This is a genomic window from Muricoccus pecuniae (assembly GCF_014199205.1).
Classification (GTDB): Bacteria; Pseudomonadota; Alphaproteobacteria; order Acetobacterales; family Acetobacteraceae; genus Roseomonas; species Roseomonas pecuniae.
Map to the genome: position 1 here is coordinate 1 of NZ_JACIJD010000016.1, position 94,889 is coordinate 94,889.

Consider the following 94,889-nt stretch of genomic DNA (forward strand, 5'->3'; position numbering starts at 1 on the left):
GCCCAGCTTCCCCGCCCTCACCGACGACGAACTCGACCGCGTCCAGCACGCACTCCGGGCCGCCCTCCAGGCACAGGGGAAGGGGTGAGGTCAGGGCTCACCACCGGGGCTCGTCCGGCCCGGCGGGCGCTTCCACGAACCGCATCGCGTCCCGCCGAGGGATGGCATTGACGGAAGGATCAGACATGGCTCCGTCCCAGGATCCGAGGCCAGTTCACCGAAAGGCCGGCCGGCTCATGCTGAGCGGCCTGCGCCCCTTCGCGGCCCCGTTCCTCAACCGCGTCCAGCTCCGCATGCGGCAGGCGGTGGAGGACGCGGCGCTCGGCCCTGCGATGCGCGACGTCGCGGAGCGGCTCGAGCGCGTCGAGGAGCATCTGCGTAGGACCGTCGCGACACTCGGCGCCCTGATCGACAGGAGCGCGGAGATCAGCCGGCGGCTTGATGGGATCGAGGGCCAGCTGCGCGAGGAAGTTGGCGGGCGGCTGGACAAGGTCGAAGAGCGCCTGCGCGAGGAGATCACGATCCTGCACCCCACTCCAGAGGCGGCGGGCTCCTCTCCCGACAGGCAGGCGGGCGGGGGATTGCCGGGCGCCGTCAACGCCGTCCGCACCCAGTTGCGCAGCCTGCAGGTCGCGCTCGACTCTCTGAGGCTGGAGCAGGCGGCCTTGGGGGCTTTGGGTCGGGACTCGCGCGCGCTCTTGGAAGGTATTCCCGTCCTCATCGGACAGCGCACCGACGCCGTCATGCAGCGTTCCGACACTCTCCTGCAGCGCTCTGATGTTCTTGTTCAAAGCTCCGACGCGCTCGTGCAGCGCTCCGACACTCTCCTGCAGCGCTCCGACACCCTTGTGCAGCGCGTGGCGATCCCACTCGGCCAGGAGGTGCTCGCGCGGACGCCCGAGGGATATCTACTGATCCCCACCGAGGACGTGCCGTTGCTCATCGCCATGTTCGAGAGCGGCGGCAGGCTGGAGCCGGGAACGGTGGCGGTGATCCAGGCCATCCTGCGGGAGGGCGACGTCGTGCTGGACGTCGGCGCCAATATCGGCCTGACGGTGCTGCCGGCGGCCCGCCGTGTCGGCACCTCCGGCCGGGTGATCGCGGTGGAGGCGGGCTCGCGCGTGGCGGGGCTGCTCGGGCGGAGCCTCGCGCTGAACGGGGTGGCGGAGCGGGTGTCGCTCCATCATGCCGCGGCCGGGGAGGCGCCGGGCCGCGCGGTGCTGAACATCGGCATGACCTCCGGCCATTCCTCCCTGCTCGGCCTCCCCGGATCGGAAGGGGTGGAGGAGGTGGAGGTGAAGCCCCTCGACGAGCTGGTGGAGCCGGGCACGCGGATCCGCCTCGCGAAGATCGATGTCGAGGGCTACGAGCCACAGGCATGGCGCGGCATGCGCCGCATCCTCGCCGAGAACCCTGAGATGGCGGTGCTGGTGGAGTTCGGGCCCGAGCATCTGAAGCGCGCGGGGATCACGCCGGCGGACTGGATGGCGCTGTTCACCGGCGTGGGCTTCACCCCCTACGAGGTGGACGAGACGCTTGGCGTCGTTCGTCCCGCCCGGCCGGTCCAGGACCTTTCCGCCCTGCACTCGGTCAATCTGCTGATGCTGCAGCGGCCCGTTTCCGCCTATCCGGAACTGCGTCTCGCATGATCGCGCTCCTCCCCGCCACGCCATGAGGATCGGCCTGATCTCTTCGGCGGTGCCGCTCGTCGGCGGCGGCTACCGCTTCATCGTGGACTGGTTGAAGGAGAGGCTCGTCGAGCGCGGGCACGAGGTGGAGGTGCTCTATCTTCCCTTCGTCGATGAGCCCGAGGACGTGCTGCCCCAGATGGCGGCGTTCCGGATGGTCCGGCTGGACGACTACTTCGACCGGGTCATCACCTTCCGCCCGCCCGCGCATGCCGTGCGGCACCGCTGCAAGGTGGTCTGGTTCATCCACCACATCCGCGTCTTCTACGACCTCTGGGACACGGAGCACCGCCCCGTGGCGGACGACGCGGCCGGGCGGGCGCTGCGGGCGGCGATCATGCGGGCGGACAATGCGGCGCTGGCCGAGGCGCACCGGGTCTTCACCAATTCCCGCGTGGTGGGGGACAGGCTGCGGCGCTTCAACGGAGTGGAGAGCGAGGTGCTCTATCCCCCGGTGCAGCAACCCGAGCGGTTCCGCTCGGGGCCTTACGGCGACGAGATCGTCTCGATCTGCCGCATGGAGCCGCACAAGCGCCAGCACCTGATGGTGGAGGCGATGGGGCACACGCGGAGTCCCGTGCGGCTGCGGCTCTGCGGCAGCTCGATGAACCCCGCCTATGTCGAGGAGCTGCGGGAGACGGCGCGGCGCCTGGGCGTGGCCGACCGCGTGGCGATCGAGGACCGCTGGATCACCGAGGAGGAGAAGGCGGATCTGCTGGAGACGGCGCTCGCCTCCGCCTACCTGCCCTTCGACGAGGACAGCTACGGCTATCCCACCATCGAAGCCGCCCATGCCGGGCGCGCGACGGTGACGACGACGGATTCGGGTGGGGTAACGGAGTTCGTGCGGGACGGGGTGGAGGGGCTGATGACCCCGCCCGACCCCGCCGCCCTCGGCGCCGCCTTCGACCGCCTCTACGACGACCGCGCCCTGGCCTCGCAACTGGGCCAGGCCGCCACGGCCCGCGTGGCGGAATTGGGGATCGACTGGGACGCGGTACTGGAGCAGCTACTCGCATGAAGGTTCTCGTCCTGAGCACCATCGTGCCCTTCGTACATGGCGGGGCGGAGGAGCTGTACGACCATCTCGTCCTCAACCTTCGTCGCCAGGGCATCGAGGCGGAGGGGATGCGCATCCCCTTCTCCTGGAATCCGGCCGAGGGCCTCCTGGACGAGATGCTCATCGCCCGCCGTCTCCGGCTAAGCCATGTGGACCGGGTGATCGGGCTGAAGTTCCCGGCCTACATGATCCCGTGGCACGACAAGGTGCTCTGGCTCCTGCACCAGTACCGTCAGGCCTACGACCTGCTGGATGCCGGGCAGAGCAACATCCCTCCGGGCCCGGAGGGGGAGCGGATCCTCGCCGCGATCCGCGCGGGAGACGCGCTGGCCTTCTCCGAGGCGAAGCGCATCCACACCAACGCCCCCATCACCGGCCGGCGCCTCAAGCACTACAACGGCTTCGACAGCGAGGTGCTCCGGCCGCCGCTGAACGATCCCGAGTTGTTTCCCGGCGGCGAGGCCGAGGGCTACGTGCTCGCCACCGGCCGGGTCAACGACGCGAAGCGGCAGGGCCTTCTCGTGCGCGCGCTGCGCCATGCTCCGGGCGTGAGACTGGTGATCGCGGGGCCGCCCGACAGCCAGGCCGATGCCGAGGCCCTGCGCCGCCTCGCCGCGGCCGAAGGCGTGGAGGATCGAGTGACGCTCGACCTCCGCTTCGTGCCGCGCGCGGATCTCGCGCGCATGGTCAACGGGGCGCTGGCCGTGGCCTATCTACCCTTCGACGAGGACAGCTTGGGCTATTGCACCATGGAGGCCTTCCAGGCCGCCAAGCCGGTGATCACCGCGACCGATGCGGGCGGGGTGCTCGACATCGTGCGGGACGCGGAGAACGGCCGCGTCGTCCCTCCAACGGCCGAGGCGCTGGGCGAGGCCATGGTGGCCCTTGCATCCAACGCTGCCCGCGCGCGCAGCATGGGCCTTGCCGGGCGCGCTGCCATGGAGGCGGAAGGGCTGGACTGGCCGACCACGGTCGAGAGGCTGGTGTCGTGAGTGGGCTTCGGATCGGCTGGGCGACGCCGTGGAACGGGCGGTCGGCCATCGCCGATGCGGCCGCCGAGGTGGGCCGCTCGCTCGCGGCGCAAGGGCATCGGCTGACGGTGCTGCGCACCGAAGTGGGAGAGGCGGCTGCCATGCCGCCCCACACCGGCATCTTTCCCGTGGAGCATATCGACGCGCTGGACGACGACGCGCTGCGGCGCCGGTTCGACGTCGTGGTGGCGCATATCGGCAATCACCATCCCTATCACGGCGCCCTGGTCCCGCGGCTGCGCGGGGTGTCCATGATCGGCATCTTCCACGACTTCTTCCTCGGGCATCTTGCCGCAGGGCACTTCGAGCATGTGGGCGATCCGCACGGTGCCTGGCGTACCGCGCGGGACCTGTACGGGCCGGAGGGGATGCGCGACGGCGAGGCCTTCTGGGCCGATCTGGCGGACATGGTCCGCCGCCGGCCGATGCTGGACTGGCTGGCTTCCCACTGCGCCGGCGCCGTGGCGCATTCCGGCCATTACGCCGGGCATCTGCGCCGCGTCTGCCCCGGGCCGGTGGAGGTCATTCCCCTCGCATTCACGGCGTCCGGCATGCCCCCGTTCCCCTCGCCCTGGGACCGGATCACGGTTGCGGCCATCGGCCATGCGAACCCGAACAAGCGCCTCGACCAGATCGTGCTGGCGATTGGCTCGTCGGGGCTGCTGCGGCGGCGCTGCCGGCTCAGGGTGATCGGCGAGGCCGCCCCCGCCGAGCGCGCGCGGCTGACGGGGCTGGCGGAGCTGCTCGGCGCGGAGCCGCCCGAGTTCACGGGCTGGGTTGACGACGAGGACCTCCGCTGGCGGCTGCGCGACGTGGACGTCATCGCCTGCCTCCGCAATCCCGTGCTGGAGGGCGCCTCGGCCTCGGTCATCACCGCCATGGCCTCGGGCCGCCCGACCCTGGTGACGGATCACGGCTGCTACGCCGAGATCCCCGCCGGCACCGTCCTCTCCTGCCGGCCGGAGGAGGAGGCGCTGGACGCGATGCGGCACCTCGAATGGGTGCTGGCGAATCCCGCGGAGGCCGCCGCCCTCGGCGCGCGGGCGCGGGAGGTTGCACTGGAGCGCCACGCGCCCACCGCCTATGCCGCGGCCCTGGTGCCGCTCATGGAGCGCGTGGTGGCGGACCGTCCGCGGCGCGAGGCGCGGCGGCACCTCTTTTCCACCCTCGGCAGCCTCGGCCTCGGGCCCGAGGACCCTGCCGCGCGGCGGGCTGAGGGGGTGCTGGCGGGGATGGGGCTGGAGGGCTGAGGTACGCAACGCCCGACTTCCCCGGGCGTTGAGTTCACTAATATGTTATTTCTTGGTCGAAAGAAGAAATTGGTGCGTATTGCTCCCGCAACGATTGCAGAGAACGATCGGTGAAGAGGCCCCAGCGCAACCGCCGATAGTTACGATATTATGCAGCGTTAATATGATCGCGAAGCTTATCGCATTATTTGCTCAATTTTTAATTTTTGAAAAAGGCCCCGCCCAGGAATCGCCAAAACTGCCTATAGCCGCCTTCCGCCGAAACGATACGGTGTGCGCCAGAGCGAAAATGAAACGGCGCGTACTGCGGGAGGAAATAATGTACAGATCGGCACTGGCCGCTGTCGCCCTTGTCATGGGCCAGTTATCCATGACCTCAGTCTCGGTGGCGAGGGATCTGGTCTACCAGCCCGTCAACCCGTCATTTGGCGGAAGCCCGCTTAACGGCCCTTATATACTTGGCCAGGCCTCCGCGAATAACTTCCGTTACCTCGAAAGCCCCCAGTCGAAGCGGGACCGGCAGCAGCAGAACGCGCTCGGCCTCTCGAACGATCCGGCGGCGCAGTTCCAGCGCCAGATCACCTCCAGCCTGCTCAGCCAGATCGCCAGCACGATCGGCCAGCAGATCCTGGGCGAGAACGCGCGGGACAGCGGCACCTTCAGCGTGGGCGGAACCTCCGTCGCCTTCCAGCGGATGGGCGGGCAGATCGTGATCGACATCAACGAAGGGGCAACCGGCGGGCAGACCCGCGTCACCCTCCCCGTGCCGAACTTCTAAGAGAGCCATGCAGACATTCCGGAACCTTGCGGCGGCAGCCTCGCTGCTCGCCCTGGCCGCGTGCGGCACCACGCCTGCCACGATCCTCGCCGAGAGCGCGACGCTCGGCGCGCGCACCGAGACGGTGGACGAGCTGCGGGAGCTTCCCGCGCCGCGCCAGCGGCTGGACGTGGCGGTGTTCAGCTTCCTCGACCAGACGGGCCAGCACCGGCCGAACAACAACTTTGCCGAGTACAGCTTCGCCGTGACCCAGGGCGGCGCCTCCATCCTCATCAACGCGCTGATGGAAGCGGGGCGGAGCAACACGCCCTGGTTCCGGGTGGTGGAGCGCAACCGGGTGGCCGACCTGTTCCAGGAGCGGCAGATCATCCGCGCCAACCGCTCCGAGCATGTCGGGCCGGACGGGCGCCCGCTGCCGCCCATCGGGCCGCTGCGCAACGCGGGGCTGCTGATCACGGGCGGCATCATCGCCTATGACAGCAACGTGCTGACGGGCGGGCTGGGGGCGAACTTCCTTGGCATCGGCGGCAACACGGAGTACCGGCGGGACAACGTCTCGGTCTTCCTCCGCGCGGTCAGCGTGCTGACCGGCGAGGTGCTGGCCAGCGTGACCACGGACAAGACGATCTACAGCATCGGCCTCCAGGGCGGGGCGAACCGCTATGTCGGCTTCAACAAGCTGCTGCAGATCGAGGCCGGTTACACGACGAACGAGCCGCGGCAGCTCGCCGTCCGCCAGGCGATCGAGAAGGCGGTCCACGCCCTCGTCGTCGAGGGAGCGAGCAAGGACTACTGGGGCTTTGCGGATGCCGAGCGCGGGCGCGCGCTGATCCGCGAGTACCTGACCACCCGCGACGGCAGGATTCCACCACAGGCCACCGCCGGAAACCCTCCCGACGGACAGAGCGGCCGTGGTGGTGCATAGGAGGGAAAAACAATGTCCAAAATGAAAGACGACACCATGAAGAAGCTTCTTCTTGCGGGCGTGGCCGTGCTCGGCCTCTCCTTCGGCGCCATGGCGGCCGACAACTTTGCGCAGATTGATCAGGTCGGTGACAACAACAACAACCATCAGGAGCAGCGAGGCTCCAGCGGCCGGTTCGAGGCCACACAGGACCGGAACGGCAACGCCAGCAGCCAGACCCAGACTAGCAGTGCCAGCAACAACCGTGGCCGCGTCGAGCAGGTCGGCAACAACAACCGGGCGACGCAGCTTCAGTCCGGCCGCGACAACACGGGCGCCGGGACCGGCTTCGGCTGGGGCGTGTTCATCCGCCAGAACGGCGACAACAACACGGGCACCCAGAGCCAGCTCGGTAACGCCAATCAGGCCCGCGCCTACCAGACCGGCAACAACCAGACGGTCACGCAGTTTCAATCTGGCAACGAGAACAACGCGCGCTCCGACCAAACGGGGTCTGACCGCAGCAGCGTGACCCAGTCCCAGTATGGCACGGCTAGCCGCGCCATTGCGGAGCAGGGATCCGCCACCGACAGCAGCATCACTCAGAGCCAGTTTGCAGGCCGTGGGAACTACGCGGAAAGCAAGCAGATCGGCGGCTCGTTCATGTTCGCCACCGTGCACCAGTCGGGTGACACCAACGACGCCCGCACTGACCAGTCGGGGCGGAACCTGACGGCCAACGCGTATCAGACCGGCACGAACAACGTCTCACGCCAGATCCAGCGCTGATCGCTGGCAACCCGGCGGGGGGGAGGCCTCCCCGCCACCTTTTGAGGAAGGGTCATGAAGAAGCTCCTCTTCATGCTGGCAGCGGGCGCGGCAGGATCGGCCATGGCGGCGGACACGCTCACCATGACCGATCAGGCAACCCAACGTATCCTCTCCCGCAGCGGCAGCGGGCAGGTCTCCGACGTAGTCCAATCCGGTAGCGGAAACTTGGCCGAGACGAACCAGACCGGCTCTAACAACACCGCCCGCGTCCTCCAGCAAGGCTCGGGCAACTCGTCTATCATCACGCAGAGCGGTAGTAATTTCTCGGCCGAGAGCCTGCAGACCGGCGGCGCGGGCGTGCGGATTGACCAGAGCGGGGCCGCGGGCAACATCCGCGTGCAGCAGACAGGACCGGGAGCGGGCGGTGCAACGATCTTCCAGCAGGGCCAGGGCACTGCGACCGTCCGCTAGGGCGCTCCTCGCGCTCGCCCTCCTCCTGGCCCCCGCGGCGGGGATGGCGCAGCCGCCGGAGCCGAGCGGCCCCTGGAACGAGCGGCGCGTGGTGCCCGCCCTGCGGCGCGCGCGCCCGGCGCCCCCGCCGCTGCTGAACGGCGCCGCCACCCCGCGCGGCCCGGACGGGGACGTGCCCGCGCAGCGCTTCATCCCGCCGAGCATCCGGCGCTTCCTCAACGATCCCCGGATCGAGCCAGCGACGCGCGCCTTCCTCCTCGGCATCGCCGGGAAGCGGCAGGAGGACTGGACGGTGCGGGACCTGCAGGAGGTGAGCGCCGTGGTGCCCGCGCTGACCGAGATGCATATCGGCACGGCGGTGCTGAGCGAGTTCTACGAGTTCATGAACCTCGATCCCGCGAGCCTGTTCGATCCCCAGCTCGGCTCGAACTGGCAGGCGACCTCCACCGCCTTCGATCCCCGCAACGCGCGCAACCGGCGCTGCGCCCTCATCCGCGTGCAGGCGCGGCAGAACCCGGACGCGGTGCTGGTGAACGACCTGCTGAACTGCGGGGAGGGGTAAGGGGCCGAGATGGGGCGCGGCGCCTCAGCCCGCGCGCCCCGCCGCCCGCCCGCGCAGGTCCCGCGAGAGGCCCTGCGCCTCGATCGCGGCGAGGTACTCCGCCCAGCGCGCCTCGTACTCGCGCCCGAGCTGGTGGAGCGTCTCCCAGGTGTAAAGGCCGGTGTCGTGGCGGTCGTCGAAGACGAGGCGGACGGCGTAGTTCCCCACCGGCTCCACTGCCACGATCGCCACGGCCCGCTTGCCCGAGACAAGGGTCTTCTGCCCGGGGCCGTGGCCCTGGACCTCGGCCGAGGGGCTCTCCACCCGCAGGTACTCGGCCGGCAGGCTGAAGGCGCTGCCGTCGTCGAAGGCCACCTCCAGCCGGCGCTCGGCGCGGTCGAGGCGGATCTCGGTGGGGGTGGGCACCTCAGTCCCCGATGCGGCGGGCCTCGTCGGGCAGCATGATGGGGATGCCGTCCCGGATGGGATAGGCGAGGCCCGCGCTCTCGCTCACCAGCTCGCCCGCCGCGCGGTCGTAGCGGAGCGGGCCCTTGGTGACGGGGCAGACGAGGATCTCCAGCAGGCGGGGATCGACCCCGGGGTTGGCGTCGCCCATGGGGCTGCCCGTTGGCGTGCCGGTCGGGGTCGTGGTCTGGCTCATCCGGTGGTCCTCAGCTCGGGCGGATGTCTTGGCCCGGTCTGGCCAGGCTGTCCATCCGCAGCATCGCGGTCAGGGTCGCGGCGCGGGCCGCGGGGTCGGGCGCCTCCAGCAGGGCCTGCTTCTCCGCGGGCTCGAAGGGGCAGACCATGGCGAGGTTGGTCACGAGGGCTGCGTCCTCCAGCCGCTCGATCGATTCCCAGTTCGCCTCGATGCCGTGGGTCCGGAAATAGGCCCGCAGCGCGCCGAGCAGCGCCGGGCGGTCCAGCGCGGAGGGGAGGGGGCTGCGGTCGAGATCGCCGGCGAAGGCATCGTAGCGCGGGCGGACACGGCGGTAGCCGGCGCGGCCCGGCAGCTCCTCCTCCACGGTGAAGCGGATGAGGCCGGTGAGGCTGATGAGGAAGCGCCCGTCCTCCGTCTCGGCGAAGGAGGAGAGGCGGCCGAGGCAGCCCGTGCGGTAGAGGCCGGGGCCGGGAGCGCCCCGGGAGGCACCCTGGGCGGCGCCGGGCAAGGTGCCAGGGGAGGCCTCGGTGGAGACTCTGGCGGAGACTTCGGGCTGGGCACAGGGGTCGGGCTGGATCATGCCGAAGCAGCGCCCGGCGCCGAGGCTGTCCTCCACCAGGGCGAGGTAGCGGGGCTCGAAGATGTTCAGCGGCAGGCGGCCGCCGGGCAGGAGGAGCGCGCCGGGGAGGGGGAAGACGGCGATCTCGGTGGGCAGGTCGCCGAGGCCCTTGGGGTGGAATGCCATGACCGACGGTTCCCGCTCGCTGGAGGTGGGGAGGGGCGCGCCGCGGCCGGCGCGCCCCCCGGAGAACCGGAAGTGGTCCCTTTCCCCTAGCTGAACAGGAGGGAGGAGAGCTTGCGGCGCCCGGCCTTGGTCGCCGGGTCCTCGAATCCCCAGGCCTCGAAGAACTTCAGGAGCTGCTTGCGGGCGGCCTGGTCGTTCCACTCGCGGTCCCGGCGGAAGGCTTCCAGCAGGGCGTCCGCCGCGCCCGCGCGGTCATTCGCCGCGTTGAGGGCGACGGCGAGGTCGATGCGGGCGGCATGGTCGTCCGGGTCGGCCGCGAGCCGGGACTCGAACTCGGCCAGCTTGCCGCGCGCCTCCCGGCCCGCGCGGGCCAGCTCCAGCGCGCTGCGGACGGCCGTGACCTCGGCATGGTCCTGCATCTTCTGGGGCAGGCTCTCGATCACCCCGGCGGCCTGCTCCTCCTCGCCCAGCTCCATCAGCGAGCGGGCGACGCCGGCCATGGCGGCGGCGTTCTCCGGCTCCTGCTGGGCCAGCGCCCCGTAGAGCTCGAGGGCCGTCTGGTGGTCCCCCTCCTCGGCGGCGGCCTTCGCCTCGGCCAGCAGGTCGGCGGAGGGCATCTGGCCGCCGGCGAGCTTGAGGAGGTTCTCGATGAACTTCTTCAGCTCGCCCTCGGGGAGGGCGCCCTGGAAGAGGTCGGCGATCTGGCCCTGCCAGAAGGCGGCGACGGTGGGCACGGACTGCAGGGGCAGGCCGAGCTGGGCGAGCTGCTGGACGAGGGCCCGGTTCTTGTCGATGTCGATCTTCACCAGCCGCACGCGGCCGCCGGCGGCGCGCACCACCTTCTCCAGCGCGGGGGTGAGCTGCTTGCAGGGGCCACACCAGGTGGCCCAGAAGTCCACGAGCACCGGCACCTCGCGCGAGGCAGCGACGACGTCCTGCATGAAGCTCTTCTGGTCGCCGTCCTTGATGATGTCGGCGGCGGGCGGCGGGGTCTGGTCGAGTGTGGTGCTCATTCTCTCGTCTTCCGGGGATCTGGCGGGGGCGGGCGGCCCCTTTCCCCCATAGATGCGCCGCGCGGGCTCTCAGGCAAGCGGTTCCGCCAGGTCCAGCGGCTCCAGCGCGTGGCCGAGCCCCTCGATGAAGCGGCGGAGATCGGCCGGGGCGAGGGCGGTGGTGGCCTCGTTCGTCAGGGGATGGACATTGACCGGCCCGGCCCCCTCCAGCAACCGCCTGTCGATCACGGTCCGCACGCTGCCCGGCGCGGCGTTGACGAGGGCGAGCGGCGTGACCGAGCCCGGCCGCACCCCCAGCCGCTCCCACAGCTCCTCCGCGCTCGCCATGGAGAGGCGGCCCGTGCCGAGCCGGCGGGCGAGGGCGTTGATGGAGAGCGGCGCGTTCTCCTCCGCCACGACGAGGAGGAAGGGCTGGGGCGGCTTCGCCCGGAGGAAGAGGTTCTTCACGTGCAGCCCCGGCAGGTCCCCCCGCAGCGCCTGGCTCTCGGCGACCGTGTGGAGCGGCGGGTGGCGGTGGGTGACGGCGGGGATGCCCGCCGCTTTGAGACGGGATAGGAGGGATTCCGGGGTTTCTGGCATGGGCGATCCATCTTGCGGCGGAAGGGGGGTTGCAAGCCCCGCCGAGCCGTGACATACGGCCGCCACACGGAGCGCGGGCGTAGCTCAGGGGTAGAGCACGACCTTGCCAAGGTCGGGGTCGAGGGTTCGAATCCCTTCGCCCGCTCCAATCTCTCTCAGAACAACTCTTCTCTGGTGAGGTTGGGATCGCGCTTTTCCGTGCGTCTCCGCGACATTCCCGGCGTGCGCCTTGATACTTCGAGTGCGGAACGAGTGCCGGTTTCGCTCTCCGGAGAGGCCGTTGTCTCCGAAGCTTGGGACTTGGGCGGTTCAGTCTACAAGCTTTAGGGCATTGTAACCACACCATCCTCGCTGGACGTTTCAGCCCGAAGTTGGTGTTCCCATCCCTCGGGCGGTGGGCCTCTTTCACCAAACCCGCGCAGTGAGGCCCGAGCTTCGGGCGCTATCGATCGATCAGCCTTGCGCCGAACTGCGTCTTCTCCCGCTGCACCGTTCATCCTCTCCAGAACCACGAGGCAAACACCATGGCTAACCTTCCTCCTCTTCCTCCCGCAGGCCGCGCTCCCCAGGGCGGCAAGAATGCGACCGGGGGCAAGGCGAACCCCAAGGACGCCCGTGCCGGCGCCGGCAACAGCGGCGGCAAGGGGGGCGGCGTGAGCAGCGCCACCCAGAGCAACCGCAAGACGGGGGACCGCTGAACGAAACTGCGCCAGCGCTCTTTTGCATCCATCGGTAGAGGTCTGACGGATGGTCAAGCGTTGCAAGGAGGAAGAGTTCGCTGGGGTGCTCGAGTTCGCGGGATGCTCCCAGGAAGACCCGATGTTCAAGCGCTGGGTGGCCGAGCACCGAGCCCAGAACGGCGGGAATCCCCGGGTGAGCAAGGGCGCCATCGGCGTTCGGGTGATGTTCGGCAAGGAGGCGGACATGACCTTCTAGAAGGAGCGCTCGGAAGCAGAGGCGAAGGGCTACAAGCCCCACGCCGCTTGAAGTCAGGGAACGACTGCTCGTGCGGCGTCAGCAGGAGCACCACCGCCCAGCTCTCGACCAGCCAATCTTGGCGCAGGGCAACATCTCGCCGCCCAAGGAAGCCCGCACGGCAAAGGGACGAGAGGGGATGGTGGGCTGGCTCGAAACGCTCATAACCTTCGTCCCAGCGTACCGCCGGCGATCCCATCGGCGATCACGACTTCATCTGGATTTGGCCGGAGCTCGAGGTGGCAGCGTCGCGGAAGTAAAGGACCAGACGGACGCCTGATACCAACCGCCTTGGCCACTGACTCGGATGTGATCCCGCCCGTGCGGCGGTTGTGATTCGCTTCTCCCGACGGCTGGTTTGGGTGCTGGAGGGGGCCTCGCGTGAGGAGGCGGCCGAGGGCTGCGGCATGGACCGTCAGACGCTGCGAGACTGGGTGCATCGCTACAACGCCGAGGGGCTTGCCGGGCTGGTGAACCGCCGAGTGTTGATTTGCAGTGAGAGCTGCCCCGGAGAGGGCCGAAGTTTTCGCCGAGAAATGACCTGTGTCTGTTCACCTCCCTGGCCGGACGGCCGGGGTTATCGGAGTGATCGACATGGAGTTGTCGAGCGTGATCCGCCGGTGGCATCACCGGGATCGCATCCCGATCCGCGAGATCGAGCGACGGACGGGTCTGTCACGGAACACGATCCGCAAGTACCTGCGGTCGGGCGCCGTGGAGGTGAGGTTCAAGGTCCCTGAGCGCCCGAGCCGCCTGGACCCGTTTGCCGACAAGCTGTCGGAGTGGCTGAGGGTGGAGGCGGATAAGGGCCGCAAGGGGCGGCGGACGGTGCGGCGGATCCATGCGGATTTGGTGGCGTGAACCGCCCCGGGTTTGCCGGAGGCTGATTGGTTTGGGTTACGCGGCCAGGGCGGGCTTCTCAAGCCTGCCGTAGTAGCGCGCCTCCGCTTCGGCCGGTGGCATGTTACCGATCGGCTCGAGGAGGAGGCGGTGGTTGAACCAGTCCACCCATTCGAGGGTGGCGTACTCGACCGTCTCCAGGGATCGCCACGGGCCACGGCGGCGGATGACCTCGGTCTTGAACAGGCCGATGACGGTCTCGGCGAGGGCGTTGTCGTAGCTGTCGCCGACGCTCCCGACCGAGGGCTCGATCCCGGCCTCCAGGAGCCGTTCCGTGTACCGGATGCTGACGTATTGTCCGCCCCTGTCGCTATGGTGGGTCAGGCCGCCTTTCGCCGGGCGGCGGTCATGCAGGGCTTGCTCCAGGGCGTCGAGGACAAAGCCCGCATGAGCCGTCCGCGAGACCCGCCAGCCGACAATGCGGCGGGCGAAGACGTCAATAACGAAGGCGGCATACACAAAGCCCTGCTAAGTGGCCACGGGGGTGAAATCTGAGACCCACAGCATGTCCGGCCGCGCCGCCCGGAACTGGCGGTTCACCTTGTCCGCCGGGCAGGGCAAAGCCTTGTCGGCGATCGTGGTCTTGACCTCCTTGCCGCGGACGACGCCGCGCAGGCCCATGCTCCGCATCAGTCGTTCCACCGTGCAGCGGGCCACCGCGATGCCCTCCCGGCCGAGCTGCCGCCAGACCTTGCGGGCGCCGTAGACCCCAGAATTGGCGGCATGCACCCGTCGGATCTGCTCCACCATCACCAGGTCCCGCCGGGTACGCGGCGAGGCCTTGGCCGGGTCCGGGGCACTGCCACGGACCACGCCGGGCGGCATGAGCGTGATAGGCCAGTGGGGCAATCGGCAGCATCTTGCAGATCGGCTCGACACCGTAGACCTCGCGGTGATCGTTGATGAAGGCGATCATGGCCTGAACCGGCGGTCGAGCTCCGCCTGGGCAAAATACGCGGACGCCTTGCGCAGGATCTCGTTCGCTTGGCGAAGCTCGCGGACCTCGCGTTCCAAAGCCTTGATCCGCTCCCCCTCCGCGCCCGTCGGGCCCGGCCGCAGGCCCTGGTCGCGCTCGGCCTGCCTCACCCAGCCGCGGAGTGTCTCGCTCGTGCACCCGATCTTGGCCGCGATCGAGCCGATGGCGGCCCACTGCGAGGCGTGGTCACCCCCGTGGTCCACCACCATCCGTACCGCCCGTTCTCGAACTTCAGGCGAATATCGGTTCGAGGTCTTCTTCGTCATGGCTCCATCCTCTCAAGAGTTGGAGCCTCCGGGGAACCCGGGGCGGTTCAGGATGAGTGCCCCCTCGGTGCAGGAGCATTCGCCGGGACACGGCATCCGATCTGCCGCGAATGAACCGCCAAGCTACTGGGCTTCTCGCGGGCGCAACCGCACCCTCTGGACTCCGTCGCCAATCCTGACGCCGTGATCGAGTTGGCAAGTGTCGGGACACAGCTGTCCATGACGATCGGCCGGCTAGGCCAGGACTTCTATCTCTGGTCGACCTACGAGTTCGGCATGCTGGAATTCCCGGACCGGGTGGCCAGCACCTCATCCATCATGCCGCAGAAGAAAAACCTGACGGTTCTTGAGAATCTCAAGGCACGCCCGGCGGCGCTTCTCGGGGCCATGGTGACCGGCATCACCGCCCTGCGCGCAGTCCCCTTCGGTCACAGCCAGGAGGTAAGTCTCGAGGCGGGTCGCTGGCTCTGGGAAGCGCTTGAGGAACTCAGGGCCATGCTGCCGGCGGCCTCTATCGTGGTGGAGTGCGCCACCCCCAGGAGGGACAGGATGAGAGGACTGGTCAGCGAAAATTTCGCCACGGCCACTGCCGTTGCCGACCTTCTGAGCTCCACCTACGGCCTACCGTTCCGCGAAGCTCATCATGTCACTGGACGATATGTGCGGTTGGCGATGGAGGGAGCTGACCCTGAAGCGGCGCTTCGTACCGCCTACACCGAGGAAACCGGGCGGTTCCTCGACGATATAGCGCCTCTTCTCGCCGAAGCGCTTGACCCGGCGTGCATGCTGGAAGCAACCACGGGCTGCGGACCCAGCCGGGCTGAAACCATCCGCTTGCACGAAGATGCACGATCACGTCTGCGAGCCGATCAAGAGGCAGCCGCCGGCCGTCATGAGGGTCAGCGATTTGCGGCGCATGCTCTGGCAACGGCGTGCGAGAAGCTGACGAGTGCCGTATCGGTCACGAGATCGACCTGACCCCAGTTCCCAGACCATTGCAGGCCCGTTCGATGACAAGGTGGGAGAGGTCAGGCCTGCGCGGAACAGGAGGCGTGCCGTATTCCCACGCCTGTCCCGCATGGAACCTGCCCGAGGGTGCCGTGTCGTCCTTGCTGACGAGCCCGGCCCGGAGTTGGTGGTGCCGTTTGCCTTCGACCGGCGCTCCAGGCCTCTCTGCGCTCAGGCCCGCCCCTCTTCGGGCGGAAGCCGGAAGCGGTGTTGCCCCGGCTGCCAGGTCCCACCACGCAGGCAGAGGCATCCCATGGCCCATCTCCCTCCTCGTCCTCCCGCCGGCCGTGCTCCCCAGGGCGGCAGGAGCGCCACGGGCAAGGCGAAGCCGAAGGACGCCCTGGCAGGCGCCGTCCGCAGTGGCGGCAAGGGGGCGGCGTGAGCAGCGCGACCCAGAGCGACCGCGGGACGGGGGACTGCTGATCCGGATCGCGGCCAAGCTGGGGACGGTCCGGCAAGGTGCGCGGCCAAGGCGCACGGGACGTCTTCTGCGACGTGCCGATGCGGGCCACAACTGCACCCCGGTACTGTGACGAACAGGAGCGGCACATGGCTATTCTGAAGATCGCCCGCATGGGTCATCCGGTTCTTCTGGAGAGGTGCCGGCCCGTCGACGATCCGGCGGCGCCCGAGATCCGCCGCCTCGTGCAGGACATGTTCGAGACGATGGAGGACGCGCCGGGCGCCGGCCTCGCCGCACCGCAGGTCCATGTGCCGCTGCGCCTGTTCGTCTTCCGGGTCCTGCCCACCCGTTCCAGCGGAGCGCCCGACGACACGGTGGTCGGCAACACGGTCGTGATCAATCCGGTTGTCGAGCCGCTCGATGAGGAGAAGCACCTGCGCTGGGAGGGATGCCTGTCGATCCCCGGGCTGCGGGCCGCTGTCCCGCGCTTCAGGCGCGTGCGCTACACCGGCGTGGACTGCGACGGCCGGACCGTCACCGCCGAGGTGGGCGGCTTCCATGCCGGGGTTGTCCAGCACGAGAACGACCACCTGGACGGCATTCTCTATCCCATGCGGATGACGGACTTCCGGCTCATGGGCTTCAACGAGGAGCTCGCCCGCGCGGCGGAGTCGGAGGCGCGGACGGGTACCGCCGGAGGCGAGCGCGCCGCCTCTCCGTCGTAAGCCCCGCCAGGTTGCCGGCGGTTCCAGCGGCACCCACGCGCGAGCGCCCGCTCGCCTGGTTTCGGGAACCGGAACAACGCGCCGCGGGGGCCTTCGCGCCGGCGGTCCTCGCCGCGCACGACCATCCGAGCCCTGTCCGCGGCGGCCGCCCTGCCATCTTGACCTCGCCGGAAAGCATGGGCGGTATGTTGCCGCCGTGGCCAGTGAGGGCCGCGCGGATTGGGGGGCGGTCTCATGGTCAAGCTGCCGAGCTGGGCACGACATCCGATGCTGGCCCTGTGCCCGGTTGTGGCGATGTCCTTGCCCGGTTGTGGGCTGACCATCGAGCAGAGCAGCCGCATCGCCGCGACCGAGCAGAGCCTCGCGGAGTCCCGCGCGCAGACCGGCCTTCTCCAGCAGCGTGTGAACGAACTCGAAGCCACGCTGGAAGCAGAGCGCCGCGCCGCGGGTGACCTGGCGGCGATCGAGGGGCGCCTGGGCCGCGCCCGCAGCCTGCTCGCCGCCTCGCAGGCGTCACGCGTGGCTGCCGACCGGAATGCGAGCAGCCTGCGGGCCAGCATCGCCAATGAGGAGCGGCGTCTCGCGGGTCTGCAAGCGGAGATTGAACAGCTTCAGCAGGCCTCGGGCCAGCACCGGGATACGATCGCCGAGAGGGAGCGCAATCTCGGCACGCTCCGCGAGCAGGCGGCGGCAGCGGATCAGAGACTCGCGACGCTCCGCGACCAGTCGGCCACCCAGAGCACTCAGCTCTCGGCGCTGGGCGAGCGGGCCGCCGCCGAGGAGCGGCGCCTCGCCCAGGCGAGCCGCGCCGCCGACGAGGCGGCCGGGCGCGTCCGCGGGCAGGAAGCGCGCGCGGCCGAGTTGAACGGCCAGATCAACGCGACCCAGCAGCGCCTGGGCGAGCTGCGCGGCACCCTCGCCGGCGCCGAAGCGACGCTGCGGGACCGCCAGAGCGGGATCGCGCAGGCGCAGTCGGAGCTGTCGCGCCTGACGGCGGCGCGCGAGGAGGCCGCGGGCACCCTGCGCGGCCTGGAGACGAGGATCACGGAGCTGCGCGGCACGATCGGCGCGGCCGAGCGGCGCCTCGCCGAGCTGCGGGACGGCGCCACCACCGAGGAGCGGCGCCTCCAGGCCGCGCGGGCAGAGGTGCAGGCGACCGAGGCGACGCTGGCCGCGCGGCGCACCGCGCTCACCGAGGCGGAGGGCCGGCTGGCGGGCACGACGCGCAGCGCGGAGGAAGCGGGCGAGCGGGTGCGCGCTCTCCAGGCGCAGGCCCAGCAGGTCTCCGGGGCGAACGAGGCCGAGCGGCAGGAACAGGCGCGGCTGCGCGAGCAGGCGCAGAGCCTTCGGAACGAGGTGTCCTCCCTCGAGCAGCGCCGCGCCGGGCTCGGGACGCAGATCGCCGAGGCGCAGTCCCGGCTCAACCAGCAGCGCCAGGAACTCACCGAGCTCGGCGCGCAACTCGCGCGCGAGCGGCAGGCGGTGCAGCGGACGCGCGCGGAGGGCGCAGGCGACGGGGCGCAGCCCGCGCCGGGCGGGGCGGAGAACCCCGCGAGCCGCTGAGGCGCCCGCGCCCCGGATGCTCCAGTGGTGAGGCCGGGGCCGAGGGTGGAACGAGCGCTGCCCGGCGCCCGCCGCCAGCCGTTGCGGCGTGGTGAACAGCGGGAAGGCAGGGGGTAGTGCGGGCGGCCTCCCTCGGTCAGCATCGGCCTCCATGGCGTCCCCCCTCAAAGCGCGCGCGATCGTGGACCGGCTGATCTCCGCCATCGAGGCCGGGCTCATGCGGCCGGGCGAGCGCCTGCCCTCCGTGCGGGAGGGCGCCCGGACGCAGGGCGTCTCCAAGAACACGCTGTCGGGCGCCTATGACCAGCTCGTCGCCTCCGGGCATCTGGAAGCCAGGCGGGGCGCCGGCTACTTCGTCGCCGCGGGACCGCGGCCCAGCATCCGAAGCCCGGGGCCCGGGGTGGAGGAGGCGCTGGACCTCGTCTCGCTCCTGCGGGAGCAGACGGAGGCGCGCTACACCGTCAGGCCGGGAGAGGGGCGGCCGCCGCCCGCCTGGATGGAGGAATCGGAGCTCGGGGTGCATTTCGCGCGCGCCGCGCGGCTGGGCGGCAGCGGCCCGGCCCATGACTACGGCAGCACCTGGGGATACGCGCCGCTGCGCGAGCGCATCGCCCTCTCCCTCCAGGAGCGATCAATTCCCTGCGCGCCCGAGCAGGTTCTGCTCACCCAGGGCGCCAACCACGCCCTGGACCTGATCGTCCGGCACATGATCGAGCCTGATGACGCGGTGCTGGTGGACGATCCCGGCTACTACCCGCTCTTCGGCAAGCTGCGCCTCGCGCGGGCGCGGATCATCGGCGTGCGGCGGAGGGCGGACGGGCCGGATCTGGAGGACCTCGCGGCCAAGCTGGCGCTCGTCCGCCCGAAGCTCTTCTTCACGCAGTCCCTCGCGCATAATCCCACCGGCGGCACGCTCTCCCCGGTCGTCGCCCACGGCGTGCTGCAGGCGGCGGAGCGGCACGGCTTCGGGATCGTGGAGGACGACCCCTTCGCGGACCTCCTGCCCTCCAGCGCCACGCGCCTCGCCGCGCTCGATGGGCTGCGGCGCGTGATGTATGTCGGCACCTTCTCGAAGACGCTCTCCGCCTCCCTGCGCGTCGGCTTCGTCGCGGGGATGCCTGCCACCATCCAGGCGCTCGCCCACATGAAGCTGCTGACGGTGGTGGCGACGTCGCAGTACGCGGAGCGGATGGTGGCGGGGCTGATCGCGGGCGGCCAGTATCTCCGCCATCTCCGCCGCCTGCGCGCGCGGGTGGAGCGCGCGACGGACGCGGCCCTCGTCCATCTCGCGGCGGCCGGCCTGCGCGCCTCGCGCCCGCCCGGCGGCGGGTTCTATCTCTGGGCGCCGCTTCCCCCGGGGATCGAGGAGGCGGCGATCGTTCGGGAGGCCGCGGCGCGCGGCATCTTCCTCGCGCCCGGCGCGGTGTTCAGCCCGGAGCGCGGGCCGGGCCCCGCCATGCTGCGCCTCAACGTGGCGCATACGGCGGACCCGCGCTTCCTGGACTTCCTGCGGGAGCGCCTCCGCCGCGCGGCCTGACGCTCAGCCGCCGCGCATCCTCTCCAGCTCCGCCACGGCCACGTCCTGGCGGACCTCCCGCCGCTCCACGAGGATCGCGGCGAGCCGCGCCACCTCCTCGCCGGTTGCGCCGGCGGCGATGGCGACGTTGTTGGCGTGCAGGGCCATGTGCCCCTTCTGGATGCCCGTGGTGGCCAGGGCCTTCATGGCGCCGAAGTTCTGGGCGAGGCCGACGGCGGCGATGATCCGCGCCAGCTCCGCCGCCGTCGTCACGCCGAGGATCTTCAGGCAGGCACGGGCGGTGGGGTGGATCTTCGTGGCTCCGCCCACGAGGCCGACGGGCATGGGCAGCTCGATCGAGCCGGCGAGGCCGCCATCGGCCGTCACCTCCCAGCTCGTGAGGCTGGAGTAGCGGCCCCGGCGGGCGGCATAGGCGTGGGCGCCCGCCTCCACCGCGCGCGTGTCGTTGCCGGTGGCCAGCACCACGGCGGAGACGCCGTTCATGACCCCCTTGTTGTGGGTGGCGGCGCGGTACGGATCGGCCTCGGCGAAGTGGTAGGCGGAGATCATGCCGTCGCGCACCGCCTCCCCGCCGATCGCCTCGGCCGTCCAGGTGGCGCGGGCGCGGGCGAGGCGGCGGTCGGCGAGGTTGGAGAGGATGCGGAGGAAGACCTTGCCGCCCGTCCAGGACTCGATCTCCGGCGCGAGCTTCTCGGCCATGGTGTTCACGGTGTTGGCGCCCATGGCGTCGCGCGTGTCGACGATCAGGTGCGTCACCACCATCGGCCCGCCGCGGGAGTCGATGACGCGCACCTCCAGGTCGCGGAAGCCGCCGCCGAGCTTCACGAGCATCGGGTCGCAGCCGTTGCAGATGGCGGCGATCTCCTCGCGCCGCTCGAGGATGCGCAGCCGCGCGTTCTCCGGGTCCGTCACGCCGGTGAGCTGCACCTGCGCGATCATCAGGTTGCCCGAGAGGGAGGTGACGAAGCCGCCGGAATCGTAGCACTGGCGCGCGGAGTTGCAGACGGCGGCAACGACGGAGGACTCCTCCGTCGCCATCGGCACGAGCACGTCGCGCCCGTCCACGCGCATGTTGGTGGCGACGCCGATCGGGATGGAGAGGGTCGCGACCACGTTCTCGATCATGTGGTCGGCCAGGTGCGGGTCGATGTTCCCCGGCGCGGCGAGCTGGGCGGCGGTGGCCTCGTCCAGCCCGGAGAAGGCGGCCACGGCCTCCAGCCGCTCGGCCGTGCTCATGCGGTGGAAGCCGGGGATGCGGGAGGTGAGATTACTGATCGACATGGGGCGGTTCCGGTGCGGTGGTCGGCGTGATGTGAGGGAGGGGAGGGGCCGCCTATTCGAGCCTGATGTTCCCCTCGCGGATCACGTCGCCCCAGCGGCGCGTGTCGTCGGCCAGCGCCGCGCGCAGCATCGCAGCGTCGCCGCTGACGAGCTCGACGCCCTGCTCGGCCATGCGCGCGCGGAGCGCCGGGTCGGAGGTGGCGGCCCTCAGGGCGGCCGCGGCGCGGGCAACCACCGGGGCGGGCGTGCCGGCCGGGGCGAAGAGGCCCTGCCAGAAGAAGACCTCGAAGCCCGGCAGGATCTCTGCGATGGGCGGCAGCTCCGGGAAGCCGGGGATGGGCGCGCTCGCGGTCACGGCGAGCCCGCGCGTGCCACCGTCGGACAGCGTGGTCTTCGCCTCCTGGATCGCCTGGAACACCGCGTGCACCCGGCCCTGGCGCAGGTCCAGCGCCGCCGGCGCGCCGCCGCGATAGGGGACGTGGACGATGTCGACGCCCGCCCTGGCGCGGAACATCTCCAGCGCCAGGTGGCTGACCGAGCCGGTGCCGGGCGAGCCGAAGAGCACCTTCCCCGGATTGGCCTTGCAGTAGGCGATCAGCTCCGCCGTGTTCCGCACGGGAAGGGCGGGATTGACGTGCAGGATGAAGGGCGTGCGGAAGACCATGCCGACGGGATCGAGCTCCTTGCCGGGATCCTTCGGCGTGAGGTTGGGCTGGAGCGTCTGGTTGATGGCGAGGGTGGTCGTGCCCATGACGAGGGTGTAGCCGTCCGGCCGTGCCCGCGCGCCATAGGTGGCGGCGACGGAGGTGGCCGCACCCGGCCTGTTCTCGACCACCACGGGCTGGCCGAGCTGGCGCGACATCGGCTCGGCGACGGCGCGCGACGCCAGGTCGGTGACGCCGCCGGGCGGGTAGCCCTCGACGATGGTCACAGGGCGGTCCGGCCAGCCCGGCTGCTGGGCGCGCGCGGCGAGCGCCGGCAGGGCGAGGGCGGAGCCGAGGAGGAGGCGACGGTTCATGGCTGGACGTTTCCCGTTGGTCTCGTTCGTTGCCGGAAGGGTGTGCCGCGGCCGGGCCGAGGGAAAGGGACAGTTCGGGGCAATCCGGCGGGCACTGTCCCAGCGGGAGGCCTGGGACAGATGCCGCCTCCTCAACCTGGGCGAGCGGGGTTCGGCCCCGGCGCGAGCCCCTGCTCGCCGGCCGCTCCCGCGCCGTGGCCCCATATCAGGGGCACTCGCTCGACAGCCTCAATCCAGGGGTGGGGAAAGGGCGTTAGCCCCTCCAGGGACCGCCCGGGCGGTCCGCGTGGAGGAGCCGCATGCGTAGCCCGACCGTCCCCTTGCGAAAGCCCGCCAGCCCCGCGCGGCCGGGCCATGCCCGCCTGGAGAGGATCGCGCGGGCGTTCGACAGCCGGTGGCGCATCCCCGGCACCGGCATCCGGTTCGGCGCGGACGCCTTGCTGAGCCTGATCCCGGGCGTCGGGCCGATCGTCCCGACGGCGGTGTCGGCTTATCTCATCTGGGAGGCCCGCCGGCTCGGCGTGCCTGTCGGGACGCTTCTGCGCATGGCCGCCAATGTCGGCCTCGACGCGCTGATCAGCGCGGTGCCCGTCGCGGGCTCCGTCGGCGACGTCTTCTTCCGCGCCAACCTCCGCAACATGGAGCTCCTGCGCCGCCACCTCGACCGGCAGGAGCCTTCGCCGGGCTAGGCCGGGACTCGCGCGCGGCGGACCCGCGCAGCACCCCGGCGGGGGCGCGGGAGGGCCGGGCGCGTCAGGACACGAACTCGTCCCTGTACTGGCGGACCACCCCGTCGAAATCCGCGTCCCGGCGGAAGCCGAGGCCGAGGAGCCGGTCCACCTCGAAATCGCCGGGCCAGGAGAGGACGATCCCGGCGATTCGTTCGTCTCGCCGCTCGGTGACGAGGGCGCGCGCGGCGGGGCCGCCCACGCGCTCGAGGCTGGCGAGCATCTCCGCCGGCGTCACGCAGATGCCGGGCAGGTTCAGCACGCGCCAGGCGCCGATGCGCCCGCCATCCAGCGCCATCGCGTGCACGAGATTCGCGACCACCGTGTCCGGCGAGGAGAGCCACAGCCGCGTGCCCATCGGCACCGGCAGGTTCGAGGGCTGGCCCGCCAGCGGCTCGCGGATGATCCCGCTGGCGAAGGAGGAGGTGGCGGAGTTCGGCTTCCCCGGGCGGACCACGATGGTGGGCAGGCGGCAGGCGCGGCCGTCCACGAAGCCCTTGCGGGAGTAGTCGTTCACCAGCAGCTCGCCCATCGCCTTCTGCGCGCCGTAGGAGGAGGCAGGCATGACCGCCGTCGCCTCCGGCACCACCTCCGGCAGGGCCCCGCCGAAGACGGCGACGGAGCTGGCGAAGACGAAGCGCGGCGCCCTGCCCGTGGCCCGCGCGGCCTCCAGCAGCGCGCGGGTGCCGTCGAGGTTCACGCGCATGCCGAGGTCGAAGTCCTCCTCCGACCCGCCGCTCAGCACGGCGGCGAGGTGATAGACGCCGGCCGTCTCCGCTCCGATCACCTCCCGCGCGAAGGCGGGATCGGCGATGTCGCCCACCACGGAGGCGACGCGCGGGTCGTCCACCGGGCTCGGCGCGAGATCGACGGAGAGGATGCCGTCGAAGGCCGGCAGCCCGCCCTCCGCGCCGCGCAGGGCCAGCAGCGCGCGGGTGAGCCGGCTGCCCAGGAAGCCGGCCCCGCCGGTGATGACGATCCTCATGCTTCCCCTCTCATGCTGCCGCTTGCGCCTCGAAGAAGAAGCGCTCCCCGCCGAAATTGCCGGATTTCAGCGCAAGGGAGAGCGGCCTGCCCACCGCCCGCACCCAGGGCACGCCCGGCGCGATCTGCGGGCCGATATGGAACCCGCCGATGCCGAGCGACTGGGTGACGACGCCGGAGGTCTCGCCGCCGGCGACGATGAAGCGCTCGAAGCCCTCCTCCATCAGGCGCCGCGCCAGGGCGCCGAAGACGCGCTCCACCGCCGCGCTGGCCTCCGCCGCGCCGAAGCGGTCCTGCACCGCCTTCACGCCCTCGGGCGGCATCGTCGCGTAAATCAGGGGCGCGAGGCCGTCGCGCGGCTGCGCCGCGGCCCAGCCGGCCAGCTCCGCGGTATAGCCGGCATCCAGGAGGCAGCGCTCGACCGAGACGGGAAGGGCGGGCGCGGCGGCGCGGTAGGCGGCGACCTGCGCGTTGGTCATCCCCGAGCAGGAGCCGGAGAGGATCACCGCGCGCCCGCCGGAAGGGCGGCCCTCGGCCGCGGCATCGGCCACGCCGCGCTGACCGCCGCCCCAGCCACGGGCCATGCCGTCCGCCAGGCCGGAGCCGCCCGTGACGAGCCGCATGTCCGACACGGCCTGGCCGATCACCGCCAGGTGCGCGTCGTCCAGCGCGTCGAGCACGGCGTAGCGGAAGCCGCTCGCCCTCATCTCCGCGAGCGCGCTGTGCAGCGCGGCCGCGCCCCTGTCGATCACGCCGTGCGGCACGTTGCCGCTGCGGCCGCGGGACTGGGCGTCCATCAGGCGCAAGAGATTGCTGTCGGTCATCGGCGTGACGGGGTGGTGCCGCATGCCGGATTCGTGCAGCGGCACGCCGTTCACGAAGAGATAGCCGTTGTAGATCGTGCGCCCGTTCACCGGCAGGGCCGGGCAGACGACGGTGAAGTCCTCGCCCAGCGCGTCGAGCAGCGCGTCGGTCACCGGCCCGATATTGCCCCGCGGCGTGCTGTCGAAGGTGGAGCAGTACTTGAAGAAGAACTGTGGGCAGCCCCGCCCGCGCAGCCATTCCAGCGATGCCAGGCTCTCCGCGACCGCCCTCTCCACGGGGCAGGAACGGGACTTCAGGCTGATGACCACCGCATCCGCCTCCACCGGGAGATCGTCGGGCGGGACGCCGTTGAGCTGGACGGTGCGCAGCCCGTTCGCGACGAGGAAGCCCGCGATGTCGGTCGCGCCGGTGAAGTCGTCGGCGATGACGCCCAGGCGCATGCTCAGCCCCTCCGCACGCCCGGCAGGTCGATGCCGGCGAAGGTCTTGATCACGGCGGCGTCGTCCTCGCGCCCGAAGCCGGCATTGCTGGCATTGGCGAACATCGCATAGGCCGTGCTGGCGAGCGGCAGGGGGAAGTTCAGCGACAGCGCGGTCTCCGTGACCAGGCGGAGGTCCTTGACGAAGATGTCCACGGCGGAGTGCGGCGTGTAGTCGCCATCGACGACGTGCTTCATCCGGTTCTCGAACATCCAGCTGTTGCCGGCGGCATGGGTGACCACCTCGTACATCGTGTCGAGCGGGATGCCGGCGCGGGCGGCCAGCGCCATGGCCTCCGCCCCCGCCGCGATGTGCACGCCGGCCAGGAGCTGGTGGACGATCTTCACCGTCGCGCCCAGCCCGATCTCCTCGCCGACTTCGTAGACCTTGCCGGCCACCGCATCGAGCACCGGGCGGAGCCGGTCGAAGGCGGCGCGCGGGCCGGCGGCCATCACGGTCATCTCCCCCGCGCCCGCCTTGGCCGCCCCGCCCGAGACGGGTGCGTCCAGCATGAGCAGGCCCATTGCCTGCAGCTCGGCGGCGAGGGCGCGCGAATCGGCGGCCGAGATGGTGGAGGACACCATCACCCCGGCCCCCGGCCGCAGCTTCGGCGCGATTCCCCTGGGGCCGAAGAGCGCGTCCCGGCACTGGGCCGCGTTGACCACCAGCAGCAGCACCGCGTCGAGATCCCCGGCGAAGGCGAGGCCGTCGGCGCCGCCATCCTCGGCGCCCGCCTCCCGCAGCGCCTGGCAGGCGGCGGGGTTGAGGTCGATGCCATAGGTGGCGAGCCCGGCCGCGATGCAGGAGCGCGCGGCGCCCATGCCCATGGAGCCCAGGCCGACCACGCAGACGCGATACCGGTTGCTGTCCATCCCCGGCGCCTCCCGACATTGTCCCGCTTCTTGCCGACACGTCCGGTCGGCTTCTCGCCGCACGCCCCGTCGGCGCTGGCGGGGTGCGCCGGAGTGCAGCCCGTTTCGGGGAAACGGGCAAGGGCGCCCCGGCCGTGCCGCCCGGCCCGCAAAGCCTGTTGCAAGGATGCAGCGGTGGTGCGTAGGCTTGCGGCAACGAAGAGGGAGGCCGTCACATGCCGCGGATGCGGTTGCACGCTGCCGTGCGGAGCTAGCGGCGCCTCATGGCCTCTGTCGAGATTCGCGGCGTCCGCAAGAGCTTCGGCGGAACCCCCATCCTGCACGGCATCGACCTGGACATCGCCGATGGCGAGTTCTGCGTGCTCGTCGGCCCCTCCGGCTGCGGGAAGTCCACGCTGCTCCGCATGCTCGCGGGGCTGGAGAACATCACGGGCGGGGAGATCTCCATCGGCGGGCGGGTGGTGAACACCGTGCCGCCGAAGGACCGGGACATCGCCATGGTGTTCCAGAACTACGCGCTCTACCCGCACATGACGGTGCGGGAGAACATGGCCTTCTCGCTGCGCCTGGCGAAGGCGCCCGCGGCGGTGATCGAGGCCGAGACGGGCCGGGCGAGCCGCATCCTCGGGCTGGACGCGCTGATGGACCGCTACCCCCGGCAGCTCTCGGGCGGGCAGCGGCAGCGCGTGGCGATGGGGCGCGCCATCGTGCGGCACCCGCAGGTCTTCCTCTTCGACGAGCCGCTCTCGAATCTCGATGCAAAGCTGCGCGTGCAGATGCGCGGCGAGATCAAGGACCTGCACCAGCGGTTGCGGACCACCACCGTCTACGTCACCCACGACCAGATCGAGGCCATGACCATGGCCGACAAGATCGTGGTGATGCAGGGCGGGCGGGTGGAGCAGATCGGCACGCCGCTGGAGCTCTATGACCGTCCGGCCAACCTCTTCGTCGCGGGCTTCATCGGCAGCCCGGCGATGAACCTCCTGCGCGGCCAGGTCAGCGACGGTGCCTTCCGCCCGGAAGGGCTGGACGGCGCCGGGCCGATCGCGTTGCCGCTTCCCGGGTCGGCGCCAGTGGGGCGGGCGGCGGAGGGGCAGCCGGTGATCTACGGCATCCGGCCCGAGCATCTCCGGCTCTCCGACACGGGCATCCCCGTGACCGTCCAGCTCGTCGAGCCCACGGGCGCGGAGACGATGGTGACGGCGCGCATGGGCGACAGCACCCTGGTCGGCGCCTTCCGCGAGCGGGTCTCGGCGCGGGTGGGCGACACGCTGCACCTCCAGCCGGAGCCGTCGGTGGCTCATCTGTTCAACCGGGAAACCGGGATGCGCCTCATGACCTGAGGGCTGGGGCGGCGGAAACGGCGGTCGAGGAGGAAATGAGACAATGAACAGCTTCACCCGGCGCGGAACCCTGGCGCTCGGCGCCGGCGCTCTCGCTGCAGGCACGATCGGCCGGGATGCGCGCGCCGCCATCCCCATGGGGAACGCCACGCCGCCCCAGGCCCGCATCGAGAGCGGCGCCACGCTGCGCGTGCTGCGCCCGACCAAGTTCGTCGATGCCGACGAGACGGTGTTCCGCGAGAACAGCGCGAAGTTCGCGGCCCAGACCGGCGTGCAGGTGCGCGTGGACTTCGCGGGCTGGGAGGACCTCCGCCCGCAGACCGCGGTGGCCGCGAACACCGGCGCGGGGCCGGACGTGGTGGTGGGCTGGGCCGACGACCCGCACATCTACTCGGACAAGCTGCTCGACATGACCGAGCTGGCCAACTACCTCGGCCAGAAATACGGGGGCTGGATGGCCCTACCGCAGCGCTTCGGCAAGAAGTGGGGAACGGACCAGTGGGTCTCGATCCCGATGGGCGGCACGGGCTCGCCCTGCGTCTACCGCATCTCCTGGGCGAAGGAGGCCGGGTTCGACAAGCTGCCGACGGACCATGACGGGTTCCTGAAGCTCTGCCAGGGGCTGAAGCGCAACGGGCATCCCGCCGGCTTCGCGCTGGGCAACGCGGTGGGCGACGGCAACGCCTATTGCAACTGGCTGCTCTGGTCGCACGGCGGCATGGTGGTGGACGAGGCCGGCAAGGTCGCCATCAACAGCCCGCAGACGCTACAGGCGCTGCGCTACGCCCGCGAGCTGTACCAGACCTTCATCCCCGGCACCGTCTCCTGGGGCGACGTGAACAACAACCGCGCCTATGCGGCGGGCGAGATCGGGCTGACGCAGAACGGCGTCTCCATGTATTTCTCCCTCAAGAACGACCCGCGCACGGCCGCCATCGCCGCGGACACGGCCATGGAGCACCTGCCCACCGGCCCCGCGGGCAAGCTGGCGGAGAACGTGCTGCTGCTGAACGCCATGGTGTTCAAGCACAGTCGCTACCCCAACGCCGCGAAGGAGTATCTCCGCTTCATGATGGAGGCGGAGCAGTACGACCCCTGGCTGGTCGGCTGCGGCGGCTACTGGGCGCATCCGCTCAACGCCTATGGCGAGAGCGAGGTGTGGAGGAGCGATCCCAAACTCGCCGTGTACCGCGACACCAACACGGTCGAGTACTGGTCGGGCTACAAGGGGCCGATCAGCGCCGCGTCGGGCTCGGTCGCGGCGGACTACGTGGTCGTGCAGATGTTCGCCGCCGCCTCCTCGGGCCAGTCCACGCCCGAGGAGGCGGTTCGCGAGGCTGAGCGCCGCTGCCGCCGCTACTACCGCTAGGTCCCGCCGGGGCGCCGCCCGAGAGGCGCGGCGCCCCGCAGCCCGCAGGAGGGGAGCCGATGTCCGGCGTCACATCCGCCGAATTGCCCTGGAATCCCCGGCGGGCCGAGCGCGGCTGGCTGGCCAGGCTGCTCGACAGCAAGCCGTTCCTGATCGCGATCTGCCTCTTTCCCGCGGTCGGGCTGCTGCTGACCTTCCTGACCTACCCGCTGGGCCTGGGCATCTGGCTCGCCTTCACGGACACGCATATCGGCCGCGGCGGCGTCTTCGTGGGGTTCGAGAACTTCGAATCCCTCTGGTACGACCGCGTCTTCTGGAGTGCCGTCTTCTACACCGTGTTCTACACGGCCGTGGCGACGGTGCTGAAGTTCGGGCTCGGCCTCTGGCTGGCCCTGCTGCTGAACGAGAAGGTGCCGTTCAAGTCGCTCATCCGGGCCATCATCCTGATGCCCTGGATCGTGCCGACCGTGCTCTCCGCCATCACCTTCTGGTGGATCTACGACGCGCAGTTCTCGATCATCTCCTACGTGCTGGTCGACGTGCTGGGCTGGAAGGACAGCTACATCGACTTCCTCGGCACGCCCTGGCACGCGCGCTGGTCGCTGATCGCGGCGAATGTCTGGCGGGGCATTCCCTTCGTGGCGATCTCCCTGCTGGCGGGGCTGCAGACCATCTCGCCCTCTCTCTACGAGGCGGCGCTGCTCGACGGGGCCTCCCCATGGCAGCGCTTCACGAAGATCACCTTCCCGCTGCTGCTGCCGATCCTCGCGGTGGTGCTCACCTTCTCCGTGCTCTTCACCTTCACGGACTTCCAGCTCGTCTACGCCATCACCCGCGGCGGCCCCATCAACTCCACCCATCTGATGGCGACCCTCGCCTTCCAGCGCGGCATCCCCGGCGGGCAGCTGGGGGAGGGGGCGGCCATCGCCGTCTCCATGATCCCCTTCCTGCTCTTCGCCACGCTGTTCAGCTATTTCGCCCTTGCCCGCCGCAAGTGGCAGCAGGGAGGCAGCGATGAGTGAGGCGACCGCAAGCAAAGCGGGGGCGGATGACGACTATCTCTCCTGGCAGTCCCGGCCAAGGCGGATCCTGACGGTCTACCTGCCGCTGGCCTGCTTCATCTTCGTGCTGCTCTTCCCCTTCTACTGGATGACCATCACGACCTTCAAACCGAATGCGGAGCTCTACGACTACAAGAACTTCAACCCGTTCTGGGTCGTGGAGCCGACGCTGGCCAACATCAAGCGGCTGCTCTTCGAGACCTCCTATCCGCGCTGGCTGATGACGACGATGCTGGTCGCGGTCTGCTCGACGGTGCTGTCCATCTTCGCCTCCGTCCTGGCCGCCTATGCCATCCAGCGCCTGCGCTTCCGGGGGGCGAACGCGGTGGGTCTCGCGATCTACCTCGCCTATCTCGTGCCGCCCTCGATCCTCTTCATCCCGCTCGCCACCATGGTCTTCCAACTCGGCCTCTTCGACAGCCCGCTGGCGCTCATCCTCACCTACCCCACCTTCCTCATCCCGTTCTGCACCTGGCTCCTGATCGGGTACTTCAAGTCGATCCCCTATGAACTGGAGGAGTGCGCGCTGATGGACGGCGCGTCCCGGCTGCAGATCCTGCGCCGGATCACGCTGCCCCTCGCCGTGCCCGGCCTGATCAGCGCGGGCATCTTCTCCTTCACCCTCTCCTGGAACGAGTTCATCTACGCCCTCGCCTTCATCTCCTCCTCGGAGAAGAAGACGGTTCCCGTCGCGATCCTCACGGAGCTGGTGCAGGGAGACGTGTACCAGTGGGGATCGCTGATGGCCGGCTCGTTGCTCGGCTCGCTTCCCGTGGCCATCTTCTACTCCTTCTTCGTGGACTACTACGTCTCGTCGCTCACCGGCGCGGTGAAGGAGTGAGCTCCGTGCTGTCCGTCGAATCGACCCTGCCCCGGGACGCGGCGCGGGCGCTTCTCCTCGGCCGGGTCTGGCGGCCCGAGCTCGGCGGTCCCTCGGTGGTGGCGCTGCGGGACGGGCAGCTCTTCGACATCACCGCGAGCTTCCCCACGGTTCGCGACCTCTGCGAGGCCGAGGACCCCCCGGCGGCGCTGCGGGGTGCCGGGGGCGAGCCGGTCGGGCCTCTGGAGGAGGTGCTGGCGAACAGCGTTCCCGAGGCCCGCGATCCCTCGCGCCCCTGGCTGCTCGCGCCCATCGACCTGCAGGCGATCAAGGCCGCGGGCGTGACCTTCGTCGCCTCCATGCTGGAGCGCGTGATCGAGGAGCGCGCGAAGGGGGACCCGGACGCGGCGCTGGCCATCCGGGAGGAGATCGCCACCCTCATCGGCGGCGACCTGCGCGGCGTGCGCCCCGGTTCCGAGGAGGCGGCGCGCGTGAAGTCCGTGCTGCTCTCGCGCGGGGCATGGAGTCAGTATCTCGAGGTCGGCATCGGGCCGGACGCGGAGATCTTCACCAAGGCGCAGCCCATGTCGGCGGTGGGGACGGGGGCGGACATCGGCGTCCGCCCGGATTCGGGCTGGAACAATCCCGAGCCCGAGATCGTGCTGGCCTGCTCCTCCCGCGGGCGGGTCGTCGGCGCCACCCTCGGCAACGATGTCAACCTGCGCGACTTCGAGGGCCGCTCCGCGCTGCTCCTGTCCAAGGCGAAGGACAACAATGCGAGCTGCGCCATCGGACCTTTCCTGCGGCTCTTCGACGACGGCTTCGGCATGGACGATGTCCGGCGCGCCGTGATCTCCCTCCGCGTCGAGGGAAGGGACGGCTTCCGGCTGGATGGCGAGTCCTCGCTCGCCGAGATCAGCCGCGATCCGGCCGACCTCGTCTCCCAGGCGATCAACGAGCACCACGCCTATCCCGACGGGCTCGTGCTCTTCCTCGGCACGATGTTCGCGCCGGTGAAGGACCGCCACCAGCCCGGGCAGGGCTTCACGCACGACATCGGGGACGAAGTGGTCATCTCCTGCCCGTCGCTGGGCAGCCTGGCCAACCGTGTCCGCCACACGCAGGACTGCCCGCCCTGGGCTTTCGGGACGGGCCATCTCATGCGCAATCTCGCCCGGCGCGGCCTGCTGGCGGGCTGACCGCGCGGGATGGCCCTTGCGCGGCGCGGAGCCCGCCATTCCCTCCGCCCGCGCCCGATGCTGGAGACCGACGAGGCATGAACGAGGATGAGCTGCGCGAGGCGATCTGCGCGCATGGGCGGCTGCTCTTCGGGCGGGGTTTCTCCGTGGGCTCGGCCGGCAACATTTCCGTGCGCCTGCCGGACGGGTACCTCATCACGCCGACCAACTCCTGCCTCGGCCGGCTGGAGCCGGGCCGGATCAGCAAGCTCGATCCCGACTTCCGCCACGTCTCGGGGGACAAGCCGTCGAAGGAGGTGTTCATGCACCGGGCGTTCCTGACGGCCCGGCCGGAGACGGGGGCCGTGGTGCACCTGCACTCCACCCACGCCACGGCGATCAGCTGCCTCGCCGCGCCGGGCGAGACGGCGCCCGTGCCGCCGCTGACGCCGTACTTCGTCATGCGGATCGGGCGCGCGCTCCCGGTCCTGCCCTACTACCGGCCGGGCGATGCGGGGATGGAGGCGGCCATCGCGGAGGCGGCGCGCGACTGCCGCGCCGTGCTGCTCGCGAATCACGGCCCGGTGGTGAGCGGGAAGTCCCTCGACGACGCGGTCTACGCGGCCGAGGAGCTGGAGGAGGCCGCGCGGCTCGCGCTCATGCTCCGCGGCCAGCCGGCCCGCCAGCTCTCCCCCGCCCAGATCGAGGACCTGCTGCAAACCTTCGGCTAGGGATCACGAAGACGAGACAAGGCGGGGAATGACCACACGGATCAACCCGCCTAAGCTCTCATGCAAAGAAGAGGGAGGCGAGTATGGCACAGCCCGTCCAGGACTACCCCACGACCGAGACCGACTACCTGCCGCACGTCATCGCGCGCTGCGTGGAGAAGGCGAACCGCTACGGCACGCCCTACCGGTTCCGCCTGAACGGCGCCGAGGTGATCGTCCGCCCGGGCAAGACGGCGGAGGAGGTGAACGAGGAGGTGCAGCGGCAGTGGCAGGCCGCCCGGATGGCCGCCCCCATGGACGGCGGCTCGGGAAGCCCGGCAGCGCCGTAGCCCGCGCGCGGGCGGTAATCCTGGGACTGCTGCTGGCGCCGGATCGGTGATCCGGCGCGACTGGGATGGTGGCCGCATCGCCATTGATCCTGGCGATGGCGGCGCTGCGCCCGCCCCGCATGACCGGTGCATCGCCGCGTCGGCGTCGTCGCCGAGATGGGCGCGCGTCCCATGGCCCTGGTATCTGTTCCCCCGCGGGGGTGATACAGGGGCCCGCGACGCGCTTACCCCCGGCTATGCAGGCGAGATGACGCAGGACAAGGACTTCGAGATCTTCCTCGCGGCCGCGCCGGGGCTGGAGCCCGCGCTCCTCGCCGAGGTGCGCGGCAAGGGCTTCAAGCAGCCGAGGGCCGTTCCCGGCGGCGTCACTCTCCGGGGTGGCTGGCCGGAAGTCTGGCGCGCGAATCTGTGGGTCCGCGGGGCCGGGCGCGTCCTGGCGCGCATCGATTCCTTCCGCGCCGTCCACCTCGCCCAGCTCGACAGCCGCGCGCGCCGCGTCGCCTGGGCGGGCGTCCTGCGTCCCGACCTGCCGTTCCGGGTCGAGGCGTCCTGCGCGTCGTCGCGCATCTACCACAGCGGCGCCGCGGCGGAGCGGATCGAGCGGGCCATCCGGGAAACGCTCGGCGCGCCCCACTCGCCCGATGCCGAGATCGTGGTGAGGGCGCGCATCGAGAACGACGTCTGCACCATCAGCGTCGATAGCTCGGGCGAGCCGCTGCACAAGCGCGGCTACAAGGAGGCCGTCAACGCGGCGCCGATGCGGGAGACGATGGCGTCGCTCTTCCTGCAGGAATGCGGATACGACGGCACCGAGCCCCTGCTCGATCCGATGTGCGGGTCGGGCACCTTCGTCATCGAGGCGGCGGAGATCACGGCGCGGCTCAATCCCGGCCGCGCCCGCCACTTCGCCTTCGAGAAGCTCGCGACCTTCGACGCAGAGGCCTGGCAGCGCATGCGCGAGGTGAAGAGCCGACGCGTGCCGGCCGCCCGCGTCTTTGGCAGCGACCGGGATGCGGGCGCGGTCGCCATGAGTATCGCGAATGCCGAGCGGGCGGGCGTCTCCGACATCGCCGGGTTCCGGCAGGCGGCGATCAGCGAGGTCGTCCCGCCCGATGGCCCGCCGGGGCTCGTCATCCTCAACCCGCCCTACGGCACCCGCATCGGCGACAGGACGACGCTCTCCCCCCTCTACCGCGCGCTCGGGCAGGTGCTGAGAGGCCGCTTCGCGGGCTGGCGCGTCGGCCTCGTCGCGAGCGAGCCGCGGCTGGCCCATGCCACCGGGCTGCCCTTCCTGCCGCCCGGCCCGCCCGTCCCGCATGGCGGGCTGCGCGTCTCCCTGTTCCGCACCGAAGCTCTGCCGTGAGGCGCCGCTAGTCGCCGAACATGTAGCCCTGCACGAAGAGGATGTGGTCCCGCATCACGCGCCGCGCCTCGGCGCGGTCGCGCTGGCGCACCGCCTCCACCATGGCGTGGTGGTGCCCTTGCAGGATGGCGCGGTGCCCGGCCGTGTTGCCGCGCGCCTTGAGCTGCCCCCAGTCGGTCCGCTCCCGCACGCGGGCGAGGGAGCGGGACATGGCGATGACCGCGCCGTTATGCGTGCCCAGCGCGAAGGAGTCGTGAAGCTCGGCATCCCAGTGCTCGAAGCCCGCGAGGTCCGCGGCCTCGTCCGTGCCGCGCAGGCACTCGGCCATGCGGGCGATGTCGGCGGGGGTGGCGCGGGCGACGGCGAGGGAGATCGTCTCGGGCTCCAGGATGAGCCGGCACTCCAGCACGTCGGAGGGGCTGAGGGATTCGCCCTCCTGCGGCGGCGCGGCGGGCGGCGCGCTGCGGAAGGTGCCGCGGCCGACATGGCGGTGGATCAGCCCCTGTGCTTCCACGGCGTCCAGCGCGCGGCGCACCGTGTTGCGGGCCACGCCGTAGAGCAGGCCCAGCTCGCGCTCCGTCGGCAGCCGCTCCCCGGCCGTCCAGCGGTCGGCGCGCAGGTCCCGCTCCAGCGAGGCCTGCAGCGCGGCCGCGCCGCGGCGGCCGGGCGGTTCATCCTTGGGGGAGGGGGGCATCCAAAGCGCTTGACGGGTTGGACCAAGGCGTGAACCATAACGCCATATTGGTTCAGATCAAGCGCTGATTGGTATAGGAGTTCCCGGCATGAGGCTCGCCATGGTGAGAATGGGCGGCGTGCCGCGCCCCGTGCGGGTGGACGCCGCGGGGCGCCGCTTCTGGCCGATCGAGGGCTTGCCGCAGGACATGGCGGGGCTGATCGCGGCGCTGTCCGGTGGTGCGACGCTGCCCGAGCCGTCCGGGGAGGGAGAGGTGCTGGAGGAGGCGATGCTGCTCGCCCCCCTGCCCAACCCGCCGCGCAACCTCTTCTGCGTCGGCAAGAACTACCACGCCCACGCGAAGGAGTTCGCGGGCAGCGGCTATGATTCCTCCTCCACCGGCGCGGCGGACGCGATCCCGAAGGCGCCGATCATCTTCACCAAGCCCTTCACCACCATCTCCGGCCCCTGGGACGACATCCCGCTCGTGCCGGGGCTGGACGCGGAGGTGGACTACGAGGCGGAGCTGGCCGTCGTGATCGGGCGCGGCGGGCGGGCCATCCCGAGGTCGCGGGCCATGTCTCACGTCTTCGGCTACACCGTGGTGAACGACGTGACGGCCCGCGACCTGCAGGGCGTGCACAAGCAGTGGCTGCTGGGCAAGGGGATCGACGGCTTCTGCCCCATGGGCCCCTGGATCGTGACGGCGGACGAGCTGGACGCCGCCGCCATGCGGGTGAGCTGCACGGTGAACGGCGAGGCGCGGCAGGATGCCGTGACCGCCGACCTCATCTTCGACATCCCGACGCTGATCGAGACGATCTCCCTCTCCATGGCGCTGCTGCCCGGCGACGTGATCGCGACGGGCACGCCCGAGGGGGTGGGAATCGGCTTCAAGCCGCCGCGCTTCCTGCGCGACGGCGACGTGGTGGAATGCGCGATCGAGGGCATCGGGCGCATCCGCAACACGGTCCGCAAGGTGGAGGCCGCCGCGCTGCGCGGCGCCGCATAAGACCGGGGCGGGTGTCGCGCCCGCCGCGTTGAGCAAGGGCGTTCGAGGGGCGGCGGAAGATCGCCCCCGGGCGCGAGGGGTCGGGGAAGGACGGGCGGCGTGAATGCCCGCGGGAGGAATGGCGTGCTGCATCGTCGCGAGATGGCCGCAGCGCTGGCGGCGGCGGGACTGGTCCCGCTGGCCGCGCGCGCGCAGGGCGCCTGGCCGGCGCGGGCGGTCCAGATGGTCGTCGCCTTCCCGCCGGGCGGGCAGGCCGACGTCACCGCGCGCCCGGCGGCCGCGGCGCTGGAGCGGGTCTTCGGCCAGCCCGTGCCCGTGGTGAACCGGCCCGGCGCCGGCGGCATCGTGGGCAGCGCGAGCGTCGCCCGCGCCGCGCCCGACGGCTACACCGCGCTGATGGCCCTCTCCTCCCTCGGCGTGCTGCCGGAGAGCGAGCGGATCATGGGGCGCGTGCCCGCCTACACGGTGGACCAGCTCGCCCCCATCGCGCGCATCACCGCCGATCCCACCGTGCTGCTCGTGCCCGCGTCCTCGCCTTGGCGGAGTGTCGAAGAGTTCGTCGCGGACGCGAAGCGACGCCCGGGCGCGATCAGCTTCGGCTCGGCCGGCAACTACTCCACCCTGCACGTCGCGATGGCGATGTTCACGGGATCGGCCGGGATCGACCTGCTGCACGTGCCCTTCCAGGGCGGCGGCCCCGCGCTGACCGCGCTGCTCTCGGGCACGCTGGACGCCCTCGCCTCCGGCCCCGGCCCCGCGCTGGCCCATGTGCGGGAGGGGCGGCTGCGCGCGCTGGCGAGCTGGGGGCGCGAGCGCATCCCCGGCTTCGAGGAGGTGCCGACCTTCATCGAGCTCGGCCACCCCGAGGTAGAGTTCTACATCTGGACCGGCGTGTTCCTGCCGCTCGCCACCCCCGCGCCGGTGCAGGAGCGCTGGCGCGCGGCGCTGCGCCAGGCCTGCGAGCGGGACGAGGGGCTGCGGCGCGCGCTGGACGCCGCCGGAAGCCCGATCGCCTACCAGGACGGCGAGGCGTTCGAGCGCTTCTTCCGGGACGACACGGCACGGCTCGTCCGCGCCGTGCAGCGGATCGGCAAGGTGGAATGACGGCCCGGGGCGGGCAGGGATGAAGGGCGGGGCTGCGAGCCACCCTCGCGAGCACGGGGACTTGGGCAGGCCTCGCGCACCGGGCGCGTGACGCGGTACGGCGCGGGGAGCGCCTTGCGCTGAAGCTGCCGCCTGGCCGTACATGTTCCGATCGCGGCGGGGAGCCATTGCGCCCGTGCGTGCCGAGCGGCGCACCGCAGCGGTGAGGGGCCCCGAGGATGAACCGGCCCGTCCGCTCCTCGGCCGGGGCGGTGTTCCCTGACCTGTCCCCGCTGAGGCCGGCGGAACGCGTCGGCGCTAGAGAAGGAAGCCGAGGGCCTCCGCGCAGGGCTGCTCCACCTTGAGCGCCAGCATCGGGTCGGCGCGCGTGCGGCCGAGATTGATGGCGGCCAGGGGCTTGCCCGCGCTGGCCGCCGCCTGGGCGAAGCGGAAGCCCGAGAAGACCATCAGCGAGGAGCCGACGATCAGCATCGCATCGGCCCGGTCGAGCGCGCGGAAGGCCGCCTCCACCCGCTCGCGCGGCACGCTCTCGCCGAAGAAGACGACGTCGGGCTTGAGCACGCCGCCGCAGGCCGGGCAGGGCGGCACGCGGAAGAGGTGGAAGTCCTGCCCCTCCAGGTCCGCATCGCCGTCGGGCGCCTCCGCGGCCTCCAGCCCGGCCCAGGCGGGGTTGAGGAGGGACAACCTCTCCTGCATCGCCTCGCGCGGCATGACGTGCCCGCAGCCGGTGCAGCGCACCCTGTCCAGCCGGCCGTGGAGGTCCACCACCTCCTCGCTCCCGGCGGCCTGGTGGAGGCGGTCCACGTTCTGGGTGAGGAGGAGTTCGCTCCGGCCCAGGCCCTCCAGCCGGGCGAGTGCCTCATGCGCCCGGTTGGGCCTGACCTGGCCGAAGCGGCGCCAGCCGATCAGGCTGCGGGCCCAGTAGCGCTGGCGCGCGGCCTCGCTGCCCATGAAGGCCTGGAACGTCATGGGCTGGGCGCGCTTCCACTGGCCATCGGCGTCCCGGTAGTCGGGGATGCCGGAACCCGTGCTGCAGCCGGCGCCCGTCAGCACGAAGAGCCGCCGGTGGCGCCCGATGAATTCCTGAAGCCGCGTGCTGTCCTGCATCAGGGGCATGTAGGAAGCGGCCGCGGCGGCCGCCACGTTCCCGGCACCCCTTCCACGGCATCGGCCCCTGCGCCCCGGAAGGTTCTCCTCCCCGGGCCCAGGGGCCGGTCGATGCAAGCAAGTCAGCGGCGCCGAAGTGTCGGCGGCCCGGGCTTCGCCGGGCCGCCGGGGGATGGTGCGGCTACTCCGCAGGCACGGCGGAGGGCGAGGTCGCCTCGGCCTTCCTGCGCTCCACGTCGTGCAGCAGGCCGCCGCGCCGGGTGTAGACCCACCAGGTGATGGCGATGCAGCTGACGTAGAAGACGAGGAAGCCGTAGAGCGCGACCTCGGCCCCGCCGGTCGCCGCGATGGAGCTGCCGAAGGACTTCGGGATGAAGAAGGCCCCGTAGGCCGCCACCGCGGAGGTGAAGCCGATGATCGCGGCCGATTCCTTGTCCGACTGCTTCACCAGCTCGCTCGCCGTCAGGCCCGGTTCGAGGCGTGCGACCTCCTTTCGCATGATCGCGGGGATCATCTGGAAGGTGGAGGCATTGCCGACGCCGCTGGCCGCGAAGAGGAAGAGGAAGCTCGCGAAGAAGACCGGGAAGGCCGTCGGGCTGCCCTTCATGCCGATGGCATAGAGGATGCCGAGCGTGCCCAGGCTCATCGCGACGAAGACCCAGAAGGTGAGCCGGCCGCCGCCCAGCCGGTCGGTGGGCTTGCCGGCCGCCGCCCGCGCCAGGGCGCCGACGAGCGGGCCGAGGAAGGCGTAGGACAGCGCGTTCACCTCGGGGAAGAGAACCTTCGTCAGCAGCGGGAAGGCCGCGGAGAAGCCGATGAAGGAGCCGAAGGTGCCGGTGTAGAGCCAGCACATGATCCAGTTGTGCGACCGGCGGAAGATGACGGACTGGTCGGCGAAGGAGGCCTTCATCGTCGCGATGTCATCCATGCCGAACCAGGCCGCGAAGGCGCTGGCGACGATGAAGGGCACGAAGACGAAGCCCGCATTCTGCAGCCAGAGCGGAGCGGTGGCCGCGCCCTGCGGCGTGCCGCCGAGCGCGCCGAAGGCCCCGGCGGTGATCGCCAGCGGCACCACGAACTGCACGACGCTGACACCGAGATTGCCGAGGCCCGCATTGATGGCCAGCGCGCTGCCCTTCTCCGACTTCGGGAAGAAGAAGGAGATGTTGGCCATGGAGGAGGCGAAGTTGCCGCCGCCGAGGCCGCAGAGCAGCGCGAGCGCGAGGAAGATCCAGTAGGGCGTGCCGGCATCCTGCACCGCGAAGCCGATGCCGAGCGCGGGCAGGAGCAGCGACCAGGTGGTCAGGGTCGTCCAGAGCCGCCCGCCGAACATCGCGGGCATGAAGGAGTAGAAGACGCGGAGCGTGGCGCCGGAGAGGCCGGGCAGGGCGGCGAGCCAGAAGAGCTGCTCGTTGGTGAAGCGGAAGCCCGCGGCCGGAAGCTTGGCCACCACGACCGACCACACCATCCACACCGCGAAGGAGAGCAGCAGGCAGGGCACCGAGATCCACAGGTTGCGCCGGGCGATCCGGCGGCCCGTGCCGGCCCAGAAGCCCCCGTCCTCCGGGCGCCAGTCCTGGATGGCGCCCCTGGCCGCCATCGCCTCCTGCTGGGCGGGGCCATGGATGGGCTGCATCTCCGGCAGCTCGGGCAGGGAGCGCACGGGAACCCCGGCCTCGGCGGCCGCGCGCTCCATGCCGCGGATGGCGAAGTGCATCCACAGGACGGCGGAGGTGACCACGAGGAAGAGCAGCCAGAAGCAGCTCTGCCACACGCCGGTGAGGTCGTTCAGCGCGCCGAAGGCGATCGGCAGCAGGAAGCCGCCCAGGCCGCCGACGAGGCCCACCATGCCGCCCACCGCGCCGACGCGGTCGGGGTAGTAGATGGGGATGTGCTTGTACACCGCGGCCTTGCCGAGGCTCATGAAGAAGCCGAGCACGAAGGCGACCGCCATGAAGCCGAGGATGCTGAGCTTGGTGGAGAACTCCACCGGACCGCGGATGCCCTCCATCACGTAGTGGGTGGGCGGGTAGGAGAGGATGAAGGTGCAGGCCACGCCGACGAGGAGCGACCAGTACATCACCCGCCGCGCGCCGTAGCGGTCCGACAGGTGCCCGCCATAGGCGCGGAAGACCGAGGCGGGGATGGAGTAGAAGGCGCCGATCATGCCGGCCGTCTTAATGTCCAGCCCGTAGACGCCGATGAGGTAGCGCGGCAGCCAGAGGGCCAGGGCGACGAAGCCGCCGAAGACGAAGAAGTAGTAGAGCGAGAAGCGCCAGACCTGCACGTTGGCGAGCGGCGCCATCATCGCGCGCAGCGATTCGGGCTTCATGCCGGAAGCGCGGCGCCGCGCGAGATCGGGATCGTCCTTCGTGAAGAGAAAGAACAGCACCGCCGTGACGGCGAGCGCGACCGACCAGATCAGCGCCACGGTCTGCCAGCCATAGGCGACCATGATCGTCGGCGCGGCGAACTTCGTCACCGCGGCACCGACATTGCCCGCGCCGAAGATGCCGAGCGCCGTGCCCTGCTTCTCCTTCGGGAACCACTTGGCCACATAGGCCACGCCGACGGAGAAGCTGCCGCCCGAGAGACCCACGCCGAGGGCGGCGAGGAGGAAGGTCGGATAGTCATAGGCGAAGGTCAGCAGCGCCGTCATCGCGGCGGCCGCGAGCATGGTGATGACCAGGACGACGCGCCCGCCATACTGGTCCGCCCAGACGCCGAGGATCAGGCGGATGAGCGAGCCGACGAGGATCGGCGTGCCGACGAGCAGGCCGAACTGCGTGTCGGTCAGCCCGAGGTTCTTCTGGATCTGGATGCCGATGATCGCGAAGATCGTCCAGACCGCGAAGCATATCGTGAAGGCGAAGGTGGACAGCCACAGGGCACGGCCCTGGTCGGCTGGTGCGACCGGAGCGGTCGTCATCGTCAGGCTCCCTTTGCTTGGAGAGGGTGAAAGTCTTCCGCGCCGTCGATCAGCGGATCGAGGGCGAAGCGGGTGCGGGCGGAAGCGGCGTCATCGAGGGTGACGAGATCGCCCTCGACCCGGATGCCGTGGCGGGCCATCGCGCCCAGCGAGCGCGAGAAGGTTTCGCGCGTCATGCCGAGCTCGGAGGCGATCAGCCGCTTCTCCATCGGAAGATGCACGGGCGTGCCGGGCGGCACGGAACCCGTGAGCCGGACGAGGTAGCAGCCGACGCGCTCCTCGGCCGATCGCAGGCCGAGATTCTTCACCTGCTTCACCCGCCGGCGGAACTGCGCGGCCTGGCAGCCGAGGACGGCAAGGCAGAAGGCGTGGTCGGACGTCACGGCTTGGCGGAAGCTCTCCGCCTGCACCATGAGAAGGCTCGCCTCGCCCAGCACGCGGGCGCGCAGGAGATAGGGCTGGCAGTTCAGCACCGCCGCGGGCAGCAGCAAATCCACCGGGCGAATGAGTTCGACGAAGGATTCGTCGCGCCCGCGCACGCCGAGCAGCTCCACGCTGCCGCCGATCAGGAACTGCGCGAAGGCCGGCGTCTCGGATTGCTCGAAGACGATGCTCCCGCCGGGCAGGCGGTGCAGCACGGCGTGGCCGGCGAGATCGTCCAGGACATTCTGGGAAACGGAGCGGAGCCAGGGCGTCGCGGCCAGGGCGTCGCGCGGGGTGGCCGGGCGGTCCTCCGGCACGCCGTGCGCCTCATGGTCTCCGGACGCCAATGACATGTGGGTATCCAACGCCGTGCACCTCTGCCGTGCCGCGGGAGTCCCGGGGGCAGGATGCCCTGGCGTGATTCCAGCACGGTCATTCGCGCCATTTCGTCACATGGAGGCATTGACGCAGATCAAAGCGCCGGACGACCGGACTCACCAAACATGGCGTCATGCTTCGCGGATCTTCCCTTACCGGGGCGCCGCCAACCGCAGGATTTCCAGGGATGAGCCACTTTCTCGACCGGCTGACCTTCTTCAAGAAGCAGGTCGATACCTTTGCCGACGGGCATGGTGTCGTGACGAACGAGCCGCGCGCCTGGGAGGACGGCTACCGGAAGCGCTGGCAGCACGACAAGATCGTGCGCTCCACCCATGGCGTGAACTGCACGGGCTCCTGCTCGTGGAAGATCTACGTCAAGGGCGGGATCGTCACCTGGGAGACGCAGCAGACCGACTATCCCCGCACGCGGCCGGACCTGCCGAACCACGAGCCCCGGGGCTGTGCGCGCGGTGCCAGCTATTCCTGGTACCTCTACTCGGCGAATCGCGTGAAGCACCCGATGGTGCGCGGCCGGCTGATGAAGCTGTGGCGCGAGGCGCGCGCGATCCGCACGCCCGTCGCCGCCTGGGCCTCCATTGTCGAGGATCCGGCGAAGCGCGCGAGCTACACCGGCAAGCGCGGCCTGGGCGGCTTCGTCCGCGCGAGCTGGGGCGAGGTGAACGAGATCATCGCGGCCGCCAACGCCTACACCGCCAAGACCTTCGGCCCGGACCGCGTGATCGGCTTCTCGCCCATTCCGGCGATGTCCATGGTCTCCTACGCCGCGGGCTCGCGCTACCTGTCGCTGCTCGGCGGCGTCTGCATGAGCTTCTACGACTGGTACTGCGACCTTCCGCCCGCCAGCCCGATGACCTGGGGCGAGCAGACCGACGTGCCGGAGAGCGCGGACTGGTACAACGCCGGCTACCTCATGCTCTGGGGCTCGAACGTGCCGCAGACGCGCACGCCGGACGCCCACTTCTACACTGAGGTCCGCTACAAGGGCACGAAGAGTGTCGTCGTCTCGCCCGACTACGCCGAGGCCACGAAGTTCGCCGATCTCTGGCTGCACCCGAAGCAGGGAACCGACGCGGCGCTGGCGCTCGCCATGGGCCATGTGATGCTGCGCGAGTTCTACCTCGACCGCACCGTGCCCTATTTCGAGGACTATGCGCGGCGCTACACCGACATGCCGATGCTGGTCCGGCTGGTGCGCCAGGGCGACCGCTACGTGGCCGAGCGGCTGCTGCGCGCTGACGACTTCGTCGAGGGGCTGGGCGAGGCGAACAACCCGGCCTGGAAGACCGTGGCGCTGGACGCCTCCGGCCAGCCCGTCGTGCCGCGCGGCTCCATCGGCTTCCGCTGGGGCGAACAGGGCAAGTGGAACCTGGAGGAGAAGGAGAGCGGCGGGGCCGATGTCTCGCTCGCGCTCACCCTCGCCGGTGACAGCCCCACGGCGCGGGTCGCCTTCCCCTATTTCGGCGGCAACGCGACGAACGGCTTCGCCTCGACCGAGCATCCCGACGTGCTCGTGCGCAACATCCCCGTGCGCAAGCTGCAGCTGAAGGACGGCGAGGCGCTGGTCGCGACCGTCTTCGACCTGCTCTGCGGCAATTACGGCCTCGATCGCGGCTTCGGCGGCGGGCATGTTGCCCGTTCCTACGACACCGACGAGCCCTTCACCCCCGCCTGGGCCGAGCGCATCACCGGCGTGCCGCGCCACCAGATCATCCACGTGGCGCGCGAGTTCGCCTCCAACGCCGAGAAGACCAACGGCCGCTCCATGGTCATCCTCGGCGCGGGGCTGAACCACTGGTACCACATGGACATGGCCTACCGGGGGATCATCAACCTCCTGGTCTTCTGCGGCTGCATCGGGCAGTCCGGCGGCGGCTGGTCCCACTATGTCGGGCAGGAGAAGCTGCGGCCGCAGACGGGCTGGGCGCCGATCGCCTTCGCGCTCGACTGGAACCGCCCGCCGCGCCAGCAGAACTCCACCTCCTTCTTCTACGCGCATACGGACCAGTGGCGCTACGAGACGCTGGGCGTGTCGGAGATCCTCTCCCCCACGGCGCCCGAGGGCGATTGGAGCGGCTCGCTCATCGACTACAACGTGCGCGCCGAGCGCATGGGCTGGCTGCCCTCCGCCCCGCAGCTGAAGCAGAACCCGCTCACCATCACCGCTCGCGCCCGCGCCGCGGGGCTGGAGCCGAAGGACTACGTGGCGCAGGCCGTGAAGTCCGGGGAACTGGAGCTGTCCTGCCAGGACCCGGATGATCCCGCGAACTGGCCGCGCAACATGTTCGTCTGGCGCTCGAATCTCCTGGGCTCTTCGGGCAAGGGGCACGAGTACTTCCTCAAGCACCTGCTGGGCACGAGCAACGGCGTGCTCGGCAAGGACCTGGGCGAGGAAGGGCAGGAGAAGCCGCAGGAGGTCGCCTGGCACGATAAGGCGCCGGAGGGCAAGCTCGACCTGCTGGTGACGCTGGACTTCCGCATGTCCACCACCTGCGTCTACTCCGACATCGTCCTTCCGACGGCCACCTGGTACGAGAAGAACGACCTCAACACCTCCGACATGCACCCCTTCATCCACCCGCTCTCCGCCGCGGTGGACCCGGCCTGGGAGGCGCGCTCGGACTGGGAGATCTACAAGGGCATCGCGAAGACCTTCTCCGAGATCGCGCCCGAGGTGCTGGGCCGCGAGACGGACGTCGTTCTCACGCCCATCATGCACGACACGGCCGGCGAGCTGGCCCAGCCCTATGACGTGCAGGACTGGAAGCGCGGCGACATCGCGCCGATTCCCGGCCGGACCATGCCGGCCGTCAGCGTGGTGGAGCGCGACTATCCCGCCCTCTACGAGCGCTTCACCTCCGTCGGGCCGCTGCTGGAGAAGCTCGGCAACGGCGGCAAGGGAATCGGCTGGAACACGCAGCACGAGGTGGAGTTCCTGCGCGCCCTGAACGGCACGGCGAAGAACGGTCAGCCGAAGCTGGATGCCGACCTGGACGCCATCGAGGCCATTCTCAGCCTCGCGCCGGAGACCAACGGCGAGGTGGCGGTGAAGGCATGGGAGGCGCTCGGCAAGTTCACGGGCCGCGAGCACGCCCACCTGGCCATCACCAAGGAGGACGAGAAGATCCGCTATCGCGACGTGCAGGCCCAGCCGCGCAAGATCATCTCCTCCCCCACCTGGTCCGGGCTGGAGAGCGAGAAGGTCTGCTACAACGCCGGCTACACCAACGTCCACGAGCTGATCCCCTGGCGCACGCTGACCGGACGGCAGCAGCTCTACCAGGACCACCTCTGGATGCGCGGCTTCGGCGAGAGCTTCGTCACCTGGCGCCCGCCGGTTGACACGAAGGCGGTGGCGCCGGTGATGGGCCGGCACGGCAACGGCAACACCGAGCTCGTGCTGAACTTCATCACGCCGCACCAGAAGTGGGGCATCCACAGCACCTATTCCGACAACCTGCTGATGCTGACGCTGAACCGCGGCGGCCCCGTCATCTGGATGAGCGAGGACGATGCAAAGCGCGCCGGCATCGCCGACAACGACTGGGTCGAGGCCTACAACGCCAATGGCGCGCTGGTGGCCCGGGCCGTCGTCTCCCAGCGCGTGAACCCCGGCATGGTCATGATGTACCACGCCCAGGAGAAGATCGTGAACGTGCCGGGCAGCGAGATCACCGGGAAGCGGGGCGGCATCCACAACTCCGTCACCCGCGCGGTGCTCAAGCCCACGCACATGATCGGCGGGTACGCCCAGCAATCCTATGGCTTCAACTACTACGGCACGGTCGGCTCGAACCGCGACGAGTTCATCGTCATCCGGCGCATGAACAAGGTCGATTGGCTCGAGGATACCGCCGCGAAGGAGACCGTGTGATGAAGGTTCGCGCGCAGATCGCGATGGTGCTGAACCTCGACAAGTGCATCGGCTGCCACACCTGCTCGGTGACGTGCAAGAACGTCTGGACCAGCCGCGAGGGTGTGGAATACGCCTGGTTCAACAATGTCGAGACGAAGCCGGGCATCGGCTACCCGAAGGACTGGGAGAACCAGAAGCGGTGGAAGGGCGGCTGGGTCCGCCGCGAGGACGGCAAGATCGAGCCCCGCATCGGCGCCAAGTGGCGCGTGCTGAGCAAGATCTTCGCCAATCCCGACCTGCCGGAGATCGACGACTACTACGAGCCCTTCACCTTCGACTACGAGCACCTGCAGAAGGCGCCCGAGGTGAAGGCCATGCCGACGGCCCGCCCGCGCTCGCTCATCACCGGCGAGCGGATGGAGAAGATCGAGTGGGGCCCGAACTGGGAGGAGATCCTGGGCGGCGAGTTCAGTAAGCGCTCCCGCGACCACAACTTTGAGGGCGTGCAGAAGGACATCTACGGCGCCTTCGAGAACACCTTCATGATGTACCTGCCGCGGCTGTGCGAGCACTGCCTCAACCCGGCCTGCGCCGCGGCCTGCCCCTCGGGCGCCATCTACAAGCGCGAGGAGGACGGCATCGTCCTCATCGACCAGGACAAGTGCCGGGGCTGGCGCATGTGCGTCTCGGGCTGCCCCTACAAGAAGGTCTATTACAACTGGTCCTCGGGCAAGTCGGAGAAGTGCACCTTCTGCTTCCCGCGCATCGAGGCCGGCCTGCCGACCGTGTGCTCGGAGACCTGCGTCGGCCGCATCCGCTATCTCGGCGTGGTGCTCTACGACGCCGACCGCATCGCGGAAGCGGCCTCGGTGCCGGACGAGGGCGACCTTTACGAGGCGCAGCTGAAGGTCTTCCTCGATCCCTTCGACCCCCGCGTGCAGGCACAGGCGCGGGCCGATGGCATCTCCGACGCCTGGCTCGAGGCCGCGAAGCGCTCGCCGGTCTGGCGCATGGCGATGGACTGGAAGATCGCCTTCCCGCTGCACCCGGAATACCGGACGCTGCCGATGGTCTGGTACGTGCCGCCGCTGAGCCCGATCCAGTCCGCCTCCGCCAAGGGGGACCTCGGCGAGGTGGGCGGCATCCCCGACGTGAAGTCGCTCCGCATTCCCGTGGAGTACCTCGCCAACCTCCTCACCGCCGGTCGCACGCAGCCCGTGGAGCTGGCGCTGGAGCGGATGCTGGCCATGCGCTCCTTCATGCGCAGCAAGACCGTGGACGGCGTGGTCGACGACGCGCTGGCGGAGCGCGTCGGCCTCTCCGGCAACGACATCGAGGAGATGTACCGGTTGATGGCGATCGCGAATTACGAGGACCGCTTCGTGATCCCCACCGCCCATCGCGAGACGGGCGAGGACGCCTACCAGCTCAAGGGCTCCTGCGGCTTCTCCTTCGGCGACGGCTGCTCGGGCAAGACCGGCTTCAACCTGTTCGGCGCGAAGAGCGGCGGCAAGACCCCGATGGAGGTCGAGTGATGTCGCGCACGTACCGGGCGCTCGCCGCCCTGCTCTCCTATCCCACGGAGGCCCTGCGGGCGGCGGCGCCCGAGATCGCCGCCGTGCTGGAGGCGGAGGCGATGCTGTCCCCCGCGCGGCGGGAAGCCCTGTCAGGCCTCCTCCGCGACCTCGCTGAGGGCGACATCTACGAGGCGCAGGAGCGCTATGTCGCGCTCTTCGACCGGGGCCGCGCCGTCTCGCTCCACCTGTTCGAACACGTCCACGGCGAGAGCCGCGACCGCGGCCAGGCCATGGCGGACCTGATCACCCTCTACGGGGAGCACGGGCTGGAGATGGCGCCGGGCGAGCTGCCCGACTTCCTGCCGCTCTTCCTCGAGTTCCTCTCCCTCCTGCCCCCCGCGGAGGCGCGGGAGCTACTGGCGGAGCCGGCCGCCATCCTCCGCGCGCTGGCGGACCGGCTGCTCCAGCGGGACGCCGGCTACGGGGCGGTGATGGAGGCGGTGGCGGAGTTGGCGATGGCGCCCGCCATCGGCGCCTCGGCCATCCCGGACGAGGACCCCGACGATCTCGCCGCGCTCGACGCGGCCTGGGAGGAGGCGGCCGTCCGCTTCGGTCCCGGCGAGGCGATGGACGGCTGTGGAAGTGACCGTCTGCGGACGCGCCTGCGGGCCGCGACGCGCGACGCCGCCCAGGCGGCGGCCTGAAGAGGAGGGCATCATGGCTTGGCTCAACAACGCGCTTTTCGGCTGGTATCCCTATGCCGCGCTGAGCGTCTTCCTGCTCGGCAGCCTGCTGCGCTTCGACCACTCGCAGTACACTTGGCGCACCGGCTCCAGCCAGCTGCTGCGCAGCAAGCAGCTCCGGCTCGGTTCCAACCTCTTTCATGTCGGTATCCTCGTGATCTTCGGCGGCCATCTCGTCGGCCTGCTGACGCCGGTGGCGGTGTTCGACGCGCTCGGTATCGGCCACGGCTTCAAGCAGGGCATGGCCATGCTCGTCGGCGGCGTGGCGGGCATCGCCTGCTGGATCGGCATCGCGCTGCTGGCGCATCGCCGGCTGCTCGATCCCCGCATCCGCAAGACCTCCAGCTTCAGCGACACGGCGATCCTGCTGCTGCTCTGGGCGCAGCTCACCCTCGGCCTGCTGACCATTCCCGTCTCGGCGGGGCACATGGACGGGCATGAAATGGTCAAGTTCATGACCTGGGCCCAGGGCATCGTGACGCTGCAGCCCGGCGTCGCCGCCGAGATCGCGGATGTCAGCATCATCTTCAAGCTGCACCTCTTCCTCGGCATGACGCTCTTCGTGGTCTTCCCTTTCACCCGGCTGGTGCATGTGTGGAGCGCGCCCGTCTGGTATCTCGGCCGCACCGGCTACCAGGTGGTGCGCACGCTGCGCCCCGTCGCGCGCCCCCGGCCCGAGGCCGCCGCGCGGCCGGCCGCCACGGCGCCGGGCCTCCGCCCCCTGGCGGAACCCGCCCCGCAGCTCGCGACGAGCGGGGACTGAGCCATGCGCCTCGTCACTCTCCGGAACTCGACGGCGCCGGTCATCGCCGTCAACGACGTGGTCATCGCCAACGCCGCCATCGCGCGGGAGGTGCAGAACCATGCCGGGGCGAATGCCCGGCAGGGCTGGGAGGAGGCGACGCGCGCCCTGGTGGTGCGGGAGCTGCTCACCCAGCGCGCGCGGCTCCTCGGGCTGGTTGCGGAGCCGCAATCCCTCGACGGCCTGCGCGAGACGGAGGAGGAGGCGCTCATCCGCGCTCTCCTCGAAGCGGAGGTGAGGACGCCGCGCGCGGACGAGGAGACCTGCCGCCGCTACTACCTCGCCAACCCCGCGCGCTTCCGCAGCCCCGACCTGTTCGAGCCCGTGCACATCCTCTTCCAGGCCGCACGGGACGACGAGGCGGCCTTCTCCGTGGCGCTGGAGCGCGCGCGCGCCGTGCTGGCGGAGGTGACGGCGGAGCCCGGCCGCTTCGAGGCGATGGCCCGCGCCCTGTCCGACTGCCCCTCCGCGGCGGAGGGCGGACGGCTCGGCCAGGTGGCGCGCGGCGACACCACGCCCGAATTCGAGGCGGCGATGCTGTCGCTCCGGGCGGGCGAGACCTGCGCCGAGCCCGTGCTCACCCGCTACGGCGTGCACGTGCTGCGGCTGGAGCGGAAGGTCGAGGGCGGGCTCCTGCCCTTCGAGGCGGTGCGTGAACGGATCGCGCGCTTCCTGGAGGAGAGCTCCTGGCGCCGCGCCGTTGCCCAGTACGTCGCGCTGCTCGCGGGGCAGGCAAGGATCGAGGGCTTCGACATGCCGGGCGCCGCGACGCCGCTGGTGCAGTAGGGGAGGCGAGGATGCTGGGCGAGATCCTGGGCGGGCTGACCGACCCCATGCGCGCGGAGGAGATCCTCCTCTTCGTCGGCCAGCCCGGGATGCGGGAGCGCGTCGAGGAGGCGGCGGCGAAGGACGGCGTGCCGGTCGGCGCGCTGGTCGCCTCCAAGGTCCGCCACCTCGTGGACCACGGCGACGAGGAGGTCTGGCTCGACCTCGTCGGCGCCATGGCGGGCTCCCCCCAGCCCGCCGCGGCGGCGGTCGAGCGCGTGCTGGCGCGCGCCTTCCCCGATCCGGTGCGGGTGCGCCTCACCCGCCGGGCGTCATGAACGCGATCAGCCCGAACCTCGCATGCTGCGCGGGCGGCATGGCGTTCGGGGAGGCGAGGGCGCGAGTGCTGGCCCTCGCGCCGGGGCTGCCGATGGCGCCGGAGACGGTGCCGCTGGAGGAGGGCGCCGGCCGCATCGCCGCCGCCCCCGTGCGGGCGCGGCTGTCCCTGCCGGGCTTCGACCAGTCGGCCATGGACGGCTATGCCGTCCGCACCGCCGGTCTGCTGCCGGGCGCCTGGCTGCCGGTTGCCGGCCGCACGGCCGCGGGCGAGGAGCCGGTCTTCCTCCGCCCGGGCACGGCCCATCGCATCCTCACCGGCGCGCCGGTGCCCGAGGGCGCCGATGCCGTGATCGCGCAGGAGGAGGTGCTGCGCCGGGAGGACACCGTCCGCATCGGGGCGCCGCCCGCGCCGGGCGCCCATCTCCGCCGCCGGGGCGAGGACATCGCGGCGGGCGACACCCTCCTGCGCGAGGGCACGCTGCTGGACTGGCGGCACCTGGCCGTCCTCGCCGCCCAGGGCATCGGATCCGTCGAGGTGCGCCGCCGCCCCCGGGTGGCCTTGCTGTCGAGCGGGCGCGAGCTGCGCGCCCCTGGCGATGAGCTGGCGACCGGCCAGATCCACGATTCCAACGGGCCGATGCTGCGCGCCCTGCTGCGCGCCTGGGGCGCGGAGGTGCACATCCGGCCGCCCGTCGCCGACGAGCCCGCCGCGATGCGCGAGGCTCTTCGCGATGCCGCCGCCGGCGCCGATCTCGTCCTCACCACCGCGGGCATCTCCGTGGGCGAGGAGGACCATGTGCGCGACGCGCTCCTCTCCCTCGGCGGCGAGCTGTCGGTGCTGAAGGTCGCGATGAAGCCGGGCAAGCCGCTGGGCGCCGGGCGGATCGGCGACGCGGTCTTCCTCGGCCTGCCCGGCAACCCGCAGGCGGCGCTCGCGGGGGCGCTGGCCTTCCTCCGCCCCCTGCTCGCCCGGATGACGGGCGCGGCCGAGCCGGCGGGGCTCGCCGCCCTGGCCGGCTTCGCCATGGCCCGGAAGCCGGGGCGGGCGGAGTTCATCCCCGTCTCCCTCCACCGGCGCGGCGCCTGCCTCCGGGCGGAGCGGGCGGGGCCGGACGGCGCCGGGCGGCTGGCGCCGCTCCTTCTCGCCCAGGGCCTGGCCTTCCTGCCGGCCGGGCGGGACGAGATCCGGCCGGGCGACGAGCTGGAGATCCTGCCCTTTCCCTCCGCGTTCCCCGGGGAGGCGGCCCATGGCTGACGAGGCGCAGGAGGCCGCGACGCGGCGGCTGGGGGCGACCCGCGCCGCGCAGGAGGCGACCGGGCTGGACGAGGCGGTGATCGAGCGCCTCGTGCGCGCTTTCTACGACGCCGCGCGCGAGGACGCGGTCCTCGCCCCTCTCTTCGCCGGTGTGGAGGACTGGGAGGTTCACATCGCCCGGCTCTGCGCCTTCTGGTCCTCGGTGGCGCTGATGACCGGGCGCTACCACGGCCAGCCCATGGCGGCGCACGCGCGGCTCGACCTTCGCGCGGCGCATTTCGCGCGCTGGCTCGCCCTCTTCGAGAGGACGGCGCGCGAGGTCTGCACCCCGGCGGGGGCGGATCATCTCCTCGAACGCGCCCATCGGATCGCCAGGAGCCTGGAGCACGGCCTGGCCTTCCATCGCGGCGAACTTCCCCGGCCCTTCTCGGCGGCCTGGGCCAAGGCAGCAGGGACATCCCCATGAGAGTGTTCGGTATCGTCGGCAGCTGCGCCGCCAAGGCGGGCATCGTGCCGGGACTGGTGGCGGAGCTGACGCGCCGCGGGCTGCGCGCCTCCACGATCAAGCACGTGCCGGACGACCTGGACCTCGACAGGCCGGGCACCGGGAGCTGGGCCGCGCGTGAGGCGGGGGCGGAGGAGATCATCCTCGCCAGCGGCACGCGCCACGTCCTGATGCGGGAGCTGCGACGGATGGAGGACGAGCCGGAGGTGGAGGCGCTGCTCGCGCGTCTCTCCCCGGTGGACATCGTGCTGCTGGAGGGCTTCCGCCTCTCCCCCTATCCGAAGCTGGAGGCGGTGAGGGCCGGGGGCGACCGGCGCCTGCTCGCGCTCGACGACCCCTCCGTCCTCGCCGTGACGGGCGACAGGCCAGTGGCGGCGCCCGTGCCCTTCCTGCCCCTCGCCGACCGGGCGGGCCTGGCGGATTTCGTGCTCGCCCACGCGGCCGAGCCCTTTGCCCCGGGGATGGGCCTCTCCGCCCCTGCCCCGGGCGTGCTGGCCTAGGAGGCGCGCGTCATGCCGCAGATCCATTCCTGGAAGCGCAACCTCTGCGGGTGCGCGCCCCGCCCCGCCGGCACGGGGCCTCGGCTCGCCGCCACGGGCCTGCCGCGCTCCCCCACGCGGGCCGACGAGCCCCCCGAGGGGACGGCGCTGCACCGGCTGGTGCAGGGCTTCGGCCGCTTCCGCCACCAGCATTTCGAGGTGGACGAGGACCTCTTCAGCCGCCTGCTGGAGGGGCAGCACCCGGAGGTGATGGTGATCGCCTGCTCGGACAGCCGCACCGATCCCGCCATCATCTGCGGCGCCCGGCCCGGCGACCTCTTCGTGGTGCGGAACGTGGCGGCGCTGGTGCCGCCGCCCACGGATGACGGCCAGCCGCACGGCACCGCCTCGGCCATCGAGTTCGGCGTGAAGGCGCTGGGCGTGCGGCACATCGTCGTCCTCGGCCACTCCTTCTGCGCGGGCGTGCGCTGCCTGCTGGAGCACGACCACGGCGCCCGGCGCTTCGACTACGTCTCCGACTGGGTGGAGGTCGCGCGCGAGGTGCGCGAGGAGATGGACGGGCTCGTCACCGATGCGGACCGCGCCCTGATCGCGCGGCAGGCGGAGCAGGCCGCGCTGCTGGCCAGCCTGCGCCACCTCGCGGCCTATCCCTTCGTGGCGGACCGCGTCGCCGCCGGGCGGCTCTCGCTGCACGGCTGGTACTTCCACTTCGGCTGGGGCGTGCTGCAGGCGGCCGCCGGGCCGCGCGGGCCCTTCCGCCAGCTCGACCCCGACGCCCCGCTGCTGCCCGCGATCGGGGCCGCCGGCCCGCTGGAGCGCGCGGCGTGAGCGCCGGGGCCGCGGGGATGGCCGGGCCGGCGGTGCCCCGGGGCTGGGCGCCCTTCGGCCAGGGCTTCCGGCCCTTCTTCCTCATCGCCGGGGTCTGGGCGCTCCTCGCCATCCCCGGCTGGATCGCGGCCCTGCACGGCGCGGCCCTGCCGGACGGGCCGCTGCCCCTGCCGCGCTGGCACGCGCATGAGATGCTGGCGGGCTTCATCGGCGCGGCGCTCGGGGGCTTCCTGCTGACGGCGGTGCCGAACTGGACGGGGCGCCCCGGCTATTCGGGCCCGCCGCTCGCGCTCCTCGCGGCGCTCTTCGTGGCGGCGCGGCTCGCTCTCCTGCCCGGCTCGCCCCTGCCCGTCGGGGTCGCGGCGGCGGTGGCGCTGATTCCCCTCCCGGCGCTGCTGGCCACCGTACTTCCCGCCGTGGCCGCGGCGCGCAAGGCGCGGCTCCTCGGCCCGCCCGCGCTGGTCCTGGCCTTCTGGGCCGGGGACCTCATGATGCTGGGCGACGCGGCGGGCTGGCTGCCCGGCGCCTTCTCCCGGGGGCAGGCCCTCTGCCTCGATGTCGCGCTGGTGCTGGTGGGGCTGATCGGCGGGCGGATCGTGCCCTCCTTCACGATGAACGCGCTCCGCAAGGCGGGGGAGGAGGCGGAGCTGCGCCCCATCCCCGGGGTGGACCGGGCGGCGGTGCTCTCCCTCCTGGCCGTCGTGGTGGCGGATCAGGCCCTTCCCGGGAGCGCGGCGGCCGGGGTGGCGGCGGGAGCGGCGGCGCTGTTCACCCTGCTGCGCCTGTCCCGCTGGCACGGGCTGAGGACGCTCGGGCAGCCGATCCTCTGGGTGCTGCACCTCGCCTATCTCGTCCTGCCCGTCTCGCTCGCGGTGAAGGCCGCCTCCCTTCTCGCCGGTCCCGACTGGGCGGCCGGATGGATGCACCTGCAATCCATCGGCGCGATCGCGCTGATGATCCTGGCGGTGATGACGCGGGCGACGCTCGGCCATACCGGGCGGGCGCTCGTCGCGGCGCCGCCCGTGGTGCTGGCCTATCTCCTGCTGCTCGGCGCGGCCCTCGCCCGGGGCTTCGGCCCCGCACTCTGGCCGGGGATGGGCGCCTATGCCCTGGCGGGCGCCCTCTGGGCCGCCTCCTTCGGGCTGTTCCTCGCCGTCTACGCGCCGATGCTGCTGCGGACGCGGCCGGACGGGAAGCCGGGCTGACCGGCGGGGCAAACCGCCCCGGCGGTGCCGCGTTCGGTCGGTATGCCGGGAGCGGAGGGGCGGATGTCTGACGAACGGGAACTTCCGGCCGCGGCGGGTGCCGTGGCGAGGGCCCATCCGGACCTGTACCGGGCCTATGCGGCCCTCGGCGAGGCCTGCGCCGCCGCCGGCCCGATCGACCGGCAGGCGCAGCGCCTCGTGAAGCTGGCCCTCGCGATCGGTGCGGGGCTGGAGGGCGGCGTGCACTCCCAGTGCCGCCGAGCACTGGCCGAGGGGGTGCCGAAGGAGGCACTGAAGCAGGTCGCCCTCATGGCGATCCCGACGCTCGGCTTCCCGCGCGCGGTGGCCGCGCTGACCTGGATCGAGGACCTGACCGATCCCGAGACCCGCCGCCACCGGACGAAGCCCTGAGGGCTTCGCCGGGCGGGAGGATCAGTCCCCCAGCCCCTGGAACATCCTCTGGAAGCGCTCGCGCGCGCGGGTGGGATGGGAAGCGGCGCGGGCCTGCTCGAGATTCGCCCTCGCCGCCTCGCCCTCGCCCACCACGACGAGGCCGACCATGCCCATCCCGTAATGCGGCTTGCACTGGATGCCGTAGATGCCCGGCCGGTCGAAGGTGACGGTGATCTCCTCGTTCATGCGGCCCTTGAAAAGGGGCGCGCCCTCGGGAGCCATGGCGGGGATCGACTCCGCGTTGTGGCCGGGGTTGCTCGCGCGGAAGCGCAGGCTGTCGCCGGGCGCGATGCGGAGGAGGGAGGGCTCGAAGACCATCATCCCCGCCTCGCCGCGGTCCAGCATCCGCACCTCGTGCTCCGCCGCCAGGGCCGGGCCGCCCAGCATGGCGCCCGCCATCAGCAGCCCGGCGATCGCCCGTGTCGAATTCCGCATCTCGCTCTCCGTTCGCGCCGGGACTCCCTGCGGCTCCCTGTGGCGCTCGGGGCGAAGCCTGAGCCGGGCGCTCGGATTCGTCCTTGTCCTGGAACAAGGACGGCCGGCCTCTGCGCCTCCCGGCCGGCCGCGTGGCTGAGGAGACGCCCGGCATCCCGGCGGTCGCCTGTCCGGCCCCGGTCCTCAAGGAAAGATTCACGCATCTGACGATATAGAGAGCCCGGCACGGAGGAGAGGTCCCTGCGCCACCTCGCTGGCCTCCGCCCCCGGCCGGTGGGTGCGGAGAGGGGCCGGGAGCCCGCCGATGCTCAGTCCTGCCCTCGCCGGCCGCAGCTGGCTCGCTCGCCTGCGCCGCTTCTGGCTGGGCGATGCATCCGCGGACGAGCGTGAGGACCGGCGGACCGGCAGGTGGCGCACCGTGGCGGCCCTTCTGGTCGGCTTGGCCATCGCCATCGGGACGGCTGGCTATCTTGCCTCCGGGCGGGAGGCGGCGCTCCGCGATGCGGAGCGCGAGGTGCGGAACATCTCCCTCGTCCTCGCCGATTGGGTCGAGGACGGATTCCGGTCGGTCGAGCAGCTCGAGGGCGGCATCGCCGAGTGGGTGCGCGCCGAGGAGGGAATCACGCCGGAGAACTTCCGGGAACGATTCGCGACCCTTGGCGCGCATGAGATGCTGCGCGCGCGCCTGGCCGCGGCGCCGAGGGTGGAGCGCCTCTTCCTGGCCGATCGCGACGGCGCACTTGTCGTGAACTCCGCCCTCTTCCCGGCGCCGGGGATCAGCGTCCTGGGGCGCGACTACTTCGAGGCACTGCGGAGCCCGGAGGGCGGCGACACCTATCTCAGCTCTCCCGTGCGGAACCAGGTCGATGGGAGGTGGTCGGTCTTCGTCGCGCACCGGCTACGCAACGCCGAGGGGGAGTTCCTCGGGATCGCCGGCGCCGCGATCGACCTTCGGCGCTTCGAGAGGTTCTTCAGCGGATTGGCGCTGGGTGCCAGCAGCTCCATCGCGCTGACCCGCCGCGATGCCGTCCTCCTCGCCAGGCATCCCTGGCTTGAGGACCGGGTCGGCAAGTCGCTCGCCAAGAGCGAGACCTTCACGAAGGTGCTGCCCGTGACGAGCTTCGGCAGCTTCCGCAGCGTCAGCACGCTGGACGGGGTGCAGCGGATCCTCGGGGTGAAGGCGCTCGACGCCTATCCGCTCGTGGTCGTCGCGACGCGCTCCTCCGACGAGGTGCTCGCGGACTGGCGGCGCGAGGCGAGGCATCTGGGCGGCGCGGCGGTGCTGCTGGAGGTTCTCATCCTCGCTGGCCTGCTCCTGACCAACCGCCAGGTGCGCGCACGCGCCGCGCTGCGCCGCATGGCCGCGGCGAAGGCCGCTGCGGAGGCCGATCTCTCCATCGCGCGGGAGAGGGAGGCCGCGGCCCAGGCCATCGCCGAGCGCGAGGGGGCGCTGCAGGCCGTCTTCGAGACGGGCACGGTGGGGGTGGCCGAGATCGACGCTTCCATATCGCGCTTCGTCCGCGTGAACCCGCGCTTCTGCGAGATGACCGGGCGCGCCGAGGCGGAGCTGCTCGGCGGCCTCGGCGTGGCCGACGTGGTCCATCCCGACGATCTCGAAGCCGATCTCGCGCGCTGGTACGCCATCCGGGATGCGGGCGGGGCGCGCGATGCCGAGAAGCGGTACCTGCGGCCCGACGGCTCCGTCCTCTGGGTGCGGCTGAGCATGACCGTCTCGGCGCGCGATGCCGAGGGGCGGCCGACGCGCTGCGTCGCCGTCGTCCAGGACATTACGGAGAGCCGCTCGGCCGCCGAGCGGCTGCGGGCGAGCGAGGCGCTGCTCCGGGTCGGCCAGAAGGTCGGGCGCATCGGCAGCTTCAGCCGCGACATCGCGACGGGGGCGCTCCAGTGCGGGGCGGAGACGCGCGAGATGTTCGGCCTGCCCGCGGGCGAGGAACCGATTCCGGCCGAGATCTGGATGGCTGGAGTCTTTCCCGAGGACAGGGAGCGGCTGGCCGCTACCATCGCCGAGGCGATCGAGCAGGGCGCGCAGGAGGTCGCCGCCAAGTACCGGATCCAGCGCCTCACGGATGGCAGCCTGCGCCGTGTCGAGATGCGGGCTCGCTACGAGTTCGACGAGGCGGGGCGCCCCATCGGCTCGGTCGGCGTCGCCATCGATGTGACGGAGCGGGAGGAGGCGGAGGAGCGGCTGCGGGCCAACGAGGCCCTGTTGCGGCTGAGCATGGAGGTCGGGCATTTCGGCAGCTTCACCCGTGACTTCAGCTCGCAGGCTTTCACCTGCGGCCCGGAGACGCGCGCGCTGCTCGGGCTGCCCGCTGGCGACGAGCCGATCGCCCTGGCCACCTGGCTCGAGACGGTTCTGCCGGAGGAGCGCGAGGGGCTCGTGGCCCGCATCGCGGAGGCCCAGGCGGGGTGCCAGCCCGAGATCGCGCTGCAGTACCGGATGCTCCACTCCCGGACGGGTGAGCTGCGCTACATCGATGTGCGGGCCCGCTACGAGTACGACGCCGGGGGGCGGCCGGTCCGCTCGGTCGGGGCCGTCATCGACGTCACGGAGCAGCGGCAGGCGGAGGCGCGGATCATGCACCTCGCGCGGCACGACGCCCTGACCGGCCTGCCCAACCGCGTGCTGTTCCGCGAGCGGCTGGACGAGGCTCTTCTCCGCGCGCGACGAGGGGAGGCCTTCGCGGTGCTCTGCCTCGACCTCGACCGCTTCAAGGAGGTGAACGACACCCTCGGACATCCGGCCGGGGATGCGCTGCTCCGCGCCATCGCCGAGCGCCTGGCGGCCGAGCTGCGCGAGACCGACACGCTCGCCCGGCTGGGCGGCGACGAATTCGCCATCATCCAGTCCGGCATCAGGCAGCCCGGCGACGCAACCATCCTGGCCCGCCGGCTGGTGGAGGTGGTCGGCGCCCCCCTCGACCTGGACGGGAACCATGTCGTGGTCGGGACCAGCATCGGCATCTCGGTCGCGCCGATGGACAGCCTGGAGGCCGACGCGCTGCTGAAGGGCGCGGACATGGCGCTCTACCGCGCGAAGGGCGAGGGGCGGGGGCGCTGGCGCTTTTTCGAGGCGGAGATGGATGCGCGCATGCAGCTGCGGCGGGTGCTGGAGCTGGACCTCCGGCGCGCGCTCACCGCCGGCGAGTTCGAGCTGCACTACCAGCCGGTCGTGGAGGTGGCGACGCGGCGCGTCCGGGGGGCGGAGGCGCTCATCCGCTGGCGCCACCCCGAGCGCGGGCTGGTATCGCCGGACAGCTTCATCCCGCTGGCGGAGGAGATCGGCCTCATCGTCCCGCTCGGGGAATGGGTCCTCATCCGCGCCTGCAAAGAGGCAGTGACCTGGCCCGGCGTGCCCAAGGTCGCGGTCAATCTCTCGCCCACGCAGTTCACCAGCCGCGGCCTGGTGGATGCGGTGGTCTCCGCGCTGGAGCTCTCCGGGCTCGAGCCCTCGCGGCTGGAGCTGGAGATCACCGAGACGGTGATGCTCAAGGACACCGAGGCGACGCTCGCCACGCTGCACCGGCTCAAGGCGCTCGGCGTCCGCATCGCGATGGACGACTTCGGCACGGGCTACTCCTCGCTGAGCTATCTCCAGCGCTTCCCCTTCGACAAGGTGAAGATCGACCGGAGCTTCACGAGCGGGTTGGAGCTTTCCCGGCAGAGCAACGCGATCGTGCGCGCCGTCACCGATCTCTGCGCGGGCCTCGACATGACGACCACCGCCGAGGGGGTCGAGACGGAGGAGCAACTGCGCGCGCTCCGGCGCGAGGGCTGCCAGGAGGCGCAGGGTTACCTGTTCAGCAGGCCCTGCCCGGCGGGTGAGATCCGGGGGGTGCTGGAGCGGCTGGAGCGGGACGCGTCCGTGCCGGCGGGGTAGGGCGGAAGCGGGCTCAGCCCTCGGGCGCACGCCCCGGTGGCGGGGCGCCGTTCAGCCAGGCCCGGGGGCGGCGGATGCGGTCGGCGGCCACGAAGGCCTCGATCGCCTGAAACGCCACGGGCCCGCATCGCTTATGGCGAGCGGGCCCGGAACGGAGCCGGCCGCCCTCGCGGGCGACTGGCCGGATGATGGTGCCCCTAGCCCTGGCGGGGGGCGTCGGGCGTGGCTCCCGCTTCCTCGACATTGCGCTTCGCCTCGCCCGCCACGTCGCGCAGCGCCTCGCCGGCCACGTGCGTGACGTCCGAGGCAACCTTGCCGAGCACCTCCCCGGCGGCGGAGAGGCCGCCCTTGTCCAGCCCTTCCTTCGCCTCGGAATAGCTCGTGGCGAGCTGCTCCTGCACCTGCTCGATGCCGTCCTCCGCCGCCGTGCGGACGTTGTCGTAGGTCTCGCGCGCCACCTCGCCGACACGCCCGGCGACGCTGTCGCGCGCCTCGCCCATCAACTGGTCCTCGGCGCGGGTCCGGGGGAGGATCGCGCCGATCGCGGCACCGAGGGCGAGGCCGAGCGCGCCGAGGAGCAGGGGCTGCGCCTCGCTCAGCTGTCCGACCCCGCGCGCGGCCATGGAGGCCTGGCGGGAAGCCGCATCCATCCCGCCGCCTGCCGCGCCGGCCGCGCGATGGGTGAGGGAACCGATGCCGTGCATCGCCCGGTTCGCGGCATCGGCCACGCCATCGACGATGTCGGAACCGGCGGCGGCGGCGCGGGAGGCCGCGTCGCTCGCCGCGGAGGCGGTGCGGTGGAAGACATCGGTCGTCGCCGTCGCCGCATCGGAGGCGGCATCGCTGATCGCCGAGGCCGCGCCGGAAGCGGCGCCGCCCACGGCCGAGGCGGCGCGGGAGGCTGCGTCCCCTACCGCATCGGCCGCCTCGCCCGCGCGGGCCGTCGTGTTGTCGACCATGTCGGAGACGCGGGCGCGCGTGCCGCCCGTGCGGGCGCGGCCAACCGGCATGCTGCCGACATAGGCACCCGTCTGCGCGCTGCCGACATAGGCATCCGTCTCCGGCGGGGGCAGGAGGCGGGGGCCGGTGTCATAGGTGCTGCGGACCGCCGTGCCGGACGACTTGTTGTTCGACAGCAGCAGCCAGGCGATGCCGGCGCCGATCAGCGCGACGGGCAGCGGATTGTCGCGGACCGAGCTGCCGAGGTTGCGGGCGAACTCCGCCCCGCCAGAGCCGCGGGCGTAGTCGGCGATCTGGTCGATCGCCTGGTCCATCATCTGGCCCGGCGCGAGCTTGCCCCGCAGCGCGTCCAGCGTGTCCGACACGTTCGAGCGCGTGCGCTCCACCTCGGACTCGATCTCCCGCGCGGACTTGTCGCCGGGGTTCATGGTCGTCCCGCTCATCGCACCTGCTCCTTGACGACGCCCGCGTCACGCGAGAGCTGCGTGACGGTCCGGTCGGGTGTGAGGTTGGATGCCTTGAGGCGGCTCAGCCCGCCACGCAGCACGATGTATCCGATAAGGGCCACCGCCACGGCCACGATCAGCGCGGAGACGGTGGCGGAGAGGCCGGCATACTCGACCAGCGCCGCGACGGCCGCCTGGAGCAGCACGATCAGCGAGGCGAGCAGCAGGAAGGCGCCGACCGCGATGGCCCCGGCGGCGGCGCCGGCGATCGTCACCTTCTCGCCGATCTCGGCGCGGGCGAGCTGGACCTCCTTGCGGACCAGCGTGGATGTCTGGTCGACGAGGTCCCCGAGCAGGTCGGGGATGGACCGGTCGTTGGAATGGCTCACAGCGGCGTCTCCGACCGTTCGTTCGGCATGGGGGAGGAGATGCCGCCGCCCGTGGCGGGCATGGCCGCAGCGCCGGCCGGCCGGGCCGTGACCTCACCCGTCGCGCCGACGGGCATGCTGCCGGGCGTGGCTTCGCCCGGGCGATGGGCCGCGGCGCCGCCGAGGCTGGCGGCCGCCATCGTCATCGGCCGCGCACTATGGCCACCGGACGGAGACCATCCGGGAGCGGTGGCGGGGGTGGCGGGCGCGGGGTGGCCCATCGGGTGCCCACCGGACATCCCAGTGGACGTTCTAGTAGACATCCCGCTGGAATGCCCGCTCGTGGTGCCCTCGGACGAGCTCCTGGCGAAGCGGGCGAGGGCGAAGCCCGCCAGGGCCGCGACGCCGAAGAAGGCGGCGGGCTGGCGGCGGGCGAAGTCGGTCACGTCCTGCACGAGCTGGCCCGCGCTGCGGTCCCGCAGGGCGGACGAGATGCCTTCGACCGAATCCGCGGCCACGCGCACATGGCGGGCGATCTCGGGCGAGCTGCCCTCCAGGTCGTCGGCGGCGTGGCGGATGGCGGTGGCGAAGCCCGAGGCGCGCTCGGCCGCCGCGGCCTTGCCCTCCTCGGCAAGGCCTTCCGCCCGCTCGCGCGCCGCATCGACCAGCTCCTCCGTCCGCGTGCTCGCCTCGTCGGCGGCGCTGGCGAGGGTCTCGCGGACTTGGCCCGCCGCCTCCCCGGCACCGGCCTGGATCCGGCTGGCGGCGGCCTGCGCGTCCTCGCGCATGGCGGTGAGGGGTTCGGTCGAGGGGGGTATCGTTTCTGGCCTGTCACTCATCGCAGATCCTCCGGGCAGGGCCTCCGGTTGCCCCGGACCGGGGCGGGCTGCCGCGGAGGAAACCCCATTGCGCGGCATTGGTTCCCTGCCGCCGCCATTCCTTCCGCTATCGGCCCTCCATCAGCCCTCTGGCGGGGCGCCGCGGCCCCGCCCTCACCCGTGGGGCAGGAGCGTGCTATGAGGGGCTTACCGGCGATGGGGCGCGGCGCCCCTGCGCCGCACCCGCCCCTGCTCCGAGAGGTCCCTCCCGTGCCCCTGCTGGGCTGCATCGCCGACGACTTCACCGGCGCGACCGATCTCGCCAACACCCTCGCCAAGGGCGGCCTGAGGACCGTGCTGCTGATCGGCACGCCTGGCGGCCCGCTGCCCGAGGCCGATGCGCTGGTCGTCTCGCTGGGCACCCGCACGGCCTCGGCGCGCGAGGCGGTGGCGGGGAGCATGGCGGCCTGCGAGGCGCTGCTGGCCGCGGGCTGCCGCCAGATCCTGCTGGACGATTCCTCCGCCTTCGACCCCGTCGCGGAGAGCCATCTCGGCCCCGTGGCGGACGCGCTGGTGCGCCGGCTGGATGCCGGCTTCGCCCCGGTCTGCCCGGCCACCCCGGCGGCGGGGCGGACGGTCTACCAGGGGCATGTATTCCTCGGCGCGTCGCTGCTGGGCGAGGGCGGGATGGGCCCCGGCCCCCGCGCGCCGGGGCGGGACCCGAACCTTCTCCGCCTGCTCGGCGCGCAGGTGGACGGCGCGGTCGGGCTCGTGCCGGTCACGGTGGTGGAGAAGGGGGCCTCGGCGATCCGCCGCGCCATGACGGGGCTGAAGGAGGGCGGGCGGCGCTACGCCGTGGTGGACGCCTTTACCGACGCGCATCTTCTGGCGATCGGAGAGGCGGCGGCGGGCCAAGCGCTCGTCATCGGCGGCCCGGGCATCGCCCTCGGCCTGCCCGCGAACTTCCGTGCGGCGGGGCTCCTGCCGCCGAGCGACGACGCGGTGGCCCTACCGGCCCCCCATGGGCGTGCGGCCGTGCTCGCGGGCTCCCTCTCCCGCTCCACCCTCGGGCAGATCGGCTTCGCACGGGACCGCATGCACACGCTGGAGCTGGACGCGCTGGAGGTGCCGGATGCGGAGGCCCTCACCAGGGCGGCGCTGGACTGGGCGGAGGGGCTGCTGGAGGAAGGGCCGGTGCTGATCGCCGCCTCGGCCATGCCCGACCGTGTCGCGGAGCTGCGCCGACGCCTCGGGCCGGAGCGCGCGGGCGCGCTGGTGGAGGCGGCGCTCGCCGGGATCGCCGCGGGGCTGGTGGAGCGGGGCGTGGGGCGGATGGTGGTGGCGGGAAGCGAGACCTCGGCCGCCGTCGTCTCGCGGCTCGGGATCCGGCAGCTCCGCATCGGCGCGGAGATCGACCCCGGTATTCCCTGGACATCCGCGGGGCCGGAGGGGCCGCATCTGGCGCTGAAGTCGGGCGCCAACGGGGCGCGCGATCTCTTCCTGAAGGCCTTCGAAACCTGATCCCTCCCGGCCCTCGGGCCGGAATGCTGGGCCGCACGTCCGGGGCCGGGAGTATGTCTCCCGTGCCCCGGTGCGGGCTCACCCTGCCCGAGCGAATTGGGCCGGAGCGGGGTGGGTCAGCGCCTCAGAAGCCGATCTGGCCGTCAGCGAGGCGGTCGAGGCCCGCGCGGTGGACCGCACGGCCGACCAGGACGTTGACGACGATCAGGGCCACGAGGCCGGCAGCGAATGCGAACATGCAAGGATTCTCCTTTGCCTGTTCCTCCCTTCACCTGCCCCGCATGTTGCACCGCACAAACCGCCGCGCAAGGGTCTGGCCGGATCGTGACCTAACGGATTTGTGATTGTGGCTTTTCCGCACGCCTGAGGACCTCCCTAGGCGTCACGGGACCTTCAGTGCCGCCTCCAGGTCGAGGACCCCGTGGCCGTAGCGGAGGTCGAAGCCGGCTGCCGCATCGGGTGGCCGGCGCGCGCGCGCCCGCAGATGCTCGCGCAGGCCGGCGGGGGAGAGGGCGGCGCAGGGCGAGCCCGCGCCGCGCAGCGCCGCGACCGCGCCCGCCACCAGGCCGCAGGCCGCCGAGGTGCCCGTGCTCAGCGCGGCCGCATCCCCGGCCTCGGCGAAATGGCTGGGTGCACAGAGGTCGGGCTTGGCGGAGAAGGGGGCGCCCGCCTCGCGGAAGCCGGGCTGCCCCGGCCCCTGGGAGGAGTAGCCGATCCACATCCCGTCCGCGCGCACGGCGCCGACCGTGAGCACGGCCCCGTGCGAGTTGGCGCCGAGGATGCTGTTGCCCGGTCCCGTATCCCCGGGACCGCAGAGCGGGTGAGGGCAGAACTGGCCCCCGTTCCCCGCGGCGAAGACCTGGTCGAGGCCCGCCACAGAATCCAGCTCGGCGACGAGCGCGTTCAGCGGGTGCGCGGGGTTGCCGGTGTAGTTGGCGGGATGGTCGGGCCGCACGCCCTCCTGCCGGCGGTCGTAGATGCCCCAGGCGTTGCACAGCACCCAGGGCCCCGGGAAGACCGGGGCGAGCAGGCCCTCGATGTCGAGCCTCACCCGTTGCAGCGCCGTGTACGCCCAGCTCGTCCATCCCACCACCTCGTCCACGCGGTCCGGCAGCAGCGGGAAGTCGAAGAGCCTCACCGCGGGCGCGAGGGAGAGGAGGTTGCGCGAGACCATCGCGCCGTGCCCGTCGAAGGGCGCATCCCCCGGCGCGCTGCTCCATTGCGGCTGCGCCCCTTGCGGCACTGTCCAGGCCCCGACGAGGCTCGCTTCCGGCGCGAAGGCCGAGACCGCATCCGCGCTCAGTCCGAGATCCACCATGACGACGTTCACGCCCTCCCCGCGCAGCGGCGGCGCGTGGGCGACCAGCGCCGGGGCGCGGATGAGCGCGAGCGCGGCCTCGCGCGCGTGGAAGAGCGGCGGCCGGTCCCGGCCGGGGCACCAAGAATCGAAGGCGGCGACCGGCAGGTCGATCCCCGCCCGCGCGCCCGGCACCGCCCGGGCCGCCGCCACGAGCCGCTCCAGCGCGGCGGGCTCCTCCACCTCCAGGCTGAAGACGAGGCTGGGCAGCCGCTCCTCCGCGCTGCGCGGGGCCGTGCCGAGGATTTCCGCGTAGCGTGCCCCCGGCCGGAAGCCCCGCGTGAGAGAGGGGAGGGAGACGATCGCGAAGGGCATGCCGCCGAGGTCGATGGCGCGGGACAGGCGGAGCCTGAGGCCGGACATGCCCGCCGGCGGCCCGGACAGCGCCGCGCGATACGCCTCCCGGAGATCGGGATCGTTCGGAAGCTCCAGCATCACCCGCATTGCAGGGCTCCCTCGCCATCAGGCGTGCTGCCGTCTCGGGTTTCGGCAATCGATGCTTGCAGATGAGGATACGGAACGATACAAAAAACTGCATCGGGGCAGCATCGTTCATGCGTGTCGACAGCATCGCGGACCCTGCCGGCGCCTCCCCCATGCAGCGTCGCGCGGCGGCGATCGCCTTCGCGGACATCGTCGGCTTCTCCATCCTCGCGGCGGCGGACGAGGACCGCACCACGGCGCGCTGGCTCGCGCTGCTGCACGGCGTCGTCATTCCCGCGGCCGGGCGGCTGGGCGGGCGCATCGTCGACGTGCAGGGGGACGGGACCCTCGCCGAGTTCGACGATGCCCGCGCCGCGCTCGAATGGGCCGGGGTGCTGCACGGCCTCTCCGAGGCGGAGAGGGATGCGAGCCCCGGGGACCCGCCGATCGTCTTCCGCATCGCCATCCATGCCGGCAGCGTCATCGTCGATGGGAACCGCATCTTCGGCGACGCGGTGAACATGGCGGCGCGGCTGCAGGAGTACTGCGTGCCGGGGGGGACGCTTCTCTCGGCCGAGGCGGCGGCGATGCTCTCCTCGGCGGAGCGCGAGGGCGCGCGGGACCTCGGCGCGCTGCCGCTGCGCAACCTCTCGCGCGCGGTCCGGGCGCTCTCGCTCGATCCCCGGCGCAGCGTGGAGGTGCCCCTACCGCCGGCGCCGGGCCATCTTCCCTCCCTCGCCGTCCTGCCGCTGCGGAACCTCTCGGCGGATCCGCGGGACGAGTATCTCGCCACCGGCATCGTCGAGGACGTCATCGCCTCCCTCGCCGGGCTGCGCGAGCTGTTCATCGTCGCGCCCGACAGCGCGCGCATGTTCGCGGGCCAGGACCTCACGCCGCAGCGCGCGGCGCGGACGCTCGGCGTGCGCTTCGTCGTCTCCGGCGGGGTGCGGCGCCTCGGCGACGGGCTCCACGTCCTCCTCCGCCTGACGGACGGCCTCACCGGCGAGCACCTCTGGAGCGAGAGGATCGAGGCGGCGGGGCACGAGATCTTCCACCTGCAGGAGCACGCGGTGGCGAGGATCGTCGCGGGCATCGCGCCGAGCATCCGCGGCTCCGCGCTGCGCGACGCCATGCGCAAGCGGCCGGAGAGCCTGACCGCCTACGACCACGTGCTGCGCGGCCTGCACCTCATGGCGGCGAGCGACCGCGCCTCCTTCCTCCTCGCGCGCGAGCACCTGGAGCGCGCCATGGAGGAGGATCCGAGCTTCGCCCTGCCGGCCGCCTGGCTCTCCCACTGGCACAGCCTGCGCGTGGGAGGGGGCTGGTCCGAGGACCGGGAGGGCGATGCCGCGTCGGTCTTCCGCCTCGCCCGGCGCGCGCTCTCGCTGGAGCCGGGCAACGCGCTGGCGCTCGCCGTGATCGGCCACAACACCGCCTATCTCCGGCGCGACCCGGAGACGGCGCTCGGCTTCTTCGACCAGGCGCTGGAGGCCTGCCCCAACAGCGCCATCGCCTGGACGCTGTCGAGCGCGACGCTGAGCTATCTCGGGCGCGGGGAGGAGGCGTCGCGGCATGCCGGGAAGGGGCTGCGGCTCTCCCCCTACGATCCGCTGGGCTACTACCAGCACCACTTCCTCTCCATCGCGCACTACGCCGCGGGCGAGCTGGATGCGGCCGAGCACGAGGGCCGCGTCGCGATCGGCGGCAACACGGCGCATGCCTCGAGCTGGCGGATGCAGGCGGCCATCCTCGCCGCGGCCGGGCGGGCCGACGAGGCGCGGGGCGCCGCGCGGCGGCTGATGGCGCTGGAGCCCGGCTTCAGCGTGCCGGACTACGTCGCGCACCGCATGCCGTTCCAGGACCCGGTCTTGCGCGAGCGCTTCGCCCGCGACCTGAGCCGTGCCGGATTGCCGGCCTGACAGTCATCCCCGGAGGACGCGATGAGCACGACGAGCGGAACGAGCGGGACCAGCGGCACAAGTGGAACCAGCGGGACCAGCGGCACGAGTGGAACCAGCGGGACGAGCGGGACCAGCGGGACGAGCGGCACGGTCGGTCCCGACGCGACCGGCGGCGGGGGCGACATCCACCGCCCCCTGCTCGTCTCGCCCTCGACGAAGCGGGTCGAGGGGCTGCCGCCGGGCGCCCCGGCCGTCTTCGCCGGGGAGCGGTGGCCCGGGCTGGCTGGCGCAAACTGGGCCAGCGTTCCGCCGCCGCGCTTCCGCGACGCGGAGTGGGACCTGGACAAGCTCTCCATCGCCCTGCTCGGAGAGTTCACGCAGGTCTCGGCCGGCCCGGCGCCGGGGCGGCGGTGGAGCGACCTGCTGGACCCGAACCAGGACGGCTTCGACCCGCAGGGGACGGCGGGGGAGCTGGCGGAGCTGCGGAGCCTCGTCGAGTACCGCGCCGCCGTCCTCGACGAGGCGATGGCCCAGCGCGCGGGGATGCTCACCTACATGCGCGGCGTGCTGAACTTCCGGGAGGCGTCGCACCCCGCGACCTACCGGCTCTGCGTGATCGCCTTCGGCTTCGCCCAGTTCGTGGACATGTACTGGAAGCGCAGGTTCGCGCGCCCGCGCCCCTCGCGGCTGGACCCTGCGCTCATCCCGCCGATCGAGGTGCCGGGCCACGGCGCCTATCCCAGCGGCCATGCCTGCGAGGCCATGACGATCGCCCTCCTCCTCGAACAGGTCCTGCCGGCGGAGATCGTGCCGGCGGGGGGTGCGGAGGCGGGGCCGCTGCGCCTGATGGCGCGACGCATCGCGCGCAACCGCGAGGTGCTCGGCCTGCACTATCCCAGCGACAGCCGCTGCGGCTTCAGGCTCGCCGCGCGGATGCTGCCCCTCATCCTCGCCGCGGGCACGGTGCGCGGCACGGCGGGCGGCGGCGCGGAGGAGGGGTGGAAGGAGCGCGCGCAGGGGCCCGTGGCCCTCGGTGGCGGGTTGGCCGACGAGGCCGTCGCGGTGGAGGGCGCCACGATCCATCCGGACGGGCTCCTCGCCCAGGCCCGGGCGGAGTGGCGGTAGGGCGCGCGGCTCAGCCCCGGGAGGCGGCGTAGCCCGCCTCCACCTCCGCCTGCAGCACGCCCGGGCGCGGCAGCACCAGCCCGCCCTTGGTGAGGTCGGCCAGCCCATCGCGCGCCATCGCGCTCAGCGTCCGAGACACCACCTCGCGCCGCGTGCCGATGCGCGAGGCCAGCTCGTGATGCGGCCGGGGCGGGGAGACGACGCGCCCGCCCCCCTCGCGCGGGCGGGAGAGGCGAAGCAGCAGCGCGGCAAGCCGCGCACGCACGGGCAGCACCGCCAGCTCCATCAGCCGCGCGTCCTTCTCGCGCACGAGGGCGGCGAGCATCCGCATGAGGTGCTGCGAGGCCTCCGGCGTGGAAAGGGCGAAGCCCATGAAGGGGGCGGCGGCGATGGCGCAGACCCGGGCGCGGGTGAGGGCCACGATGCTCGCCGAGCGGCCGCGGCCGTCGATGGCGGCGATCTCGCCGAACATGCCGCCGGGATGCAGCTCGTTGAGGATCATCTCGTGCCCGCCGGTGCTGCGGGCGACGACGCGCAGCTCGCCCTCGGCGATGAAGCACACGTCCCGCGCGGGGTCGCCGGCCTCCAGCACGGTCTGCCCGGCGGAGAAGCCTCGCCAGCGGGCCACCGCGGCCAGGGGCTCCAGCGCCGCCGGGCCGAAAGGGCGGAAGAAGGGCAGGCGGCCGAGATCGTCCATGAGGCAGGGCTCATCTTGCCAGGGCAGCGGCGGCGGGCGCCGGCGCGGGCGCATCGCCGCGCTACTCCACACGCTCTGCGGCTTGGGAGGGGGCGGCATCGCGCCTCCTCGCCGCCTTGTGAACCGCCGCCCCGCCCCTCACGCCCGCGCGGGCCGCCCTGCCCTTGCTGACATCACGCACCGGCGCGTCCTCCACGGCCACGGGAGCGCCCATCCTCGGCCACCCGCGCCGCGTGCGGTGTGACCGAACGCACAGCGTCCGGGAGATGATCGCGGCCAGCCTCGGCCGGTCATTCCCGCCCGGAGCGTGCCCCCATGGCCCCGACCTCGCCCAAGCGCCCGCCGGAGATGCCGGCGGGCGGCCCTGCCCCGTGCAGGGCCCCGTGCGGGCCGTCGCCCTGCCCGCCGCTGCGCTTCCGGGGCTGGGCGGTGGTCGCGGGCTCCTTCACCGTGCAGGCGCTCAGCTTCGGCGCGGTCTACTCCTTCCCCGCCTTCGCCGAGCCGCTGCAGCGGAGCTTCGGCGCCTCCCCCACCTCCCTCAGCCTCGTCTACGCCGCGAGCGGGGCCATGGCCTTCGCCACGGGGGCGGTGAGCGGCCCGTTGGCGGACCGCTTCGGCGCGCGCCTGCCCGTCTCGGCCGGGATGGTGGTGATCGCCCTCGGCTTCCTCCTGGCGGCGCAGGCGAGGAGCTTCGTCGAGGTGCAGCTCTGCTACGGGCTGATGGTCGGGCTCGGGGCGGGGCTGGCCTATGTGCCGGCGCTGGCGGTGGTGCAGCGCTGGTTCGTTGCCTGGCGCGGCCTCGCTTCCGGCCTGGCCACGGCCGGGGTGGGCTGCGGCACCGCGCTCGTTCCCGTCTCCGCCTCGCTGCTCGCGGCCTGCGGGGAGTGGCGGGACGCTTTCCCCATCGCCGCCCTCGTTATCGCCGCCCTCGGCCTCTCGGCGGCTCAGCTCCTCGCCCACTCGCCGGAGCACTGCGGGCTGCTGCCGGACGGCGGTGCCCGGCCCGGGCCGCCCGCACCGCCCGGGGGCCTGACGGATGTCGTCGAGGGGCTCGCGCTGCGCGAGGCGCTGCGGGGGCGGCGCTTCGCCGCGCTGATGGCGGGCTGCATCCTCCTCTCCGCCCCGATCGCGCTGCCCTATGCCGAGCTGCTGCCGAGCGCGCGGGCGCGGGGGATGGGGCCGGAGGCGGCGCTCTGGCTCCTCGGGCTCATCGGCCTCGGCTCGATCCTCGGGCGCCTCGCGATCGGGACGGCGGCCGACCGGCTGGGCCGGCCCCGCACCCTGCTCGCCTGCTGCCTCGGCGTGGCGGCGAGCATGGCCTGGTGGGCGGAGGCGGGCGGCCCCGCCTCCTTCGCCGCCTTCTCTCTGGCCTTCGGCATCGTCCAGGGCGGCTTCGTCGCCCTGCTGCCGAGCGCGGTGGTGGATCTCTACGGCCGGCGCTCGGCAGGGGGGATCATCGGCGCGCTCTTCGCCGGGCGCGCGCTCTCCGTGCTGCTCGCCCCGCCGCTCGCGGCCGCCCTCTCCGCCGCCGCGGGCCATTCGGTGCCGCTGCTGCTCATGGCCGGGGCCGCGCTGCTCGGCACGGCGCTGCTCGCGGGCGCGCTGCGGGCGGGCGATGCGGGGCCGCTCCCCGCGCCCCTTCCCCCTGCTGAGCCGCGCCGCGCCGTGGTGTGACGATGGGCACAGCGCGCGCCGCCCACGGGGGATCACCGTCCCTCTCCCGAGGAGGAGGTCCGATCATGAGAACGTCCCTGAATGTGCTCGCCGCGCTGGTGCTGGGGGGCGGGGCTGCGCTGGCCGATCTTCCCGCGAACGGCGAGGCGGGCGCGATGCGGGTCGCCCTGCCGGGCATCGCCCCGCTTCCCGCCCCCGCCGCGGCGGAGGCGCCCGCCGGCGAGGTCCTCGCCCTTCGCCTCGCCCGCTCGGACGGGGCGCCGCGGGAGATGGCGGCGCGCCTCACCCGCCCGGCGCGGGGAGGCGAGGCCCCGGCCGTGATCCTGCTGCCCGACGGCCTCGGCCTGGATCAGCGCTCCGCCGCCATGGCCGAGCGCTTCGCCGGGGAGGGATGGGCCGTGCTGGAGATCGACCCCGATCCCGTCTCGACGGACGGCCACAGCCCGGCCGATGCGGGGCCGCTCGCCATGGGCGCCGATGCGGGCGGGCTCGTGGGCGATCTCGCCCTCGTGCTGGAGCTGCTCGGCGGGGATCCCGGGATCGACGCGAACCGCGTGGCGGTCGTCGGCCTCGGCACGGGCGGGCGGGCCGCGCTGCTCGCCGGCTCGGAGGAGCGGATGGCGCGGGAGCTGGGCGCCTACGGGCCGCGCTTCGCCGCCCACGCCGCCCTCTATCCCGGCTGCTCCGCCCTGCTGGCCGAGGGCTTCGCGGCCCCGGGGTCCTGGAGCGCGGCGCCGGCCGCGGTGTTCCATGCCGGGGGCACGCCCGGGCAGTCGGCCCCGTCCTGCGGCGCGCTGCGGGACGCGCTCGCCCTCCATGGCCGGGTGCCCGCGCTCTGGCAGGAGTACCGCACCGCGACCTATGGCTGGGACCTCGGCACGGTGGTGGGCGGCGTGCCCGTGCGCCTCGCCAATCTCGGCGGCGGCCCCGTGCGGGTGACGGCCGATCGCGGCGTGGCGGAGGACGCGATGGACCGGCTGCTCCGCTTCCTCCGCCCGGCGCTCTCGCCGGGCCGCTGAGGAACCCTCCCGCGGGGCCGGTGCCTCCCGCCCGGTCCCCGGGGCCGCGCCGCCCGCCCCTCCCTGCGGGCGGCGCGGCCATCCAACGATCAGCCCCCCGCGCGCGTTCGATCAGGGGTGCGGAGGGATGGCCGGGATGAGGGATGTCGCCGTTGTCACGGGCGGGAGCGCGGGGATCGGCCTCGCCGCGGCGGAGCGGCTGGCGCGGGGCGGGCGGGCGGTCGCCATTCTCGCGCGCGAGCCGGGGCGGCTGGAGGAGGCGGCCGGGATGCTCCGGCGCCTGGGCAGCCCCGTGCTCGCCATCCCCGCCGATGTCGCGGACGCCGCCGCCGTGGATGCGGCGGCCGAGCGGGTGGAGCGGGATCTCGGCCCCATCGGCGCCTGGGTGAACAACGCCATGTCCACCGTGGTGGCCCCCGCAGACCGGATCACGCCGGAGGAGTACCGGCGCGTCACCGACACCACCTATCTCAGCCAAGTCTACGGCACGCTCGCGGCGCTGCGCCACATGAAGCCACGGGGGCGCGGCGCCATCGTGCAGGTCTCCTCGGGGCTGGGCATCCGCGCCGCGGCGCTGCAGGCGCCCTATTGCGCGGCGAAGTTCGCTGTCTCCGGCTTCACCGACGCGCTGCGGACCGAGCTGATCGCGGACGGCGTGAAGGTGTCGCTCACCGTCGTCTACCTGCCCGCGGTGAACACGCCGCAGTTCGGTTGGGCGCGCAACCGCACGGGGCACGAGCAGGAGGCGCCGGACCCGATCTTCGATCCCCGCCTCGCCGCGGAGGCGATCCACTTCGCCGTGGAGAACCCGCGCCGCGAGATCTGGGTCGGGCGCAGCACGGTGATGATGGCCATCGCCCAGGCACTCGCCCCGGCTCTCGCCGACCGGCAGGCGAGTTCCTTCAAGGAGGAGCAGCTCGGCGCCCCCATGGGCTACCGGCCGGGCAACCTGGAGGAGGCCCCGCCCGGGCCGGCGAGGATGGACGGCCGCTTCGGCGACCGCGTGAAGGCGGCGCGGCACGAGTTCTTCACCAGCCGGCAGCGCGACGCGGCCAAGCTCGGCGGCCTCGGCCTCCTCGCCGCGCTCGGGGCGGTGGGCGCCACCTCCGTGCTGCGCGGCGTGCGGCGCCTGCTGCGCTGAGCGCCCGTGTTGCCCCCCCGCGGATGATCCGCATACGGTCGCGGAACAGGAACAGGGGAGGACGCGCCGATGGCCGAAGCCCATGAGCGCCCCACCGGGCTCGAAGCCGCGCGCCAGGAGTTCTACCAGCGGATCGGTCAGGGGAACCTGACGCCGCTCTGGCTCTCCCTCGCCGAGCTGGTGACGCCCGAGCCGCGCAGCGCCTGCCGCCCGGCGAGCTGGCGCTTCGAGGAGATCCGCGCGGCCATGATGGAGGCCGGCAGCCTCATCACCGCCAAGGAGGCCGAGCGCCGCGTGCTGGTGCTGGAGAATCCCGGCCTGCGCGGGGGGTCCCGCATCACGACCAGCCTCTATGCCGGGGTGCAGCTCGTCCTGCCCGGGGAGGTCGCGCCCGCGCACCGCCACACGCAGACGGCGCTGCGCTTCGTGCTGGAGGGAAGCGGCGCCTACACCGCCGTGAACGGCGAGCGCACGGTGATGGAGGAGGGCGACTTCATCATCACGCCTCCCATGGCCTGGCACGACCACGGCAACCCGAGCGACCGGCCGATCTTCTGGCTCGACGGCCTCGACATCCCCGTCGTGCAGTTCCTCGACGCCTCCTTCGCAGAGCATCTCGGCCAGGACAAGCAGCCGGTCACCCGCCCCGTCGGCGACAGCGACGCGCGCTTCGGCGCCAACCTCCTGCCGGTGGACCACAAGGCGGGGGGCGGCAGCTCGCCCGTCTTCAACTACCCCTATGCCCGCACGCGCGACGCGCTGGAGCGGATGCGCCGCCTGGAGGCCTGGGATCCCTGCCACGGGCTGAAGATGCGCTACACCAACCCCATCACCGGCAACCACGCCATGGCGACGATGGGCACCTTCATCCAGCTCCTGCCCCGGGGCTTCTCCACCGCCGCCTATCGCTCGACGGATGCGACGATCTTCGTGCCGATGGAGGGGCGGGGCCGCAGCTTCATCGGCGAGGATTTCGTGGTGGAGTGGGGCCGGCGCGACATCTTCGTCGTGCCCTCCTGGAAGCATGTGCGGCATGAGGCGGCGGAGGACAGCGTGCTCTTCTCCTTCTCCGACCGCCCGATCCAGGAGGCGCTGCACCTCTTCCGCGAGGACCGCGGCAACGCCTGAGGCGCGGCGCCGCTACTCCGGTTGGATGCCCGCCTCCTGCGCGATGCGGGCGTTGCGCCCGGATTCCGCCGCGATGAAGCGCGCGAAGTCGGCGCGGCCTTCGGCCACGGGCTCGGCGCCCTGGTCCGCGATTCGCGCGCGGATCTCGGGATCGCGCGAGAGGCTCTGCACGGCGGCGTTCAGCCGCTCCGCCTCGGCCTCCGGCAGGCCGCGCGGCGCCCAGAGCGCGTACCACAGGGTGAAGTCCAGCCCGGGCATCCCCTCCTCGGCGATGGAGGGGATGGCGGGCGCGCGCGACGAGCGGCGCGGTCCCATGACCGCGTAGGCGCGCAGCCGCCCGGCCTCGATATGCGGCAGGGCGGAGCCGAGCGGCGCGACCATCAGCGCGGCATTGCCGGAGATCACGTCCGTCAGCGCGGGGGCGGTGCCGCGATAGGAGACGACCAGCGTCTCCGCCCCCACCTCGCGCTTGAGGCTCTCCGTCGCGAGATGGCCCATTGAGCCGAGGGCGGAGTTGGCGAAGGAGAGCCGGTCACGCCCCGCGCGCATGGCCGCGGCCAGCGCCGCGACGCCGCCCTCGGGTGCGAGGCGCGGGTTGCCCACCAGCACCATCGGCGCGGTGGCGAGGCGCGCGACGGGGGTGAAGTCCGCCACGGGGTCATAGGGCACGCTCCGCATCACGCGGCGCGCCGTGAGGTGGATGTCCGCGTTGACGAGGAAGGTCGCCCCATCGGGCGCCGCGCGCGCCACCTCGGCGGCGCCGAGCGTGTTGTTCGCGCCCGAGCGGTTCTCGACCACCCAGCCCTGGTCCAGCATCTCACCGAGGCGGGTCGCGTAGAGGCGCCCGATCACGTCGATCGCGCCGCCCGGCGCGGCGGGGACGACGAGGCGCACGGTGCGGCGCTGCGCCCGCGCCGTGGCGGGCAGCGCGAGGGAGAGGGCTGCGGCGCCGAGGCGGCGGCGGGCGATCATCGCGACCCCTCCCTAGATGCCGCCGAAGCCGGCGCGGGCGCGCCAGTAGGCCCAGGCGCGCTCCAGCGGGCGCTCGCCCATCAGCATCTCGGCGGTCATCCGCGTCTCGCCCTCCGTCAGGAAGCGCGGCGCGCCCATGGCCATGGCGCGCGACTGCAGCTCGGCATTGTCCTTCATGCGGACGCAGACGAAGACGACCGCCGGCAGGGAGTGCGCGGCGCAGGCGGCGCCGTGGTTGCGCAGCAGCACGGAGGCCCCGCCGCCCAGCGCGCGCGCGAGGCTGTCGGCGCGCGGCACGTCGTCGATCAGCATGTTCGTGTCGCCGAACTCGTCGCGGCTGTCCCAGACGGGCACGGGGCCGCCGAGGACGGAGGCCATGTGGAGGACGGGCCGCAGCGGCACGTCGGTGACGGTGTAGGGCAGCACGGCGGGGCAGTGGTGGTGCACCGTCGCATGCACGTCAGGGCGCGCGGCGAAGAGGCGGGCGTGCAGCACGCTCTCGAGATACGGGCGCATCCCCCTGGGGTCCACCGGCACGCCGTCCAGCGTGAATTCGAGAAGGTCCTCGCGCGTGACGAGTTCGGGGGAGCGGGAGCGGGAGACGAAGAAGCGGTCCGCGCGATCGGGGTGGCGGAGGGCGACGTGGCCGAAATCGTCCAGCACGCCCTCATGCGCGAGGATGCGGTTCGCGATCACGAGATCGCCCAGCAGCCCGTGAAGGTCCTGCGTCATGCCGGCGCTCCCCCCATGCTCTTCGTTGAAATGCAGTATTCGTTCTTTCAGTATACCGTCAATGAAGCAGGGCGATCATCGCCGCTCGATGCAGCAGCTCTACGCGATGCCGGGCCATCTCATCCGGCGGGCGAAGCGCCTCCGCCTCACCGGCGAGGGAGAGGCGCTGCTGGAGCGGGTGGAAGGGCCCGTGCGGCGCGTGCAGGAACGGCTGCTCGCCCCGTTCCCCGGCAGGACCGGGCGACCCTCCTGCGCCTGCTGGCCGAGCTCGCCGACCCTCACGCGCCGGCAAGGCCCGAGGCGGAGGGCTGATCGCGGCCGCCATTTGGCGATGTCCCCCCGGCGGGGTAGATTAACGGAACTGCAACAGCCCGGGCGAACCCTTCCGGCGGCAGCGATGACCGAGGTGTCGAGACGTGCCGATTCTCAGCCGCGACACCGGGAGCGCGGCGCACGCCGGGGCCGCCGCCCGGCGCCTCTTCTCCGGGCCGGGCCCCATGCGCGCGCTCTGCCGCGGGCACGACTGGGCCGCCACGCCGCTCGGCCCCGTCGAGACCTGGGACCTGGGCTTGCGGGCAACGGTGCGGACGCTGCTGAACTCGCGCTACCCCATGATCCTCATCTGGGGCGAGGGGTTCGTCCAGATCTACAACGACGCCTACTCCGTCGTGATCGGGGACAAGCACCCCGCGGCGCTCGGCACCGACATCCGCACCACCCTCGCCGAGGCCTGGGGCACGCTCGGGCCGATGATCGCGGAGGTGATGAGGACGGGCACCGCCAACTGGGTGCCGGCGCAGCAGCTCCTGCTCAACCGCTCCGGCTATGTGGAGGAAGCCTATTTCAGCCTCTCCCACGCGCCGGCGGAGGACGATTCCGGGCGGGTGGCCGGCATGCTCTGCGTCTGCAGCGAGGTGACGCAGGGGCTGGTGGGGGACCGCCGGCTGAAGCTCCTGCGCGATCTGGCCGGGCGCGCGAACGACACGCTCGGCGTGCAGGAGTCCTGCGAGGCCGTGACCGCCGTGCTGGCGGGGGCGGTGGACGTGCCCTTCGCCACCATCCGGCTCCGCGAGGGCGAGGGGATGCGGCTCGCGGCCAGCACCGGGCTCGGCGGGGACGACATCGCCTGCCTGGCGGCGATGGAGGACGCGGCGGGGGAGGGCGGGACGGTCGTGCTGGACGGGCTGCGCGGGCGCATCGGCGCCACGGGCGGGCCCTGGGGCCATCCGGTGGAGGCCGCCATCCTCCTCCCGCTCGCTGGCGCCCCCGGCCAGCCGTCGCTCGGCACGCTGCTCGCCGGGCTGAACCCGAACCGGGCGCTGGACGACGAGTACCGGACCTTCTTCGGCCTGCTCGCGGCGCAGGTCTCCACGGCCGTGCGCAACGCGCGCGCCTATCAGGAGGAGCGCGCGCGGGCGGAGGCGCTGGCGGATCTCGACCGCGCGAAGACGCTGTTCTTCTCCAATGTCAGCCACGAGTTCCGCACGCCGCTGACGCTCATGCTCGGCCCGCTGGAGGAGATGCTCGCCCTCCCGCCCGAGGAGCTGGGCGCGCGGCACGGCGAGCTGGAGCTGGTGCACCGCAACGGGCTGCGCTTGCTCAAGCTCGTGAACACGCTGCTCGACTTCTCCCGCGTGGAAGCGGGGCGGGCGAGCGCGCGCTTCACCCGCACCGACATCGCCGCGCTGACGGAGGAACTGGCGAGCAGCTTCCGCTCCGCCGCCGAGCGCGCGGGCCTCGCGCTCGAGGTGCGGACGAGGAACCCGGCCGAGCCGGTCTTCCTCGACCGCGACATGTGGGAGAAGATCGTCCTCAACCTTCTCTCCAACGCGCTGAAGCACACCTTCTCCGGCGGCATCGGGGTGGAGCTGGCCCCGGTGGAGGGCGCCGTGGAGCTCCGCGTCTCCGACACGGGCATCGGCATCGCGCCCGACCAGCTTCCCCGCATCTTCGACCGCTTCCACCGAGTGGAGGGCGCGCGCTCCCGCTCCCATGAGGGATCGGGCATCGGGCTGGCCCTCGTGCAGGAACTCGTGCGGCTGCATGGCGGGGAGGTGAGCGCCGAGAGCGAGCCCGGGCGCGGCACGCGCTTCCGCGTCCGCATCCCCACCGGCGCCGCGCATCTGCCCCGGACGACACTGGGCGAGGACAGGCCTGATGACACGCGGATCGGCGCCGAGGTCTTCGCGGAGGAGACGCTGCGCTGGCTGCCGGAGGAGCCGGCCGCGCCCGCGCCGGAAGAGGATCGCCGCGCCGCCACCATCCTGCTGGCCGACGACAACGCCGACATGCGCGCCTATGTCGGCCGCCTGCTCGGGCGCGACCACAGGGTGGTCACCGCCGTGAACGGCGAGGAGGCGCTGGCGCGCGCGTTGGAGATCCGCCCGGATCTCGTCCTGACGGACGTGATGATGCCGGTGATGGACGGCTTCGCCCTGCTGCACCGGCTGCGCGAGGAGCCGCTGCTGCGCGCGACCCCCGTGATCATGCTCTCCGCCCGCGCGGGGGAGGAGGCGAAGGTTCAGGGGCTCGACGCTGGGGCGGACGACTACCTCGTGAAGCCCTTCACCGCGGCCGAGCTGCTCGCGCGCGTGCGGGTGAACCTCGACCTCTCGCGCATGCGGCGCGACCTCGCCGAGGCGCGGCACCAGGCGCAGAAGATGGAGGCCATCGGCCAACTCACCGGCGGCGTGGCGCACGACTTCAACAACCTCCTCATGGCGATCACGGGCGGGCTCGACATCGCCCTGCGGCGGGTGGAGGACGAGCGTGTGCTGCGCGTGCTGCGCAACGCCGCCGTCGCGGCGGAGCGGGGGGGCAACCTCACGCGCCAGCTCCTCGCCTTCGCACGCCGCAACCCGATCGCGGTGCGGCCGGTGGACGCCAACGGCCTGGTCGCGCGGATGGTGGAGATGCTCCACCGCACCCTCGGCGGGCGGATCGAGGTGGCGACGCGGCTGGCGCGCGAGCTGCGCCCGGTGCTGGCGGACGAGACGCAGCTCGAACTGGTGCTGCTCAACCTCGCGGTGAACGCGCGGGACGCCATGCCGGAGGGCGGCAATCTCACCATCGAGACCTCGAACCTGCCGCCCGGCAGCCCGGCCGCGGGGCTCGATCCCGGCGACTACGTGCTCGTCACCGTCGCCGATACGGGGCACGGCATGTCGGCCGAGCTGCTGGAGCACGTCTTCGAGCCCTTCTTCACGACGAAGGATGTCGGGAAGGGCACGGGGCTCGGGCTGAGCCAGGTCTACGGCGTCATGCGCTCGCTCGGCGGCGCCGTGCGGATCGCCAGCGCGCCGGGGGAGGGGACGACCGTCTCCCTCTTCCTCCGCGTCAGCGAGGCGCCCGCGCGCGGCGAGGCGGCCGCGGTCTCCATCGCTCCCGGCCGGCGCGCGCGCATCCTCCTGGCCGATGACGACGTGCAGGTCCGCAGCGCGGCGGCGGAGATGCTGCGCGAGATCGGGCACGAGGTGGAGGAAGCGGCGGGCGGGGAGGAGGCGCTGCGCGCCCTGGGAGCCCCCCAGGCGTCCTTCGACCTTCTCCTCACCGACTACGCCATGCCCTGCATGACCGGGGCCGAGCTGGCCGCCGCCGCCCGCCGGCTGCGGCCGGGCCTCCCCGTGCTCTTCGCGACGGGCTACGCCGCCGGCAACGCGCTGGAGGCGGAGCGGGCGGCGGGATGCGTCGTCGAGAAGCCGTTCCGCCTCGCCGACCTCGCCGCCGCCGTCCGGGGCTGCCTGGGGAAGGGCGGGAGTTAGGGTCCGCTCCGCCGCTCCCGGCCGCGCGGCCGGGGGGGCGCGGCGGGCGGAGCGCCTAGCCCGGCCGGATGGCCGCCCCGATCACCTCCTGCTCCGTCGGCGCGGCGATCCGGCGGAAGCGCGCCTCGGCGAACTCGAAGACGCCGAAGGCCGCGAGGCCGAGGGCAACGAGGCCGAACAGCACGCGGCCGAAGGGCTGCCCCTGGATGGCGAGCAGCGCGCCGCCGAGCCCGTGCGCCTCGCCCGGATCCACCTGCCAGGCCGCGAGGAGGAGGAAGCCGCCGATGATGAGGAAGACCACCGCCCGCGCCGCGTAGCCCGCGCGCCCGAGCGGGACGACCCAGGCGGCGGTGCGGCCCTCGCAGGCCAGGTGGGGTCGGAAGGAGGCCGTCCAGGCCTTCGCCCCCATGCCGGCCGCGGCGCCGAGGATGGCCAGGCCCACGGCGCCGACGAGCCAGCGCCCGAAGGGCTGGCCCATGAGCCAGCGGGTCCAGTCGCGCGCCGCCTGCTCCTCCCCGCCGCCGGAACCGGTTCCCGTGATCAGGCCGATGGCGAAGACGCCGAGTCCGACATAGACGGCGGCGGAGACGAGCTGCCCCGCGCGGGCGGCCAGGGCCTTGGCCGAGCGGCCCCGCCCGTCCGTGTCCAGCAGGGATTGCAGCAGCCGCCAGAGGGCGAAGCCGAAGAGGCCGAGCGCCACGGCGCAGAGCAGGACCTTGCCGATGGGCTGGGTGAGGAGGGCCTGCAGCGCGCCCTTCGATCCCGTCGCCTCGCCCCCCCGGCCGAGGGCGGCGAGCAGCGCCAGCAGCCCGATGACGAGGTTCACCGCGCCGCGGGCCGCGTAGCCGAGCCGCGCGAGGATTTCGAGGCGGTTGCGGGGCATCGGCGGGGTTCACCTCGTTCCGGTGGTCGAAGGACAGGGCGGCAACGCCGGGAGAGGGCGGCGGGTTCCCCCAGCCCTCCCTCAACCCCGCGCCGGCCCCGCGCGTTCCCGAACATGGCCGACCGCCGGGGTCGGGTATTCGGGCGGAGCGGTTCGGGAATGCGGCGGGCTGGACAGATCGCTTGCGGGGCGGCGCTGGCGCTCGGCGCCGCTGGCGGGGCGTATCTCTTCTTCCGCCCCTCCGGGAAGGAGACGCGGCCGGAGCGCCCGCCCACCCCCGTGGTGCTGACCGAGGCGCGGCGCGAGGAGGTGCTGCGCCGGATCGAGGCCGTGGGCACGGTCGCCGCCGTGGACAGCGTGACCGTCGCCACCGAGACGGGCGGGCGGATCGTCGGGATCGGCTTCGAGCAGGGGCAGCGCGTCGCGCAGGGCGACATCCTCGCCCGGCTGGATTCGCGGGAGGAGGAATCCGCCCTCGCCGCCGCGCGGGCGGAGGCCGCCGAGGTCGGGCAGGCCGTGGATCGCGGGGAGGAGCTTCTCCGCACGGGCAACACGCCCCGCGCCGCGGTGGAGGACGCCCGGCGGCGGGAGCAGGCGGCCCTCGCCCGGGTGCGCTCGGCCGAGGTGCGGCTGGCCTACACCCTCATCCGCGCGCCCTTCGATGGGCGGGTCGGGCTGCGGCGGGCGAGCGCGGGCGCCGTGGTGCAGCCCGGCACCCCGCTGACGACGCTCGACGCCGTGGACCCCATCGCGCTGCGCTTCGCCGTGCCCGAGGCGGAGATGGGCCGGCTGCGCCCCGGCGCCCCGGTGGAGGCAACCGGCCCCGCCTTTCCCGGCCGCCGCTTCGAGGGGCGCGTCCACGCCCTCGACGGCCGCGTGGACCCGGCCACCCGCACGCTGGAGGTGGAGGCGCGGCTGCCCAACCCCGAGGGCGAGCTGCGCCCGGGGATGCTGATGAACCTGCGCGTGACCGCCGAGCGGGTGGCCGAGGCCGTGACGGTCCCCCCGCGCGCGGTGCAGCTCCGGGGCGCGACCCATTTCGTCTACCGCGAGCGGGACGGGAAGGCGGAGCGGGCCGAGGTGCGGATCGGCGCCCGGGAGGCGGAGCGGATGGAGATCCTGGAGGGCCTCGCCCCCGGGGACCGCGTGGTGGTGGAGGGGGGCGACCAGCTCGGGGACGGGCAGCCCATCCGCCCGACCGACCCGCCGGGCGGAGGGCCGGAGGGACCAGCGACCGCCCAGGCCGCGCCGGCGCGGCGGGGCGGCTAGGGCGTGCGCCTCCTCGACCTTCCCGTCGCGCGGCCGGTGCTCGCGGCCTGCGTCAACCTCCTGCTCATCGCGATCGGGGTCGGGGCGGCGCTCGTGCTGCCCGTGCGCGAGTATCCGGACATCGACCCCCCCGTCGTCTCCGTCTCCGTCATCTATCGCGGCGCGCCCGCGGAGGTGGTGGAGCGGGAGGTGACGAAGGTGGTGGAGGACAACCTCTCCGGCATCGACGACATCCGCCTCATCCGCTCGCTCAGCCGGGACGAGACGGCGCAGGTCACGGTGGAGTTCCGGGCGGGGGCGGATCTCGACGCGGCGGCGGCCGACGTGCGGGACCGCGTCTCGGCCGTGCGGCGGGACCTGCCCGTGGGCATCGAGGAGCCGGTGATCGAGAAGGCCTCGGCCGACGACTTCCCCATGATGTACATCTCCGTCCGCGCTGAGCGGCTCGACCCGGCGGAGCTGACCGACATCGCCGACCGCGTGATGGTGGACGCGCTGGGCACCGTGCCCGGCGTCGCCCGCGTGCAGATCGGCGGCGAGAAGCGCTACGCCATGCGGATCTGGCTCGACCGCCAGGCCATGGCCGCGCGCGGCATCACCGCCGGCGACGTGGCCGCCCGGCTGCGGGCCGAGAACCTGGAGGTGCCGGCCGGGCGGCTGGAGACGGGGCGGCAGGAGATCACGCTCCGCGCCGTGACGCGCTTCACCGAGCCGCGCCAGTTCGCCGCCCTCGTGCTGCGGGAAGGGGCGGCCGCGACCGACAGCGCGGGCGGCACCGCCGCCGTGCCGGCCTTCCCCGCCTCCTCCCCGCCCGCCACGAGCGGCCGCGTGCTGCTGGGGGACGTGGCGCGGGTGGAGATCGGGGTGGAGGAGTACCGCACCGGCTTCCGGCTGGACGGCAGGGACGCCATCTCGCTGGGCATCATCCGGCAGTCCAACGCGAACACGCTGGAGGTGGCCCGCGGTGTGCGGGAGGCGCTGGAGCGGCTGCGCCCCCTGCTGCCCCAGGGGATCGAGGCCGATATCGGCTACGACGAATCCGTCTTCATCTCCGAGACACTGTGGAACGTGGCGGTGACGCTCGCCCAGACGATCGGGGTGATCGTGCTGGTGATCTACGTCTTCCTCGGCTCCTTCCGCGCGACGCTCATCCCGGCCGCCACCATCCCCGCCTCCGTCATCCCCGCCGCCGCCGTGGCCGCAGGCTTCGGCTACTCGATCAACGTGCTCACGGTGCTGGCCGTGGTGCTGGCCATCGGCCTCTGCGTGGACGACGCGGTGGTGATCCTGGAGAACGTGCGCCGGCGTCAGCAGGAGGAAAAGGAGCCCGCGGTGCTGGCCGCGGCCCGCGCCACGCGCCAGCTCGGCGCCGCCGTCTTCTCCACCGCCGCCGTGCTGCTGGCCGTCATCGTGCCGCTCGCCTTCCTCGGGGGGAATGTCGGGCGGCTGTTCCGGGAATTCGCCGTGGTGCTGGCGGCGATCGTCGCGGCCTCCACCCTCTCGGCCATCACCCTCGGGCCGATGCTCTCCGCCCGGCTGTTCCGCGTCTTCGACGAGGGGGAGGAGAGGCCCGGCCTCGTTGCCCGCTGGGGCTCGCGCGGCCTGGAGTGGATCGCGGCGCGCTACCGCCGGGGGCTGGATGCCTCGCTCGACCATCCCTTCGTCGCGGCGCTCGCGGGCGCGGCGCTGGCGGGGCTGGGGGTGGCGGCCTTCCTCGCCCTGCCCTCTGAGCTGGCGCCGAACGAGGACCGGGGCGCCGTCTCGGTCGTGGTCGAGGCGCCGGAGGGGGCCTCCTTCGAGCAGACGGCGGAGAAGGTGGCCGAGATCGAGCGGCTGCTCGGAGACTATATCGGCGAGGACCGGCCGGTGGAGCAGGTGCTCGCCATCCTCGTCCCCGGCCGCGGCGGCACCCAGGGGCCGGCCAACACCGCCCGCCTGATCCTCCGCCTCAAGCCCTGGGATGAGCGCGAGACCGGGCAGGTGGAGCTGCAGCAGGAGTTGCAGGGCCGCCTGGCCGGCATCCCCGGGGTGCGCGCCTTCGCCGTGAACCCGCCCAAGCTCGGGCAGCGCACGCGCGGGCGGCAGCTCCAGTTCGTCGTCTCCGGCACGCAGCGGGACGAGGTGGTCGCCTGGTCCCGCACCGTGCTGGACCGCGCGCGCGGGATGGAGGGGCTGCTGGCGCTCGACACGAACTACAAGGACAGCAAGCCCCAGATGGAGCTGCGGCTGGACCGGGACCGCGCCTCGGCGCTGGGCGTCACGGCGCAGGACGTGGGGGACGCGCTGGGCATCCTCTTCGGCTCGCTGGAGGTGACGCGCTACTCCGACCGGGGGGAGGAGTACGAGGTGGTGCTCCAGGCCCGGCCGGAGGACCGGCGGGCGCCGGACGACCTCTCCAACGTCTTCGTCCGCGCGCGGGCGGCGGGGAACCGGCTCGTCCCCCTCTCCTCCGTCATCGCGGCGGCGGAGGTCGGCGCCCCGCGCGAGCTGCAGCGGGTGGACCGGCTGCCCGCCGTGACGGTGGAGGCGAACCTCACCCCCGCCCTGGCGCTGGGGGACGCGCTGGAGAGGCTGGACGGGATCGCGGCGGCGGAGCTGCCGGGCACGGCGCGCATCCGCTACCTCGGGGAGAGCCTCGATCTCCGGGAGACCGGCCTCACTGTCTTCCTCATCCTCGGCATGGTAATGGTGCTCGCCTATCTCGTGCTGGCCGGGCAGTTCGAGAGCTTCCTGCACCCCCTCGTCGTGCTGGCCACGGCGCCGCTGGCGGTGGCGGGCGGGCTGGTGAGCCTCTGGGCCTTCGGGCTGACCTTCAACATCTACAGCCAGATCGGGATGGTGCTGCTGGTCGGGCTGGCCGCGAAGAACGGCATCCTGATCGTCGAGTTCGCCAACCAGCTCCGCGACGAGGGGAAGGAGGCGCGGGAGGCGGTGACGGAGGCCTCGGCCGCCCGGCTGCGGCCGATCCTGATGACCTCGGTGGCGACGGTGATCGGCGCGCTCCCCCTCGCCTTCGCCTCGGGGGCGGGGGCGGAGTCCCAGACGATCCTCGGCCTGGTCACCACGGGGGGGCTGACGCTCGGCACCTTGCTGACCCTCTTCGTCGTGCCCGCCCTCTACCTCCTGGTGGCCAGGGTCGCGCCCTCCCCCGGGGCGGTGGCCGAGGAGCTGCGGCGGCTGGAGGAGGCGCCGGAACGGGCCGGGAACAAGGCGGAGGTTCCTGCGGGGGCGGAATAGAACGGGACGCGGGCCGCCGGGCCGGTCACAACAGGATTCCCCGCCGCCCCGCGTGAAGCCCCGCCGCGCTTGCCGCGTTCCCCGGAGAAGACAGGGATCTTCTCGCAAACATGAACTTCTTCCCCGACCCTTTCGCCAGCCCTGTGCGAGGCCGATGATTCCATGAGCGAGGCGGGAGGCACCGCGGTGGGGGCCGCGGACGGGGACGGCGGCATCCAGGAGGGTTTCGTCAGGCGGTTCTGGCGCCTGGCACGCGGCTACTACACCGGCGACCAGAAGCGGACGGCCTGGCTGCTGACGGCGGGGGTGATCGGGCTCACCCTGGTTCAGATCGGCATCCAGGTGCGGTTCAACCTGTGGAACCGGGACTTCTTCAACGCGCTGGAAGCCCGGGACCGCGGCGCCTTCTTCGGCCAGATGGGCACCTTCCTGCTGCTGACGACGGGCAGCATGGTGGTGGCGGTCTTCCAGCTCTATGTGCGCCAGCTCCTCCAGCTCCGCTGGCGGGAATGGCTCGTCTTCCGGCTGCAGAACCGCTGGCTCTCGCACAGCCGGCACTACCAGATGAACTTCCTGCCCGGCAGCGCCGACAACCCGGACCAGCGCATCAGCGAGAACACGCGCTGGGCGACGGCGATGGCGATCGACATGGCGGTGGGGCTGTTCCAGTCCGCCGTGATGCTCATCTCCTTCGTCGGCATCCTCTGGACGCTGTCGGGCTCGCTCCTGGTGTCCTTCGGCAGCAACGAGTTCGAGATCCCGGGCTACATGGTCTTCGCGGCGCTCATCTACGCCGTGATCGGGTCGGTGCTGACCTATTTCATCGGCCGGCCGATGGTGGAGATCAACATCCGCCGCAACGAGGCGGAATCCGACCACCGCTTCGCCCTCATCCGCATCCGCGAGAACAGCGAGGGCGTGGCCCTCATCCGCGGCGAGGCGGACGAGGATCGCGGGCTGCGCCGCTCCTTCGGCCACGTCGTCAACGTGATGAAGGACCTCATGCGGACGGAGCGGCGGCTGATGTGGCTGACCTCCGCCTACGGCATGATCGCGGGGGTCTTCCCCATCCTCGTCGCTAGCCCACGCTACTTCGCGGGCGCCATCACCCTCGGCGTGCTGATGCAGATCGGCTCGGCCTTCGGGGAGGTGACGCGATCGCTCAACTGGTTCGTCGACAACTTCCCCCGCCTCGCCGACTGGCGTTCCCACCTGGAGCGCGTGGTCGCCCTGGAGGACAGCCTCGACACCGCCGACATGCTGGAGGAGGCGGAGTCCCGCATCAACGTCACCGAAGGGCCGCTGCCCGACGGGCGGGAGGTGCTGGCCTTCCACGACCTCCAGATCGGGCAGGCCGACGGCAACGTGCTGGTGGGCGAGGCGAATGCCGAGATCGAGGCCGGCGAGAAGGTGCTGATCGTCGGCGAGAGCGGCACGGGCAAGTCGACGCTCTTCCGCGCCATCTCCGGCGTCTGGCCCTGGGGCTCGGGCGAGATCCGCGTGCCGCCGCGGGACCACATGATGTTCATGCCCCAGCGCCCCTACCTGCCGCTGGGCACGCTGCGCGCGGCCATCGCCTATCCCGCCAATCCCCGGAAGTTCCCCGACGCCGCCGTGGTGGGGGCGCTGGAGCGCTGCGGCCTCGCCCATCTCACCGGGCGGCTGGACGAGGAGGAGCGCTGGGACCGCATGCTCTCCCTCGGCGAGCAGCAGCGCCTCGCCTTCGCGCGCCTGCTGCTGCACCGCCCGCGCTGGGTCTTCATGGACGAGGCGACGGCGGCGCTGGACGAGGCGAACCAGGACGCGATGATGCGCCTCTTCACCGAGGAACTCGCGGGCAGCGCCCTCATCTCCATCGGCCACCGCCCCGGGCTGGACCTCTTCCACGACCGCACGCTGCGGCTCGTGCGCTCGCCCGACGGGGCGAAGCTCACCGCGCCGCAGACGCCGCGCGTCGTCGGCCCGCGCCGGCGACGCATCGCGGCCGCGGCGGGCACCGCCCGGCGGGGTGTGGCGCGGATCCTGCGCGGGCCTTCCGGCCGGGGCTGAGGCGGGCTCAGGCGCCGAGCCGGGCCCGCAGCGCGCGCACGGCGCTGTCGGGCGTGGTGAGCACCGGCCGTCCCGTGGCCGCCGCGACGAGGGGCGCGGCGCGGGCGAGGCTGAACTGGGCGAGGGCGATCGCGTCGCAATCCGTCAGCTCCCGCGCGGCCTCGGCCGCCAGCCGGTCATGCGCGGCGGCGTCCCCGGCATCGAGGGCCGCGAGCGCCCCCTCGGCCAGCACCGGGACGATGGTGGTGCCCAGGGGGAACTCGGCCGGCATGCTCTCCAGGGTCGGCGCGAAGCTGGCGAGGAGGCCGATGCGCCGCCCGGCCCGGGCCGCCTCCGCGATCATCGCCTCGTTCGGCTTCAGCACGGGCAGGGGCGCCAGCGCCCCGGCGCAGGCCTCGATGCAGGGGCCGAAGGCGGAGCAGGTGAAGAGGATGGCATCCGCGCCCGTGCCCAGGGCGTAGCGGGAGAGGGCGAGGAAGCGCTCCGTCATCGCCGGGGTGATCGCGCCGTCGCGGGCGAGATCGGCCGAGAGGCTGTCGTCCAGCAGGTTCATCAGCGCCGCCTCCGGCCAGAGCCGGGCGAAGGCGGCCTCGATGGGCGGGGGCGAGTGGCGCAGGGCGTGGATGAGGGCGATCCGCATGGGGCGAGTGTGGCGGGAGAAGGAGGCGGCGGCCAGCGGAGCCCTCCTCAAGGCAGGTTCTCGCGCAGGATGATCTCGCCGGCCTGCCGCCCCACGTCCTGCACGGGGTCGCGCCCGGCGCGGAGGTTGTCGAAGATGGCGGCGCAGTCCATCAGCGTGGCGCGGGGGTTCTGGGTGATGACGGCGTCCATCGTGCCGTCCACCAGCAGGGCCCGCGTGTCGGGCGTGAGGCCGTGGCCGATGAACACCGTCTCCGCCTCCCGCCGCGCCTCGCGCAGCGCGCGCGCGATGCCCGAGGCACCGCCGCCGATATTGTAGATGCCGGCGAGGTCGGGGTGGCGGCCGAGCAGGGTCCTCGCCTGCCGGTGGTTCTTCGCTTCGTCGTCATGGCCCTCGCGCAGGCCGACCACCTCGATCATCGGGAACATCTCGGCGAAGAGGTGGAGGAAGCCCATCTCCCGCTCCTCATGCGCGCGGTAGCTGAGGCTGCCCGCGATCATCGCCACCTTCGCCGGGCGGCGCCCGATGAAGCGGGCCATGAGATAGCCGGCGGTGCGCCCGATCGAGCGGTTGTCGAGCCCGACATAGGCGGCGCGGCGCGTGTTCGCGATGTCGGAGATGAGCGTCACCGCCGGCGTCCCCGCCTCCGCGAGGGCGTTCACCGCCTCCCGCACCGCCGGGTGCTCCAGCGCCATGAAGGCGACGCCATCGGCCTCGCGCCCGGCCTCGCGCAGCGCCCGCGCCAGCAGCTCGGGATTGAAGCTGCGGATGAACTCCACCCGCGCCGTCATCCCGAAGGCCTCGAAGCGCGCGCGGCTCTCGGCCACCATGCCCCCGAGGAGCGAGAGGAAGCGGTTCGATCCCTCGGGCAGGATGAAGGCCAGCCGCATGGGGCGGCGGCCGCGCGCCTCGTAGGGATCGGTGTCGATGATGTAGCCGAGCGCGGCGGCGGCGCGGACCACGCGCTGCACGGTGGCCGGGCGCACGCCGGCCCGGCCGTTCAGCACGCGGTCCACCGTCGCGGTCGAGACCCCGGCCTCCCGCGCGACGTCGGGGAGGCGGGCGCGGGCGGGGCGGTCTTCGGAATCCATCAAAATCCATCAGGAAACGTGTTTGACGCCCATCAAACCACGCCTCTACGCTGCGTCCACCTCAGAAATGCATCATTTCAAATCAAGCATCGAGGGAGGATAGCCGATGTCCATCACCCGCCGCACCGCGCTGCGCGCCGCCGCCGCCCTGCCCGCCGCCGGCCTGATCGCCTCCCCGCGCATCGCCCGCGCCGCGGAGTTCGACTGGAAGTACGGGCACAACCTCCCCGTCACCCATCCCCTGCACATCCGGGCGCAGGAGGCGGTCGAGCGCATCGCGCGGGAGACGAACGGGCGGGTGGACATCAAGATCTTCCCGAACAACCAGCTCGGCGGCGACACGGACATGCTCTCCCAGGTGCGGAGCGGGGGCATCACCTTCTTCACCCCCTCCGCCCTGGTGATCGCGACACTGGTGCCGGTGGCCGCCATCAACGCGGTCGGCTTCGTCTTCTCCGACTACGGGCAGGTCTGGAAGGCGATGGACGGCGGGGTGGGCGCGGCGGTGCGCCAGGCCATCTCCCGCGTGAACCTCTTCGCCTTCGAAAAGATGTGGGACAACGGCTTCCGCCAGATGACGACGAGCGGCCGCGCCATCACGGACGCCACCGGGATGGACGGGCTGAAGATCCGCGTGCCCGTCAGCCCGCTCTCCATCTCCATGTTCCGCGGCCTCGGCGCCGCGCCGGCGAGCCTGCAGTTCAGCGAGGTCTATTCCGCGCTCCAGACGCGGATCGTGGACGCGCAGGAGAACCCGCTGCCCATCATCCAAGTGGCCAAGCTCTACGAGGTGCAGAAGAGCTGCGCGCTGAGCAACCACATCTGGGACGGCTACTGGTTCATCGCCAACGGCCGTTCCTGGCGCGGCCTGCCGGCGGATCTCCAGCGCGTGGTCTCCAACGCGATCAACGAGGCCGGGCTGAAGCAGCGCGACGACATCGCCGGGCTGAACGCCACGGTGCAAACGGATCTCGAATCGAAGGGCCTGTCCTTCAACCGCACCAACCCCGAGAGCTTCCGCGCCCGGCTGCGTGATTCCGGCTTCTACGGCGAGTGGAAGACGCGCTTCGGCGAGGAGGCCTGGGGCCTGCTCGAGGGCGCCGTCGGCCGGCTGGCTTGAGGGAGGAGTCGGGGATGGCCGGGCACGCCCCCGCGATCGAGGCCTCGCCGCCGCTCCCCGTCGGGACGCTGGCCCGGCTGGTCTTCGGCTTCGACCGGATCCTCGGCGGCTTCATCGAGACGCTGGCGGCGGCGCTGGTGCTGGCCGAGATCGTCATCCTCGGCGCCGGGGTCACCGCGCGCTACGTTTTCCACAGCCCGATCATCTGGTCGGACGAGCTGGCCTCCATCCTGTTCCTCTGGCTCTCCATGCTCGGCGCGGTGGTGGCGCTGCGGCGGGGGGAGCACATGCGGATGACGGGGCTCGTCACCCGCGTCGGGCCGCGGGCGCGGGCGCTGCTGGAAGCCTTCGCCCTCACCGCCTCCCTCGCTTTCCTCCTGCTGGTGTTCCACCACGCCGTAGAATACGCGGAGGAGGAGGCCTTCATCGTCACCCCCGCGCTGGAGATCACCAATTCCTGGCGCGCGGCCGCGTTGCCCGTGGGGCTTGGCCTGATGATCCCCGTCGCGCTCGTGCGGCTGCTGCGGCTGCGCCAGCCCGTGGCGGTGGCCGTCGCGGCGCTGCTGACGGCCGGGGCCGTCTGCGCCTTCTGGCTGCTGGGGCCGACGCTGAAGCCGCTGGGCCAGGTGAACCTCCTCGTCTTCTTCGTCGGCATCGTGGCGGTGAACGTCTTCGCCGGCGTGCCGATCGCCTTCTCCTTCGCGCTCGCCACCTTCGGCTACCTCGCCTGCACCACCTCCACGCCGCTGCTCGTCGTGGTCGGGCGGCTGGATGAGGGAATGTCGCACCTCATCCTGCTGGCCGTGCCGCTCTTCGTCTTCCTCGGCGCGCTCATCGAGATGACGGGGATGGCGAGGGCGATGATCGGATTCCTCGCCAGCCTGCTCGGCCATGTGCGCGGCGGGCTGTCCTACGTGCTGATCGGGGCGATGTACCTCGTCTCCGGCATCTCGGGCTCGAAGATCGCGGACATGGCGGCGATCGCCCCCGTGCTCTTCCCCGAGATGAAGGCGCGCGGGGCCAAGCCCGGCGACCTCGTCGCCCTTCTCTCCGCCACGGGCGCGCAGACGGAGACGATCCCGCCGAGCATCGTGCTCATCACTATCGGCTCCGTCACGGGCGTCTCCATCGCGGCGCTGTTCACGGGCGGGATGCTGCCGGGGGCCGTGCTCGGCCTCTGCCTCTGCGCGGTGGTCTGGTGGCGCTACCGGCGCGAGGACCTGAGCGGGGTGAAGCGCTACGCCCCGAAGGAGATCGCGCGCTTCGCGGCCATCGCGCTGCCGGCCATCGCGCTGCCCTTCATCATCCGCGCCGCCGTGGTGGAGGGGATCGCGACGGCGACCGAGGTGTCCACCATCGGTATCGGCTATTCCGTGCTCATGGGGCTGCTGGTCTACCGCCGGTTCGACTGGCGGCGCATCGGGCCGATGCTGGCCGACACGGCCTCCCTCACTGGTGCGATCATCTTCATCGTGGGCTGCGCGACGGCCATGGCCTGGGGGCTGACGCAGTCGGGCTTCAGCGGGGACCTCGCGCGGATGATGGCGGCGATCCCCGGCGGGGCCTGGGGCTTCCTCGCCGTGTCGATCCTCGCCTTCATCGTCCTCGGCAGCGTGCTGGAGGGCATTCCCGCCATCGTGCTCTTCGGGCCGCTGCTCTTCCCGCTCGCGCGCGATGCGGGGGTGCACGAGGTGCACTACGCCATGGTGGTGATCTTCGCGATGGGCATCGGGCTCTTCGCCCCGCCCTTCGGCGTCGGCTACTACGGCGCCTGCGCGACCAGCAAGGTGAACCCGGACGAGGGGCTCCGCTACATCTGGGGCTACATGGCCGCGCTGCTCGTCGGGCTGGTCCTCGTTGCCGCCGTACCCTGGTTCTCCACGGGCTTCCTGAAGTCCTGATCCCCACCATTCCTGCGAGAGCGAGACACAGACGATGAGCCGCTTCCTCGGCCAGATCCGTCAGGCCGGCTATGTCGTGCCCGATATCGAGGCTGCCATGGACTACTGGAGCCGCGTGCTGGGCGTCGGCCCCTTCTTCTACAACCCGCGCGTTCCCATCCGGAATTACCGCTACAAGGGCGAGAGCTACGAGCCGCACAACTCCGTGGCGCTGGCCAATTCCGGGTCGCTGCAGGTGGAGCTGATCCAGTGCCGCAACGCGGTGCCGTCCATGTACAAGGACTTCACCGATGCCGGGCACAGCGGGCTGCAGCACGTCGCCTACTGGACCAGCGACTACGACGCGGACCTCGCGCGGCTTCAGGCCCAGGGCTTCAAGCCGGTGATGAGCGGCGAGGTGGGGGAGCGCGGGCGCTTCGTCTATTTCGATACGCACTACCACCCGGGCACGGTGATCGAGCTGTCGGAGGTCGCCGGGCCGAAGGGCGAGATGTTCCGCCTCATCCGCGAGGCCTCGGAGGGGTGGGACGGCAAGGACCCCGTGCGGCCCTTCCCCGACCTGAGGGCGCTGGCCGCATGAGGGAGGACCGCTTCCGCGCCACCTACCTCATCGAGACGCCGCTCGATCCCGCGAAGGTGGCCGAGGTGATGGCGGGGGAGCAGTCCTGCGGCACCTTCGCCCGCGTGGAGGGCGAGACGGACGCGCTGCGCGAGCGCGCCCGCGCCACGGTGGAGGGGGTGGAGAGGCTGGAGGCGGCGGAGGCGCCGTCCCTCCCCAATGCCTGGCTGGAGCGGCGGGGCGTGGGCGGGCCGTGGCACCGGGCGCGGGTGGTGCTGGAATTCCCGGTGGCGAATGTCGGGGCGAACCTGCCGACGCTCGCCTCCATCGTCGCCGGCAACCTCTTCGACCTCGGCGAGGTGACGGGGCTGCGGCTGGAATCCATCGAGCTGCCGCCGGCCTGGCGCCGCCGCTTCCCCCTGCCGGCGCAGGGGCTGGCGGGCACGCGGCGGCTGACGGGGGTGGGGCAGGGGCCGCTGGTCGGCTCCATCATCAAGCCGAATGTCGGGCTGAGCGCGGAGGAAACGGCCGATCTCGTCGCGCGGCTCTGCGAGGCCGGTCTCGATTTCATCAAGGACGACGAGATCAGCGCGAACCCGGATCACGCGCCGCTCGCCCGGCGCATCCCCGCCGTGATGGCCGCCGTTCGCCGCCACCAGGACCGCACGGGCAAGCGCGTGATGGTCGCCTTCAACATCACGGACGAGACGGACGCCATGCGCCGCCACGCCGATCTCGTGGCGCGGGAGGGCGGGAATTGCGTGATGGCCAGCCTCAACTGGTGCGGCTTCTCCGCCATCGAGACGCTGCGCCGGGGCACGGATCTCGCGCTGCACGGCCATCGCAACGGCTACGGCGCCTTCTCCCGCCACGCGCTGCTCGGCATCGGCTTCCAGGCCTATCAGCTCCTCTGGCGGCTGGCGGGGGTGGACCACATGCATGTCCACGGGATCGGGGGAAAGTTCGCCCAGGCCGACGATGAGGTGATCGCCTCCGCCCGGGACTGCGTGACGGGGCTGGCGGGGGAGGTGGACGACCGGGTGATGCCCGCCTTCTCCTCCGGCCAGTGGGCGGGGACGGCTCCCGCCACCTTCGCGGCCATCGGCCATACCGACCTGCTCTTCATGGCGGGCGGCGGGATCATGGCGCATCCCGGCGGCCCGGCCGCGGGGGTGGAGAGCATCCGCGAGGCATGGGAGGCCACCGCGCGGGGCGAGCCGCTGGAGGAGGCCGCGCGCGGCCGCCCCGCGCTGCGCCAGGCGCTCGAGACTTTCGGCGCCCGATGAGCGCCCCCCTCTACGGCTGGTACGGGGACGACTTCACCGGCGCGACGGACACCCTCGCCGAGCTGGCCAGGCGCGGGATGCGGGCGATGCTGTTCCTCTCCGTGCCCGATGCCGCGCGGCTGGAGAGGGCGGGCCCGCTGGACGCGGTAGGGATTGCCGGCGCCTCCCGCTCGATGCCGCCCGGGCGGATGGAGGCGGAGCTGGAGCCGGTGGGGCGGTTCTTCGCCGGGCTCGGCGTGCGGGTCATGCACTACAAGTGCTGCTCCACCTTCGACAGCGCGCCGGAGGTGGGCAGCATCGGGGCGGCGGTGAGGGCGCTGCGCCCCTTCTTCCCCAACCCCTTCCGGCCGGTGGTGGGCGGTCAGCCGAATATCGGCCGCTATCTCCTTTTCGCGAATCTCTTCGCCGCGGCCGGCACGGGAGGGCAGGTCCACCGGATCGACCGCCACCCCACCATGCGCGCCCACCCCGTCACGCCGATGGGGGAGGCGGACCTGCGCGTGCACCTTGCGGCCCAGGGGCTGCGGGCCGCGTCGCTGCCCTATCCCGCGCTGGACCTTGGGGAGGAGGTGCGGGGGAGGCTTCTGGATGAGCTGCTCCTCGATGAGCCGGATGCCGTGCTCCTCGACGTCGCGCGCCCCACGGACCTCTCGGCGATCGGGCGGGTGATGCGCCTGCGGGCCGAGGGGGGCGCCATGCTCGCGATCGGCCCCAGCGGCGTCGCCCAGGCCTGGTGCGCCGAGCGGCCCGAAACCGCCTCCGGCTCCCCCCTGCGGCCGGAGAGGGGGCCGGTGCTCGTCATGGCAGGGAGCCTCTCCCCCATCACGCGGCGACAGATAGACGAGGCCGGGGAGTACCAGCAGGTCATTGCCGACCCCGCCCGGCTGGCCGGCGAGCGGGGGTTCGCCGAAGCCGTTGCCGCCGAGACGGCAGCACTCCTCTCCCAGGGGAGGGACGTCCTGCTCGCCACGTCCCCGCCGGATGGTGCTCCTCCCCGGCCGGAGGCTGCCGCGGAGGCGATGGCCCTGCTTCTCCGGCGCGTTCTTCGGGAGTGCCCGGTCCGGCGTCTCGGCGTTGCAGGGGGGGACACGTCCAGCCTCGCCGCGCGGGCACTCGGCTTCTGGGGCCTCTCCTGCGCCGGCATCCTCTCCCCGGGCGTGGCGCTCTGCCGCGGGCACAGCGACGATCCGAGGCTCGACGGGATGGATGTCATGCTGAAGGGGGGACAGATGGGACCGCCGGACCTCCTCGCACGGTTCCGCACCGAGGCCCGGATGAGGGCGCCAGCCACCACTGCTCCCGTCTAAGGGCGTTGGGGTCGCCCGAGCATTCTACGTGGCCGACGCGTGACCGGAGGCCTGTCACGGAGGTTTCGCGGTTTTTTCGCGGGTCTGAAAAAAGGCTCTTGCGTCACCTGGGGTCAGGGGCTACATCGCCGCTCCCGACGCGGAGTTGACTTCCTCGGAACGCCAGTAACGCTGAAGAGCATAGCTGGTCTGCTTCGAGAGGGTTACTACTTCGCTACTGAGCGACTATATCTGGCTCAGACGGTTGTTCCTTGAAAATCGCATCTGCTTTTTGGAAGTAAGGGTGTGCCTTCTTCTTCGATTGGTTTTGATCCGCTGTGGCGGGGAGGGGCTGATGGGGTGGGATGGGCGCATCATACGTCGAGAATGGTGAGCGGAGCTTTGATCGATCGACGTCTGGTCTGGTTTGCTTTTGGGCAGGCTTGGCAAGATGAACTTGAGAGTTTGATCCTGGCTCAGAGCGAACGCTGGCGGCATGCTTAACACATGCAAGTCGCACGGGTGGTTTCGGCCATCAGTGGCGG

Annotated in this window: 78 protein-coding genes, 1 tRNA gene, 1 rRNA gene, 3 pseudogenes and 1 other annotated feature; of the genes and pseudogenes, 57 read left to right on the plus strand and 26 right to left on the minus strand. The window is 72.1% G+C overall.

Annotated elements, in window-relative coordinates; genetic code table 11:
* Positions 1-236: 236 nt before the first annotated feature.
* The 9 genes from FHS87_RS16270 (at position 237) to FHS87_RS16310 (ending at position 8,515) form a co-directional block, all read left to right on the plus strand.
* Entirely contained in the window at positions 237-1,649 is a 1,413-nt protein-coding gene (locus tag FHS87_RS16270) for an FkbM family methyltransferase (protein ID WP_184520454.1), read from the plus strand.
* A 22-nt stretch (positions 1,650-1,671) separates the two neighbouring features.
* The gene (locus FHS87_RS16275) at positions 1,672-2,709 is read left to right on the plus strand and encodes a glycosyltransferase family 4 protein (protein ID WP_184520455.1); all 1,038 of its coding nucleotides are present in this window, start codon (positions 1,672-1,674) and stop codon (positions 2,707-2,709) included.
* Entirely contained in the window at positions 2,706-3,740 is a 1,035-nt protein-coding gene (locus FHS87_RS16280) for a glycosyltransferase family 4 protein (protein WP_184520456.1), read from the plus strand. The genes FHS87_RS16275 and FHS87_RS16280 overlap by 4 nt, the downstream gene beginning before the upstream one ends.
* Complete coding sequence (locus FHS87_RS24505; protein ID WP_184520457.1) at positions 3,737-5,029, plus strand: glycosyltransferase; 1,293 nt, start codon at positions 3,737-3,739, stop codon at positions 5,027-5,029. The genes FHS87_RS16280 and FHS87_RS24505 overlap by 4 nt, the downstream gene beginning before the upstream one ends.
* Positions 5,030-5,192: 163 nt before the next feature.
* Complete coding sequence (locus FHS87_RS16290; protein ID WP_184520458.1) at positions 5,193-5,807, plus strand: curli assembly protein CsgF; 615 nt, start codon at positions 5,193-5,195, stop codon at positions 5,805-5,807.
* 7 nt (positions 5,808-5,814) lie between these two features.
* Positions 5,815-6,732: a CsgG/HfaB family protein gene (locus FHS87_RS16295; RefSeq protein WP_184520459.1), complete on the plus strand. Its 918-nt coding sequence runs from the start codon at positions 5,815-5,817 to the stop codon at positions 6,730-6,732.
* Between the two features lie 21 nt (positions 6,733-6,753).
* Positions 6,754-7,500: a hypothetical protein gene (locus FHS87_RS16300; protein WP_184520460.1), complete on the plus strand. Its 747-nt coding sequence runs from the start codon at positions 6,754-6,756 to the stop codon at positions 7,498-7,500.
* A 54-nt stretch (positions 7,501-7,554) separates the two neighbouring features.
* A complete protein-coding gene (locus FHS87_RS16305; protein ID WP_184520461.1) occupies positions 7,555-7,953 on the plus strand; it encodes a hypothetical protein in 399 nt (132 codons plus the stop codon).
* Entirely contained in the window at positions 7,907-8,515 is a 609-nt protein-coding gene (locus FHS87_RS16310) for a hypothetical protein (protein ID WP_184520462.1), read from the plus strand. The genes FHS87_RS16305 and FHS87_RS16310 overlap by 47 nt, the downstream gene beginning before the upstream one ends.
* A 24-nt stretch (positions 8,516-8,539) precedes the next feature.
* On the opposite strand, the gene FHS87_RS16315 is transcribed toward FHS87_RS16310, so the two are convergent.
* The 5 genes from FHS87_RS16315 to FHS87_RS16335 all read right to left on the minus strand — a co-directional run bounded on the left by FHS87_RS16315 (position 8,540) and on the right by FHS87_RS16335 (position 11,492).
* Complete coding sequence (locus FHS87_RS16315; protein WP_184520463.1) at positions 8,540-8,920, minus strand: gamma-butyrobetaine hydroxylase-like domain-containing protein; 381 nt, start codon at positions 8,918-8,920, stop codon at positions 8,540-8,542.
* Position 8,921: 1 nt separating this feature from the next.
* The gene (locus FHS87_RS16320) at positions 8,922-9,110 is read right to left on the minus strand and encodes a Trm112 family protein (protein ID WP_184520522.1); all 189 of its coding nucleotides are present in this window, start codon (positions 9,108-9,110) and stop codon (positions 8,922-8,924) included.
* A gap of 55 nt (positions 9,111-9,165) precedes the next feature.
* Positions 9,166-9,900 carry an LON peptidase substrate-binding domain-containing protein gene (locus tag FHS87_RS16325; protein WP_184520464.1) on the minus strand — a complete coding sequence of 245 codons (735 nt, stop codon included), beginning with the start codon at positions 9,898-9,900 and terminating at the stop codon, positions 9,166-9,168.
* Between the two features lie 86 nt (positions 9,901-9,986).
* Positions 9,987-10,913, minus strand: a complete 927-nt coding sequence (locus FHS87_RS16330) for a tetratricopeptide repeat protein (RefSeq protein WP_184520465.1) — start codon at positions 10,911-10,913, stop codon at positions 9,987-9,989.
* A 69-nt stretch (positions 10,914-10,982) separates the two neighbouring features.
* Positions 10,983-11,492: a prolyl-tRNA synthetase associated domain-containing protein gene (locus tag FHS87_RS16335; RefSeq protein ID WP_184520466.1), complete on the minus strand. Its 510-nt coding sequence runs from the start codon at positions 11,490-11,492 to the stop codon at positions 10,983-10,985.
* Between the two features lie 73 nt (positions 11,493-11,565).
* Between FHS87_RS16335 and FHS87_RS16340 the strand changes: the two genes are divergently transcribed.
* The 3 genes and pseudogenes from FHS87_RS16340 to FHS87_RS16350 form a co-directional block, all read left to right on the plus strand.
* Positions 11,566-11,640, plus strand: a tRNA-Gly gene (locus tag FHS87_RS16340).
* Positions 11,641-12,829: 1,189 nt separating this feature from the next.
* Positions 12,830-12,946: pseudogene (locus FHS87_RS16345) on the plus strand (helix-turn-helix domain-containing protein); the annotation flags it as partial.
* 115 nt (positions 12,947-13,061) lie between these two features.
* Positions 13,062-13,325 (plus strand): annotated as a pseudogene (locus FHS87_RS16350) (IS21 family transposase); the annotation flags it as partial.
* A gap of 39 nt (positions 13,326-13,364) precedes the next feature.
* Here the strand turns inward: FHS87_RS16350 and FHS87_RS16355 are convergent.
* Positions 13,365-14,609 (minus strand): annotated as a pseudogene (locus FHS87_RS16355) (IS3 family transposase).
* Positions 14,209-14,325 (minus strand) — a sequence feature (AL1L pseudoknot). It overlaps the preceding pseudogene by 117 nt.
* 126 nt (positions 14,610-14,735) lie before the next feature.
* On the opposite strand from FHS87_RS16355, the gene FHS87_RS16360 reads away from it, so the two are divergent.
* The 4 genes from FHS87_RS16360 to FHS87_RS16375 all read left to right on the plus strand — a co-directional run bounded on the left by FHS87_RS16360 (position 14,736) and on the right by FHS87_RS16375 (position 19,845).
* Complete coding sequence (locus FHS87_RS16360) at positions 14,736-15,587, plus strand: lyase family protein (RefSeq protein WP_281394492.1); 852 nt, start codon at positions 14,736-14,738, stop codon at positions 15,585-15,587.
* Between the two features lie 579 nt (positions 15,588-16,166).
* Positions 16,167-16,745, plus strand: coding sequence for a peptide deformylase (def, locus tag FHS87_RS16365; RefSeq protein ID WP_184520468.1), 579 nt, complete (start codon positions 16,167-16,169; stop codon positions 16,743-16,745).
* 294 nt (positions 16,746-17,039) lie between these two features.
* A complete protein-coding gene (locus FHS87_RS16370) occupies positions 17,040-18,308 on the plus strand; it encodes a coiled-coil domain-containing protein (protein WP_184520469.1) in 1,269 nt (422 codons plus the stop codon).
* A 151-nt stretch (positions 18,309-18,459) separates the two neighbouring features.
* Complete coding sequence (locus tag FHS87_RS16375; RefSeq protein WP_184520470.1) at positions 18,460-19,845, plus strand: aminotransferase-like domain-containing protein; 1,386 nt, start codon at positions 18,460-18,462, stop codon at positions 19,843-19,845.
* A gap of 3 nt (positions 19,846-19,848) precedes the next feature.
* Here FHS87_RS16375 and FHS87_RS16380 read toward each other — a convergent pair whose 3' ends face one another.
* Both FHS87_RS16380 and FHS87_RS16385 read right to left on the minus strand, forming a co-directional pair.
* Positions 19,849-21,126 (minus strand): hydroxymethylglutaryl-CoA reductase, degradative, encoded by a 1,278-nt coding sequence (locus FHS87_RS16380; RefSeq protein ID WP_184520471.1) that lies wholly within the window; start codon positions 21,124-21,126, stop codon positions 19,849-19,851.
* Positions 21,127-21,178: 52 nt separating this feature from the next.
* Positions 21,179-22,144 carry a Bug family tripartite tricarboxylate transporter substrate binding protein gene (locus tag FHS87_RS16385; protein WP_184520472.1) on the minus strand — a complete coding sequence of 322 codons (966 nt, stop codon included), beginning with the start codon at positions 22,142-22,144 and terminating at the stop codon, positions 21,179-21,181.
* 299 nt (positions 22,145-22,443) lie between these two features.
* On the opposite strand from FHS87_RS16385, the gene FHS87_RS16390 reads away from it, so the two are divergent.
* Positions 22,444-22,833 (plus strand): DUF4112 domain-containing protein, encoded by a 390-nt coding sequence (locus FHS87_RS16390; RefSeq protein WP_184520473.1) that lies wholly within the window; start codon positions 22,444-22,446, stop codon positions 22,831-22,833.
* Between the two features lie 64 nt (positions 22,834-22,897).
* Here the strand turns inward: FHS87_RS16390 and denD are convergent, their stop codons facing one another.
* Genes denD through ltnD form a run of 3 tightly spaced genes read right to left on the minus strand, consistent with a single transcriptional unit; the run spans position 22,898 to position 26,032 of the window.
* Positions 22,898-23,857, minus strand: a complete 960-nt coding sequence (gene denD / locus FHS87_RS16395; protein WP_184520474.1) for a D-erythronate dehydrogenase — start codon at positions 23,855-23,857, stop codon at positions 22,898-22,900.
* A 10-nt stretch (positions 23,858-23,867) separates the two neighbouring features.
* A complete protein-coding gene (otnK, locus tag FHS87_RS16400) occupies positions 23,868-25,121 on the minus strand; it encodes a 3-oxo-tetronate kinase (protein WP_184520475.1) in 1,254 nt (417 codons plus the stop codon).
* 2 nt (positions 25,122-25,123) lie between these two features.
* Positions 25,124-26,032, minus strand: coding sequence for an L-threonate dehydrogenase (gene ltnD, locus FHS87_RS16405; protein ID WP_184520476.1), 909 nt, complete (start codon positions 26,030-26,032; stop codon positions 25,124-25,126).
* A gap of 263 nt (positions 26,033-26,295) precedes the next feature.
* Here ltnD and FHS87_RS16410 point away from each other — a divergent pair, with 263 nt between their 5' ends.
* From FHS87_RS16410 to FHS87_RS16445, 8 genes are all read left to right on the plus strand, one after another.
* Positions 26,296-27,378, plus strand: coding sequence for an ABC transporter ATP-binding protein (locus FHS87_RS16410; protein ID WP_184520477.1), 1,083 nt, complete (start codon positions 26,296-26,298; stop codon positions 27,376-27,378).
* Positions 27,379-27,421: 43 nt separating this feature from the next.
* A complete protein-coding gene (locus tag FHS87_RS16415) occupies positions 27,422-28,747 on the plus strand; it encodes an ABC transporter substrate-binding protein (protein WP_184520478.1) in 1,326 nt (441 codons plus the stop codon).
* A 59-nt stretch (positions 28,748-28,806) separates the two neighbouring features.
* On the plus strand, positions 28,807-29,769 hold the full coding sequence (locus tag FHS87_RS16420; protein WP_184520479.1) for a carbohydrate ABC transporter permease: 963 nt from the start codon (positions 28,807-28,809) through the stop codon (positions 29,767-29,769).
* The gene (locus FHS87_RS16425; RefSeq protein WP_184520480.1) at positions 29,762-30,649 is read left to right on the plus strand and encodes a carbohydrate ABC transporter permease; all 888 of its coding nucleotides are present in this window, start codon (positions 29,762-29,764) and stop codon (positions 30,647-30,649) included. Before FHS87_RS16420 ends, FHS87_RS16425 begins: the two co-directional genes overlap by 8 nt.
* A 5-nt stretch (positions 30,650-30,654) precedes the next feature.
* Positions 30,655-31,827 (plus strand): fumarylacetoacetate hydrolase family protein, encoded by a 1,173-nt coding sequence (locus FHS87_RS16430; RefSeq protein ID WP_456306618.1) that lies wholly within the window; start codon positions 30,655-30,657, stop codon positions 31,825-31,827.
* Between the two features lie 77 nt (positions 31,828-31,904).
* Positions 31,905-32,537: a 3-oxo-tetronate 4-phosphate decarboxylase gene (gene otnC / locus FHS87_RS16435; RefSeq protein ID WP_184520482.1), complete on the plus strand. Its 633-nt coding sequence runs from the start codon at positions 31,905-31,907 to the stop codon at positions 32,535-32,537.
* Between the two features lie 83 nt (positions 32,538-32,620).
* Positions 32,621-32,866: a hypothetical protein gene (locus tag FHS87_RS16440; RefSeq protein WP_184520483.1), complete on the plus strand. Its 246-nt coding sequence runs from the start codon at positions 32,621-32,623 to the stop codon at positions 32,864-32,866.
* Positions 32,867-33,113: 247 nt separating this feature from the next.
* Positions 33,114-34,229, plus strand: a complete 1,116-nt coding sequence (locus FHS87_RS16445) for a THUMP domain-containing class I SAM-dependent RNA methyltransferase (RefSeq protein ID WP_184520484.1) — start codon at positions 33,114-33,116, stop codon at positions 34,227-34,229.
* Between the two features lie 7 nt (positions 34,230-34,236).
* Here FHS87_RS16445 and FHS87_RS16450 read toward each other — a convergent pair whose 3' ends face one another.
* The gene (locus FHS87_RS16450; protein WP_246418473.1) at positions 34,237-34,923 is read right to left on the minus strand and encodes a FadR/GntR family transcriptional regulator; all 687 of its coding nucleotides are present in this window, start codon (positions 34,921-34,923) and stop codon (positions 34,237-34,239) included.
* Positions 34,924-35,011: 88 nt separating this feature from the next.
* On the opposite strand from FHS87_RS16450, the gene FHS87_RS16455 reads away from it, so the two are divergent.
* Positions 35,012-35,914 (plus strand): fumarylacetoacetate hydrolase family protein, encoded by a 903-nt coding sequence (locus tag FHS87_RS16455; RefSeq protein ID WP_184520485.1) that lies wholly within the window; start codon positions 35,012-35,014, stop codon positions 35,912-35,914.
* A 123-nt stretch (positions 35,915-36,037) separates the two neighbouring features.
* Positions 36,038-37,018: a tripartite tricarboxylate transporter substrate binding protein gene (locus FHS87_RS16460; protein WP_312862027.1), complete on the plus strand. Its 981-nt coding sequence runs from the start codon at positions 36,038-36,040 to the stop codon at positions 37,016-37,018.
* Positions 37,019-37,315: 297 nt separating this feature from the next.
* On the opposite strand, the gene FHS87_RS16465 is transcribed toward FHS87_RS16460, so the two are convergent.
* The 3 genes from FHS87_RS16465 to FHS87_RS16475 form a co-directional block, all read right to left on the minus strand.
* A complete protein-coding gene (locus FHS87_RS16465) occupies positions 37,316-38,161 on the minus strand; it encodes an NAD-dependent protein deacetylase (RefSeq protein WP_312862028.1) in 846 nt (281 codons plus the stop codon).
* 145 nt (positions 38,162-38,306) lie between these two features.
* Entirely contained in the window at positions 38,307-41,054 is a 2,748-nt protein-coding gene (locus tag FHS87_RS16470) for a nitrate/nitrite transporter (protein WP_184520486.1), read from the minus strand.
* 2 nt (positions 41,055-41,056) lie between these two features.
* A complete protein-coding gene (locus FHS87_RS16475; protein ID WP_184520487.1) occupies positions 41,057-41,830 on the minus strand; it encodes a helix-turn-helix domain-containing protein in 774 nt (257 codons plus the stop codon).
* A 212-nt stretch (positions 41,831-42,042) separates the two neighbouring features.
* On the opposite strand from FHS87_RS16475, the gene FHS87_RS16480 reads away from it, so the two are divergent.
* From FHS87_RS16480 to FHS87_RS16535, 12 genes are all read left to right on the plus strand, one after another.
* Positions 42,043-45,750 (plus strand): nitrate reductase subunit alpha, encoded by a 3,708-nt coding sequence (locus tag FHS87_RS16480; protein WP_184520488.1) that lies wholly within the window; start codon positions 42,043-42,045, stop codon positions 45,748-45,750.
* Positions 45,750-47,267 (plus strand): nitrate reductase subunit beta, encoded by a 1,518-nt coding sequence (narH, locus tag FHS87_RS16485; protein WP_184520489.1) that lies wholly within the window; start codon positions 45,750-45,752, stop codon positions 47,265-47,267. The genes FHS87_RS16480 and narH overlap by 1 nt, the downstream gene beginning before the upstream one ends.
* Positions 47,267-47,953, plus strand: coding sequence for a nitrate reductase molybdenum cofactor assembly chaperone (narJ, locus tag FHS87_RS16490; protein ID WP_184520490.1), 687 nt, complete (start codon positions 47,267-47,269; stop codon positions 47,951-47,953). Before narH ends, narJ begins: the two co-directional genes overlap by 1 nt.
* 13 nt (positions 47,954-47,966) lie before the next feature.
* Entirely contained in the window at positions 47,967-48,755 is a 789-nt protein-coding gene (gene narI / locus FHS87_RS16495) for a respiratory nitrate reductase subunit gamma (protein ID WP_221300006.1), read from the plus strand.
* 3 nt (positions 48,756-48,758) lie between these two features.
* Complete coding sequence (locus tag FHS87_RS16500; protein WP_184520491.1) at positions 48,759-49,580, plus strand: peptidylprolyl isomerase; 822 nt, start codon at positions 48,759-48,761, stop codon at positions 49,578-49,580.
* A gap of 11 nt (positions 49,581-49,591) precedes the next feature.
* Positions 49,592-49,897, plus strand: coding sequence for a hypothetical protein (locus FHS87_RS16505; RefSeq protein WP_184520492.1), 306 nt, complete (start codon positions 49,592-49,594; stop codon positions 49,895-49,897).
* The gene (locus tag FHS87_RS16510; RefSeq protein WP_184520493.1) at positions 49,894-51,153 is read left to right on the plus strand and encodes a molybdopterin molybdotransferase MoeA; all 1,260 of its coding nucleotides are present in this window, start codon (positions 49,894-49,896) and stop codon (positions 51,151-51,153) included. The genes FHS87_RS16505 and FHS87_RS16510 overlap by 4 nt, the downstream gene beginning before the upstream one ends.
* A complete protein-coding gene (locus FHS87_RS16515) occupies positions 51,146-51,619 on the plus strand; it encodes a group III truncated hemoglobin (protein WP_246418474.1) in 474 nt (157 codons plus the stop codon). Before FHS87_RS16510 ends, FHS87_RS16515 begins: the two co-directional genes overlap by 8 nt.
* Positions 51,616-52,158: a molybdopterin-guanine dinucleotide biosynthesis protein B gene (gene mobB / locus FHS87_RS16520; RefSeq protein ID WP_184520494.1), complete on the plus strand. Its 543-nt coding sequence runs from the start codon at positions 51,616-51,618 to the stop codon at positions 52,156-52,158. The genes FHS87_RS16515 and mobB overlap by 4 nt, the downstream gene beginning before the upstream one ends.
* A gap of 12 nt (positions 52,159-52,170) precedes the next feature.
* On the plus strand, positions 52,171-52,986 hold the full coding sequence (locus FHS87_RS16525; protein ID WP_184520495.1) for a carbonic anhydrase: 816 nt from the start codon (positions 52,171-52,173) through the stop codon (positions 52,984-52,986).
* Positions 52,983-54,191, plus strand: a complete 1,209-nt coding sequence (locus FHS87_RS16530) for an NnrS family protein (protein WP_184520496.1) — start codon at positions 52,983-52,985, stop codon at positions 54,189-54,191. Before FHS87_RS16525 ends, FHS87_RS16530 begins: the two co-directional genes overlap by 4 nt.
* A gap of 63 nt (positions 54,192-54,254) precedes the next feature.
* Positions 54,255-54,602: a carboxymuconolactone decarboxylase family protein gene (locus FHS87_RS16535; RefSeq protein WP_221300007.1), complete on the plus strand. Its 348-nt coding sequence runs from the start codon at positions 54,255-54,257 to the stop codon at positions 54,600-54,602.
* 21 nt (positions 54,603-54,623) lie between these two features.
* Here FHS87_RS16535 and FHS87_RS16540 read toward each other — a convergent pair whose 3' ends face one another.
* A complete protein-coding gene (locus tag FHS87_RS16540) occupies positions 54,624-55,079 on the minus strand; it encodes a pseudoazurin (protein ID WP_184520497.1) in 456 nt (151 codons plus the stop codon).
* Between the two features lie 304 nt (positions 55,080-55,383).
* Between FHS87_RS16540 and FHS87_RS16545 the strand changes: the two genes are divergently transcribed.
* On the plus strand, positions 55,384-58,980 hold the full coding sequence (locus FHS87_RS16545) for a bifunctional diguanylate cyclase/phosphodiesterase (protein WP_184520498.1): 3,597 nt from the start codon (positions 55,384-55,386) through the stop codon (positions 58,978-58,980).
* A gap of 197 nt (positions 58,981-59,177) precedes the next feature.
* Here FHS87_RS16545 and FHS87_RS16550 read toward each other — a convergent pair whose 3' ends face one another.
* Genes FHS87_RS16550 through FHS87_RS16560 form a run of 3 tightly spaced genes read right to left on the minus strand, consistent with a single transcriptional unit; the run spans position 59,178 to position 61,593 of the window.
* Positions 59,178-60,383, minus strand: coding sequence for a DUF3618 domain-containing protein (locus FHS87_RS16550; RefSeq protein WP_184520499.1), 1,206 nt, complete (start codon positions 60,381-60,383; stop codon positions 59,178-59,180).
* Positions 60,380-60,775, minus strand: coding sequence for a phage holin family protein (locus tag FHS87_RS16555; RefSeq protein WP_184520500.1), 396 nt, complete (start codon positions 60,773-60,775; stop codon positions 60,380-60,382). Before FHS87_RS16555 ends, FHS87_RS16550 begins: the two co-directional genes overlap by 4 nt.
* Positions 60,772-61,593 carry a hypothetical protein gene (locus tag FHS87_RS16560; RefSeq protein WP_184520501.1) on the minus strand — a complete coding sequence of 274 codons (822 nt, stop codon included), beginning with the start codon at positions 61,591-61,593 and terminating at the stop codon, positions 60,772-60,774. Before FHS87_RS16560 ends, FHS87_RS16555 begins: the two co-directional genes overlap by 4 nt.
* Before the next feature lie 177 nt (positions 61,594-61,770).
* On the opposite strand from FHS87_RS16560, the gene otnK (FHS87_RS16565) reads away from it, so the two are divergent.
* Positions 61,771-63,093: a 3-oxo-tetronate kinase gene (gene otnK / locus FHS87_RS16565; RefSeq protein ID WP_246418475.1), complete on the plus strand. Its 1,323-nt coding sequence runs from the start codon at positions 61,771-61,773 to the stop codon at positions 63,091-63,093.
* A gap of 382 nt (positions 63,094-63,475) precedes the next feature.
* On the opposite strand, the gene FHS87_RS16570 is transcribed toward otnK (FHS87_RS16565), so the two are convergent.
* Positions 63,476-64,894, minus strand: coding sequence for a S8 family serine peptidase (locus FHS87_RS16570; RefSeq protein ID WP_184520502.1), 1,419 nt, complete (start codon positions 64,892-64,894; stop codon positions 63,476-63,478).
* A gap of 110 nt (positions 64,895-65,004) precedes the next feature.
* On the opposite strand from FHS87_RS16570, the gene FHS87_RS16575 reads away from it, so the two are divergent.
* Together FHS87_RS16575 and FHS87_RS16580 are read left to right on the plus strand one after the other, a co-directional pair.
* Positions 65,005-66,792, plus strand: coding sequence for an adenylate/guanylate cyclase domain-containing protein (locus FHS87_RS16575; RefSeq protein WP_184520503.1), 1,788 nt, complete (start codon positions 65,005-65,007; stop codon positions 66,790-66,792).
* 21 nt (positions 66,793-66,813) lie between these two features.
* Entirely contained in the window at positions 66,814-67,899 is a 1,086-nt protein-coding gene (locus tag FHS87_RS16580) for a phosphatase PAP2 family protein (RefSeq protein WP_184520504.1), read from the plus strand.
* 10 nt (positions 67,900-67,909) lie between these two features.
* Here the strand turns inward: FHS87_RS16580 and FHS87_RS16585 are convergent, their stop codons facing one another.
* Positions 67,910-68,695, minus strand: a complete 786-nt coding sequence (locus FHS87_RS16585) for a Crp/Fnr family transcriptional regulator (protein WP_184520505.1) — start codon at positions 68,693-68,695, stop codon at positions 67,910-67,912.
* Positions 68,696-68,911: 216 nt separating this feature from the next.
* Between FHS87_RS16585 and FHS87_RS16590 the strand changes: the two genes are divergently transcribed.
* The 4 genes from FHS87_RS16590 to gtdA all read left to right on the plus strand — a co-directional run bounded on the left by FHS87_RS16590 (position 68,912) and on the right by gtdA (position 73,558).
* The gene (locus FHS87_RS16590; protein ID WP_184520506.1) at positions 68,912-70,270 is read left to right on the plus strand and encodes an MFS transporter; all 1,359 of its coding nucleotides are present in this window, start codon (positions 68,912-68,914) and stop codon (positions 70,268-70,270) included.
* A gap of 65 nt (positions 70,271-70,335) precedes the next feature.
* Positions 70,336-71,289: a dienelactone hydrolase family protein gene (locus tag FHS87_RS16595; protein WP_184520507.1), complete on the plus strand. Its 954-nt coding sequence runs from the start codon at positions 70,336-70,338 to the stop codon at positions 71,287-71,289.
* 136 nt (positions 71,290-71,425) lie between these two features.
* Positions 71,426-72,430, plus strand: a complete 1,005-nt coding sequence (locus tag FHS87_RS16600) for an SDR family oxidoreductase (protein WP_184520508.1) — start codon at positions 71,426-71,428, stop codon at positions 72,428-72,430.
* Between the two features lie 69 nt (positions 72,431-72,499).
* Entirely contained in the window at positions 72,500-73,558 is a 1,059-nt protein-coding gene (gtdA, locus tag FHS87_RS16605) for a gentisate 1,2-dioxygenase (RefSeq protein WP_184520509.1), read from the plus strand.
* A 12-nt stretch (positions 73,559-73,570) separates the two neighbouring features.
* Here gtdA and FHS87_RS16610 read toward each other — a convergent pair whose 3' ends face one another.
* Both FHS87_RS16610 and FHS87_RS16615 read right to left on the minus strand, forming a co-directional pair.
* The gene (locus tag FHS87_RS16610; protein WP_184520510.1) at positions 73,571-74,530 is read right to left on the minus strand and encodes a Bug family tripartite tricarboxylate transporter substrate binding protein; all 960 of its coding nucleotides are present in this window, start codon (positions 74,528-74,530) and stop codon (positions 73,571-73,573) included.
* Positions 74,531-74,542: 12 nt separating this feature from the next.
* Positions 74,543-75,262: a class II aldolase/adducin family protein gene (locus tag FHS87_RS16615; protein WP_184520511.1), complete on the minus strand. Its 720-nt coding sequence runs from the start codon at positions 75,260-75,262 to the stop codon at positions 74,543-74,545.
* A 1,139-nt stretch (positions 75,263-76,401) separates the two neighbouring features.
* Between FHS87_RS16615 and FHS87_RS16620 the strand changes: the two genes are divergently transcribed.
* Complete coding sequence (locus FHS87_RS16620) at positions 76,402-79,023, plus strand: ATP-binding protein (RefSeq protein WP_281394494.1); 2,622 nt, start codon at positions 76,402-76,404, stop codon at positions 79,021-79,023.
* A 55-nt stretch (positions 79,024-79,078) separates the two neighbouring features.
* Here FHS87_RS16620 and FHS87_RS16625 read toward each other — a convergent pair whose 3' ends face one another.
* Complete coding sequence (locus FHS87_RS16625) at positions 79,079-79,906, minus strand: DUF1206 domain-containing protein (RefSeq protein ID WP_184520513.1); 828 nt, start codon at positions 79,904-79,906, stop codon at positions 79,079-79,081.
* A 159-nt stretch (positions 79,907-80,065) separates the two neighbouring features.
* Between FHS87_RS16625 and FHS87_RS16630 the strand changes: the two genes are divergently transcribed.
* The 3 genes from FHS87_RS16630 (at position 80,066) to FHS87_RS23445 (ending at position 86,461) form a co-directional block, all read left to right on the plus strand.
* Positions 80,066-81,175 (plus strand): efflux RND transporter periplasmic adaptor subunit, encoded by a 1,110-nt coding sequence (locus FHS87_RS16630; RefSeq protein WP_184520514.1) that lies wholly within the window; start codon positions 80,066-80,068, stop codon positions 81,173-81,175.
* A gap of 3 nt (positions 81,176-81,178) precedes the next feature.
* On the plus strand, positions 81,179-84,412 hold the full coding sequence (locus FHS87_RS16635; RefSeq protein ID WP_184520515.1) for an efflux RND transporter permease subunit: 3,234 nt from the start codon (positions 81,179-81,181) through the stop codon (positions 84,410-84,412).
* Positions 84,413-84,574: 162 nt separating this feature from the next.
* On the plus strand, positions 84,575-86,461 hold the full coding sequence (locus tag FHS87_RS23445) for an ABC transporter ATP-binding protein/permease (protein WP_221300009.1): 1,887 nt from the start codon (positions 84,575-84,577) through the stop codon (positions 86,459-86,461).
* A gap of 7 nt (positions 86,462-86,468) precedes the next feature.
* Here the strand turns inward: FHS87_RS23445 and FHS87_RS16650 are convergent, their stop codons facing one another.
* Entirely contained in the window at positions 86,469-87,152 is a 684-nt protein-coding gene (locus FHS87_RS16650) for an aspartate/glutamate racemase family protein (protein WP_312862029.1), read from the minus strand.
* Complete coding sequence (locus FHS87_RS16655) at positions 87,149-88,192, minus strand: LacI family DNA-binding transcriptional regulator (protein WP_184520516.1); 1,044 nt, start codon at positions 88,190-88,192, stop codon at positions 87,149-87,151. The genes FHS87_RS16650 and FHS87_RS16655 overlap by 4 nt, the downstream gene beginning before the upstream one ends.
* 106 nt (positions 88,193-88,298) lie before the next feature.
* Here FHS87_RS16655 and FHS87_RS16660 point away from each other — a divergent pair, with 106 nt between their 5' ends.
* From FHS87_RS16660 to FHS87_RS16685, 6 genes are all read left to right on the plus strand, one after another.
* Positions 88,299-89,312 carry a TRAP transporter substrate-binding protein gene (locus FHS87_RS16660; RefSeq protein ID WP_184520517.1) on the plus strand — a complete coding sequence of 338 codons (1,014 nt, stop codon included), beginning with the start codon at positions 88,299-88,301 and terminating at the stop codon, positions 89,310-89,312.
* Positions 89,313-89,326: 14 nt separating this feature from the next.
* Entirely contained in the window at positions 89,327-91,213 is a 1,887-nt protein-coding gene (locus FHS87_RS16665) for a TRAP transporter large permease (protein WP_184520518.1), read from the plus strand.
* Positions 91,214-91,247: 34 nt separating this feature from the next.
* A complete protein-coding gene (locus tag FHS87_RS16670; RefSeq protein ID WP_184520519.1) occupies positions 91,248-91,793 on the plus strand; it encodes a VOC family protein in 546 nt (181 codons plus the stop codon).
* Complete coding sequence (locus FHS87_RS16675; RefSeq protein ID WP_184520520.1) at positions 91,790-93,058, plus strand: ribulose-bisphosphate carboxylase large subunit family protein; 1,269 nt, start codon at positions 91,790-91,792, stop codon at positions 93,056-93,058. Before FHS87_RS16670 ends, FHS87_RS16675 begins: the two co-directional genes overlap by 4 nt.
* Positions 93,055-94,365: a four-carbon acid sugar kinase family protein gene (locus FHS87_RS16680; protein ID WP_184520521.1), complete on the plus strand. Its 1,311-nt coding sequence runs from the start codon at positions 93,055-93,057 to the stop codon at positions 94,363-94,365. The genes FHS87_RS16675 and FHS87_RS16680 overlap by 4 nt, the downstream gene beginning before the upstream one ends.
* Positions 94,366-94,797: 432 nt before the next feature.
* Positions 94,798-94,889: ribosomal RNA gene (locus FHS87_RS16685) — 16S ribosomal RNA — on the plus strand; the annotation flags it as partial.

Coding starts and splice junctions, on each gene's coding strand:
- FHS87_RS16560 (WP_184520501.1), bottom strand. CDS start 61,593: ATGAGTGACAGGCCAGAAACGATACCCCCCTCGACCGAACCCCTCACC.
- FHS87_RS16630 (WP_184520514.1), top strand. CDS start 80,066: ATGCGGCGGGCTGGACAGATCGCTTGCGGGGCGGCGCTGGCGCTCGGC.
- FHS87_RS16570 (WP_184520502.1), bottom strand. CDS start 64,894: ATGCGGGTGATGCTGGAGCTTCCGAACGATCCCGATCTCCGGGAGGCG.
- FHS87_RS16535 (WP_221300007.1), top strand. CDS start 54,255: ATGTCTGACGAACGGGAACTTCCGGCCGCGGCGGGTGCCGTGGCGAGG.
- FHS87_RS16680 (WP_184520521.1), top strand. CDS start 93,055: ATGAGCGCCCCCCTCTACGGCTGGTACGGGGACGACTTCACCGGCGCG.
- FHS87_RS23445 (WP_221300009.1), top strand. CDS start 84,575: ATGAGCGAGGCGGGAGGCACCGCGGTGGGGGCCGCGGACGGGGACGGC.
- FHS87_RS16600 (WP_184520508.1), top strand. CDS start 71,426: ATGAGGGATGTCGCCGTTGTCACGGGCGGGAGCGCGGGGATCGGCCTC.
- FHS87_RS16280 (WP_184520456.1), top strand. CDS start 2,706: ATGAAGGTTCTCGTCCTGAGCACCATCGTGCCCTTCGTACATGGCGGG.
- FHS87_RS16625 (WP_184520513.1), bottom strand. CDS start 79,906: ATGCCCCGCAACCGCCTCGAAATCCTCGCGCGGCTCGGCTACGCGGCC.
- narI (WP_221300006.1), top strand. CDS start 47,967: ATGGCTTGGCTCAACAACGCGCTTTTCGGCTGGTATCCCTATGCCGCG.
- FHS87_RS16665 (WP_184520518.1), top strand. CDS start 89,327: ATGGCCGGGCACGCCCCCGCGATCGAGGCCTCGCCGCCGCTCCCCGTC.
- FHS87_RS16370 (WP_184520469.1), top strand. CDS start 17,040: ATGTCCTTGCCCGGTTGTGGGCTGACCATCGAGCAGAGCAGCCGCATC.
- FHS87_RS16540 (WP_184520497.1), bottom strand. CDS start 55,079: ATGCGGAATTCGACACGGGCGATCGCCGGGCTGCTGATGGCGGGCGCC.
- gtdA (WP_184520509.1), top strand. CDS start 72,500: ATGGCCGAAGCCCATGAGCGCCCCACCGGGCTCGAAGCCGCGCGCCAG.
- FHS87_RS16590 (WP_184520506.1), top strand. CDS start 68,912: ATGGCCCCGACCTCGCCCAAGCGCCCGCCGGAGATGCCGGCGGGCGGC.
- FHS87_RS16610 (WP_184520510.1), bottom strand. CDS start 74,530: ATGATCGCCCGCCGCCGCCTCGGCGCCGCAGCCCTCTCCCTCGCGCTG.
- FHS87_RS16550 (WP_184520499.1), bottom strand. CDS start 60,383: ATGAGCGGGACGACCATGAACCCCGGCGACAAGTCCGCGCGGGAGATC.
- narH (WP_184520489.1), top strand. CDS start 45,750: ATGAAGGTTCGCGCGCAGATCGCGATGGTGCTGAACCTCGACAAGTGC.
- def (WP_184520468.1), top strand. CDS start 16,167: ATGGCTATTCTGAAGATCGCCCGCATGGGTCATCCGGTTCTTCTGGAG.
- FHS87_RS16325 (WP_184520464.1), bottom strand. CDS start 9,900: ATGGCATTCCACCCCAAGGGCCTCGGCGACCTGCCCACCGAGATCGCC.
- FHS87_RS16470 (WP_184520486.1), bottom strand. CDS start 41,054: ATGACGACCGCTCCGGTCGCACCAGCCGACCAGGGCCGTGCCCTGTGG.
- denD (WP_184520474.1), bottom strand. CDS start 23,857: ATGAGGATCGTCATCACCGGCGGGGCCGGCTTCCTGGGCAGCCGGCTC.
- FHS87_RS16410 (WP_184520477.1), top strand. CDS start 26,296: ATGGCCTCTGTCGAGATTCGCGGCGTCCGCAAGAGCTTCGGCGGAACC.
- FHS87_RS16330 (WP_184520465.1), bottom strand. CDS start 10,913: ATGAGCACCACACTCGACCAGACCCCGCCGCCCGCCGCCGACATCATC.
- FHS87_RS16505 (WP_184520492.1), top strand. CDS start 49,592: ATGCTGGGCGAGATCCTGGGCGGGCTGACCGACCCCATGCGCGCGGAG.
- FHS87_RS16595 (WP_184520507.1), top strand. CDS start 70,336: ATGAGAACGTCCCTGAATGTGCTCGCCGCGCTGGTGCTGGGGGGCGGG.
- FHS87_RS16475 (WP_184520487.1), bottom strand. CDS start 41,830: ATGTCATTGGCGTCCGGAGACCATGAGGCGCACGGCGTGCCGGAGGAC.
- FHS87_RS16425 (WP_184520480.1), top strand. CDS start 29,762: ATGAGTGAGGCGACCGCAAGCAAAGCGGGGGCGGATGACGACTATCTC.
- FHS87_RS16295 (WP_184520459.1), top strand. CDS start 5,815: ATGCAGACATTCCGGAACCTTGCGGCGGCAGCCTCGCTGCTCGCCCTG.
- FHS87_RS16380 (WP_184520471.1), bottom strand. CDS start 21,126: ATGTCGATCAGTAATCTCACCTCCCGCATCCCCGGCTTCCACCGCATG.
- FHS87_RS16575 (WP_184520503.1), top strand. CDS start 65,005: ATGCGTGTCGACAGCATCGCGGACCCTGCCGGCGCCTCCCCCATGCAG.
- FHS87_RS16670 (WP_184520519.1), top strand. CDS start 91,248: ATGAGCCGCTTCCTCGGCCAGATCCGTCAGGCCGGCTATGTCGTGCCC.
- FHS87_RS16420 (WP_184520479.1), top strand. CDS start 28,807: ATGTCCGGCGTCACATCCGCCGAATTGCCCTGGAATCCCCGGCGGGCC.
- otnK (WP_246418475.1), top strand. CDS start 61,771: ATGAGGGGCTTACCGGCGATGGGGCGCGGCGCCCCTGCGCCGCACCCG.
- FHS87_RS16320 (WP_184520522.1), bottom strand. CDS start 9,110: ATGGGCGACGCCAACCCCGGGGTCGATCCCCGCCTGCTGGAGATCCTC.
- FHS87_RS16270 (WP_184520454.1), top strand. CDS start 237: ATGCTGAGCGGCCTGCGCCCCTTCGCGGCCCCGTTCCTCAACCGCGTC.
- FHS87_RS16545 (WP_184520498.1), top strand. CDS start 55,384: ATGCTCAGTCCTGCCCTCGCCGGCCGCAGCTGGCTCGCTCGCCTGCGC.
- FHS87_RS16500 (WP_184520491.1), top strand. CDS start 48,759: ATGCGCCTCGTCACTCTCCGGAACTCGACGGCGCCGGTCATCGCCGTC.
- FHS87_RS16390 (WP_184520473.1), top strand. CDS start 22,444: ATGCGTAGCCCGACCGTCCCCTTGCGAAAGCCCGCCAGCCCCGCGCGG.
- FHS87_RS16510 (WP_184520493.1), top strand. CDS start 49,894: ATGAACGCGATCAGCCCGAACCTCGCATGCTGCGCGGGCGGCATGGCG.
- FHS87_RS16620 (WP_281394494.1), top strand. CDS start 76,402: ATGGAGGACGCGGCGGGGGAGGGCGGGACGGTCGTGCTGGACGGGCTG.
- FHS87_RS16480 (WP_184520488.1), top strand. CDS start 42,043: ATGAGCCACTTTCTCGACCGGCTGACCTTCTTCAAGAAGCAGGTCGAT.
- FHS87_RS16660 (WP_184520517.1), top strand. CDS start 88,299: ATGTCCATCACCCGCCGCACCGCGCTGCGCGCCGCCGCCGCCCTGCCC.
- narJ (WP_184520490.1), top strand. CDS start 47,267: ATGTCGCGCACGTACCGGGCGCTCGCCGCCCTGCTCTCCTATCCCACG.
- FHS87_RS16615 (WP_184520511.1), bottom strand. CDS start 75,262: ATGACGCAGGACCTTCACGGGCTGCTGGGCGATCTCGTGATCGCGAAC.
- otnC (WP_184520482.1), top strand. CDS start 31,905: ATGAACGAGGATGAGCTGCGCGAGGCGATCTGCGCGCATGGGCGGCTG.
- FHS87_RS16300 (WP_184520460.1), top strand. CDS start 6,754: ATGAAAGACGACACCATGAAGAAGCTTCTTCTTGCGGGCGTGGCCGTG.
- FHS87_RS16455 (WP_184520485.1), top strand. CDS start 35,012: ATGAGGCTCGCCATGGTGAGAATGGGCGGCGTGCCGCGCCCCGTGCGG.
- FHS87_RS16290 (WP_184520458.1), top strand. CDS start 5,193: ATGATCGCGAAGCTTATCGCATTATTTGCTCAATTTTTAATTTTTGAA.
- FHS87_RS16275 (WP_184520455.1), top strand. CDS start 1,672: ATGAGGATCGGCCTGATCTCTTCGGCGGTGCCGCTCGTCGGCGGCGGC.
- FHS87_RS16525 (WP_184520495.1), top strand. CDS start 52,171: ATGCCGCAGATCCATTCCTGGAAGCGCAACCTCTGCGGGTGCGCGCCC.
- otnK (WP_184520475.1), bottom strand. CDS start 25,121: ATGCGCCTGGGCGTCATCGCCGACGACTTCACCGGCGCGACCGACATC.
- FHS87_RS16450 (WP_246418473.1), bottom strand. CDS start 34,923: ATGCCCCCCTCCCCCAAGGATGAACCGCCCGGCCGCCGCGGCGCGGCC.
- FHS87_RS16335 (WP_184520466.1), bottom strand. CDS start 11,492: ATGCCAGAAACCCCGGAATCCCTCCTATCCCGTCTCAAAGCGGCGGGC.
- FHS87_RS16385 (WP_184520472.1), bottom strand. CDS start 22,144: ATGAACCGTCGCCTCCTCCTCGGCTCCGCCCTCGCCCTGCCGGCGCTC.
- FHS87_RS16515 (WP_246418474.1), top strand. CDS start 51,146: ATGGCTGACGAGGCGCAGGAGGCCGCGACGCGGCGGCTGGGGGCGACC.
- mobB (WP_184520494.1), top strand. CDS start 51,616: ATGAGAGTGTTCGGTATCGTCGGCAGCTGCGCCGCCAAGGCGGGCATC.
- FHS87_RS16375 (WP_184520470.1), top strand. CDS start 18,460: ATGGCGTCCCCCCTCAAAGCGCGCGCGATCGTGGACCGGCTGATCTCC.
- FHS87_RS16415 (WP_184520478.1), top strand. CDS start 27,422: ATGAACAGCTTCACCCGGCGCGGAACCCTGGCGCTCGGCGCCGGCGCT.
- FHS87_RS16585 (WP_184520505.1), bottom strand. CDS start 68,695: ATGCCGCCCCCTCCCAAGCCGCAGAGCGTGTGGAGTAGCGCGGCGATG.
- FHS87_RS16440 (WP_184520483.1), top strand. CDS start 32,621: ATGGCACAGCCCGTCCAGGACTACCCCACGACCGAGACCGACTACCTG.
- FHS87_RS16445 (WP_184520484.1), top strand. CDS start 33,114: ATGACGCAGGACAAGGACTTCGAGATCTTCCTCGCGGCCGCGCCGGGG.
- FHS87_RS16305 (WP_184520461.1), top strand. CDS start 7,555: ATGAAGAAGCTCCTCTTCATGCTGGCAGCGGGCGCGGCAGGATCGGCC.
- FHS87_RS16675 (WP_184520520.1), top strand. CDS start 91,790: ATGAGGGAGGACCGCTTCCGCGCCACCTACCTCATCGAGACGCCGCTC.
- ltnD (WP_184520476.1), bottom strand. CDS start 26,032: ATGGACAGCAACCGGTATCGCGTCTGCGTGGTCGGCCTGGGCTCCATG.
- FHS87_RS16580 (WP_184520504.1), top strand. CDS start 66,814: ATGAGCACGACGAGCGGAACGAGCGGGACCAGCGGCACAAGTGGAACC.
- FHS87_RS16655 (WP_184520516.1), bottom strand. CDS start 88,192: ATGGATTCCGAAGACCGCCCCGCCCGCGCCCGCCTCCCCGACGTCGCG.